Origin of the sequence: Algibacter sp. 2305UL17-15, assembly GCF_040720935.1 — a bacterium.
Taxonomy (GTDB): domain Bacteria; phylum Bacteroidota; class Bacteroidia; order Flavobacteriales; family Flavobacteriaceae; genus Jejuia.
This window is the reverse complement of sequence record NZ_JBFDAE010000004.1, coordinates 57,672-173,014: the sequence shown is the minus strand read 5'-3', so window position 1 is coordinate 173,014 and position 115,343 is coordinate 57,672. Positions and strand designations below refer to the sequence as shown.

The window sequence follows — 115,343 nt, the reverse complement described above, 5'->3', positions numbered from 1 at the left end:
CCAAAAGTAATGATGCGTGCAAAAATGTCTTGTTCTAATTTTAGATTTTGAACCAATCCTTCGCCTTTTTTTCCAAAAACGCCAATGGCATGAGCTTCGTCAACAATTAAATGCGCATTGTGTTTTTTACTTATTTCTGATAGTTTTACTAAATCTGGACTATCGCCATCCATTGAAAATACAGATTCTGTGACAATGTATATTTCTGCATCAAGAGGACTTCGACTACGCTCAGTCTGACATTTCAACTGTAAATTTTCTAAATCGTTATGTTTGAATTTATAGGCTTTAGCGTTACTCATATTAATCCCATCACGAATGGAGGCATGAATATATTCATCATATAAAATAATATCTCCGCGTTGAGGCACACTAGAAAAGAAACCAATATTGGCATCGTACCCAGAATTAAATACTAGTGCACTTTCGCTGTTGTGAAAATTAGCCAGAATATCTTCAACTATATTATAAAGTTTGTGATTTCCTGAAAGCAACCGAGAACCTGTTGCGCCATTATTGGTAATATCACACTCTTTTAAAAACTCATGGGCACTATTAAAAATGGTTTTCTTTTTTGAAAAGCCCAAATAATCGTTTGATGAAAAATCCACCAAATTATTTTGCGTTCCAAGTTGGCGCAGGGCATTATTCGCTTTGCGTTCTTCTAGTTTTTGTTGAAGTTTTTTTGGGAACATGGATTCAAAGATACTAAAAAGACCTGTCAGGTTTTTAAAACCTGACAGGTCTAAATGAATTAATAGTTTTCTATATAATTGGTAGTAATATGTGTCCCTTTCTCTTAAAAATGTAACTTTGGAATTGTAAATAAATTCTATTTCCATCCGTTATGAAAAAATATGTTTTAATTTTAATATGCTTTATCTCCTCTATTGGTTTTGCACAAAACAACTACATCATAAAAACCGAAGATGGTAGGCGTGTTTTGCTCAAAGCCGATTACACCTGGGAATATATTGACATGCAGCCACTTACGCTTGTTGATAGTACAAAAATAACAGACATTAAGCCCTTAAATCCAAATACCTGCAACGTTCCTCAGGATTTTACAGAGCCAAAACTGGATAAAAAAATTCAATCGCAACTTAAAAAAGGGCGTGCTACTATTAGCCACGTAAAAAGAAAAGTTGCCAAAGATTATAAGTGTGACGTTAAGGACGTGCTATTGCTGTCTTATTCAGAAAAAAAGGCAAGGGGTACCTATACGTTTTGTGCCAATGGCACTAAAGTAACTTATAAGCGCAATGGGCATTCTATTGCGAAAAAGGGGAAGTTGTTTTAAGATAATTACCGTCGCCTATTTGCTAAAAGTGGCGGTGGTTCTCCAGTAAATGGGTTCCATCTACTAATGCTTTTGGCGTCCATTCCTGCCGCATTAATTATGGCTCTGTCCCCATAGCGTTCACGCATCTTATCTATGGCCTGACTTAAAAGAAGTTGTTTTTCATTGTCATCAAAGAGGTTGATTTGATGCCCTCCCTCCACCAAATGGCTAAACTTTACACCAATGAGTCGTACCAATAAGCGCCTATTGTAAAGTTTTCTGAATAGATCTAAAACTACGGGAATAATATTATGGTCCATAGCACTATAAGGTATGCGTTGTTGTTGGGTATAGGTTTGAAAATCGGAATAGCGAATTTTAAAGGTAATGCAAGCTGTTAACTTATTGCCACGACGTAATTGGTACGCTAAATTTTCGGCCATAGCAATAATGATACCCCTTAGTTTGATAACATCGGTAGTGTCCTTGTTAAACGTACGTTCTGTTGAAATGGATTTCCGTTCATGATATTGCACTACGGGGCTGTTGTCTATACCGCTGGCCTTTTTCCAAATGCTTAAGCCATTTTTTCCCAATACCCGATGCATAAGTTGCATGGGCATTTCCTGTACGGTTTTTATACGTTTAATGCCTAAATCGCATAAGGATTTATAGGTAACATCACCCACCATGGGAATTTTTTTTACCGAAAGTGGCGCTAAAAAAGGCTTTTCCGTGCCTTTTAATATGCGTATTTGGTTATTGGGTTTTGCTTCGCCTGTAGCAATTTTTGAGACCGTTTTGTTACTGGATAAGCCAAAGGAAATGGGCAGTCCTGTCTCTTTTATAATACGCTGGCGTAATTCGGAAGCTAATTTATGACAACCGAAGAACTTATCCATCCCTGTTAAATCGATATAAAATTCATCGATGGATGTTTTCTCATAAAGAGGAACACTTTCTTTAATTACATCGGTAACATCTTTAGAGAAATTAGTATAAATCCCAGAATTTCCACGTAATACAATAGCTTCGGGACACAGCATTTTTGCCATACGCATGGGCATTGCAGAATGCACACCAAACTTTCTAGCTTCGTAGCTGCAAGACGCCACAACACCTCTGTCGGATGTGCCGCCGATAAGCACAGGTTTGCCTATTAAACGGTTATCCAACAAACGTTCGCAGGATACAAAAAATGTATCTAAGTCCATATGTACGATAGCTCTATTGTCTAACATTGGGAAGCTAATATTTTTGTATTATCGGAATACCTAGGATCTTCAATAACTGCACATTTATACATAGACTGCACTTCTATATTAATACAATCAAACTCCTCTAAGACTTTTCCTGTAATAGCATAAACGCCTTTCCCCCTAAATGGAAATTTACTGGCTACAGGTGGAAAATGAACCGTATCGATAAAATAGCCATCATGATCTAAAAATGTTCCAAAATTCATGCGTTTGCCACTTGAAGTAGATGTATTTTTTATAGTAATTAAATAGCCTTTAACGGATACTATTTTCCCAATATGGTTTGGTAAATCATTAGCTTTTAGCTTGATCTCAAGAGGTTTTTCTAAAAGTTTAAAAGGGTTGCATAGCGGGAATCCCAAAAGTTCCATTTCATCAAAAGCATTTTCTAGAGCAGTACTTGGTAGTTCGGGCGTTTCATAATTGATTTTTTCAGTTTTAAAAAGTGTGTTAATATGTGTTTCAAACGTCGTTTTACTAATTTTTAAATGGGCTTCCCAAAGCAATTCCCGTTTATTGATACCTGTAAACCTAAAGGCATTAATTTTTATAAGAATTGAAATCTGTTCAACAGAAATGGGTACGCGGTCTATAAAATCGTCCAGACTTTTAAATCGCCCATTTTGATGACGTTCTTCAAGTAAATTTTTAATGGTTTTAGCTTCTAAGGCATGTAAAAACATAAAGCCCAAATAAATGGTTTTACCCTTAATAATCGTTTGGTTAAAACTGGTGTTAATACACGGTGATTCTATAATGCCACCGTGCATTCTGGCCTCGTGTACATAGAGCTCGGTTCTATAAAACCCACCAAAATTATTGATGGTGGCCACCATGTATTCTAACGGGTAGTAAGCCTTTAAAAACAAGCTTTGGTAACTTTCCACAGCATAGGATGCCGAATGCCCTTTAGCAAAAGCATACCCTGCAAAACTTTCGGTTTGTCGCCATACCTCTGCGGTGAGCGTTTCGGGTTTTCCGCTTTTTTTACAATTATCGAAAAACTGTTGTTTTACAGCTAAAAACTCATCGCGGGAACGGAATTTTCCCGACATACCACGGCGCAATTTATCGGCTTGCCCCAAATCTAATCCCCCAAAAATATGGGCGACTTTAATCACATCTTCTTGATATACCATAACACCATAAGTTTCTGGCATAATATCAAGCAAAACAGGATGTGCTTTTTTAATACGGTCGGGATAACGGTGTCTTAAAATATACTCGCGCATCATTCCAGATTTTGCAACACCGGGGCGGATAATGGAGCTCGCTGCCACCAAACCCAAATAATCATCTACTTGTAGTTTTTTCAGCAGCATGCGCATTGCGGGAGATTCCACATAAAAACAACCAATAGCTTTTGCATTCCGAAGTAAATATTTAATGCGCTCATCTTGTTTAAACCGTTTAATATCATGAATATCGATAGGAGATTTTTCAGGATGATTATAGGCTACAATTTCAACGGTATCCTTTATTTTTCCCAGTCCACGTTGACTAAGGATATCGAATTTGTAAAGCCCGATATCCTCGGCAACAACCATATCAAAATGGGTGGTGGCATAGCCTTTTGGGGGCAAAAAAGTGGCGGTGTAATAATGAATGGGTTTTTCTGAAATAATAATTCCACTAGCATGAATGCCCAAATAATTGGGAAGCCCTTGAATATATTCGCTATAGGTCAAGACAAGGCGCGATAGTTTATCTAAATCATTAATGTTATAGCGCCCTCGGGTAAGTACGTCCATTTCGGCTTTTGGCAACCCAAAAACTTTCCCTAGTTCGCGTACCGAGGCCTTAAACTTAAAGGTGTTATATACCGCTAAAAGTGCTGTGTTTTTAAAGGTTTTAAAAATGAAATTGGTAATATCGTCTCTATCGGTCCATGAAAAATCAATATCAAAATCGGGCGGATTTTTTCGGTAGAGGTTAATAAAACGTTCAAAATACAAATCTAATTCTATAGGATCTACATCCGTAATCCTCAACAAATAGGCTACAATACTATTGGCACCACTACCGCGCCCAACGTAATAATAGCCCTTGCTTCGCGCATATTCCAAAATATGATGATTGATTAAAAAGTAAGAAACAAAGCCTTTGCTCTTTATAATATCAAGTTCCTTTTTTATACGGTTATGAATAGTTTCATCAGGGTCTTTATAACGGTATGCAAGCCCCTCGTAAGTCAGGGTTTTTAATAATCCATAATCGGAATCCTCATCTTGGGTAAACGATTTTTGATTGTTTGGGGTTTCTTGTGAAAAATCAAATGCAATAGTGCAATTGTTTAGAACAGTTGAGGTGTTATCTAAAAGTTCTGGAAATTCCTGATAGGTTTCACACAATTCACCGTAAGGCAACATGCTGTCTGAGGGCTGCCCTTCTTCGCTTTTAGGCAGTTTACTGAGTAACGTATTATTATCAATAGCACGTAACAAACGGTGGGTATTGAAGTCTTTTTTTGTTTCAAAAGAAACGGTTTTCAGTATCACTAATTTGCTTCGGAAGTTATTCCATTTCGAAAATTTAAGGGTGTTGAGGTCTTTCGGTTTAATGCCCAAAAACTCGTGCTCTTTTAGGCTGAAGTCTTTATGGTTTCGATAAGGATAAATAACATAGGTATGTTCCAATTCAGGAGCCCTTTCAGGAATTTCTAGGTTATTATTGTGTAGAAATCTTGACAAGAATGCGTTGATATTCTGAAACCCCTCATTGTTTTTTGCCAACAATACAAATTGTTGTTCTGCACCATTTCTAAAATCGATACCCAATACAGGTTTTATGTTATATTTTTCAGATAATCGCACAAAATCTAAGCACGCCGATGTATTATTAATATCGGTTAACGCCAATGTTTGTATGTCATTCTTGGAGGCAATGGCAAGTAGTTTTTCTGGCTTTATAGTGCCATAGCGTAAGCTGTAATATGTGTGACAATTTAAATACATAAGATTAACAAAATTAGCTACTAATTGTAGTTTTTGTTGCTTATATTTGTAGCAAATAGTGTTAAATTTTTTTAAGATGAAGTATATTCAGTCTAATATTAAACACCTACGAGGGCTTAAAAAGTTTTCTCAAGAACGGTTTGCCGATGAGTTGGGATGGTCGCGCTCTATGGTAGGATCATACGAAGAAGGACGCTCAGAACCGCCAATTGACCGATTAATAGAACTCTCAAGCTACTTTAATATTCCTATAGATATTTTGGTGAAGAACGATTTGCGAAAAGCTACAGACACCTCTTTTATTGAAGTAGGAAACAAGCGTGTATTATTTCCAATAACAGTAAATGAAGCTAATGAGGATTTAATTGAAATTATACCTGCAAAAGCATCGGCAGGGTATTTACAGGGCTATGAAGACCCAGAATATATAGAGCAGCTTCAAAAAATAAAACTCCCGTTTTTGCCTACGGGTACTCATAGAGCGTTTCCTATTAGTGGCGATTCTATGTTGCCGGTAAAAGATGGTTCTTTTGTTGTGGCAAAATTTGTGGACGATATTAATGAGGTGAAAAACGGACGTACTTATATCGTGCTTACAAAAGATGATGGTTTAGTGTATAAGCGCGTGTACATAAAAGATGAAGAAACGTTAACTTTAAGTAGCGACAATAAATTCTACAATCCATATGATATTAAAAAAGCATCCATTTTGGAATTATGGGAATTTACCTGTTGCATCAATACCCAAGAGTATGATGCAGATGAATTAAAGTTGAGCAGTATTGCAACGCTATTTCAAGAGCTTAATGTTGAATTAAAATCGATTAAGGGCTTGAAAAATTAATTTTCAGACTATATTTGAAACGATTCTAGTTTAGCATAATGAAACAGTTTCTTATTTTTTTGGTTTTCACCCTTTGTACCACCGTTGTATTCGCCCAAGAAATAACCAGTAAAATTGTAGATTCCTTATATAAGGAAGACCAGTTTTATATAGGCACAACCTATAATCTTATTAATAACAAGCCAGCAGGTTTAAAGCAAAATAGTTTTTCGTTGGGGTTTCATTTGGGTTTTATAAAGGATATGCCCATTAATAAAAGAAGAAATAAGGCTATAGGCGTTGGACTTGGTTATTCTACAAATTCCTACATCCAAAATATGCTCATTAATAAAGATAATACAGGGAACAATACTTACGATATTATTGATGGTACTACTATTAACTATTCAAAAAACAAGTTTTCCGAGCATGTTTTAGAAGTGCCGATAGAATTCAGGTGGCGTACTTCTACAGCAAGCTCCTACAGATTTTGGCGTATCTATACAGGTGTAAAAATGGGCTATGTATTTTCAAATAGAAGCAAATTTATAGGGGATTTAGGCGACTTAAAATATAATAATATTGAAGAATATAATGATTTTCAATACGGACTTACCTTAAGCGTAGGTTATAATACTTGGAATTTATATATATACTATGGACTGAATCCTGTTTTTTCTGATAGTGCAAAAATTAACGGAGAAACTTTAGAAATGAATGCCGTTAAAATCGGTTTAATGTTTTATATATTATAATTTACTAGATGGCAAAAATGACGGACTAAAATAAAAATTTATGTCTTTCTTTTGCTTATAAGACCTGCGAGGTTTTAAAAACCTTGTAGGTCTTATTTTTTAAATTTCTTCATACACATTAAAAAGAAAATTTATAACCAATAAGTCACTAAAATTAGCTGCGGAAACATGCCGACAATAATTCCCATAATTAATTCTTGGTATGTGTGCGCGTTTAAATGCAAACGAGATGTAGCCGTTGCTCCCGTTATAATACACATTAAAGCCAAAGTGCCGTTGATGTTGATGCTAAAGTGAATACTTAACGCTATAAAAAACATAAATACGCCAGCGATAGCAATCATATGGATACTTGCCTTAAATTTAAAAAATGCCAATATCAAACATGCTAAGGTTGAAATTAAAATACCAACAAAAAAGTAGTAAAGCTCAATATATTGGCTAGGGTTGAGGATACGCCGGATGACGATAAATATTACGAGAGCATTTAAAAATAAAGGTATAATACGCTCTTTTGTGGTTTCTAAATTAATGGATTTTACCAGACCCAAAATTTTAAGTAAGAAATACATAAGAATAGGTAAAATAAGGGTAAGAATAGATATAGAAATTAGTTTTGCCCAAATAACGTCTTCATCAAGAAAACGAGGAGATTTTGTAAAATAAAAAATAACACCGGCAATGGGCATTAATAAAGGATGAAAAATAATCGAAACGCTCTTTAAGATATGGTGCATCATATCTTTTTTCTTAAACGGGCCACAGGAATATCTAATTGTTCCCTGTATTTTGCAACGGTTCTTCGTGCTATAGGATAGCCTTTTTCTTTTAAAATCTTAGCCAAAGCTTCGTCGGTAAGTGGTTTTTTCTTTTCCTCTTCTTCGATAACCGTTTCAAGAATTTTTTTGATTTCTCGAGTCGAAACATCTTCCCCTTGATCGTTTTTCATTGATTCTGAAAAGAACTCCTTTATCAATTTGGTGCCATAGGGCGTGTCAACATATTTGCTGTTTGCAACTCTGGAAACTGTGGACACGTCCATATTAATTTCATCAGCAATATCCTTTAGGATCATAGGTTTTAAATTCCTTTCGTCACCGGTAAGAAAATATTCTTTTTGGTAGTGCATTATAGCGCTCATGGTCACAAACAACGTTTGTTGGCGTTGTTTTATGGCCTCAATAAACCATTTTGCGGCATCCAGCTTTTGCTTAATGAACATGACCGCATCTTTTTGCGACTTGCTCTTTTCTTTGGTGTCTTTATACCCCTTAAGCATGTTATTGTATTCTCGCGATACATGTAGCTCTGGTGCATTTCTACCATTTAGGGTTAATTCTAATTCGCCATCCACAATTTTAATCGCAAAATCTGGAACAACATGTTCTACAATACGGTTGTTTCCAGCATAAGAACCACCAGGTTTGGGGTTTAAATGTTCAATTTCGGTAATGGCATTTTTTAACTGCGCTTCAGTAATATCAAATTTTTGAAGTAATTTTTTATAATGCTTTTTTGAAAATGCATCAAATGCCTTATCAATTATGGCAATCGCCAAATCGGTATCAGCCGTTTTTTCTTTTCTATGTAATTGAATACTTAAACATTCTTGCAGATTGCGAGCACCAACACCAGCAGGATCTAATTGATGCACGATTTTCAACACACGTTCAACCTTATCTTCTTCTGTATAAACGTTTTGTGTGAATGCCAAATCGTCTGTAATGTCTGAAAGTGAACGTCTTATATAACCGCTTTCATCAACACTCCCAACAAGGAATTCAGCAATATCACGTTCTTCATCAGAAAGCCTATACGTGTTTAGTTGATTTTTTAAATGTTGTGTAAACGAGGTGCCAGCAGCATAGGGCATCGTTTTTTCCTCATCATCACTACTGTAATTATTCGCACGTGTGCGGTAATCTGGGATTTCATCATCACTTAAATATTCATCAACATTAATATCTTCGGCATTTATGGTTTCGCTATCTTCATAATCATCCGTATTATTATCTAAATCAGCGTCATAATCCTCTTCCTTTTCTTCTTTACCGCCTTCAAGCGCAGGATTTTCCTCAAGCTCTTGTTTCAAACGTTGCTCAAAAGCTTGTGTAGGCAATTGTATCAATTTCATTAATTGAATTTGCTGCGGAGATAATTTCTGCGATAATTTAAACTGTAAATATTGCTTGAGCATATTGTTGATTGGGTTTGATAGTCATTTAACTTAGTGCATGACAAAAAGTAATTTAATTAAAAGTATAAAATTTCTTTTAACTAAACGCTACTATGAAAAAGTTATGCCAAAGTTGACTTAAAATTCAGCATTTTGTGGTGTTCTTGGAAACGGTATCACATCTCGAATATTGCTCATTCCGGTAACAAACATCACCAAACGTTCAAAACCTAGGCCAAAACCAGAGTGCACCGCAGTACCATATTTGCGTAAATCTAAATACCACCACAACTCTTCTTCTGGAATATTTAGTGCCGCCATTTTTTCTTTAAGCACTTCTAAGCGTTCCTCCCGTTGCGAACCACCAACCATTTCGCCTATACCTGGAAACAAAATATCCATAGCACGAACGGTTTTTCCATCATCATTTAAACGCATATAAAATGCTTTGATGTTGGCGGGATAATCAAATAAAATTACCGGACATTTAAAGTGTTTTTCAACCAAAAAACGTTCGTGTTCACTTTGTAAATCTACACCCCATTCCTCAATAGGGTATTTAAATTTCTTCTTTTTATTGGGTTTGCTGTTTCTTAATATATCTATAGCTTCCGTGTAGCTTACACGCATAAAATTATTTTCAATAACGAAATTCAATTTTTCAATTAAACTCATGTCGTTACGTTCTGCTTGGGGCTTGGTTTTTTCCTCATTAAGTAAACGTTGTTCTAAAAAATCCAGATCTTCTCGATTATGCTCAAGGACGTAGGTTAGCACGTATTTCATGAAATCTTCGGCTAAATCCATATTACCCGGTAAATCCATAAAAGCGACTTCTGGCTCAATCATCCAGAATTCTGATAAATGTCTTGATGTATTTGAGTTTTCGGCTCTAAAAGTAGGCCCGAATGTATAAACTTTCCCCAAAGACATAGCGTAGGTTTCAGCCTCTAATTGCCCAGAAACCGTTAAATTGGTTTCCTTTCCGAAGAAATCTTTTGAATAATCTATAGCACCATTTTCTGTTAAAGGCGGATTTTTGGCGTCTAACTTAGAAACTCTAAACATTTCTCCTGCGCCTTCTGCATCACTACCGGTAATAATTGGCGTGTGCATATAATAAAAACCATTATCGTTAAAATATTTATGTATGGCGAAAGATAAGTTAGAGCGCAAACGCATTACGGCGCTAAATGTACTGGTTCGTGTACGCAAATGCGCATTTTCACGTAAAAACTCAAAGGAGTGTTTTTTAGGTTGAATTGGGTATTCGTCTGGATGCGCATCACCTAAAACGTCTAAACTACTTACAATAATTTCTACGTTTTGCCCTTTGCCTTGACTTTCAACGAGTTCTCCTTTTATATGAATAGCAGCACCAGTTGTGATCCGTTTTAAAAGGGTTTCATCTGTGTTTTCAAAATCAACAACACATTGGATATTGTTTATGGTAGAGCCATCATTTAGAGCAATAAATCTATTGGCCCTAAAAGTCCTTACCCAACCTTTAATTTCAACTTCTGGTAATTTATTGTCTTGATGTAATAACTCTAAAACAGAATATAATTGCATGTAAACTAAATTTTGAACAGTAAATATAATGGTTTCAGACTTTAAAAATGAAATTCTAAATTCTAAAAATTTAATAAAATTTAGATAATTATGCCAAAAGAGGTTCTAAATTGTAATTAGTCTTGATTACCAGAGAGTTCTGACTCATTTTCATCATCTATCGGAATCACATTAATAGGTGGTTTCCTTAAAACTTGCCGTTCCGCAAAGTCTCCTGACTTTGAGCTTTTATCACTTACGTAAATACAAATAAATATAAAAAAAAGTTTACAAAACTGATTTTTATCACATTTAAAATGTTTTTTCTGACGTATTTTTACTATAAAATTAAATATAATATTACTACTTAAGTGTTTAAATTTGATAAGCAAATCTCTCTAAGGCATTTTAAACACACAATCTCTCTCAAAATAGGTAGTAATTTTTAGTCTATTAAAGTCTAGTTGCCTATGGAGCATTGAAACTATTAAAATAAGAAAGATATCTTTCGTAATAAGGCATCTTTCAAATTCAAGAACACATAGAAACTCGTGTCATTTAAATTCATGTTATTACAATATATTATTTTGATTAACAAGCAATAAAAAGGATTGTGTAGTTGAATTTAAATGAAGACTAAAAAATTGTAAAGAAATATACTAGAATTAGTAGCAACCTTTGCAATGCTTTTACATCTTATAAATAAAATTTAGAATTATGAAAAAATTTATTGTAATGCTTTTAGTGCCCTTGTTACTATTAAACTGTAATAAGAGTGACGAACCTAAACCAGATAATAAAGTGATATGGAAAGGCGTATTCTTTGATGGCATGACAAATACAAATGTCCATGATCCAAGGTATAATTATACCTTAATAATAGATAATTCTAACGATGTTGTAGTTATTTCTCCTACAGAACTCACAGAAGAAAAAATAATAGCAATTGAGATTTTAAGCGATACCGAGATGGATATTACTTGGGAACTTAAAAATGAAACACAAATAGTTCGTACTGGCTATAGCTATAATAATGAAAATGAGTTGGTAATAAACCTGTTTCTTTATACTGTTGCAACCATTCCTTTTCCAAATAATCTTTCATCTGGTACATTTATTAAAGAACCAGATATTTAAAATTTAAAATTATGAAAAATTTAATGTTAGCCATATTATTTATTATATGTATGGATTGTAATGAGGATGATTCATGTAATTGGGAGCTCATTGAGTCGGCCCCAGTTAATAATACTGTAAATCAAAATTTATTAAATGAGGTGTTTTCAAATGAAAATGATTATTTCAAGGATTTTGGTGATACATTATTAATTATTAGTGATGAACAAGAACTTTTTAATATATCAAACATTGAGACAGATATGGGCATAGATTTTGAAAAATACACTTTAGTGGGAGGGAAATTTCGAACAAGTTCAATCTCAAACGAAATTTCAACTATTGCTTTGTATAAATGTAATCCTCGTTCGGAATATAGGCTTGAAGTCATTGTAAAGCAATGTACAGAATGTTTTGCTGCAATTGGTAATTTATATTATTGGAAAATATATCCGTCGTCAATAGATAGTAAAAGTAATATACTATTAACAATCAAATAATTAAATCAAATGAAAGAATATTTAAAATATTTGTTGATTCTAATAACTTTAAATGTAATTTCTCAAAACGAAAAGATTCAACAAAAACTTGAAAAAATTAATGATAAATATATAATGAAACATAATGGAGTAGATTATGATATTAATACTGAAATTATAACAATTAAACTTAAAAAAGGAAAAAATATATCTAAAAAATACAAGGTTATAAGAAAAAACAAGTTTGGTTTTATTGATATACAGGTGCCTTCCAATGTAGTTATTACTGATTTTGCAAATTCTCTATCAATTGAGAGTGAAATTGATGAAGTCGAATACAGTAGCGTCGGAAAATATATTGATTTTTTTCCAAATGATTCTGAAATAACATTACAATGGTATTTGACTAATATTAATATGTTTCAAGCATGGGATTTTGCTATAGGAACTCCAAATATTACTGTTAGTGTATTAGATTCTGGTACTGATTGGACACATACAGATTTAGGAATAGGAAATGATATTTATCAAAACATTCATTTAAATCAAGGAGAAGATGTCTGGAGCGACCCAAATAATCCATCTACAGGTAATGGTCTAGATGATGATAATAATGGGTTTATTGATGATTGGAAAGGATGGAATTATGCAAATAATTCTAATGATACAAGGACTATGAATCCCCATGGCACACAGGTTGCGGGTATCGTAGGAGCAAAAACTAATAACAATAGGGGGATTTCTGGATTAGCTGGTGGTAATAATCAAGAAGGTATTAAGATTTTACCATACTGTATTGGTGTGATTGCTCCTGTTGGAGCTCTTATTGATGATGCCATTATTGATGCTGTAGATAATGGAGCGAATGTTATACAAATGAGTTTGCATGTAGGACCATCAAATGCAATTGATACAGCCATTCAATATGCAACAGATAATGATGTAGTTGTGGTATGCGCCTCAGGAAATAGCACTCCAGCTATAGCAGTACAATACCCTGCTTCTAATAACAATATAATATCAGTAGGGGCTACTGACCAAAACGATACGAGGGCAAATTTTTCTAATTTTGGTAATAATTTGGATATTGTTGCTCCTGGAGTTGGGATACATACTACTACGTTGTCTGATAATTACATAGCAGTTGATGGTACTTCTTTTGCCGCACCTCAGGTTAGTGGGGTTGCAGCACTAATTCTATCAATAAACCCTAATTTAACAGCACAAGAAGTAAGAAATATTATTGAAAGTACAGCTCAAAAAGTAGGCGGTTATGCTTATGCAACTACTAGTGGTAGAAATAATGGTACTTGGGATGATGAGATGGGTTATGGTTTGTTAAATGCCCACCAAGCAGTATTAGCGGCTCAAGCCACATTAGCTCCTACAATAACTATTGATGGACCCTCAACAATATGTCATGATGGGCTAGAAGCTTTCACTTTGTCGGGTGTGCCTTCAGGGGCAACAGTAGTTTGGGAACATTCTTCGAATCTTGATAAAAATATTCCGCTAACTAACAATACTCAAATTGTGGTTGAGTCTAATTTGTCAGGCCCATACGAGAACGACCCATTTCAAGATAGAAGTGCCTTTGTAAGAGCAATAGTAAACGGGCAACCCGTTCAATTTGATTTCTGGATAGGAACACCAAACCCTGAGGTTTTAAGTGGAGATCCAGACCCTAACAAGGTGTACAAGATATCTGATGATTGTATAGTGTATTTTGAAGATGCCGCTCAACAATTAAATTTAAACACATCAAACTTTCAGTTTGCACCTCATAATATCGATGATTTTTCCGGAAGTACAATTTACGGAAATGTTGTGCCTATGTGGTGTATAACCCAAGCGCCCTATCTCAATTTAATCTTTGAAGCTAGAATGAAAAACGAATGTGGTTGGGGCGAGTGGAAGCCATTTACATACTTTCTACAGGGCTACGACCCAAATTACCCAGGAGGTTATGGTTTTAGTATGTTCTCGCCCTCTCCCGAAGCAGATTTAACTGTTGAGATTCAAGAAGGAGAATTGGTAAAAAATAGGTCTATCGCACTTGAAGATTTTGGTGTTGATGCCAAAACCACAAAAGACACGTATAGTATTATAATTGTAGATGTGTATGGGTTTATTAAATACCAAAAAAACGGTATTAAAGATAAGAAGTTCAACATTAAAAAAGCACAATGGGCACAAGGCATTTACTATATAAGAGTTACCAATAGTAAAGGTGATGTGCAAACTAAAGGTTTAGCTATAAATTAATGTTTTCAATTTAGAGCAGACTTTTTTTAATAAGCAAGAATAATTTAAAAAAGCAACCAATTCATCATCTTGAGTTGGTTGCTTTTCTTTATTCATCCTCCTCAGGAATAATATTAATGGGCGGTTTTTTAAGCACCTGCTTATTTGCAATGCTACGTTCCAGAGATAGTAAAAGAGAAGGCAACAACAATAAGTTAGACAACATAGCGAATAATAAGGTAGCTGAAACCAAAGCTCCCAACGCTACTGTACCGCCAAAACTCGAAATTGTAAATACCGAAAACCCGAAGAATAAAACGATGGACGTATAAAACATACTCACACCAGTTTCCCGAAGCGCTCCGTAAACCGAAGGTTTTATTTTCCATTTATTGGCTTGTAATTCTTGTCGGTATTTTGCTAAAAAATGGATGGTATCGTCAACCGAAATTCCAAAAGCAATACTGAACACTAATATCGTTGAAGGTTTGATAGGTACGTCCAAATAGCCCATTAAGCCCGCAGTTACCAATAATGGTAATAAATTAGGGATTAAGGATACAATAATCATCCTTCCAGACTTGAACATATAAGCCATAAAGAGTGAAATTAAAAGAATGGCTAGAGATAATGAAATGGCTAAGTTCTTCACCAAATAGGTTGTTCCTTTTTGAAACACCAAAGCTTTACCAGTTAATGTGATATTGTAACGTTCCGCTGGAAAAACTTTATCTATTTTATCTTGAAGATTCTCTTGAATACGTTCCATTTTATCAGTACCAATATCTTTCATAAATGTGGTGATTCTAGCATATTGCCCTGTGCTATCCACAAAATTTTTGAGTAAATCTACGTTCGAAGATGAGTTTTTGGCATAAGATAAAATAAAACTATTTTCTTGAGACGTAGGCAGTTGGTAATGTTTAGGGTTGCCATTATAATAGGCTTGTTTGGAATATTTAACCAACCCGACAACCGAAATTGGTTTAGACAATTCAGGCGTTTCAACAATTAAATCCTCTAATTGTTCCATCCGTTTTAAGGTGGATAATTTCATGACCCCTTTTTTACGCTTGGTATCCACCATGATTTCCACGGGTAAAATACCGTTGAATTGGTCTTCAAAGAACCGAATATCACCTACAAATTCAGAATCTTGAGGCATATCCTCAATCATACTGCCCGAGATTTTTATTTGATAAATCCCAATGATACTCACCACTAAAAGTAAAACGGATATTGCATAAATAGCAATACGTTTCTGCCGTACCATTTTTTCCATCCAGTTTACAAAACCACCAATCCAACGTTTATTTAAATGCTCTAAATGACGGTCTTTTGGGAATGGTAAAAACGTATAGATGATTGGTATTATTAGCAAACACAAAATAAAAATCGCCAAAATACTTAGGGATGCCACAATACCGAACTCTTTTAACAAGGTGCTTTCCGTAAGAATAAATGTTGCAAAACCAGATGCGGTAGTCACATTGGTCATTAAAGTAGCATTACCAATTTTAGTGATAACGCGTTGCAACGATTTTACTTTATTGCCATGCAACTTTACCTCGTGTTGGTATTTGTTGATTAAGAAAATACAGTTAGGAATACCAATAACGATGATCAATGGCGGAATTAAAGCTGTTAAAACTGTAATTTCATATTGTAACAGGCCAATAATCCCTAAAGTCCACGCTACACCAATACACACTACAACCAATGATATAAATGTGGCTCTAAAAGATCTAAAAAAGAAAAAGAAAATTAACGATGTTACAATAAGAGCTGCTAAAACAAATTTGCTAATTTCCCCAATGATGTTTTCGGAGTTTTTGGTGCGAATGTAGGGCATGCCAGAAACACGAACATCTAGATTATAGTCAGTTTCAAAAGCTTTTATTTTTGGTTCTAAAACATTAAGAACAAATTCTTTTCTAGCAGAAGTATTTACAAGCGATTTTTCAAAATAAATAGCGGTGCGAATGGTCTTTGTTTTGCTATTGAATAAAAAATTATCGTAAAACGGATATTGATTGAAGAGCTCTTTTTGAAGTGTTTCAATTTCATCAATGCTTCTAATTGAATCTTTAATAAAAGGCTCTAGATTGAACTTTTCCGCATCGGTGTTTTTCACCAATTTTTGAAGGTCTTTTATTGAGATTACAGCTTCAACCGCATCATAATCATTAAATGTTTCGGAAAATTTATTCCAAGCATTCAGCTTTTCTACCTCAAAAAGAGACTCATCTTTAACGCCAATAATAATGAGGTTTCCTTCTTCTCCAAAAATCTCTAAAAAATTATTGTAGGTAATATTTACCTCATGGTCGTCCGGCAATAAATTGGCCCCAGTATTGCTAAAACGCATGTGTTGCCATTGGGTGCTAAAGAGATAAGTTGCAATGACTATCCCGACGAGAATAATTATTTTATTCCGCAGAATAGTTCTCGCCGTTATATCCCAAAAATCTTTGCTAAAAAGTTTAAACATACATGCTTTTAAAGATGCGCAAAGGTAGAAAAAACAATGTATTACTAGTGCTATTATGAGATACAAATAGTTAATACTGTATTAAGTGGAGCAAACTTTTTTTAAAAGGTAGATATAATGATAGATGACAACGGTTTTATATGCATCAATTATGTTCAAAAGCAGTAATTTTTTTAAGATTTAAAATGTTAAGAAATATTGATTAAAAGAGGGTTTTTTAATGCTGAGCAAATTAATAGTATTAAATCATTACACATTTTTCATCTGTAAATCCAAACTTTAAAAGCTTTTTTTCATACATTGATGCCTTACTAACTAGACAATCAGTTCTTTTTGATATTAAACTTATTCCATACGGAAAACCATTCTAGTGAAAGTTTCACTAGAAATAAATTAGAAAACCGTGAGGTTTTATATGAAATAGGAGATGCGCAACTTTGGCAAGAATTTCAACTTGGAAACGAGAAAGCCTATGCTGTTATATACAAAAACAATGTTTCTTCTTTGTATAGTTATGGTTTAAAAATAGTTAACAATAAAGATTTAGTACAAGATTGTATTCAAGATCTTTTTGTTGAAATATGGAATAATAAGGATAAATTAGGAAAAGTTAAGTCCATCAAACCTTATCTCTATACATGTGTTAGAAGAAAATTAATTTCGGAAGCGCAAAAAAGCAGAAGCAAAGCTACTATCAAGGAAAAAGATGTTGTTTTAAAATCGTTATCTTCTTCTTCAATTGAGAAAAGTTTGATAGAGAAACAAAACTTTGATCAGCAAAAAAAACGATTAAAAGAAGCCATGGAGAAACTTACTAAAAAACAAAAAGAAATACTCCATTTAAAATACAGTGCCCAATTGAGTTATGATGAAATTACTCAAATAATGTCTTTAAGTAAAAAAGGAGCTTACAAACTAGTTGACAGGGCAATACGAGGTCTTAGAAAATACATGCTCAAATAATTTATAAAATTTCTTTTCTCATATTGAATAATCAGCTAATTTGTAGCTGCATTTATTGAATTAATATCAAATAATCTCTTCAATTTTAAAAATATTCTAATTTTTATGGGGTAAAAATTAGAATTCCTTCTCTTAACTAGTATAGTCCAAAGTTTTTTAAAACGCACAAATACTATTAGATGAAGTACATCGATTATACAGAAGATGATTTTATAAAAGACGAATACTTCCAAAAATGGGTTTTAAATCCAGATGCAATGACTTCAAATTTTTGGACCAATTGGTTGAGGTCCCATCCTGAAAAGCAAGAAATAATTAAAAGTGCCTCCTATTTTATTCGATTAATACATTCTGATAAAGAAGTGCTTCCTGAGGAAGATTTTGATAAAATGTGGCAAGTCATCGTGCAAAAAAGAGAGACGCCAAAACACTATAGATTATTCAGTAAATCATCAAAAATTCTGTTGCAAAGAATAGCAGCTATTCTAGTTATAGGTTTTGCAATTTCTTACGGTACGCATGTATCGGGAATTTTCAATTTTTCAGAAAAAGAACAGATTAATGTTGCCCCTCGCATTACTTTAGAATTGGAAGATGGCACGGTAAAATTTTTAGACGAAATGGTTTCTGAAGTCTTAACTGATAAAAATGGACATACTATAATTAGTCACGAACAGTCATTATTATCATATAAAGGAACTGGCAACGAGGCATCTGAGACTTTAGTTTACAACCAATTAACTGTTCCTTATGGTAAAAAGTTTGAGTTGCTGCTTTCTGATGGTTCACATGTGTATTTAAATTCAGGCTCAAAATTGAGATATCCTGTAAAGTTTCTAAAAAACAAACCAAGAGACGTTTTTTTAGACGGGGAAGCTTATTTCTCTGTCACAAAAGATAATTCGCGTTTGTTTACTGTAATAACAGATGAGTTAAACACTCAAGTATATGGTACTGAGTTTAACGTGTCTAGTTATAAAAATGAAAAAAATACATCAACGGTACTGGTAGAAGGTAGTGTTGGTGTCTATAAGTCAAATAACCACGAAGGCGATGCGCCAATAATGATAAAACCTGGAAAACGGGCTGTTTTAGAAGGTGGCACTATTGAGGTTGACAAGGTGAATATTAACAAATATATAGCTTGGAAAGAGGGTAAATTACATTTTATAAATGACCGATTTGATGTAATTGTTAAAGAGCTGGAAAGGCATTTTAATGTTACCATAAACAATGAGTTTTTTGAATTAAATGAAAAGGAGTTCACAGGAACATTTACCGAAGAAACATTAGATGAGATTTTAAGAATTTTCAAAGAACATTCAGGATTTACATATACCGTAAACGGAGATAACTATAAAATTGTTTCTAATTGATAAAAGTAACTTAAGAGAACATATAAAAATGAATGTTTAACCAAATGACAACCTTAATACAAGGTTTTCATTAAAAATTTAAAAACCCACAGAATATATGAGATAAAAAAATTAAAAAAAAAGGAAAGTGCAGGAACACTTTCCTATTTAATAATCGATTAAAGCAGTAAATAAACAAACTATAATCAAAACTAAATTATGAAAAAATCAATTAATTCAATGATGGGACCCTCGCATGTTCTATTAAAATTTAATCTAAAAATGAGACTATCCCTCTTATTATTTGTTTTCTCGTTATTTCAATTGCAGGCAACCAATGGATATGCTCAAAAAACAAAGATTGACATAAACATGAGCGATGCTTCTATTTTTGAAATAATAGAAGAGATTGAATCTAAAACAAAGTTTAAATTCTTTTACAGTAAAGACGAATTATCTTTAAACCAAAAAGTAGATGTTTATGTAAAAAAGTCTAAAATTGAAAAAGTACTTGAAAAAGTATTTCTTAATAGCGGCATAAACTATAAGGTTATTGATAGACAAATTGTTTTAACACATAAAGAAACACCACCTGCAGTGGTAAAGCAAAGTGTTGTCAAGTCAATTGTTGTGCAACAGCGCATAGAAATTAGCGGAACAATAAAAGACGAGCTAGGCGTACCTCTATCTGGAGCCAATATTATTGAAAAAGGCACTACAAATGGTGCGCAAACTGATTTTGACGGCAATTTTTCTTTAACAGTTTCTGATAAAAATGCCACCTTGGTAATAAGTTATTTAGGTTTTGTGACCAAGGAAATTGTTGTTAACGATAAAACAACTTTTGATATTGTTCTAGCTGAAGATGCTGCTAGCCTGGACGAAGTTGTTGTGGTAGGTTACGGCACCCAGAGCAAAGAAAGTATTACAGGGGCTATTTCTTCGGTAAAATCTGAAGACCTTGTTAGAACGCCAACCACAAATACAACCGCAACCTTAGCTGGTAGATTACCTGGATTGGTAGTTACCCAAAATAACGGACAACCAGGTGGCGATACCGCCAATATTAGTATTAGAGGATTTGGTAATGCTTTAGTGATTGTAGATGGTGTACCTCGCGATTACCAACAATTAGACCCCAACACAATAGAATCCATTTCTGTGTTAAAAGATGCCTCCGCAGCGGTTTATGGAGCTAGAGCAGGTAATGGCGTTATATTGGTAACTACAAAGCGAGGAACTTATGGCGCACCAGAAATTAATTATTCAGGAAGTTATACGTTTCAACAACCAACTTTTTTACCCAAAATAGCTAGTCCAGAAAGTTTTGCAAGATACCAACAACAGGCAGAACTCCTAGAAGGCGTAGCCATAGCCGATTTGACTTTTTCAGATGAAGATATCGCAAAATATCAAGCAGGAACAGAAAACGGTTTTAGAGGTACAGATTGGCAAGATGTAGTCTTAAAAGACTGGTCAACTACAAAACAACATAATTTTAACATACAAGGAGGTACCGAAAATGTAAAATATTTTACTTCATTGGGTAAGCTAGACCAAGAATCATTGTTAGAATCAGGCGATGGGGATTTTAAAAGATATAACATGGGGGCAACAATAGACGCTAAAATTAATAAGCGTTTAGATATCGGTATAAACCTTAAGTATAGAGAAGAAGATACAAAAAGACCAAGTGGGATTTCGGGAGATAATGATAGTTATTCAAGGATCTTTAGGTTTTTAGCGTCAATGGACCCTACAGTTCAACAAAATCCCGATGGGCTATTAACTGCGGCACATCCGCTTGAAAGCAATGCCGTAGCATATTCAACCAGAGGTATAACGGGTATAAACGACACTAAAAGAAAGCAGTTTGATGCCGTTTTTAATTTTAAATATAAATTACCGTTTGTAGAAGGACTAAATTTTACGGGTAAAGTGGCACACCAAACAGCGAATACAACAAATAATTTAACAAGGGTGCCTTTTACGACCTATAATCATGATTTTCAAACAGGGGTAAGCACACCTGCTTTTACCACGACCGATAATGAAGTCAACTCATCCAGTACTAATCTAACCCAAACCACCACGCAACTAGGTTTAGATTATAAGGGAAGTTCTGGGGATCATAATTATTCTGGAGCACTTATATTAGAAAATAGATATATAGACAATTATGCCCTTAATGCCCGTAGAACTGAACTTTTGTCTTCTGAAATCCCATACCTTTTTGCTGCAATAGGTACGCCCGAAAATGGCGACTCTGTTTCTCAAGATGGCCGCAAAGGTATTGTAGGGCGTTTTAATTATGACTACCAAGGCAAATATTTACTAGAAGCTTTGTTTAGGGCCGATGCCAATATTCAATTTCCTACAGATACACGTTGGGGCTATTTTCCTGGAGTATCTTTAGGCTGGGTAGTATCTAAGGAAGGTTTTATGAAGAATTCTTCAACAATAGATTTCCTTAAGTTTAGAACGTCTTTCGCCAGCTTAGGATTTGACGGAACATCTAATTTCGATTATTTAAGTGGCTATGGTTTACAAGACGGAAGAGGCAATATGTTTGCCTACAGTTCTCCAGTTAATACAACTTTAAGAACCATTGGTCTTGCAAACCCCACTATTACTTGGGAAACCATGGAGACTTTTAATTTTGGTATTGATGCTAGATTATGGAATAGCAAGTTGGGAGTTGAACTGGATATGTTTTACCGAAGACGCGCAGGACTCTTAAGAGATAGGTTAGACCAATTCCCCGATACTTTTGGGGCAAATCTACCTCAAGAAAACCTTGGGATAAGAAGCAATAGAGGATTTGAATTGGTACTATCACATAAAAACAAAATTGGTGATTTAAACTTTAATATTTCAGGTAATTTAACCTGGACAAGAGAGAAAATTATCGATGATGTTGAACGTGAATTTGACCCCAATGATCCAGATGATGCCAGAATAAATCAAAATAACGGGCAATGGGCAAACCGCCGTTTTGGATATAGAACAGATGGATTTTATGACGATCAAGGTGAAATAGATAACGACGGCATAGATTATGATCCCAGTATTGGAGAACCAAGTTTAGGCGACGTTAAATACATTGACAGAAATGGTGATGGCACTATAAACTGGAGAGATCAAGAAATTATTGGTAGAAGCGAAATTCCTGAATTGTTTTTTGGTCTAAATGTAAATGCCGACTATAAAGGGTTCGATTTTTCTATGCTCTGGCAAGGCGCTGGTAATTTTGATTCGCAATTAAACGATTTAGAGGTGGCAGCCAGTACAAGTATAGGTTTTATACCCTTTCAATACCAGGCAGATAACGCGTGGAATGCAGCAAATCCTTCGGCGGCAAAATTACCAGCCCCATCAACCATTGGATTGAATACACATAATAATCAAACGCTAGATATTTACCAAAGAAATGGGACGTATTTAAGACTAAAATCTCTAAGTCTTGGTTATAGTATTCCTAAATCTCTGTTAGATAAAATTAATTTAAAAAGTGCAAGAATATATGTTGCAGGATATAATTTATTAACTATTAGAGATACCGGTATTTTTGATTTTGATCCTGAGGCGAGAAGTAGTGATGGTATTGCTACCTATCCCGTACAAAAGAACATAAGCTTAGGGGTTAATGTTGGTTTATAAATTTAATTTAAAGATTTTAATACGATGAAGACTATAAAAATATTAATGATAACGCTTACAATGATGACCATTATGTCGTCTTGTGAAGATCCTTTAGAAAGAACGGCCGTTGGAATATTCTCTGAAGAGAACGTATGGAAAAGTGAAGGACTAGTGGACTTATACGTAGCAAATGTATTCGCCCGCACTAATTTTTTGCCAGGTGCAGGTAACGGCAACATTCATGAATTAGTTGTGGATGCATGTGCCGGTGGTTATGCCAGAACATTTGGAGGGTGGCCGGCAGGATACACCTTTACACAAGGTGCTTTTTCAATTCAAGGGACTGGAAATGATTCCAATGAGTACTGGAAATGGGATTTGGTTCGCGATATCAATACGGGTATCGAAGAATTAAGCAATCCAAATAACGTTCTGCCAGCCGATTATAAAGATGCGCGTTTAGGAGAATTACACTTCCTAAGAGCTTGGGTATATTTTCAAAAAGTAAAACGTTACGGCGGTGTGCCGGTCATAAAAGTTGCACAAAGCCTTACACAGTCTTTTGAGGAAATTTCAGTACCAAGAAATTCTGAGCAAGAAGTTTATGATTTTATTGCCGAAGAATGTGATGCAGCCGAAGCCTTATTAGAAGGCAAAACTTTAGAATATGGACGCGCAACATCTTGGACTGCATTAGCTCTAAAAAGCCGCGCAATGCTATATGCGGGCAGTATTGGTGAATTTGGAACCATGCAGTTAAATGGTTTGTTGGGAATTAACGATGCCGATAAATATTGGAAACTATCTTATGATGCTTCAAAGAAAATAATAGAAGAAGGTGGTTTTGCATTATATGGCACAGGTGCTGCTACTTTTGAAGAAGCCGAAAAAGCATATTATGAGCTGTTTACAAGCGCAGAAGAAAACAGCGAAACCATTTTTGCTGAAGTATTTATAGGTGAGGGTTCTAAGGCTGAAGATTGGGAAAGATGGTGTGCGCCAGCGGTTATTAACGGCACCACATTTATTAATACCTATTTAGAAACTTTTGAAATGTATGAATATACAGACGGTACTTCAGGTGAATTGGACAAGAGTACGTTAGTGGAAGGCGTTTTTCATGACATGGCAGATTTCATTGGACGAAAAGACCCAAGATGTCGTGCTAATATCTTTTTGCCGGAAGTTGAATATGGCGGTGCAACCGTTTGGATGCACGAAGGGCTTTATGTAAATGGTGTTTTGCAAACGGAAAATGTCGATGGAATTGATGTTCCTGCAAAAGGACCAGCACGGGATATTCAGCGAACAGGCTTTTTCAATAAAAAACGAAGTAATGAAGAGTATCTAGTTGGTAATGGATTTGCCATGGGAGGCACAGATTTCATGGTGTTCCGTTTAGGAGAAATATACCTAAATATGGCTGAAGCTGCTTTTGCTTTAGAGAAAGATGGAGAAGCTCTTGAAGCTCTAAATACTGTGCGCAGACGTGTGCTAATGCCAGATAAACCAGCCATAACGTGGGAAGTGATTCAAAATGAAAGAGCTGTTGAATTGGCCTTTGAACAACACCGGTACTGGGATTTAAGACGATGGAGAATTGCCCATACAGAATTAGACCGCAGAGATAGCAAAGGGAATAAATATACCGGGGTGAGATGGCGTAAAGATTATGATAATCCGGGAATGTATGAAATTATCCATACAACTTCAGGTACTGCAACCGATAGTTGGGATCGTATTTTTGAACCACACCATTACTATTTTCCAATTGGTTTAGATAGAATACAAAGAAGTCCTGCTTTTATTGAAAATCCAGGTTATGAATAAATAAAAAAGCAAATAACACGATTATTTTAAAGCAGAATGTCTAAGTTTTTAGGCATTCTGTTTTTTTATGCCCTAAAGATAAATTTTATTTTAAATTGATATTATTACAACGTTACGTTAAACGTGAATTTAAGCGCCACATTATCTCCAATTGAGGGTAAATGATAGGCACCATAGCGATACGTAAAACTCAAACCAAAACCAAAGAGCAATTTATTGATTTCAAAACCAGATTCCGTATAGCCTTTTTTTAACGAACCAAATATGATGTTTTGGTGCCTTTCTGGGTTTTTCATATCGCCAATGGCATAACGCGTGATTAAAACGAGTTGCGGTTTATATCGTTGTGAAATATTAAAAGGTTTTAAAAAGTGCTTGAATTGTACTGTGGTAAACTTATCGGAGAAAAACTCATTAAAAAACATAGTTTCAAAACTGGTAATACCCGCTACTGAAAACCGTTGCAATATGGTTTCCTTGTTGATATTATTTGGATAAGCATGATACAGGTGGGTTAACGGGGTATTGCCACCAGCAACACCAGCTACTACTGTGACTTCCGAAAGATTTTTGTTTTTATGTGCTATACGATGAATCGTTTTAAAATCTAATTTAGAAAAATTGAAATCACTTTTAAAAACGTCTTTTATACTTTTAGTGTATTGTAACGTGAATTTCGGAAAGCTTTCCTTTTTCTCTTTTGAAATCTTTTCGGAAGTTTCTAAAGGACTCCATTGAAAAGCAATTTTAGCCGTGCTCAAATGGAATTTTGAATAGATATCGCCATCCAAGACATATTGATAATTGTAAGTAGGTTCTACGTTACTCACCGAAAATTGAGCCACCGATGAAACTTGAGGATGTAATTGATGTTCTAAGGCAAGTGTTTTGGTAATATGTTTATGGAATAAATCAATATTTAAAAGTCGCGGTTCAAAAAACTGAAAAAACCTGGTATCGGTTAAAAAGTTAGAGCTCCCAGTTTCCTGTAAATCATCAGTATAGGATAAGTTTAACCAAGTATTTGTGTTTTTTGATAACCTGGCGCCACCACCAATACTGTATTTGTAAGCATGGTCTCTAAATCCATAAACCAGATAGGAGTTTATTCTGAATTTTTCGGAAAAGGTTTTATTTGTAACACCGCCCAACCCCGTTCTTAAACCTTCAAATTGGTTGTATTTTACTAAATATCTTAAATCAAAATTAAAATATTTAGTAGGAAAGTAGCCGTTTCCTATTTGTTTTAAGAAAAAGTTCTTCTTAATGGAATCTTTTTGGGTTTCCTGATTTTCTGTAGAAGAATTTTGCGCTCGTGCTGTGCCAAAACAGCAAAAAATTAGAAGGGAGACACAAAATTTTACCATTATTGAGAATGAAAAGTAGGGTTTAAATAAAAGATGTTCTCTGAAAAGCAATATTTCAGTCCAGATGTCATATTGAATGCAGTCTAAATGCTTTGATTTTTCAGAATATTAAAACTTCGACTGCCTGTCCGTCTGGCAGGCGGGTGCTCAGTTTGACAGGAATTAAACACTTTTCAGACAGCTTCTTTATTTATACAGTCATGATTTCCTTTTCTTTATTATCGAAAAGTTCATCGACTTTTTTAACGTGGTTATCCGTCATTTGTTGTATGTCTATTTCAGCATTGTTCTTTAAGTCTTCCGAAACATCCTCATTCTTTTTTACGTCGTTCATAGCGTCTTTGCGCGCTGCTCTAATACTTACTTTAGCATCTTCAGCTTCAGCTTTAGCTTGTTTTGCTAAATCTCTACGGCGTTCTTCAGTTAAAGGCGGTACATTAATAATGATTGTTTCGCCATTGTTCATAGGGTTAAACCCAAGGTTTGCATAGGCTATACCGCGCTCTATTTCTTGAAGCATGCTTTTTTCCCAAGGTTGCACCGTAATTGTTCTACCATCTGGTGTATTCACATTTGCAACTTGATTTAACGGTGTTTGTGTACCATAATAATCTACCATAACACTTCCTAACATGGCAGGACTTGCTTTACCAGCTCTAATATTTACAAATTGTTTCTTAAGATGCGAAATGGCATTATCCATTGCCTCTTTTGTAGTATCTAATATAAATTGTATGTCTTCGTTCATGGTTTTAAAATTTAATTATCACTAAAGATTCAAAAATTAAGCCAGATTTAAATGTTTACTTCTGTACCAATATTTTCTCCAGAAATCACCTTCAATAAATTACCAGGTGTATTCATATCGAAAACAATAATTGGCAAATTATTTTCTTGGCTTAAAGTGAAAGCTGTTGTGTCCATGACTTTTAATCCCTTTTTCAGTACATCTTTAAAAGAAATAAAATCAAATTTAGTCGCAGTACTGTCTTTTTCAGGATCTGTGTTATAAATACCATCAACACGAGTGCCTTTTAAAATAACATCTGCTTCTATTTCTATGGCCCGTAAAACAGCAGCTGAATCTGTGGTAAAATAAGGATTTCCCGTTCCGCCACCAAAAATAACTACACGTCCCTTTTCCAAATGGCGCATTGCTTTTCTGCGGATAAAAGGTTCTGCAACCTCGTCAATTCTTATCGCGGTTTGTAATCGTGTCGGCACCTCGGCATTTTCTAAAGCACTTTGTAAAGCTAAACCGTTAATAACAGTAGCGAGCATGCCCATATGGTCCCCTTGTACGCGATCCATCCCGCTGCTAGCGCCTGCAACACCTCTAAAAATATTGCCGCCACCAATTACAATGGCTACCTCAACACCTTTTTTTGTAATCGTTTTAATGTCTTCGGCATATTCAGCTAAACGTTCAGGATCTATACCGTATTGACGTGTTCCCATTAAGGCTTCACCAGATAGTTTAAGTAGTATTCTTTTGTATTTCATCAGTTAATATCTATTATATTTTATGGTCTGATGCGATTCGCCAAAACACATTTAAACATGAATTTAAATAACAACTAAGGCTCATTTCATCTTAAATTTGAAGTTTAGCAAAGCTACATAAATTTTTTATTTTTTGAATCTATACGAATTGATGTTTTTTGGGCGGGTTTTAAAAAAAACCGCGCTATCCACTATATCTTTTTAAAACACGTCATTGCGAAGGAGGAACGACTGTGGCAATCTCTCAAATTTTAGTTCTAACATAAATTTATAGTCTATTTGGTTTTAAAAAGGATGCCGTTTCTATCGCTCCCGCATCTATCCGCCAAAGCCAGTTATCTTTCAAAAGAAATCACTTGTTTGCATTAATCATGACTTCTTTGTAGTATATTGCCTGTTTTTTATTTCGTTTATATGAATAAATATTTGAAAGTATTAATTAGTGTTTTCGGGGCGATTATAACTTTGGTTATAGTCTTTTTTTTAGGTGTTGCTGTTTTTATGAATACATTAGATTTACAGCCAGGTCTAGATGTTATTGCTACTGGTATTTCAACATTACTTTTCAGTTTGTTAATCAGTTATTTTTTTAGAAAAACTAAAATTTATAGTAAGTCAATTTTAGTGCTTTCAATAATTACTTGCTCTTTTTTAATATTTAAAGCATCTATAAAATATAAAATGGTTAATGAAGTTAAACCAGTAATCGAATGGTCTAATACTAATCATAAACAAACAATACCATTTTTTGTTACAAAAACTGGGCATATATTTTTAAAAACAAATATTAATTCTGAAGAAAATTATATGATGTTTGATACAGGAATGGATATTACAGCATTACATGAAAAGTTTAATGGTTTTAAAGCTATCGACACCTTAAACATAACATCCTCTCAAGCAAGAAAACAAGATGTAGCAATACATAAATTAGATAGTCTCTCTTTAGGGGCTCTTAGTTTAAAGAAATTAGGTTATGGCGCCATGTCCAGAAAAGCTTGGGAAAATTGTGGCATTTTCGCCAATAAAGATTCTATTATAGGCCTTTTGGGTAATAATGTTATTAATAATTTTGTTTGGGATTTTGATATGATAAATCAAGAAATAACTATTCAAGAAAATCCATTTATTAACGATTCTATTCCTAATAAAAAAGTTATTCCTTTAAGAAGAAAAGGCATGGGTTGGATTGTTGATGTAAAATTAAATGGCAAAAAGAAGAGAGTTAAATTAGATTCTGGTAGTAATTCTATACTCAATTTAACAGACAGTATTCAATTAGCAAAAACTTATGCATATTTTATAAAGAAGAGTCAATCAAAAGGTGTGTTTTCATATTTAGATTGTAGTGGTAAGGAAGGGGTTAAAGCTGGCTCAAATGTTTCTAAAAATCATCAAAAACGTAGCGTATTTGTGAATTTAGAAATAGGAGAAACACTTTATAAAGATGCTTATGTGATAGATAAATCTACCTCTAATTTATTAGGTGTTCCTTTATTTTGGGAGTATGAAAGGGTTGTTTTAGATTTTATTAGTAAAAAAATGCATCTCATCAATCCTGTTCAAAAAAGCAATAGCCATCAAATTTCAATAAAAAGTAAAGTTGAATTGCAAATGACGAAATATAATGCGATTAAGCAAGCAGGTTACTATGAGATGCATTACAAAAAACCAGTTGTGATAAAAACAAAATCCAAAGCAAGCCAAGACACGTTAATTTTCAATTTTAAAGGTAAAACGAGAATATTTGCATCTATTGATATGAATTACTCCACCAAAGAGATAAAAGTTGTAGTTGATAGTATATTAGGGAAAGGATTTGTTTTAAACACTAAAACTGGAAAATCTACTAAACATAATAAAAAAATACAGCTTAGTTTAAATGAAAATACACCTTTAAATGAAAAGGATATGACTAATAAGTTATAGATTTTAATCAATAAAAAAAACCACTACTCAATAAAGAATAGTGGCTTGTTTTAAAAAGATTCCTGCTTCCGAAGGAATTTATTACCCTACAGTAACACGTTTAAAACCTGTAATTTCAACCTCACCATAAGAAGCAACATATTCAGCGACAGTTTTCTTATCATCTTTGATAAACCTTTGATCTAACAAACATTGCTCTTGATCTAAAGTGGTATTATCAGAAATAAAACGCTCCATTTTTCCCGGTAAAATTCTATCCCAGATTTGTTCTGGTTTGCCTTCAGCCTTTAATTCGGCTTTTGCAGCTTCTTCAGCTTGGGCTAAAACTTCAGGCGTTAATTGTGCCATTGAAATATATTGAGGTACGTTTTTAAGTGTTTTACCTAAACGTCCTAATTCAATATTGTCTTTTTCAATAACAGCAATTCTAGCTTCAGTTTCTGATGCAATAAATGCAGCGTCAAAATCTTTGTAAGATAACGTTGTTGCTCCCATGGATGCTACTTGCATAGCTATATCTTTAACTAAGGTTTCAGCGTTGTCAACTTTAGCCGACAAACCTACTAAAGCAGCAATTTTGTTAATGTGAACGTAAGTTCCAACAAAAGGTGCTTGTAATTTTTCAAAACCAGTAATGTCTAGTTTTTCGCCAATAACGCCAGTTTGCTCAATTAATTTATCGGCAACTGTCATGCCTCCAAAATCTGCAGCTAAAAATTCTTCTTTAGTCCCAGAATTCAAAGCGATATCGCCTAATTGACTTGCTAATTCTAAAAAGTTTTCGTTTTTACCAACAAAATCAGTTTCACAACCTAAAACGATGGCAACACCAACAGTATTATCAGCGTTTACTTTTGCAACAGCAGCACCTTCACTAGATTCTCTGTCTGCTCTTTTAGCTGCTACTTTCTGACCTTTTTTACGTAAAACTTCAATAGCTTTATCAAAATCGCCTTCAGCTTCAACTAAAGCTTTTTTGCAGTCCATCATACCTGCACCAGTAGCTTGTCTTAATTTGTTTACCTCTTGGGCTGTTACTTTTACTGTAGTACTCATAATAATTATAATTTAAAAAAAGTCGTTCAATATATTTTCAAGGTTCCCGCCTTTGCGGGAATGACATTTAAAAAGGAAACCTTGATGCCCAAGCATCAAGGAGTTATTTTTTTAAAAAAGAATCAAACGACTTTATAATGTTTTAATAGTGTTTTATTTATTCTTCTTCTTCAGCTGCCGCTTTAGTTTCTTTTTTAGCTTTTGCTTTAGGAGCATCTTTTTCAACTACTGCTTCAGTTTTTGCTTCTTTTTCCGCTTTGGCTTTAGGAGCTTTTGTAGCTTCCTTTTCCGCTGATGCAGCATCTTTTTCGGCTTTACGTTCTGCTAAACCTCCAGAAACAGCTTCTGTTACGTGAGTTAAAATCTTATCTATCGATTTAGAAGCATCATCATTTGCAGGTATTACATAATCAACTTGACGTGGATCTGAGTTGGTGTCAACCATTGCAAAAATTGGAATGTTTAATTTCTGTGCTTCTTTAATCGCGATGTGCTCACGTTTAATGTCAACAACAAATAAAGCACCTGGTAAACGCGTCATATCAACGATAGAACCCAAGTTTTTCTCTAACTTAGCTCTTAAACGATCAACTTGTAAACGTTCTTTTTTAGATAAAGTTAAAAACGTACCGTCTTTCTTCATTCTATCAATAGAAGCCATTTTTTTAACAGCTTTTCTAATAGTAACAAAGTTGGTTAACATACCGCCTGGCCATCTTTCTGTGATGTAAGGCATGTTAACTGCACCTGCTTTTTCAGCTACAATATCTTTTGCTTGCTTTTTTGTTGCAACAAATAAAATTTTACGACCGGAAGCTGCAATTTTTGCTAATGCTGCTCCAGCTTCGTCAATTTTAGCTGCTGTTTTGTAAAGGTTAATTATATGGATGCCATTGCGCTCCATATAAACGTAAGGTGCCATATTTGGATCCCACTTACGTGTTAGGTGACCAAAGTGTACACCTGCTTCAAGTAATTCTTTTACTTCTACTGCCATTTTTGTAATAGTTTACGTTCTGTTTAATTAGCAATGATTAAGTGGTCGCCTTAGCTCGCCTTAACCATTTAGATGCTAAACTGTTTACACCCTGAACTCGTTTCAGGGTCTTTTAAATTTTTGCTGTTTCGATAGCTATCGGGATTCAGCTTTTTAATAATGGCCGTTTGGAAAAACCCCAAAACAACCATCATATGAGATACTGAAACAAGTTCAGTATTAAAATATTAACGTTTCGAGAATTGGAATTTTTTACGCGCTTTCTTCTGTCCGAATTTTTTACGCTCCACCATTCTTGGGTCTCTTGTTAATAAGCCTTCTGGTTTTAGAATTGCTCTGTTTTCAGCATCTACTTCGCACATTGCACGAGATAATGCTAAACGAACAGCTTCTGCTTGACCAGTAATGCCACCTCCATATACATTAACTGTAATATCAAAGTTGCCGTCATTGTTAGTCAAAACTAATGGTTGTTTTACTTTGTACTGTAATGTACCTGTAGTAAAATAACTAGCTAAGTCTTTTTTATTGATTGTAATGTTCCCTTTTCCTTCAGAAACATAAGCACGCGCAACAGCCGTCTTTCTACGGCCAATTTTGTGAATTACATCCATTTATTTGAATTCGTTTAAGTTAATTGGTTTTGGTTTTTGAGCCGCATGTTTGTGCTCTGATCCAACAACAACTGTTAGGTTACGGAATAAAGCTGCACCTAATTTGTTTTTAGGGAGCATTCCTTTTACTGATTTTTCTACTATACGAGCAGGATCTTTTCCAAATAACTCGGTAGCAGTTAAACTTCTTTGACCACCTGGATATCCTGTGTGACGAATGTATGATTTATCGTTCCACTTGTTTCCAGATAAGTTGATTTTTTCTGAATTGATAACAATTACGTTATCGCCGCAATCAACGTGTGGTGTGAAGTTTGGCTTGTGTTTCCCTCTTAATAGTTTTGCAACTTTAGAAGATAAACGACCAAGCGTTTGATTTTCAGCATCAACTAAAACCCACTGCTTATTTACAGTAGCTTTGTTGGCAGAAATCGTTTTGTAGCTTAATGTGTCCACACTTTTAATTTTTACTTGTCACGTCTTAGGCGTGACTGATTAAACATTCCTCTCTCAAAAAGAGTTTGCAAATTTACGATTATATATTTGATTACCAAATAGTGCGAGATAATATTTTGGATTTAAAAAAGCGTGTTAAATAGGAGATAAAAACGGTTATTGAAAACCCAATAAATCGCTACTATGATTTTAAAAATTAACTGGGTTCAATCAAACTAAAAAAAAATGTGTTTTATTTCATTTGAAGTTATTTACATTGTAAACAACTAAGTTTAGGTGCAGATATATTTCCTTTCACCAAGTTGAATTACGTGAAGTGTTGAAAACCCCACTTAATTCTGAAGTTTTAGAATTGTTGTTTCTTTTCTTCAGGATCGTCTCTTTCAGAACATGAAAAAGTAAGTACCAATACTAGAAGGGAAAAGGAATTTAATTTTTTAGATGATACCTGTACATCAAGTAAATCTAAAAATACCATCGTCAAGTATTCAAGTTTTGATCTTTCTTCTGTGTTTTTTAAAATAAGGAATGACATTTAGTTTGAGTAAATCCCAGGATTTGGATAAAATGCCGCAATGGCAAACCAATAACTCATCACAGATTTAACTTGGGTCAACGTTTCGCCTTCACGTGGGCCTTCAATAACTTTTCCGAAAATAGACCATTTATTGCCTTCATTATCTTTAAAGATTACTTCTGAGTTGTTGTCTAAACCATATTCAAACATTAAATTAGAATAATCGCCTTCTAGTTTAAATCCATACATCAACTTTTCATTGCCCACAATCAAATAATCGTTCCCATTAAAACTATCTTTAATTGCTTTACCACCGTTAAAATTAGAAAATTGATATACTTTAGATGTACCATCGTCTATAATGGCATAAATACGTTCTTTGCTGGGGAGCGCAGCATTCGTGATTTCGGGTCTGAAAATAAATCGATTGTTGTTAGTGGCATAATCTCCATATGGCGAATTGCCATAATTTCTTGAAAAACCAGTTTGAGTGCCTAAAACCTGTGTGTTTGGGTATAGCGATTTCCAAGTTTTCCAGTCGGTTTCAACAACACTATAAAGTTTAGGTTCATCATTTATTAATTCGCCATTAACACATTCCAATCTGAGTTGAGACCAGTTACTGTCCGTGTTCCTGTCGTACATAATTAGGTTTGCATTGTACAAGAGCCCAGAAACGCCAAACGTGGTTCTGGTGTCCTTGGTTTTACTTTCCCATGCAAACGCTGTACCTGTTAGCGGACAATAATTTAAAGTGAAAAATGCTCCATTGATTTCGTCATTCACTACCTCATGCCAATCTAAAACAAGATGCGGATATGCTTTTGCAATATTTCCTTTAACAATACCTACGACCAAGTCATCATCATTTAAAAATGAAGCAGCAGAGGCATCAGTAAATTGAGGGTTATCAATTGATGGAATGCCATCTTTTCCAGGGCCACCATCTTTTACTTGATTTATAGGAATTAACCATTCTGAAAACTGATTGGGGATGTCGTTTTGTGTGTTATTACTAGTTGCACTACATGAGGCGAGAAGTAATATTACCGATAATAAAACATAATTTTTCATAGCTATATATTTAAATTTAACACGTTTTGTTTTGATTTGATTTTTAATAAAAGACCTGTGGTAAGTCTGTATGTTGGGGTTAGTTGCGTGCCATCAACATTACTGTAAAGTGGTAATTCCGCTCGTGTTGAAAACACAAGGCTCGGGTTGATGTTTATTGAAAAATCGGGGATGATGAACAACCAATTGCCACCGGTATTATCCAAATTAAATCCATCTATTTTGTCCAGTTCTGCATTTCTGTATTTAAAAGAGATACTTGGTGTTACTAATGTTTTTAATACCACAAATTGATCTGATGCCCCTACAAAAGCTTGTATTTCATTTCCAAATTTATAGGAGGAATTCCCGAAGTAGGAATTATTAGTGCCAGTACCTCTATAAATAACTCTTCCTGAAAAAGTTAGAGAAGGCCTAAATTCTGGCTGCTTTGATGCTGCAAGGAAAAAAACAATATCCCAAGCATTGCTTCCAGGTTGCAAATCGGCATTTAAAATGATACCCTGTGAATTCGTTTCTGTTGAAGATCCAAAAGGGATTTTTGTTCCAAGTCCTAATTCGGTGCTGGAGCTTTTTCCTAAAAGATTATTGAAATTGTATTTAAAAAGCAATAAACCATCCCCCATCCCTGAAGTTTCATCTAAATTTTCGTTTCCAAATTGTGAAATATTTCTGCGTTGGTTTACCCAAGTGATTAAGCCTTCAACAGATAAATTTTTGGTAATTGCATAGCCTAAGTTTAACAAAATGGAATGCGTAATGCGCAACCTTGAATTGTCGTCCAGCTTTTCATTGCCATTATTAAGCGTGTTCAAATTATTGTAATCGTAGTTGAGACTTAATTGAAAAGTGCCTTTGTCTTCAATAGGCATACCGATATTATTGGAAAGCGGAATGCCTCCTGAACAGCAAGTTTGTGCGTTTAAAGTTGAAGCACTAACAAGCAATAGCGTCAAAATCAATTTTTTGAGAAACATAGCTTTTTCAATAACAATACTAAGGGTGTCGTTATAAACTTTGTTTTCTTACCGATTTTAACACGAAAGATGAAAAACGGGAAATTTTGATATGGAATAAACTTACGTAATGTCTTTTAGGAAGAAAAAGAGGCTCTTTGCAATCTGTCGTTAATAGATTTTCCCAAACCAAAATCAGGAAATATTTCAGCAATAATAATATCCAGGTTTTGTTTGTCTAATTGATGGAGCGCATCATATAATTTTGAAGTAGCTTCCGCCATATTGCCAGATGGCGATAACACGATTTGCTCTTGAATGTTGTCATTTTTGATACGAGATTCAAAAACCAAAACACCAATGCGTTTTCCTGAATGTTTTTTAATGTCTTCTGAAATAGTATGTGATAAAACTGTTAGCGTTGATGGCGCATAATGTCTATCTAACATTCCCGGAGCTTCAGGGTTAATTTCCTTTTTGTTTTTTATGGCAATTTTACCAACAATAGCTTCAATAGCTTCCAAGGCAATAGAACCCAAACGATAAATTATGGGGTCATTGTTTTCAAACCCAATAATGGTAGATTCAATGCCGTTCTCACAAGCGCCTCCATCCAAAACCATTTTAATATCATTTTTAAAATAACCTTCAACGTGTTGTGCGTTAGTTGGACTGATAGACCCAAAAGGGTTCGCGCTTGGCGCCGCTAACGGAAAAGGTAATTGTTTTAATAATTCTAAAGTTAACGGATGATTTGGCACACGTACCGCAACCGTATCTTTGCCCGCAGTAATGATATCCGGAATGTTTGGGTTCTTTTTTAAAACCAATGTTAAAGGCCCTGGCCAAAAGGCATCTGCGAGTTGTTGCGCTTTTTTGGGAATCTCGCTCACAATGGTCTCTAAATATTCCACCGATGGAATATGAACAATAAGCGGATTAAAAAACGGACGTTTCTTGGTCTCAAAAATTGCTTTAACAGCTTTTTCGCTATAAATATTTCCTGCTAAACCATAAACCGTTTCGGTAGGTATCGCAACCAATTCGTCATTGGTTAATAGGACAATGGCTTTAGATATGTCTTTCGAAATAATACTCATAAAAGCAATTTAAGAGGTGCAAAAGTACATCGATTTCACGAATTAAAACATACTATAAATTAGACCTGTTAGGTTTTTTTGAAGATTTCTTTAATTGGGGACTTCCTTAATCAGATAAACATAAACAGGAAAGTGATCGCTAAACCCGTTGCTAAATCCTCCATCGCTCCAACTTCTAAAAGGGTAGCCTTTATATTTACCTTTTGTTGTAATTAAGTAGTTTTTGTTAAATATCCCAGCTTTGTAATATCTAAAGGACGTATAATCTTTTTCAAGCAAAGGTTTTGAAATGATGATTTGGTCAAACAAGCTCCAAGAATCTCTATAAGCAGTTGTCCCCAATCCGTTTCTATAAAAGTTTTCAAAAGGATTATACAATGCTTTAAAACCTACTTTTTTTCGTTTTCTTTTGGTTTTTAGAACGTCTTTTAAACTCGAATTATTTGGATTGTCATTTAAATCCCCCATTGTTAAAATTTTGGCATAAGGATCTATAGCATGTAACGAATCAATAATGTGTTTATTTAATTTTGCTGCGGCAACACGTTTGGATCTGCTTTTGGCTTCTCCACCACGTCTTGAAGGCCAATGGTTTACTATAATGTGAATTAAATCACCTTCAAGTTCACCACTAACTAATAATTGGTCTCTGGTATAGATTCTTTTTCCATCTTGGTCATCATAAATTTTAAGCACATGAGAACTTGTGCTTATGGGAGTGAATAAACTTTTTTGGTACAACAGTGCCACATCAATACCTCTAATGTCTGGCGATTCATAATGCACAATTCCATAATCTTTTTCAATTAATAATGAATCATTTACTACCGCCTCTAAAACATCTTTATTTTCAACCTCGCTAACGCCAATAAGAGCAGGCGAATTTTGAGTGATATCTTTCCCGATTTCAGAAAGCACTCTAGCCATATTCCTCGTTTTTTGGTTAAAGGCATCTGCTCGATTTGTTTTTAATTCCATCATGGGACTATACTCATCAAATTTTATCGGGTCGTTTATGGTGTCAAATAAGTTCTCTAAATTGTAAAAAGCAAGCGTGTGGATTTTGAATTTTTTGTCTTGAGCATTGGAGGTCACCAAGAAGCTCAAAGTCAAAATACAGAAAGTAAGTTTTAAAAAATTCATGCAATCAATAAAGATGTTTACGGTTTTCTATGGTGCAAAAGCTAAGCCAAAGTTAAAGTAAGTTTTAAATTTTTTAGAATCAATTAGTTACTTTTTGAGTATTTTGGTGTCTTAAAGATAATTATGAATAAAATAACCCTCATTTTTTTATTCGGATTTTTTTCAATTTCTGGCTTTTCGCAGCAAACTTTAATCAAAGGAAGCGTGAAAGATGGGGTGTCCTTCCAACCTGTATTAAATGTTACAGTTACTTTAGAAGAAACCAATCTATCTACACTTACAGATGTTCAAGGTGAATTTATATTTTCTTCAAATGTGCCTTTAGGGGAACAAATATTAAAGATTTCCAAGTCTGGTTATATCACAAAACGCTTCCCAATAATTGTAAATGAAGGCAAAACAGTAAATATAACTGATATGACTTTAGAGCGCGATTTATCTCAAAGTCAAGATTTGTTCACGATTACTTTGTCTGATGATGAGTTGGATAATGATGCAAGTGGTGCAGATAATATTACTGGATTGCTATCCTCGTCTTTAGATGTGTTTCAGCGCACGGCGGCATTTGAATTTAGTCAATCGTTTTTCAGATTAAGAGGATTGGATTCAGAAAACGGTTTGGTGCTCATCAACGGTATTCCCATGAACAAACTCTATAGCGGCAGACCACAATGGAGCAATTGGGGCGGATTGAACGACGTGATGCGCAACCAAGAATTAACTTCGGGTTTAGCGCCTTCAAGTTATCATTTCGGAGGTGTTTTAGGAACTACCAACATCAATGTTAGAGCGCCTAAAGCTAGAGAAGGCGGGCGAATTACATATTCTTCATCAAACAGAAGTTATACCAATCGGTTAATGGCAACCTATGCTTCGGGGCTTTTAGAAAATAATTGGGCATACACCATTTCTATCGGAAGGCGCTGGGGAAGCGAAGGCTATCAAGATGCAACGATTTATGATGCAAATTCATTTTTTTTGTCTGTTGAAAAGAAATTGAACGCCAAACATAGTTTAAGTTTTACTGGCATGTATGCACCAAACAGAAGAGGGAAATCTTCCCCCAATACCCAAGAAGTTTTCGATTTAAAAGGCATTAAATACAATGAATATTGGGGCTGGCAAGATGGAAAAAAACGAAATTCAAGAATTAAGGAAGTTGAAGAACCCATTTTTATGTTGAATCATTATTGGGATATCGCTTCAAAAACCACTTTAAATACCAATATTGCCTACCAATTTGGAAAATTAGGCAATAGCCGATTGGATAATAATGGCACCGATTTAGTCAATGGTTTTCCAGAAGGCGGAGGCGCAAATCCAAGTCCTACGTATTACCAAAAACTGCCAAGTTACTTTGAACGCAACTTTCCAAACGATTTACAATTTGCCTACACCGCTTTAAAAGAATTTGAAGATAACGGACAAATTAATTGGAATGCACTCTATCAAGCCAATATTTCAAACACGCAAACAGGAGGAAACGCAAGATATGCCTTATATGAAGACCGCGTTGACGATACACAATTCACAATAAATTCAATATTTAATTCAGAATTAAATGATAATGTAGTAATCGATGCTGCAATAAATTACCAACGCTTAACATCTGAAAATTATGCCCAAGTTCTGGATTTATTTGGAGCTGAAACCTATTTGGATATCGATCAATTTGCAACGGATATAGATGAAGCTCAAAACGACTTACAAAACCCAAATAGATTATTAGGTGAAGGAGATAAATTCAAGTACAATTATAACCTATCTGCCAATATATTAAACGCATATGCGCAAGCCCAGTTTACCTACAATAAATTAGATGTTTACTTTTCAGGAAGTGTTACAAATACCCAATACCAAAGGGATGGGTTGTATCAAAATGGGGCTTTCCCAGACACGTCTTTAGGCAAAGGCAAAAAATTAAATTTCACAGGTTTTGGAGCAAAAACAGGATTGACTTATAAAGCTTCTGGGAAGCATTTGCTGAACCTTAATGGCGGTTATATTTCCAGAGCGCCATCACTTCGAAATACTTATTCTAATTCCAGGGAAAACCACAATATTGTTCCGAATATTACTGAAGAAAAAGTGCTATCTTCAGATGTGAGTTATATTTTTAGATCATCAATGATTAAAGCGAAACTCACAGGCTATTATACTAAAATTGAAGATGCCAACGAAATCTCTTTTTTCTTTGCCGATGGTATTGGAGGCGATAATGTGGCGTTTGTCCAAGAGATTTTACAAGGTGTAGATAAGCAACATTTAGGTGCAGAATTAGGAATTGAAACCCAAGTAACACCGACCATAAAATTAAAAGGCGTCGCCTCGGTAGGACAATTTACCTATGCCAACAATCCGAATTTATACTTAACAACCGAAGCAGATGAAGAATCTGTAGCAGCAGGTTTCGTCAATGGATTTAAAGATTTCGGACCATCAAATTTAAAAGATTATAAAATCGCAGCGGGCCCACATCGTGCATATTCGGTTGGTTTTGAATATCGAGATCCAGACTATTGGTGGTTTGGAGCAACGGTAAACTTCTTTACAAATACGTATATTGATATCAGTCCGCTAACACGTTCCTCAAATTTTACAACCGATTTTGATGGTAATGTGTTTAACGATTACGATGAAGAATTGGCAAGAGAATTGTTAAAACAAGAACGCTTTGATGATTATATGGTTGTAAATCTGGTAGGTGGAAAATCATGGAAAATAGGCAATAAATACATTAGTCTTTTTGCAAGTGTAAATAATCTTTTAGATGAAGTATTTAAAACAGGAGGTTTTGAACAAGGGAGAAACGCCAACTATAGAGAGTTAAGAGATGATAAAGCGTTAGATACTCCCGTTTTTGGTTCTAAATATTGGTATGGGCGTGGTGCGACTTACTTTTTGAATGTGAATTATAGGTTTTGACAATTCGAAGAATTGTCAATCCTGAACTCGTTTCAGGATCTCAACATGACAGAATAACATAAATTATAATTCCTAATAATCCCGATAGCTATCGAGAGGGAATCTAAAATATAAAAAAATGAAAAACAACATTTATAAAATAGTCTTTGGGTTTGTTATGATGCTATTGATACTCACATCCTGCGTACAAGACGACGATTTCGGAATTCCCAATATTTCAACAGAAGATCTCAGCATTCCAACAGAAAAAGTAATAACCTTCAAAGCCATCAAATCACTCTACGAACAAGCTGTAACTGGAGGAAATTCAACCGCAATGATATCTGATGATGTTTATATTCAAGGTTATGTGGTATCCTCCGACAAGGCAGGAAACTTTTTTGAGGAATTAATCATTCAGAATAAAACAGATGATAGCAACCCTGATAACGACCCAAGATTAGGTTTTAAAATTGATATTAATGTAAGCAGTTTATCCGACACCTATCAATTCGGTCAAAAAGTATATGTGAAGTTAGAAGGGCTAACCGTTGGGGAAACTAGTGGCGTGATTACGATTGGAAAAGGCGATGCAGTTAATGTGAAGCAAATTCAAGCTGCTGAATATAAAGATATTGTATTACGAACTAATGAAATAGCCGAAATTAAACCCGAAATTGTTGGTTTAGCAGATTTAACCGAAAACTATGAAAACACCTTAATTCAGTTGGACAACATGCAATTAAATCGATTTGAATTGGGAGCAACATTTGCAAGTGAGTCTTTTGATGAATTTGACGGTTTACGCTTATTGGAAAGTTGCGATTCTGGCATCCAAATGATTATGCAAACCAGTACGTTTTCCGATTTTAAATCTTTGGTAGTGCCACAAGGAAAAGGAAGTGTAACAGGCGTTTTCAGTCGCGATTTCAGGGATAATTTTAGCGTACTAGTCATCAACAGTTCTGCCGCCATTAATTTCGATAGTAATGAACGTTGCGATCCATTAGAGTTTTCATGCGGTCTCGCATCAACCATAGGATCAGAGAATTTATTGTATGAAGATTTTGAGCCTCAAAGAAACAACAGGCCTATAGAAATTGCAGGATGGACAAATTATATAGAAGCAGGTACAGAAGCTTGGGAGGGCTTTTCCTCAACATCCTCAAATGCGTCTTTGGGGCGTTCTGCTAGATTTCAATCCGCTAGTTCTGGAGACATAAGTAATATAGGTTGGTTAATCACACCTGCCATAGATTTGGATGCTCAAGATGGTGAATCGCTACGTTTTAAAACTTCCAGTAGTTTAGCAGATAGCAGTTATATGGAAGTGTTTTATTCCTCAGATTGGGATGGTACTGAAGCTAACGTCACTTCAGCAACCTGGGCGATATTAACCGATGCTTATGTTGTGAAAGATTCAGATTCTTTTGCGCCGTGGTTCAGTTCTGGAAATGTTGACCTAACGTGTATTTCAGGTACCATTCACATTGCGTTTAAATATACAGGAAGCGGACAAAGCACTTTTGACGGGGTTTATGAATTGGATGAGATTAGTGTGGATTATGTGCTTTGATAGGTTTTTTAGTCAGAAAAAGAATTAACCAAAATCCTTGCTATTCCAAAATATTTAAGGGTATTTTTATTTTTGATATAACGAGGTGGTAAGCATATAAAGAAAGTTCAGAATTATGGAAAATGAATTAATACCTTTTATTGACAATCTTGATACATTAGTAAATGAGTTTAATGAACTATACCAAGACAGGCTTCTGAAAAAACAAAAAAGCAAAAATACTGATAGAAAAAGAACAGCCTTAAATATTAAACAAAGAAAAATTGTTTTCTGTAAAACAGAAGGTTTATGTCATATCTGTGGTTGTGAATTAAACATTAATAAATTTGAAGCCGATCATGTAAAACCCCATTCGCAAGGAGGAAATGAAATTACCGATAACTTCCTGCCATCTTGTTCTAAATGCAATAATTATAGATGGAATTATTCGCCTGAAGAAATTCAATGGATTTTGAAACTTGGAGTATGGTTAAAAACAAAAATCCAAGAAAGGGATAACATCGGATTAAGAACTGCATCTGAATTTTTACTGGATGAAGTTAAAAGAGAAAACAGAAGAAACCTCCCTCGAAAGCCAAAAGTCAAACTTGAAACGAACATTAATAATTTATTTCCTATAAAAGGAAGGCACAAATATGGCTTTCTAGAACCAACATTCGAAGAGATTGAAAAAGCCAAACAAATTATTGCCAAATTTCAATTAAAAATTAATTATTCAGATATAAGAATAGTTAACAAAACATTTCTAATTACTGGAGAATCTAATATAGCTAGAAAAAATATCGAGTCGTTTATATTAAAAAAAGATGGACTTATTAAGAAAACTGTTTCCCAAAAGCTTGATTATCTCGTAATAGGAAATTTTTATGGCTTAATGAAAGTGTATCAAGTAGAAAAACTAAACGAGAATAAAAATGCAAATATTAAAATAATTACACAAAGTGAATTTACAAAAGCCGTTTGCTGCGTGTAATTAATTGATTATATGTTGCTTACGGATTTTAAGACAATACGTTGCGAAACATTAAACTCACTCCGCTAAAAGCAAATTCCAATTAGAATTTTTCGAAAAATTAATATAAATTTGTATCCAAGTAGATACAATATTTATGTTCTTTATTGAGAAAACAATTGAGTTTGACAAATGGCTGAGAAAGCTGAAAGACTTAAAAGCTAAGTCGAAAATCTTATTTGGAATACAGAAATTAGAAAACAACGCCCATTTTGGAGACTGCAAACCTGTTATAATTGGTGGTGATAAGTCAACACAACAAACAGATATTAAAAAAGCAAAAGAAATTTGGAAAAAATTAAACAAGTAGAACATATGGAAACTTCAAAATTTGACATAGCAGATTATTTAGAAAGCAAAGAAATGATTGCTGAGTATCTCAATACTGTTTTGGAAGATGGAAATAATGCAGATGTAATAAATGCAATTGGACATATTGCAAAAGCAATTGGAATGACTAAAATATCAGAGGAAACTGGATTGAGCAGACCGAGTTTATATAAAGCATTATCCGATGGCGCTAAACCTCAATTTGCAACAATAATGAAAGTTTTAAAAGCGATTGGAGGACAAATTCAAGTAAAACCAATGTCAGCTTGAAAATAATAACACGCACACAAAGTGTTTAAATAAAGTTAGTATAGCTTTTCTGAAAGGTTTTATTTAGTAAGACCGCCAAATTTTAAAATTTGACTCGGGCACAAAACCGTTCATATTAATTTTGATTCGTCCTTGGAATGGATGCCACTAGTTTTCCTAAATAAAGTGATATTTAAACATGAATAAAAATAAACTTCATTATCTATTCCTATTTATTTTTAGCATTTGTTCTGTCTCGAGTTCAAACGCCCAAACCACCCTCCAAAAAACAAATAACAATTGGGAACTCCTGGTCAACGGCAAACCTTTCGAAATAAAAGGTGCAACTTTTGGTTACGATAACGATGTTCCCAATTACGACACCTATTTTAAAGATTTGAACTTCCTTGGTGTCAACAGCATCAGAACTTGGGCAACGGACGAAAACTCACAACAACTATTGGATACGGCGCATAAATACAACATCAAAGTCATGGTTGGTATTTGGATGCGACATGGGCGTCCCGGAATGGAAGATGACGATAGCTTTAATTATCTCGAAGATAAAAAAGGGATGGAAGCGATGTACACAAATGCCATCAACACCGTGGAAAAATATAAAAATCATCCAGCAGTTTTAACTTGGGGCATTGGCAACGAAGTGTATTTAAATATGGCTACAGATGAAGAAAAAACAGCATATTCTAAATTGTTGGAACGTATTTGTAGTGAAATAAAAAAACGGGACAAAAATCATCCAATTACTTCTGTTGAAGCATGGACGTTCGGATTGGAATGGTGGCAAAAATATGTGCCATCCATCGATATCTATGGATTGAATAGCTATGGTGCAGGCGCAGGAGTTTTAGCTTCAGAATTAGAAAAAAGAGCTATCGATAAACCATACATCATCACGGAATTTGGAGTAACAGGAGAATGGGATATTAAAGCCGAAAAAAACGGTATTAAAATAGAACCTAGCGACCAACAAAAATATGACGCCATAGCAAAAGGTTATCACGATTGGATTGTAACTAAACCAGCGAATTTAGGAGCTTATGTATTTCATTATGCCAATGGAAATGATTTTATAGCGCCATGGTTATTTACGCATTATAGCAAAATGTACCGACCACAATATTGGGCAATTAGAGCAGCCTATACAGGACAAAAACCTGTAAATAATGTTCCGGTAATTGAAACTTTCCAATTGCCAGATACTACAACTAAAAACGGCTCATGGATTCCAGTCAATTTAAAAGTGTCGGATATTGAAAATGAAAAATTAGACATTAGTTTTCATTATAACCAAAGAACGGGAAGCAGAAAGCGAAGAGACCAAATCAATCCGTTGAATTTTAGAGGCGATATGGCCAACGGTTTTGAAATTGAAATCCCAAATGAAGATGGTGCCATAAAAGTGTATGTAAACGCAAAAGACACCTATAAAAATGTTGGGATTGCTTCTACTTCAATTGTTGTAAATAACAAAGAAGGAGCGCGAAAATACCTAGTGCCAAAAGTAAGTTTGCCGTTTTACGTTTATAAAGATGGGATTGAAAATCCGTATGCACCATCTGCATATATGGGAAACATCGAATCAATTTCCGTAGATATGCATCATAAATATGGTGTGCATTCTGGAAAGGCTTCATTAAAAATTGCCTATAATTTAGAACACGATTGGTATGGGTTGGGACTTGTAGATCCTGCAAACGATTGGGGAGAAATTTTGGGAGGTTATGATTTAACAGGTGCTACAAAATTCAGCTTTTGGGCAAAAGCAAGTAAAAAAAATGTAACCGCAACCATAGGTTTCGGATTGATAGGAAAAGACAAACCATTCCCAGATACCGCAAAAAAATCTATTGAAGTGAAACTAGGAACCACATGGAAAAAGTATTCTATAAAACTTAAAAAATTAGATTTGAGTTGTATTCGATCTGGTTTGGTAGTGTTTTCTAGTAGCTACGGGTCGCCACAGGATATTTATTTAGATGATGTGATTTTTGAGTAGAGTGTAAATTAAATTCTAGAGGTAACGTTCAAATTTTAAGTTCTACCTTTGTCATAATAAAACACTAAATGACCACATTCGACGCCCTTTTCTTCCGTTTTTTTCAGCATTACAAAACTAAAAAGAGTAAAAAAGCGAATAGTATCGCTACCTTTTACATTACTTTTTTACAATGTAGTTTACTATTGCTTTTAGGCGTGTTTTTTGCGGGCTTTTTTAGGCAAATGCATATAGATACCATGTCGGCTACCAAAGCATGGGTGTTATTTACATTGGTCGTTGTTTTTCTATATTTCAAAAACTGGATGCAATACGGCGGAAGAAAACGAAAAGTTCTAAACGCAAAAATGATTAAAAATAAAAAACTGACTTACAATATTTGGTTGCTTTGGCTATTACCTTTTGTCATTTTGGGTTTAGCTTATATTTTGTTTCAGGCAACCTAACTACTTCTTAAAAACCACATAAACAGGAAAGTGATCACTATAACCACCTTTATATTTCTTCCCCACATAAGTTCTAAAAGGCGAACCCTTAAAAGGCCCATTAAATAATTTCAGAAAATCTTCATCAAAAATATCGGCTTTAAAAAATTCAAATTCATCTTTGGAACTTTTAAAATAATTAGTGGATACTAAAATTTGGTCGAACATAAACCATTGACGTTTATGTTTAGAAGATCCTCTGGTAAAAGAACGTAATGTTTCAAAAGGATTAAACAAATTTGAAGTTTCTGTGAGTTGTTTAATACTATCGTTTTGCGGATTATCATTAAAATCTCCCATAACAATTACTTTTGCATCTTCATTTTTTTCTTTGATTGCAGTAATAATTGAGTTTGCTTTATCAGAAGAAGCTATCCGTTTAAATTCGGTTTCAAGCTGTCCTTCCCGTCTAGATGACCAATGATTTACAATAACATGCACTTTTTCGCCATCCAATAATCCTGAAACCAACAAAATATCTCGAGTATAATCAGGAAAAGCATCCAGTGTCATCAATTCAACAGTAAATGTTTCGGTGTGTAAAACTTCAAAAATAGTAGTATCATAAAGTAGTGCGACATCAATACCTCTTTCATCTAAAGAATCAAAATGCACATAATCATAATTACAATTTTCTAAATGTTTTGAGTTGATTAAATTCTCAATAACACTAGCGTTTTCAACTTCGGCTAAACCAACCAATGCAGGGTGTTTACCTGTTTCTTTTCGCCCGATATTGGAAATGGCATACCCGATTTTCCGTAATTTGTTTTGGTATCGTTTAGGCGTCCATTTTTTAGCAGAAGCCGGTAAAAAGTCGTTGTCGTTGGTGTATTTGTTGTTTTTTAAATCAAATAAATTTTCAATATTATAAAACCCCAAAGTTTGCATATCGTGGCGCACGGGAATGTCTTCAAAATCATCTGTCATATTTCAAAAATAAGTCAAAAAATCTTAAAACTATAGTGGCTTCAATTATGTAACTTTGCCAATTAGAAAACTATTTTAATCAAACGCTGATGTTGAGGTAAATGCGTTAGTATTTTTGCCGATAAAACCCCTTGATTTCAGAAAATAGTTTTTATTTCACATTATAGAAAATTTTATGATAGAGAAGAAAGATGTAAGCTTAGAAAAAGCGGTTTTAATAGGTGTTATTACCCAAAACCAAGACGAAGATAAGTTAAAAGAGTACTTAGACGAGTTAGAGTTTTTAACCTATACTGCTGGTGGGTACGCCCTAAAACGCTTTACTCAAAAAGTGGATATGCCTAATCCGAAAACATTTATAGGGTCGGGTAAAATGGACGAGGTTAGAACGTTTATTCATGAAAATGATGTTACAACTGCTATTTTTGATGACGAATTATCAGCAGCCCAAGAACGTAATATCAGTAAAATTTTAGATGTAAAAGTATTGGACAGAACCAATTTAATTCTCGATATTTTCGCACAACGTGCACAAACAAGTTACGCCAGAACCCAAGTAGAATTAGCACAATGCGAATATTTATTGCCACGTTTAAGAGGTATGTGGACGCACCTTGAACGCCAAAAAGGGGGTATTGGAATGCGTGGGCCCGGTGAAACAGAAATTGAAACGGATAGACGTATTGTACGTGATAAAATTGCCTTACTCAAAACCAAAATAAAAACCATTGACAAACAAATGTCGGTACAGCGTGGTAACCGTGGTAAAATGGTGCGCGTGGCATTGGTGGGCTATACCAATGTTGGGAAATCTACCCTAATGAACGTGATTAGTAAAAGTGATGTGTTTGCCGAAAACAAATTATTCGCAACGCTAGACACCACCGTTAGAAAAGTCGTGATCCAAAATTTACCCTTCTTATTGAGTGATACGGTTGGGTTCATTAGAAAGTTGCCTACGCAGTTGGTTGATAGTTTTAAAAGTACGCTAGATGAGGTTCGGGAAGCCGATTTATTGCTGCATGTAGTTGATATTTCGCACCCTAATTTTGAAGAACATATAGAATCTGTAAACAAAATTTTAGGCGAAATTGATAGTAGCGACAAACCGACTATCATGGTGTTTAATAAGATTGATGCATACGACCCTGAAACTATTGAGGACGATGATTTAGAAACCGAAAAGACTGGCATACATTACACGCTCGAAGAATGGAAAAGTACTTGGATGAACAAAATTGGCGATAATGCATTGTTTATTTCAGCTTTAAATAAAGAGAATTTAGAGGATTTTAAAAAGCGGGTCTATAAAGAAGTTCGGGAAATTCATGTCACTCGTTTTCCATATAATAATTTTCTATATCCAGATTACGAGGAAGAGGCGTAATTAATTCTTAAAAATGAAAACAGATTATTTTTCTAACACCCTTTGGATTTCAAAAGTTTTTAAGAAGAAATGGGTAAAATGGACGCTTATTTTTGGAGTATCAGTTTTAGTATTTTTAGTTGGTTTATACGTTAGCATTTACTTAGGGCTATTTGGAAAAGTCCCTTCAACCGAAGAGTTAAGTACAATTAAGCAAGAGCAAGCTACCCAAGTTTTGGATAAAGACGGAAAACTAATTGGTAAATATTATATCTACGATAGACAACCACTCATTTTCGAGCATTTTCCACAACATTTAATAGATGCACTTGTCGCCACGGAAGACGCACGATTTTACGAACATGATGGCATAGATAACGTGAGTTTATTGCGGGTATTCGTCAAAAATTTGATACTTCAAGATAAATCGGCAGGAGGCGGAAGCACCATCACATTGCAATTGGCAAAAAACCTATTTGGAAGGAAAGATTATTTGCTATTCAGTATGCTTATCAATAAGTTTAGGGAAGCTATAATCGCAAAACGAATCGAAGAAATTTACTCAAAAAACGAAATTTTAATGCTCTATTTTAATACGGTGCCGTTTTCGGATAATACGTATGGTATTGAGAGTGCTTCACTTAAATTTTTCAATAAACCAGCCGAAGAATTAACAAAACCTGAAGCTGCCACATTAGTCGGTACTTTGAAAGCCAACAACTATTTTAATCCTAGGCTGCATTTAAAACGAAGTCAGGATCGTCGTAACGTAGTTTTAAACCAAATGGTAAATTATGGGTATTTGCCACAAGATTCTTTGGAATTTTTCAAGAATCAGGATTTAGTATTGGACTACCGTTCTTTTAATCATGATGTTGGATTAGCACCTTATTTTAGGGAAGCAGTAAAAAAGCAACTTGCATCTATTTTGGATTCAATAAAAACATCCGAAGGAAATCCGTATAATTTATATAAAGACGGTTTGATAGTCCATACCACGTTAGATTATAAAATGCAGGAACTGGCTGAAGCAGCTGCAAAAGAACATCTTACAAAGTTACAGACTGATTTTGAAACTTCCTACGGAACACATGCGCCATGGTTGGAAAACAATCGGATTTTACAGGCTGCCATTAAAAAACTTCCTGTTTATAAGAAGTATAAAAACCAAGGTTTAACCGATACTCAAATTGAAGATTCACTATCTGTTAAAAAAGAGATAGAGCTTTTCAGTTGGGAAGGAGATACCATTAAAAACATAAGCACAAAGGATAGTTTACGCCATTATTTGAAGTTTTTAAATACAGGAATGTTAGCGATAGAACCTACTACGGGAGCAGTTAGAACATATGTTGGCGGCATAGATTACAGGTATTTTAAGTACGATCATATCTCACAAAGTGAACGACAAGTAGGCTCAACATTCAAACCTTTTGTTTATACCGCCGCCATTGAAAATGGTATGAAACCATGTGCTTATTTTTCACTTGCAGAAGTCACTTACACCAATTATGATAATTGGACACCAAGTAATTCTAGTAGTAAAGAGGAAGATCCGTATATAAATTATACACTCGAAAAAGCATTGAGCAACTCGATAAACACTATCGCAGTAAAGGTTTTAAATGAAGTTGGGATTCCCAAAGTATTAGAGCAAGTTGAAAAATTGGGGATCACTAAAGAACTTCCCAACGAACCTTCTTTAGCGCTCGGCGTTGCCGAAATTAATTTGAAAGATCTCACAGGTGCTTATGCTAGTTATTTAAATGATGGCAAACCTGTAAACCCTTATTATATCACTAAAATAGAAGATAAACATGGAACTATAATCGCAAATTTTGAACCTGAAAACACACAGAAAGAAGCATTTAGCGATTATACAAGACAAGTGCTGTTGGAAATTATGAAATCTACTGTTAATACAGGTACAGCGTCAAGATTGCGAAATACGTACAAACTCAACAATGCCATTGCTGGAAAAACAGGAACTACCCAAGATAATAAAGACGGGTGGTTTGTGGGCTTGACTCCAAAATTAGTAACGGTTACTTGGGTGGGTAACGATAACCATAGTATAGGTTTTAAAACTACTGGTATGGGACAAGGCGCAAATTCCGCATTACCGATTTTCGCAAAGTTCTATCAAAAGCTTAATGCCGAAAAAGACTTTGATGTTATTACAAAAGCTAAATTTGAAACCACATCACATCAAGTAAAAGAAGATTTAAATTGTGAACCCGAGAAGCGTGATAAATTCTTTAAAAGACTTTTCAGCAGAAAGAAAAAGAAGAAAAAATTTAGGTAATTAAGTTTGAATAAAAAAAGACCTGATAAGATTCTAAATCCTATCAGGTCTAATTATTTTATATCAATGATTTGTTTAGAATTTATAGCTTAAACCAAAGGTGTAAAACGATTGTAATTTGTTGTCAACACTATCAAAAGTTTCAGCAGGATTTCCGCCTTGAGCAACATCAAGTGTTTGGATATAATTTAAAGCTTCTTGTTTGTTGCTTCTTAATCCAAAATCAAAACCAACACCAATCATTTTCCAAAGTGTGTAGCTAAATGAGTTTGTCCAAGTAAAATTAGACAGGTCACTACTTTTATAACTTTGAAAAGAAGATAAGTTCGTTTTAAATGCAATTGCACCAATTTGTCGTGTATAATCTGCTACTATTTTAGCACCTAATGACGATTCGAATACCGCATCATTTTCGGCAAAAACAAAGTTGTAGTTTAAGGGGTGCACTACTACAATTAAATTTTCAATTGGCGTCCAAGTTCCACCAATACCAACATCTAAATAACCAGGGTCATTAAAGTTGTTTAAAATCGTTGTTCTGTATTCCATTAATCCAGAAGCAGCTAATGTTTTAGTGATATTTCTACCGTATAGAGAAGAAATATTAAATACATCAGTAGTTGGTTCAAAACTATCATCAGCATCTGTATTATTATCTTTATCGTCCAATTTTACCCAGCTTAAATTCGTAGCTAAAGAGTTTCTCCAAAAGAATTTCTCTTGTATTAAATTAGCAAACGCATTCACAGTAAATCCAATATTTCCAGAAGCATTGTTCGGTTTGTCTTGAGCATACCAGTTATTAAAATTGGATAAGCTGCCACCAATAGTACCAAAAGCACCTTTTTTCCATCCTGGAAGAGCGTCTATTTTTGCTTGTAAGGCATCAGCTTCTGCTTTAGCGGCATCTGCAATTGCTTGTTTTTCGGCTTTTTGTGCTTGTAATTCTTCTTTTGTTTGTGCGCTTAATGAGGCAACACTTAGACATAATAATGCGAAAAATAATAATTTTTTCATTGTAATTAGTTTTTAAAATGTGGGCAAATATATATTATTTTTTAACAAACGTTAAATGATTTGTACTGAATAAATGAATGCTTAAAATGTGCTGTTTATTACACAGAATTAAAGCACTATTTTAGTGCAATACATCTGTTAGACCTTAGTCAAGAGCGAAAGTCACATAAAATTATTTCTTTTTATAAAGAGGTACAGAAGAACACGCCTCTCCATACATGATAGATTTTGCCACAGGTTTTAGCTTATTGGAAAGCATGATGTATGCATTTTGAGGCACAGGTTTATTGGAACAACCTTTTATGATGATGGGTTTATCTTTAAATTCAGAAATATCAAGGGTATTTATAATGTCTTGATAAATAGAGGTTTCTAAATTATCTAAGCTACCTACAATTACTTTTTCTGCATAAGGCTCTAATTGAATACTTAACAGCATATAGGCCCAACCCGGAATAATGGCATCTGTACTACAAGTTAACGCAACATAATTATCTTGATATTGACTCCAATCATGCTCAGAAACTTGCTGTCTGAAATCTTTTTCACGAAGCACAAAACCTTCAAAGAGCCAATCTTTAATATCAAACAATACACGATTGCCTTTAGGATAATAATCCTCAAGGTTAATTGTGATTAATTTACTGTTCGCTACGCGATTTATGATTTCGTCTGCCATTTTATTTTTTCTTTCCTATTATTAAAAGTGAATCGTCATCTTCAAACTCTGGATATGGTTCAATTGAAAGAATTTCAAAATGAGTTTCAAAAAACTTTTCAAGATTGGCTTCATTATGATAATTAACAAAAAGGCCTTTGAAAACTTCTGAACCTTCGCCTTTCCAAAACGAATGACAAATTATGCCGCTAGGTTTTAAAATTTCATGTTGCCGTTTAATAGAATTAATTAACTCATTATCTTTTAAATGATGCATGACTTTATTGGAGTAAATACCATCAAATACTTTGTCTGTTTCTAAAGTAACGGCATTTAATTCAAGAAACTCTGCATTTGGGTTTTCAGAACTTAAATGGTTTAAAAATTCCTTTGAATTGTCAGAACCTACAACATTATATGTTTTATGTAATAGTTTCCAATCGGTTCCAGGGCCTGAGCCTATTTCTAATACAGTTGAATTTTGAGGTAAAACTTTTTTAAGTTTTTCAATCAGGTCGCTTCCATTAAAACCTTCTGCTGCTTTTATATATTCTTTAACAGATGCTTTAGTATTATAATATGTTCCATTCATAAGGTTCAAATTAAATCTTTCGAACTACCTTAAGATTACTCATCTAAATTCATATGCGATATATCATTTCGTCTATCAAAATATATTTTGTCAAGTTGTTTAATGTTAAGTCGTATGGACTGTTAACTGAAGACTGAATACTGCCAACTAAATTACAACATCCCCAACTCCAACTTCGCTTCCTCACTCATTAACTCCTGTGTCCAAGGCGGATCAAAAGTAATTTCAACTTCGGCATCTTTTACTTCGTTTAATGATTTTACTTTTTCCTCAACTTCCAATGGCAATGTTTCTGCAACTGGACAGTTAGGCGTTGTTAATGTCATTAATATTTTAACATCGTAATCCTCGTTTACAAATACGTCATAGATTAAACCTAATTCGTAAATGTCAACTGGTATTTCTGGATCGTAAATCGTTTTAAGAACGTTTACTATTTTTTCGCCTAATTCGGCGGTATCTATTACTTCACTCATTTCTTTAAATGGTTTAGAGGTTTATAAGTTTAGAGGTTTAGAAGGTTTTAGCTTTTGAGTGAGTTAAATTTCTAAACGTTCCTCTTTTAAACTTAATTTAACTGTGTTTGGTACGCTATTGCATACATTTTTAATTGCTTTACCATACTTACCAAACCATTGGCTCGTGTTGGTGATAAATGCTCCTTTAATCCAATTTTATCAATAAAATCGGTGTCGGCATTTATAATGTCTTTTGGATGCTGATTTGAAAACGTACGAATCAAAATTGCTATAATACCTTTTGTGATAATGGCATCACTATCCGCAGTAAATTCAATTTTATCGTCTTTCATTTCCGCATGTACCCAAACCTTACTTTGACAGCCTTTAATGATGTTGCTATCGGTTTTGTATTGGTCGTCAATCAAAGGTAAATCTTTCCCTAAATCAATCATATATTGGTAGCGTTCTTCCCAATCTTCAAACATTGAGAATTCGTCTATTATTTCATTTTGAATCTCTTCAATACTCATGCATTTATATTTTTTGCTCTGTTAACTTAAGCGTAGTCGAAGGTTGTTCAATGTTGTCCATAAAAAAAGGTTTCGACTGCGCTCAACCTGACAAGTCTTATTTTATACAAAAATACAACATCAAAAGTTGCTATTCAATGTTTTCAGTAATTGATAGGATTTCTTTAACTAAAGCAGCTATTTCTTTGGGAGGATTTCCATGATCGAAAGGAGGAGATTCATAAGTTTTTCCGTTTGAAGTAATTTTTAATCGGGCTAGAGCTGCACCATCAAACTGAAATGTTTTACTTGGAGCTTCTAGATTTGGTATGGTTTCAATATCTGTTAAATTTAAAACCTTTGATAAGTTATTCCAAAGCACAGTATCACACTCTTTTTTCAATGATTTTTGGCCTTTTTCTTTTGAAAAGAAGATATGCTCTTTATCAATTTTAATGTGTTTATATGAACCTCTTGAAGTCGCTGAATATTCAAAACTTAATACATTTTCTTCAGGTTCTTTTGAAGCTGATAGTAATACCTGCTTTTTATTGAGGAGTGATATACCGTTTTCTGAACATAGTACTACATCTGATTTTTCCATGGCTTTAAACAGATTAGTTTCAACGTTGTTTTTTTCTTTAGTGCACATCATTTTGGTCGCACCTAAATTACTAAAGGTTATAGTATTATTTTCTAATACATACGAACCAAAAAAGCGATTGCAACCTGAAAATCCTGAAACTTGTTTTGTGCTATCATTAAAAGTCATGTTTAGGTTGAAAGACGAAACATCTTGGCCATTTAAGGTGTTTATTCGATATGTTCCTTTGAGTTCTTTCAAAATGGTATTGTTATTTAATGGTGTTACTACAGAATGTTCTGAAGCACCGCATGTTCGTAATATAATGATGCTAAAAAGCATTAATATGCATTTCATAATGTTATTTGATTTTATAAAGAACAAACAAAAAGGAAGCCAAAGTTTATGCCAACATCATTTTTGCTTTTTTCACACCTTCAACCAAAGCATCAATTTCGGCTTTGGTATTATAAAATGCAAACGAAGCGCGAACAGTTCCTGGGATTTTATAGAAATCCATGATGGGTTGTGCGCAATGGTGTCCTGTTCTTACTGCAATTCCTAGTTTGTCTAAAATGGAGCCAACATCATAAGGATGAATGCCTTTTAAATTAAAAGAAATTACAGAAGTTTTACGTTTTGAAGTGCCGTAGATTTTTAAGCCATCAATTTCTAATAGTTTTTTTGTACCATATTCCAGCAATTCATTTTCGTGAGCTGCAATATTTTCAAAACCAAGAGTATTCATGTAGTCAATAGCAGCTCCAAAGGCTATACCGCCACAAATGTTTGGTGTTCCTGCTTCAAATTTATGCGGTAAATCTGCGTAAGTTGTTTTCTCGAAAGTGACTTCGGCAATCATTTCGCCACCACCTTGATAAGGCGGTAGTTTTTTGAGCCATTCCTCTTTGCCATAAAGCATACCGACACCTGTTGGACCACACATTTTATGAGCGGAAGCCACATAGAAATCAGCATCCAAAGCCTGAACATCCGGTTTTACATGAGGCGTAGATTGTGCGCCATCTATTAAAACCGCAGCACCTACTTCGCGCGCTTTTCCAATAATGTATTCAATGGGGTTTATAGTTCCCAATGCGTTTGAAATATGGTTTACAAAAACCAATTTGGTAGTTTTTGATAAAAGCTCATCGAATTCAGAGATGATCAATTCGCCTTCTTCATTCATTGGAATTACTTTTAAAATAGCTCCAGTACGTTCGCACAACATTTGCCAAGGCACAATATTACTATGATGCTCTAAAGCAGAAACAATAATGTCGTCGCCTTTTTTTAATAATGAAGAAAACCCGTTTGCAACAAGGTTGATACCATGCGTTGTTCCTGACGTAAAAATGATTTCATGCGAAAATTTCGCATTAAAATGTGTTTGGATTTTATGTCGTGATTGTTCGTATAAATCGGTGGCTTCTTGACTCAGCGTATGTACCCCACGATGAATATTTGCATTGTAATTTGAGTAATAATCTACAATAGCATCGATAACCTGTTGAGGCGTTTGCGAGGTCGCAGCATTATCAAAATATACTAATGGTTTGCCATTTACTTTGCGCGAAAGTATCGGGAAGTCTTTTCTTATGTCTTCTACGTTGAACATTGCGGATAGGTTAGCCCCGATTGAGGCATTTGTTGAAGCTCCTCGCAGAGAGCGACTGCCGAAAGCGGGAAATAGCTTCAAAATAATAATATTTTAACTAGTATCATGAGATTCCCTCCTTCGAGGGAATGACAAAATATACTACAAATCAAACCCAATATTAACACCTAATTTCTTAGCGATAATCTTGGTAATACGTTGTTTTACTTCTGGGATTTTAACAGAACTTAGGACGTTATTGCTAAACGCAAACATTAAAAGGGCTTTGGCTTCTTTTTCTGGAATACCGCGCGAACGCATGTAAAACATAGCGCTTTCGTCTAGTTGGCCAATGGTACAACCATGAGAACACTTCACATCATCGGCAAAAATTTCTAATTGCGGTTTGGTGTTTATCGAGGCTTTATCGCTCAATAAAATGTTGTTATTGGCTTGAAATGCATTTGTTTTTTGCGCTTCTTTATCAACCAAAACCTTACCGTTAAAAACACCTGTTGACCTGTCGGAAAAAATGCCTTTATAATCTTGATGGCTTTCGCAGTTTGGTTCTATATGATGCACCAATGTATTGTGATCTACGTGTTGTTTATCGCCAATAATTGTGATGCCTTTAAGCGTAGAATCGATGCGCTCTCCACCTTGGTAAAAGTTTAAATTGTTTCGCGTTAATTTACCGCCAAAAGAAAACGTATGAACTGACGCCAGACTTTCTCGTTTTTGCTTGACAAAGGTATTGTCTATTAAAGAGGCGTTTTCGTTATCGTTTTGGATTTTGTAATAATCTACAATGGCACGCTTATTAGCGAAAATTTCGGTAACGCTATTTGTTAAAACAGGATTGTCTGTTAAACTTTGGTGACGCTCTATAATCTGTACATGCGAATTCTCGTCAACCACAATTAAATTACGTGGTTGTAACATGGTAGCCGATTCATTTCCTGTTGAGAAATGTAAAATCTGAATTGGTTTTTGTACAATTTTATTCTTGGGAATATGAATGTAAGCACCTTCGCTTGAAAATGCTGTATTTAATGATGGTAAACTATCTTTTGTAGCGGCTTTATTGAAATAATTTTCAATAATTAACTGATACTTTGGTTTGTTTAAAGCGGCAGACATTAAACAGACGTCAATACCATCATGTGTGGTTTGAGATAAATGCGATGAATATTTACCATCTATAAAAATGATTTTATAAGTATCTATATCGTGAATAAAATACTGCTTCACATCTTTATAATCTAAAGCATTTTCTTGCTTTGGAAAAACACTATAATCTTCTTTTAAGATGCTGTTTAGTGACGTATATTTCCACTCCTCTTCTTTTTTTGAAGGAAAGCCTTTTTCTTCAAATACTTTTATAGCATCAGATCTCACATCATGAACATACGCGTCTATATCGACGCGATTTTCGAATGCTAAAAATGATGATACTAATTTTTCTTTTAAATCCATGTTTTTCAGTTTTCAGTCGCAGTCTCAGTTTTCAGTAAAAAAAACCAAGATGATACTGTTTACTATTTTTAAACTCTTGAGTAATCAGTTTTGAGTAAGCAACTGCAAACTGCGACTGAATACTGCGACTATTTTTACGCGTTCACTTCTTCTTTAATCCAGTCGTATCCTTTTTCTTCAAGCTCGTGAGCTAATTCTGCTGTACCAGACTTTACAATGCGTCCGTTATGCAATACATGAACAAAATCTGGAACGATATATTCCAACAAACGTTGATAATGTGTAATAACTACGACAGCGTTGTCCTTGCTTTTTAATTTATTGACACCGTTTGCAACAATACGAAGCGCATCGATATCTAATCCAGAATCGGTTTCATCAAGGATTGCTAATTTTGGCTCAAGCATTGCCATTTGAAAAATCTCATTACGCTTCTTTTCACCACCTGAAAACCCTTCGTTTAAAGAACGAGATAAAAACTTTCTATCAATTTCCAATAACTCCGATTTTTCTCGAATTAATTTTAGCATTTCCTTAGCAGGCATGTCCTCTAAGCCTTTTGCTTTACGAGTTTCGTTAATGGCCGTTTTCATGAAGTTTGTAACAGAAACTCCTGGGATTTCTACAGGATATTGAAACGATAAAAATACACCTTTATGAGCGCGTTCTTCTGCTGCCAATTCTTCGATATCTTCTCCTTCAAATAGGATATTACCTTCGGTAACTTCATATTCTTCCTTTCCAGCAACAACGGCGGCCAATGTGCTTTTTCCAGAACCGTTTGGTCCCATAATAGCATGGACTTCCCCTGCTTTTACTTCTAAGTTGACACCCCTTAAAATACCCTTATCCTCAACACTTGCGTGTAAATTGTTTATTTTTAACATACTATTGATTTCCTAATTTTATAACGTTGTTTTCTTCTTTTGAACCTGGTTTTACATCTAAAATTTCAACAATTTCAACTTTGTTCTCCCAAAGAATTTTTTCGTCTTTTTGGTTCGTTATTTTTCCGCGTATTTCAACCTGAACCATATCTGTAAGTTCAGTCTTGTGTTTTTCAGCCTCTTTTTGAAGCTCTTGTAATTTATCGGTGATTAAAACTCCATAAATCTCAGAATTGGTTTGTAAAACCGCTGCACCACCATAATAGACAAATTCGCCTTTTAAAAGGGTTAATCCGTCATTTTGTTTTTCGGTTCTTTCTTCGGTTTCCGATGCATTAATTTCTTTTTTATCAGATTTTGGATCGTTCTTACAGCTTATGAATACTGTTAAAATTAATGTGATTGCTACTATTTTTTTCATTTTTATAGAGTATCAGAGACCTGTCAGGTTTTTGAAACCTGACAGGTCTGAGCTTATATTTTATCCTACACTTCCTTCTAAGCTTATTTCCAATAATTTTTGGGCTTCCACAGCAAATTCCATCGGCAATTTATTCAATACCTCTTTACTAAAACCGTTTACAATTAATGCAATGGCTTTTTCGGTATCTATACCACGCTGGTTACAATAGAAAATTTGGTCTTCTCCAATTTTACTAGTGGTCGCTTCGTGTTCTATTTTTGCTGTTTTATTTTTTGCTTCTATGTATGGAAAGGTGTGTGCACCACATTCGTTACCCATTAATAAACTGTCACATTGTGAAAAGTTACGAGCGTTTTCTGCTCTGGAATTAATCTGCACCAAACCACGGTAACTATTTTGTGATTTTCCTGCGGAAATTCCTTTGGAAATAATAGTCGATTTCGTGTTTTTTCCTAAGTGAATCATTTTAGTTCCCGTATCGGCTTGCTGATAATTATTAGTAACAGCAATGGAATAAAATTCACCTACCGAATTATCCCCTTTCAACACGCAAGACGGATATTTCCAAGTGACTGCAGAACCCGTTTCAACCTGTGTCCAAGAAATTTTTGCATTCTTCTCACACAATCCACGTTTGGTTACAAAGTTGAAAACACCACCTTTACCTTCAGCATTTCCTGGATACCAGTTTTGAACTGTGGAGTATTTTATTTCTGCATCATCTAAAGCAATCAACTCCACAACTGCTGCGTGCAATTGGTTTTCATCTCTACTTGGAGCGGTGCAGCCTTCAAGATAACTTACATAGCTGCCTTCGTCGGCAATGACCAAAGTTCTTTCAAACTGACCAGTTCCTGCTTGATTGATTCTGAAATATGTTGATAATTCCATCGGACAACGCACGCCTTTTGGAATATAACAGAAACTTCCATCACTAAACACAGCAGAATTTAAAGCCGCATAAAAATTATCTTTCTGAGGCACAACGGTGCCTAGATGTTTTTTTACAAGTTCTGGATGCTCTTTTATGGCTTCGGAAATACTCATGAAAATAATGCCTTTTTCGCCTAAAGTTTTCTTGAATGTGGTCGCTACCGAAACGGAATCTACCACAACATCCATTGCGACACCAGCCAATTTTTTTTGCTCATCCAGAGAAATTCCCAACTTTTCAAAAGTTGCCAATAGTTCTGGATCTACTTCATCTATGCTATCATATTTGGGTTTACTGTTTGGCGCAGAATAATAAGAAATACCTTGAAAATCCGGTTTTTTATAACGTACGTTTGCCCATTCCGGTTCGATCATTTCCTTCCAAACTTTAAAGGCTTCCAAACGCCATGCAGTCATCCATTCCGGTTCTTCCTTTCTTTCGGAAATAGCGCGAACAATATCTTCGTTTAAACCATTGGGAAATGTGTCCGATTCTATATCTGTATAAAAACCATACTCATATTCCTTGGTTTTTAATTCTTCGCGTAAATCATCTTCTGTATATTTCGACATATTTTGAGTTTTTTAAGCTCCTTCCCTATGGGAAGGTTGGGATGGGCTTTTTTTAGAGTGAAAACGATTCGCCACAACCACAAGTGCGGTTGGCGTTAGGATTATTAAAAACGAAACCTGTTCCGTTTAATCCTCCGGAATATTCTAATGTGGTGCCTATCAAGTATAAAAAGCTTTTTTTGTCAATAATGATTTTTACACCATTATCCTCAAAAACTTTATCGCCTTCTTGTTGTTCATTATCAAACTTTAAATCATAAGATAATCCAGAACAACCGCCACTTTTTACGCCCACACGAACGTAATCGATTGCAGCGTTATAACCATCATCGGTCATAAGCTCAACCACTTTCTTTTTAGCTGTTTCAGAGACTTTTATCATGTTATTTTTTTTATGAGTCTGTTTAAGACTTCGTCAATTATTTTTTTACGCCTCTTTTTGCGCATTATTTCGTTAAAATTTTAAACCGTAACTAGGCTATGCTTAAAAATTTTGCCTCATACTGCATCAAAAATAGTCTGTAAAAATTCTAATCACAAATTCTTAAACAGACATTAAATTTAGTTTTGAATTAATAATTTTATTAAGACAGTTTCTAAATAGAGTGCAAATATACAATATAAGTCCCTGAAAATCGAATAACCTAACATTATATTAGCATATAGTTTGATAGGTTTTTGTTATAGGTTCTAAGTGAAGAAACAACTTGGTTTTAGTACTCTACTATCAGGGTAAGATGGATAAAGCCAGATTGCTGTTATCCAATTTTTTTGAGTTTTTTTTGAGGTGCTAGGGGAACTTTGTTTTTCGATGAATTAATTTTTGCAATCTCCCCATTACCGTTGTATTTAAAAGTTTGTTTACACCCTTTGCAGATTAGTATTGAAGATTTAGGGTTGTCTATACGGAAGTAATTATGTCCGTACACTAAGCAAAAGGGATTTGAATATACTTTAGCAGCCATTCATGGATTATATTGATGGTGGCAATATAATTAAAAAATCATTTAAATTATAGATGAAGTGCGTTTTATTTCGACAAAACAAAGATTGGAATCGTTTTATTTAATGAGTTTCATAAAGATTTATGAGATGAAAATATACTCTAAAAACCAATAACCTTACTTAGTTTTGGTATTCTCTTTTGATTTAAATAGTCTGATATGGTATGTGTTTCCCTGTGTACGGACAGATTCAAGATATTGCCACTATTGGTTGAAATAAAGTGATTTTGACAAGATTTGCAAACTAGTTCAGAAGTTTCTTCGTCTATATTAGTAATATGTCTAAGATTGTGCCCAAAAACAGCACAGAATCTATCAATAGGTTTTTCGTAGATCATAATTAAGGAGAATTGGGATTGTAAATATCACTAAAAAAGAAACAAATATCGGTGATATGCTTTTATTTTCGATTAAAAGCGTATTTTTTTAACGTTTAGTAGTTAAGGAAAGGACTTTTGTGAATCGTTTTATTTTTAAATAGGCTTTCTATTTAGTTATTCGAGAACTCTGGATTGTTTACGAAGGCTTCGTCCGATAGTGTGAGCAAAAAAGCTTTTAAGTCTGCCTTATCTTCTTCTGATAATCCAACACCACCTTGCGCCACTTTCTTCATTAAAGGATCTATTGTGGATGAGGGTTTTAAGCCTTCGCTATAATGATTAATCACATCTTCTAATGTTGAAAACCTACCATCGTGCATGTAGGGCGCCGTGAAAGCGAGGTTTCTAAGCGATGGCGATTTAAATTTACCATTATCGGCAGGATCGCCTGTTACTTTACCCAATCCTAAATCTGTGAATGTTTCGTCTAAACCATTGTTATGAAACATATTGTCTGTCCATAAAGGATTTTTATCGCTGCCGTGGCAATGAAAACAGTCGCCTTTGGTTTCATCCATAAACACATTGAATCCGTTAAGTTCCTCTGGCGTTAACTGGATATTGCCCAAAAGATAATTGTCGAATTTTGAATTTGAAGAAATCAACGTCCGTTCAAATTGTGCAATGGCTTTTGTAACTAAAGTAGAATCTATATTAGAAGTTCCGAAGGCTTTTTCAAAAAGGTTAGGATATTCGGTATGCTGTTGTAATTTTTGTTCAACATCCGTCCATGTGCTTTTCATTTCAATGGGGTCTGTAACCGGGACAAAAGCTTGATGTTCTAGGCTAAACGTATTGCCGTCCCAAAAGAATTTTTCATCATAATTCCACGCTAGGTTGAAAAGCGGCATAGAATTTCTAGTTCCTAAACTACCATCAATACCATCACTAAACCGATCAGGATCGGTAAACGCATTTTCAGGCGCATGACAATCGGCACAGGCTTGGGTGTTGTTTGCTGATAAAATGGGGTCAAAAAATAATTTCTTCCCTAATGCAATGCCCTCAGCCGATTGAGGATTATCAATTGGAATAACAGGAGCGAGTATATTGTCCTCAAATAAAGTTGGTATGTCTAGCGGACTTGGAGTAGGGCTATAACTCGTTGCGCTTTCGTTTGAACAGGAATAGCAAACAAAAACAATTAAAAATCCAATATGTAAACCCCATATTTTCAAAACTATTGAGTAACAGATTTTAAACTAAATACATTTTGTCCGTTTTGGAACATCATCACTTGAGCATCATAATTGGGCATCAGCATGTTATTTAATACATTCAAATTCCATGTGTTCGGATTTTTAAACCATTCGGCAATATTCATTTCAACATTAAAAGTTGCAGTATTTGTGATTGTAACTTCGCCTAAGTCAACCTCAAAAAAAGTGTCTTGAAATACCTGGGTAGGACCAGAATTATCCACCGCTCTTATTACATGATATGCGTAACCTGTTTCCGCTGATGCATTGTCAACAAATTTACCTTCTAATTGCATATAGTGGTAGCCCCCACCAAGCATTTCCGGAACAATCCATGATGCTGAATTTAGGTCTTGGTAATTCTTAGCATTGTCTTCATTATTTAAACCAAAAGTGAATGACACATTGCTGTAAGTCTCTAATGGAAGTGTGCCGAATAACAGGAAAGCTAGATTGGTTTCATTGGTAACATCTACAAGATTATAGCCCTTAAAAACCAAATCTTCGCCGTTAGACCTTGTAAAGATAATGTTAGAAATGATGTAACGCAATTTGGAAATACTTAAAACCTCTCCATTTTCGTTGGTGTATTGAATTTGGTTAAAATCGGTATTTGTAACTGGAGTTCCGTCCCAAGAATGGCTAAAATTGAAAATAATATTGGCTTGGGGTTCTGTGTCATTTTTATCTGCATTACACGAAAATAATGTTGTAATTGCAAAAAGTAGTATGGGAATAAATTTTTTCATTTTCAATTATTTTATTTTGAATATTAGTACATCACTAAATCCTTTATTTTCTTTTATGTCTAGATCCGAGCTACTTGTTTCGCCCACAGCAATTACAGAGCCATCATTAAGTTCAACAGCATCAAAAGCTATGTCTATATTGCTGCCCCCTACTGTTTTTTGCCATTCCAAATTAGCATTAGCATCCAGTTTTAATACCCAAGCATCATTCTGACCTTTATTTTCTGAAACATCAATATTTGAACTTCTTGAACTACCCGAAATTAAATAACCTCCGCTGTTAGTTTTTGAAATAGAACGCGCCGTATCAAAACTGCTTCCGCCAAATGTTTTCTGCCAAATAAGGTTTCCGTTAGTAGAAATTTTTATGAGGAAAACATCGGCTGCTCCATTGTTTTTAGAAACATCTTTATCGTTGCTTCTCGTATCTCCAACTATTACATAATTGCCATCGTCTGAGGCGACAATGCCCCAGGCTTCATCAATTCCAGAACCTCCAAAAGATTTCTCCCAGAGTAAAGTTCCAGTTTCGGATATTTTAATCACCCAAAAATCATAGGTGCCTTTGTTGTTATTGATATCCACATCTGCACTATCGGAAGAGCCAACAATTAAAAAGTCATTATCTGCTGTTTCAATAGCGTCATAAGGTGTGTCTGTAAAAGTGCCTCCATAGAACTTGCTCCATTGTTTTTCGCCATTAGCATTTAGTTTTATTGCCCAATAATCGCCACCTGCATGTCTTTTTGTTAATTTAATTTTGCTGTTGCCTTGTCCGTTTGAGGCTGACACATCTAAAACACCGGTTACTAAATAGCCACCGTCTTTTGTTTGAATTAGAGCATTCCCATTATCTGCACCTGAAAAACCTAAAGATTTTTCCCAAGAAATAGTACCGGAACTGTCTAATTTAACGACCCAAAAATCGTTAAACCCAAAATTTTCGGTGGTGTCTCCGTTGTTGCTTTTGCTATAGCCGATAATGGCATAACCACCATCTGAGGTTTGAATGATGTCACTTCCTCTATCATCATCACTTCCTCCATAGGTTTTTTGCCATTGTAATTCGTTTGTACTGCTGAATTTTAAAAGCCAATAATCGAAAGATGTATTTGTTTTGTTTTCAACATCGGCGTCCATACTTTGTGTATGTCCTAAAATTACATAACCACCATCGGAAGTTTTAGTGATAGACTGCGCACTTTCATTTAAACTGCCACCAAATGTTATTACAAAATCTAGCGATTTCTCAACAGGTTTAGGTGCGTTGTCATCCTCATTTTTAGAACAATTCTGAAAACTAAAAATCGTAATGAAAACAAAACAGATGCTATATAAAACATTATTTTTCATAGGAATAAAGGCGAAGTTTACTCGCTTTTCCGAACAACAAAAAGCCCTCTGTTGATGTCGCTTATGATAATGTTGCCACTTTCAAAATAAGGATAAACATTCCATGCGCCATCAAAAGCGGTGGCATCATCTTCAGGATAGGTGTCAAAAAAACCAATTTCAGTATAAGATTTATTGGAAATATTATTGATATCAATAACTCTCAAGCCAGCTCTATAACTCGCTTGGAAATAGGAGTTGCCTTTAACGTAGCCATTATGGTCAATAGATGGATTATCTGCTAAATATTCAAAATGATTTTTGGGATCATCCAAATCTGTGAAATCAAAAGTTATGATTCTTGTGTTATTTCCCACGCGCTGTTCGTCTAGTTCATCGCCAAGAATAAAGTATTTCATGTCTTCCGTAAACCACCCCTGATGTGCATATCTTACATTTGAATAAGATATCGTTGAAATTTTTATGGGATTGGATTTATCGGTAACGTCAACAATAACAACTTCACTCCCATTACTTCCAATAAGGATTTCTTTGCCGGAATAATCAGTATCCGGACCATTATAAGTTACAACTTGCGCATCGTGCGAATAGCCACCTTCTCCGAATCCTCCTTCTATTATTGGAGATTTCGGATTTTGTATGTTAATAAATATTGGGCCTCCTTTATAGAGATTATTTATGTTTCCGCCCACCGCATAAGCATAACCACTTTCTTCATTAATTACTATGTTGTGCGCCCTGCCTACTTCAACTAAACGTGTATCTGCCGTGAATGTTTCCGGGGGCTTAATGACGTCTCTCAATCGTGTTAAATCAAAAACCTGCATGCCGTGACTGTCTTCGCCTTTAACATTATCGGCCACTATAAACGCATGGTTTTTGTAAACTTTTACATCGCGCCACGGACTGTCAATTGTAGCCGTTGGGAGATGCCCTAAATAAATTGGGTTTTGCGTATCGGAAATATCAACAAAAACAGTATTTGTATTGGTTGCTACCAATGCGTATTCTTTGCCTGTCGTAGTATCTGTCCAGCCCCAAGAGTCATTTACAGCATCAGCTCCAAAAGTTTGTAGTGGTATTTGAAGCATTAAATCATAGTCGTTACACGGATAAATATCGGCAAAACCATTTTCACATTTCGCACTAGGGATAAAGTTTGTTTTTTCGGAATCCATCCGTTCATTCGTAGATTTATGACTACATGAATGTGTTGAAACAGCAGCAATACAAATGACAAATAGGATTCTTATTAGTTTTTCAGATAAAATCATAAGCAGCAATTTTTCTTTTCAAAAGCATAATTAAAACGCATTTTTCACAATGTATATTGCAACATCCAATTATGTCTCACAAATTTAGGGTATTAAAATTAAATATGGGATTTTGGGTCTTTAATAAAATAGCCTTCTTATTTTTGCGATATGATAGAAGATAAAAATGAACAGCGTACAAGTTTGAGCGATTTAGGCGAGTTTGGATTGATAGACCATTTAACAAAAAACTTTAAGATAACCCAGAAATCTACCATAAAAGGAATTGGGGATGATGCTGCGGTTTTGGATTTTGACAACAAAAAGATTGTTGTTACAACAGATTTACTGGTTGAAGGCGTGCATTTTGATTTGAGTTATATGCCTTTAAAGCATTTGGGCTATAAAGCCATAATTGTAAACTTATCTGATGTTTACGCTATGAATGCTAAAGCTACTCAAGTTACTATATCTATTGCGGTTTCTAATAGATTTCCTTTGGAAGCTTTAGAAGAACTTTATGCAGGAATTGAAACGGCTGCGTCTATTTATAAAGTTGATGTTGTTGGAGGGGATACTACCTCATCTAACACCGGATTATTAATTTCGGTTACTGCTATTGGTGAAGTTGAAGATGATAATGTAGTGTACCGAAGTGGCGCAAAACCGAATGATTTATTGGTTGTTTCAGGAGATTTGGGAGGCGCTTATATGGGACTTCAGGTTTTAGAACGCGAGAAAGAAGTGTTTAAGGTTAATCCGAATAATCAGCCCGATTTGGACGCATATACGTATATCATAGAGCGACAATTAAAACCAGAAGCTCGAAAAGATATCTTAGAATTATTGAAAGAGTTGGATGTGAAACCTACGTCAATGATTGATGTTAGTGATGGCTTATCATCTGAAATACTCCATTTGTGTAAAAATAGTAATGTTGGCTGCGATGTATATGAAAACAAAATTCCGCTTGACCCTCAGGTTATTTCAACTTGCGAGGAATTTAATGTGGACAGTACCACTATTGCTATAAATGGAGGCGAGGATTATGAGTTATTGTTTACGATACAACAAGAAGATTTTCCAAAAATAAAAGCGAACCCAAGTTTGTCCATAATTGGACATATGAAAGAAGCATCGGCAGGAACACATTTGGTAACTAGAGCAGAATCCAGAATTGAGCTTAAGGCACAAGGATGGAAAAATTTTAATGATTAACCAGCAGCCAATAAATTTTCAGTGTCTTGTTTGTTGTAGTTTTGTAAACGTAACCTTCTTTTCACGTGAATACGTTCTAATACATCATTGATTTCTTTGAATTTAGGTGTCAATTCTGTTAAATTACCCTTGCTGTTTGTAGTTAATTCTTTTTTGCAAGTACTACAGGTATATTCTTTAACGTGGTAAGTTACGTTTCGAGACACTTTATAATCGTGTCCAAAAACTGTGCAATGAATATTTCTCATTTTGTGTGCATATTAATTGTTTCTAGGAGAGAGGCCCTAAAGTATTAAAAACCAATAAGAAATGTTGATAAACGGTTAACAAATCGATGAAGCGAACGTTTTTTTCTTTAAACGTTGTGTTCTTGACTGGTGAATGCGTTCCAAGATGGCATTTATCTCTTTGAACTTTGGTGTTAATTCTACCAAATTACCATTTCCATTTGTAGTTAATTGCTTTTTACAATGAGAACAGGTGTATTCTTTTACATGGTATGTTACTTTTTTTGTAACGTGATAGCTGTGTCCAAAAAGGCTACAATAGACTTTTGGGATTAATGTAGGCTTAGTAATGTCGTTTTGCATAGGTTAAGTTTTTCGGTATTAAATACTAAGGGGGTGTAAATATAGAAAATAAATTCAATATTTTCGATATATGGTAAAATTATTCGATGAAATGCATAATTTTTTGTAGAAATTCTTCTTCATTTTCAATAAAGCTCATATGTCCGTCTGGAAATTCAACAACCTCCACTCCGGAGTTTTTAGTTTGAGCAATTAATTCGTCATAATTTAAAACAGGGTCCCTTTTTCCTATAATCATCATTTTTTTATAGGGGCTAAAATGCCATAGGATTTCTCGGTCTTCTCTTATCTTCATTCCTTCTAAAGCAGCAATAATACCTTGCAAGGGCATTTTTAAGGCTTCGTTTTTTAGTGCTTCAATCTCTTTTGAGAAGGTTATACGATTTTTAGGTCTAAAAAGATTAGCAATCGCCATTCTAATGAATGTTTTGTGGTTTTCTTTAATAGTTGCAATGGCACGATCTCTATTAATTTTACGTTCTTCGCTATCGGCTTTTGCTGTAGAATTTGCCAGACACAACCCTCTTATGGCATCAGGTTCTTTTTCAGCTAGTGCAAGTGCCACATAACCTCCCATGGAGTGTCCAACAAAGGTTGAACGCCTAATTTTTAAATGTTTCAATACCGCTTTAACGGCTTCTGCCATGAGTTCCATGGTATGCACATAGCCCAAACAACCCGTTTCCCCATGGCCTAACAAATCTATAGTAACCACCCGATTTTTTTCTGATAGTCTTGGTGTTATGTTTTTCCAAATAGAACTGTTCTCCAGGAATCCGTGTAATAGTACGATTGCTTTACCTTTACCGGTATCGGTATAAAAAACTGGAATGCCTTTATGTTCTAGAACCATTTTTGATTGCATAAGTTTTTCGAGACATGGTCTCGGAATTCCTTTGAAATTGTCATTCCCGTGAAAACGGGGATCTAAATTGAAGAATTTTTACCCTTTTTAACTATTAATAGCAACTCTTTAAAATGACTAATTCTATAACTTTTAAAATACTAGATTTAAAAAAATCTTCAATTATCTTATGCAAAGATAAAAAATCGCAGTAGGAATAAAACTAAGACTTCACTTTCTTAATAGCCGAAAACGCTTTATCTACAAATTCATCTTCAACAAGAATTGTAAATTCATTTGTTGTAGAAAGTACTTCATACAGTACCACGCCTTCCCAGGCTAAACGCTTAAAAAAATGGTAATATAAACCTGCTATTTTAGAGTTGTCTTGAGGTAAATTGATACTAATAGCAGAGAGATTTTCTTGTACAGCGATAAAAAATTCGTGTTGCAAATGATTGTTTACAAAATCATTCAAACTACTAGAAACTACGAGATTACTTTCATGGATGCCGCGTGTAAACGCATAAAATAATTTATCTTCCTTGTTAATACGCTCTAATATTTTTGCATGATTATCAATAAGTGTTTGTGAATTTTTTACGGTAAAGTCTGTAAGGTTAGAACGCACAGTAATATCTCCAAGGTTTTGGATAACGCGTCGCATTTTTATGGTATTGCCCAATGTTGGAGGCGGATTGTAGCGTCTTAAAGCCATCATAATCGCTCCAGGTTTCACGTCTTTTTTAAGCATTTTACTGATAGGTTCAGTCAGTTCTAGAGCCAATGCGCTAAAGTTAATAATGTTTCTAGAAAGCGCTTCTTCTAAATAAGGTTGCGTTATTAAAATGTCTTCCACGCAATTAGATACCGTCTTCATGTTAATTATTTAACAGTTTGTGTAAAAATAAATCATTTTTTTTAAAAATGCTTCCAATTTGGTTTTGTGTTCTACTTTTGCTCCTCAAATTCTGAAAAATAAGCTGATGAAAGTATTAAAGTTTGGAGGCACTTCTGTAGGTTCTGTTGAGAACATGACCAACGTAAAGAACATCATTAACGATGGAAAAAAGAAAATTGTAGTACTTTCTGCAATGTCTGGGACCACCAATATTTTGGTCGGAATTGCTAATGATATCAAAGCTAATGCGATTGATAAAGCATTGGAAGATATTAGTGCACTTCATGAGAAATATATTAATGTTATTGATGAGTTACTAATTGATAGTGAATTAAATGTTTCAACTAAAAACTATATCTCAGCACGATTTAACTTTTTGATTGAATGTGTTTATAAGCCTTTTTCTGCAATACTTGAAAACGAGATTTTAGCTCAAGGAGAACTGATGTCCACGTTTATGTTCAACTGCTTTTTACAGCAAGAAGGCATTAAGTCGTCATTATTGCCAGCATTGGATTTCATGAAAATTGATGCCATAAAGGAACCAGATTTTGAATACATAAAAGAGAAATTATCAAATGTTTTGCAAAACGTTCCAGAAGCCGACATATATATTACACAGGGTTTTATCTGTTTAAACACTAATGGCGAAGTTTCTAATTTACAACGTGGAGGAAGCGATTATACGGCTACAATAATTGGTGCTGCCATTAAGGCTGAAGAAGTACAAATTTGGACAGACATTGATGGGATGCATAATAATGACCCTAGGTTTGTTGAGGGCACAAAACCAATTTCGGATTTATCGTTTGATGAAGCCGCGGAGTTGGCTTACTTTGGAGCAAAGATATTACATCCACAAACGGTATTGCCTGTTCGTGAGGATGGGATTCCGGTACGACTTAAAAACACGATGGATCCAGCTGCTAAAGGCACATCAATTACCAGTAATCATGTTGAAAATGGCATTAAAGCCATCGCAGCGAAAGATAATATTACCGCTATCAAAATTAAATCTGGTAGAATGTTACAAGCGCATGGTTTCTTGAAAAAAGTATTTGAAATTTTTGAGACTTATGAAACTTCAATAGATATGATAACCACTTCTGAAGTTGCGGTGTCCTTAACTATTGATGATGATAGAAATTTGGAAAAAATAGTTCACGAATTAGAGGCGTTTGCTAAAATAGAAGTAGATAAGAATCAAAGTATTGTGTGTTTGGTGGGTCATTCAATCGTGAATCACGAAAAGTCGTACAAACTATTTAAAATTTTAAAGGACGTAAAAATAAGAATGATATCTTATGGTGGAAGTAAGAATAATATTTCTATATTGGTCGATTCTAAAGACAAGATTAATACGCTACAAAAGCTAAATAATTATTTATTTGAATTAGTCACTCTATAGATTACATTTTTTAGTGTTTTGGTTAAAGGGATGTTTTTAACGTCCCTTTTTTTATGCATTCATAAGCGTTTCGATTTCCTCTACTTCAATTGGAATATTTTTCATCAAGTTGATGGGCTTGCCTGTTTTCTGGATAACTACATCATCTTCAATACGAATTCCAAAGCCTTCACCAGGGATGTAAATTCCGGGTTCTACGGTAAATACCATATTCGCCTGTATGGGTTCGGTTAAAATTCCGTAATCATGTGTGTCTAATCCCATATGATGACTTGTGCCGTGCATAAAATATTTCTTGTACGCTGGCCAATCGGGGTTTTCGTTTTTTACGTCAGCTTTATCTAGTAATCCAAGATGTATCAATTCTGAGGTCATAATTTTGCCAACTTCAATATGATAATCTGCCCAAAGCGTTCCGGGAGTTAATAGTTTGGTAGCTTCATTTTTCACTTTTAAAACAGCATTATACACCTCTTGCTGTCTTTTAGAAAAACGCCCGGAAACAGGAATGGTTCTCGTCATATCACTTGAATAATTCGCATATTCCGCACCAACATCCATCAATATTAAATCGCCCGATTTACATGCTTGATTGTTTTCTATATAGTGCAACACATTTGCGTTATTTCCTGATGCTATTATTGGGGTATATGCAAATCCTTTAGAGCGGTTTCTAATGAATTCATGAATATATTCAGCTTCAATTTCATATTCCATCACACCGGGTTTTACAAAATTTAAAACACGTTTAAATCCTTTTTCAGTAATGTTGCAAGCTTGTTGAATTAAATTAATCTCAATTTCTTCCTTTACAGAACGAAGGCGTTGTAAAATAGGGTTGCTTTTTGCAACCGCATGAGCAGGATATTTGTCTTTCAGCCATTTTGTAAATCTATCTTCACGGGTTTCAGTTTCAACATTTGCACGATAATGCTCGTTGGTATTAATGTATATGGTGTCGCATTGCGTCATTATTTCAAACAAAACTTTATCCAAATCTTGCAACCAATACACGGTTTTTATACCGCTGGTTTCAAGGGCTTTTTCCTTGGTTAGTTTTTCGCCTTCCCAAACCGCTATATGCTCATTGGTTTCTTTTAGAAAGAGTATTTCTCGATGTTTTTCTTTTGGGCAGTCTGGAAATAGAACTAAAATACTTTCTTCTTGATCTACGCCACTTAAATAAAATATATCCCGATGCTGTTCAAAAGGCATGGTGCTATCTGCACTTATTGGGTAGATGTCGTTTGAATTAAAAACAGCCAAACTCTTCGGTTTCATTTTAGAAGCAAACTTTCTCCTATTAGCAATAAAAAGCTGATTATTTAAGGGATGATATTTCATGTGTCTATTTTTAGTGTTCTTTAGCGGCCTCATGTAACTTCTCTGTAATCATGTTCTTAAGTACTGGGAAATGACCCTGGAAGTTTCATGTTATGTTGAAGTTGAATTTACGACAGATGTAAAAGTATAAATAAAAAAGAAGATTTTAAATTCTTATATTTGATTTACCCCTCGCTATTTTATTAATATAAAACCATCCAAAATGAGAAATTCTACTCGCGTAAGTTTACTGTTTGTGGCACTTATATGCCTTATTGCCAATATGAAACTTCAAGGCCAAATGTTATTGAATGAAGTGCCTCTTAAAAAGCAAATTGAAAAGTCTAGCCTAATTATAGAGGGGAAAGTTGTCTCAAAAAAATCTACTTGGGACACTAATAAAAAAATGATCTATACCATCAATACTATAGAAGTGTATAAAGTTTTTAAAGGCCAACCTAGAGCTACTATAGACGTGATTACCTCTGGAGGTATTGTAGGCCTAGAGGCTATAATGAAACATCCAAATTTAGAACTTAGAAAAGATGATGTGGGTGTTTTTATGCTATCTGGCAGTACCGCAGTATTGCCCGAAGTTGGTAAAACAAGTACAATGCAGTTTAAAACCATTGGTACTTCTCAAGGCTATTATAAATATAATTTAAGGAAAAACTTAGCTGCAAATTCATTTAATAAAAGAAGTGGTATTTCCAATAATTTCTACAATGAAATTGTGAAATATACCAAAAGAAATTACCAAGTAGTTAAAGGTTTTGATGTTGAAAATAAAATAGCAAAGGGAGTTTCAAGTAAGGGTCTTTTAGTTCCAGGCCCCATTACTTTGAGTGATAATGTGGTTACTGCAGGAACAAAATTTGAATTAACAATAACAGGTACGGATTTTGGAGGCACACAAGGGAAGGTTTGGTTTAGTGATGCAAATGACGGAGGAAGTACATTTATTAGCGCATTGGATTCTCAAGTTAAAAGTTGGTCTTCTACCGAGATTGTAGTTGAAGTGCCATCACGGGCAGGGACAGGCCCAATTTATATTGAAGATAGTGTTGGAGGGCAATCTCCAGAATCTTCAACGCTAACAGTTTCATATGCAGAGATTAATGCTGAATTTGATATTGATGATGCTTCAGGGTCAGGTGGCGTTAATGGTCCAGAACCTATAAGAGCTTATCAAATACAACACATTAGCAGTAATGTAGATATGGGTGTCAACAAAGGTTATGAATGGGAAATGTATCAAGATTTTTTTGATGGCACAGATGTTTCTGGTGCTAAAGCTGCATTTGAGCGTGCCTTCAATCAATGGGTTTGTGAAACCGGGATTTATTGGGCAATTAGTGATACACCGTCGATGGTTGATGTAGCCGATTTTGAGAACAGATCAGTACCATCTCCAGGTACCCCAGATCCGCCGGTCAACATTATTAGATTTGATAATGATGATGCTATTCCAGATAATGGTGATGATGAGTTAGATTCAGATACTTTAGGTGAATGCACGTATTATTCAAAAGGATGTTTTGTAGGAGGTGAACTTTTTTGGTATGTGGCAGAATTGGATATCGTTTTTAATGATGATTATTCTTGGTACACTGGAACAGGGATACCTTCAACAAGTGAATATGATTTAGAAACTATTGCGCTTCATGAATTGGGGCATGGGCATTTATTAGGGCACGTTATTGACCTGAATAATAATGCAATAGATCCAGGTACTAATAGAATTATAAATAATGTTGAGGATGTAATGCATTATGCAACTTCAAATGGAGAAGCACAACGTGTTTTAACCGCAAATAACAGCACTTGTGGAAATGGAATTCAAACCAGAAGTAAGGCTTCTGCGACTTGTGGTCAGCCTTTGATGGCAGATAGACCTTGTCCTTTAAGTTCGGAAGAAGAAACTTTAAACAAAGGCGTTAGTATGTATCCCAATCCGGCGAGAAGTAAATTTCAAATTAAAAATGAATCCTCTATTGCTATTGAAAAGGCGATTATCTATGATATCAGCGGCAGGCTAATATCTAGCCACAATTTTTCAAATACATCAAGAACACATACTATTGGAATAGAAGGGATTTCCAAAGGTCTTTATTTTGTTAACATTCACTCAGAGGATGCTTTTATCACTAAAAAGCTTATTCTAGAATAGCTTAAAAAAAAAATTCTAAAGGAGGTATTGATGAACATTTATTAATACCTATTTTCTAAAACGTGGCTAAAAATCGCCCATATTTCACCTATTTTCTTATGCGTGGCGATGCTATATCTTTCAAAAATAATCTTATCTAAATTTCGATTAAAAACAAAAGTCAGGACGAGTTCTAAACTAAAACAGACTTTTGTAAGTGTATGATTTTCAGGGTGTAATAAAAGTAATTCAGTAATTTACCTCTTGACGATTTTAACATATTTCAACAGTCTAAAAGTGAAATTTTCCCGTAAATTTAGTGAATCACCGTAATCCCTCGTTAATTCGTTAATGTGGTGAATTAAACCATATAAAAATTGAGGGATGAAAAAACATGCACTAATTAGTTTGATATTTTTTTTAGCATTATCTAAATCAATATCTGCACAGCAAATGCTTAAAAAAGTATCCTTAAGCAAACAAATTGAAAAATCAACTTTAGTATTAGAAGGAAAAGTACTTTCAAAAAAATCTTTTTGGGACAAAAACCACGAAAAAATATATACTATCAATACCGTAGAAGTATATAAGGTGTTTAAGGGAGACACATTACCAATAATTGAAATTATAACACTTGGCGGTGTTTTAGGTATGGATGCTCAAATTGTTCATCCAAGTTTAAAACTAAATATAGATGATATAGGCCTATTTACTTTATACAATACCCATGTAGAATTAGAATCTAAAATGGAGACTAATAAAATGAGGTTTAAACCCTATGGATCATTGCAGGGGTTTTATAAATATGATCTTGATAGTAATACTGCGGCAAATCGATTTACTTCTAAAAAAGGAATTACAAATTCTTTTTACAATGAAATAATGAGCTACACCAAGACGGATTATATTCAACTCACCAATTTTGACGTTCAAAACAAGACTTCAATATCAAGTAAAACAAGCAATTTATTTCCAGTAACCATTACAAATTTTTCTCCTACAACTTCAACTGCTGGCACAGCATCGGTTTTAACCATTACTGGCTCTAATTTTGGCACTACAAAAGGCAAGGTTGGTTTTAGCAATGCCGATAAAGGAGGTTCGGGATATGTAAATGCGTTAGACAGTCAAGTATTAACTTGGACAAACACTAGGATTACGGTTGAAATTCCTTCTGAGGCCGGAACAGGAAGAATAAAAGTAACTCATAATGATGGCAGTTTTTTAACTTCTAGCAGCACGTTGTTTATTAAACATGCCCAAGTCAATATCGTTTCGGATCAATTGAATCCAGGGGTTAATGTGGCATATAAAACCCAACTGGTTGATGATAATGGAAGCGGAGGTTATACTTGGCATATGTCATCGGTTTTTTCTGAACAATCGGGAGCAAAAGAAGCCCTTAAAAGAGCATTAACAACTTGGAGCTGTAAGACTCAGATTAATTGGATTTTAAATGAATCAAACATTATAACAAGTCCTGGTGCGCAACATAAAGCAAATTCAGATGATATTAATGTATTATCCTTTGATAATAGCACAAGTACCAATCCGGATGATGATTTGCCCGATACCGTTCTTAGTTTAAGAACTTTATACTATTCGGCATGTACGGTAATAAAAAATAGCGCTCCTAGTTTGGACTGGTATGTAATTGAATTTGACATCATGTTTGATGACGAAACCAATTGGAACTTTAATTCACAAAAGCCAAGTAGTACCGAGTTTGATTTTGAAAGTGCCGCGCTTCATGAATTAGGCCATTGCAGGCAAATGGATCATATTATTGATACAGATAACATAATGCATTTTGCTATTGCTGAAGGAGAATCATTAAGATCTTTAAGTGCTGATAATATTGAAGGCGCAAACATGATACAAAAAAATAGCACCGATAAGCCAGTATGTGGTAAGCCTTTAATGACTAATTTTTCTGGTAGTTGTGCTTTAGGTATTGAAGAAGATATATTGAATAAAGGTATCAGAATCTACCCTAACCCAACTAAAGGTAATTTATTTATTAGTAACGATGGCTTGGTCAATTTAGAAAAAATAGTTATTTATGATGTTAGTGGCAGACTTATTTCACAACAAGATATTTCGAATACATCCCGGTTAAGAACGGTTCGGCTTAACGGCCTTTCAAAAGGGGTTTATCTTGTAAACATTCATTCTGACAAGACATTTATCACTAAAAAAATAATTAAGGATTAGTAGTTTGTTATTTTGTTGTTTTATTTCAGGTATTCGTGGTTTTTGAACAAAACCCATACTTTAGGAAAACGCCTCAAATACACTAATTTTTAGTTTTAGTAGTGCGTCCAATAGTGGTAAAAATGGCTCTGACACCATTTCTTGTTTAAAATTACTTTAAAGGAAAAGGGCTTTTTATTACGGTTATTTTAAATGAGAGGTGGTATCAAGTAAAAGGATGGTTTATCCTTTACGACACTTCTTTAAATTCATTCTAAATAGTAAAAACATGACATTTGTTATTTGTCTAAGAGTACATCCGTACTTACCTTTGTTATTCTTATAAACTAACATCATAACAATGGGCGGATTTTTTAAATCTTCGATTGGAAGAAAAGTAGCTATGGCGCTTTCTGCATTCTTCCTCATGTTTTTCCTAATAATTCATTTAGCGGTAAATATCACATCTCTTTTTAGTGAAACTTTATTTAACGATTTATCCCATTTTATGGGAACTAATCCTCTAATACAATTTGCTTTACAACCTGTTTTAATTTTCGGTGTTGTATTTCATTTTGTAATGGGATTTGTATTAGAGCTGAAAAACAAAAAAGCAAACGGCATAAGTTATGCCAAAAACAATGGCGCTGCAAATTCCAGTTGGATGAGTAGAAATATGATATATAGCGGACTCGTTATATTAGCATTTATTGTTTTGCACTTTATAGATTTTTGGATTCCAGAACTGAACACTAAATATGTTCTTGGAGACATGTCTGGATTACACGACGGTGAATTTAGATATTTCCATGAATTGGTAGAAAAGTTTCATAACCCGCTAAGAGTAGCTGCTTATGTAGTTGCTTTTGTTCTATTGGCATTACACTTATTGCACGGATTTACATCTGCATTCCAATCGTTGGGAATAACAGCAAGTAGAAAGAAATTCCTTAAAAACTTTGGTTTAGCATATTCGATTATAATTCCGTTAGGATTTATAATAATAGCACTTTTTCACCATTTAACTCATAACCATTAATCTTAAATAAACATGGCTTTAGATTCAAAAGTACCAAAAGGTCCAATTAAAGATAAATGGACAACTTATAAAGACAAAATAAACCTTGTAAATCCAGCAAATAAACGCCATATCGACATTATTGTAGTAGGAACAGGTTTAGCTGGAGGTTCTGCTGCAGCAACGTTAGCAGAACTAGGCTATAATGTAAAAGCATTTGCTTACCAAGATTCTCCGCGCAGAGCGCATTCAATTGCAGCTCAAGGAGGTATTAATGCGGCAAAAAATTATATGGGAGATGGCGATTCTATTTATCGTCTTTTTTACGATACTGTAAAAGGAGGCGATTATCGTTCTCGTGAAGCAAATGTGTATCGTTTAGCTGAAGTTTCTGGAAATATTATCGACCAATGTGTGGCTCAAGGTGTTCCTTTTGCTCGTGATTATGGTGGTTTATTAGACAACCGTTCTTTTGGTGGTGTATTAGTGTCCAGAACATTCTACGCTAAAGGACAAACAGGACAGCAGTTATTATTAGGATGTTATTCCGCAATGAACCGTCAAATAGCGCGTGGTAAAATAGAAATGTTCAATCGTCACGAAATGTTAGATGTTGTAAAAGTTGATGGTAAAGCAAGAGGTATTATTGCACGTGATTTAATAACAGGTGAAATAGAACGTCATTCGGCTCATGCTGTTGTTATTGCAACTGGAGGATACGGAAATGTTTATTTCTTGTCAACAAATGCAATGGGTTCTAACGCAACCGCAGCTTGGAAAATTCATAAAAAAGGAGCGTATTTCGCAAACCCTTGTTTTACGCAAATTCACCCAACGTGTATTCCGCGTTCTGGAGATTACCAATCTAAATTAACGTTGATGTCAGAATCATTACGTAATGATGGTAGAATATGGGTGCCTGCAAAATTAGAAGATGCCAAAGCAATACAAGAAGGTAAATTAAAACCAACGCAAATAGCTGAAGAAGATAGAGATTACTATTTAGAGCGCCGTTATCCTGCATTTGGTAACTTAGTGCCTCGTGATGTAGCTTCAAGAGCTGCAAAAGAGCGTTGCGATGCTGGTTATGGTGTAAATGCTACAGGTGAAGCTGTATATTTAGATTTTGCCGCTGCTTTTGAACGTTATGGAAAAGAACAGGCAAAAATACACGGAATTAAAAACGCTTCTAAAGAAGAGATTATAAAATTAGGTCAAGGCATTATTGAAGAAAAATATGGAAATTTATTTCAGATGTATGAAAAAATCATTGCTGAAAATCCGTATGAAACTCCAATGATGATATATCCGGCTACTCATTATACAATGGGTGGCGTTTGGGTTGATTACAACTTGATGACAACCGTAGATGGGTTATATTGTATTGGAGAAGCTAATTTCTCTGACCATGGCGCAAATAGACTTGGAGCTTCTGCGTTAATGCAAGGGTTGGCCGATGGTTATTTTGTATTGCCATATACAATCGGTGATTACTTATCAGATGATATCCGTACTGGAAAAATTCCAACAGATACCAAAGAGTTTGATGAAGTTGAAAAAGAAGTAAAAGATAGAATCGACTTCTTTATCAATAATAAAGGAACAAAATCCGTAGATCATTTCCATAAACGTTTAGGTAAAGTAATGTGGGATAAAGTAGGAATGTCGCGCAACGAAAAAGATTTAAAAGCAGCTATGGCTGAAATTAAAGCGATTCGTGAAGAATTCTGGAAGGACGTAAAAGTCCCTGGAAATGCAAATGAAATGAATGTCGAACTAGAAAAAGCTGGTCGCGTAGCAGACTTTTTAGAATTAGGAGAGTTATTTGCCAAAGATGCGTTAGTAAGAAACGAATCTTGTGGCGGACATTTCCGTGAAGAATCTGTAGAATTGGATGGCGAGCAAAAAGGAGAGGCAAAACGTAACGATAAAGATTTTGCTTTTGTTTCCGCTTGGGAATATAAAGGAGAACCAGCTGATGCTGTGCTCCATAAAGAAGAATTGGAATTTAAGGATATCGAATTAAAACAACGTTCATACAAATAGAATAGAGAAAAAAGATAATAGAATAAAGAGGAAAGACTAATTCTAATTTTGCATTGAAAGAAAAATTAATCATAAAAAACTTTGGTCCTATTAAATCTGTTGATTTAGATTTAGGAAAAATAAACGTACTTATTGGTGAGCAAGCTACAGGAAAAAGTACTGTTGCCAAGGTTTTGAGTGTATGTAGATATTTTTCATACATTGTTAATTATTCTGTGGATAATGATAAACAAAAAACGTTTAATAACAATAATGAATTTCTTAAAGGTTTAATTGATTGGGGAATTGATGATTATTTACAAGATGATTCTTATATTTTTTACGAAAATAAGTTATACAAATTTGAATTTAGAAATAAGTTAATTACTGAATTTGAAAGTGTTTCTGGAATAGATGATTATAAGAAACAGTACTATCAAACAGAAACTAGAATAATTTCAAGAACACAAGAATTTACAGAGTTATTAATTCAACTTCAGAATTTAAAAAATGATGAGATTTCTAATGAGGAAAAAACATTTGAGTTCGGTTTATTTGAATGGAGTCCAAATGAAAATTTTTTCAGGCTTAATGTAAAAAAAGTAATGAATAACCCTCTATTTATTCCTGTGGAAAGAGGCTTTCAATCATTATCTGTGGGTAAAGATTCATTACTGTCAGATGCAATATTAGACGAATTAGCGAAAATTAATAAAATAGTTAGAGGCTATAATATTGATGTAGATATAAAACCTCTCAATATTATTTTAAGAAATGAAAATGGACTGAGCAAAATAAAGAGATCAGGCGAAAAAGATTTCCATTATTTACACAAAGGGGCAAGTGGTTTTCAATCAACTATCCCAATTTACCTGGCTGTCAAATTTAACAACGATTTAAAAATCAATAGAGGAAGAACTATAATTGTTGAAGAACCTGAACTTAACTTATATCCAAAAACTCAAAAAAAATTAGTCGAGTTTTTTACAGAATCTATATATCAATTTAACAACCAGTTTCTTCTGCCTACGCATAGCCCATATATTTTAACAACATTAAGTAATTTAATTTACGCACATAAAATAGGTACGGCCGAACATGGGAAGTATGAAAAACAAGTAGATAAAATTATTTCTAAAAAATCATGGATTGATGTAAATGATATTTCTGTTTATTATTTAAAGGATGGTCATGCTAGCAATATGGTAAATATTGAAGATTGTATTATTAATTTGGATGATTTAGATAGTGTTTCAGAAGTTATAAATAAAGAATTTGATGAATTGTTAGAGATTGAAATAGCAATCGAAAAAGAAATTAAAGAATGATTTGCACCAAAATTGAAGATTGCAAACAAAAATTAAACAATCCTAAAAAAACTTTAGTTGATAAAAAGGGAGGAAAGAGTAAATATTTAATAGCTAATAAATCACAATTTGAGTATTCAATAATAGATTTTGAAAATTGTGTTTATGAAGATAAACAAAATGATACTAAATGTGATTATGGTATGGAAACCGAAGACTCAATTTATTATATAGAATTAAAAGGTTCTGATGTTATAAGGGGTATAAAGCAAATATTAACAACTTTTAATGAAACTGAAAAATGTTTTGGTGTTAAAGCTAAAAAAGGAAGACTAATTGTTACAAGATTTTCAAAACCTAAAATTGCTAAACAGACTAAAGAATATAAAGATTTAATTAAAAAAATAGGAAGTGTAGAAGGTTTTGTTATCAAACAAAATGAATACACAGAGATAATTTGAAAACAACTAAATTATGAATCTTACATTAAAAATTTGGAGACAAAAAGACTCAAATGCAAAGGGTCAAATGGTCGATTATAAAGTAACTGATATTTCGGAGCATATGTCTTTTTTAGAAATGTTGGATGTTTTGAACGAGCAATTGGTCAACTCTGGTGAAGAGCCTGTAGCGTTTGACCACGATTGTCGAGAAGGTATTTGTGGTATGTGTTCTTTATACATAAATGGTGAAGCACATGGGCCAGATAGAGGTATTACAACATGTCAGTTACACATGCGCATGTTTAACGATGGAGATACCATTACAATTGAACCATTTAGAGCTGCGGCATTTCCTGTAATAAAGGATTTGATTGTTGATAGAATGGCGTTTGAACGTATTCAGCATGCAGGGGGTTACATATCTGTAAATACTTCAGGAAACACTCAAGATGCTAATGCACTTCCTATTTCGAAACATGCAGCAGATGAAGCTATGGATGCAGCAACTTGTATTGGCTGTGGAGCTTGTGTGGCAACTTGTAAAAACTCTTCTGCAATGTTATTTGTTGGTGCAAAAGTATCACAATATGCATTATTGCCCCAAGGACAAGTAGAAGCTGCAGACCGTGTTAAAAACATGGTTGCGCAAATGGATTTAGAAGGTTTTGGTAACTGTACCAATACAGGAGCATGTGAAGTAGAATGTCCAAAAGGTATTTCTCTAGATAATATTGCCCGAATGAATAGGGAGTTAATAAAGGCTGCTATTAAGTAGCGTTCTTATTTTTAGATAATATATTACCCATATCAATGCGTTGGTATGGGTTTTTTAGTTATAAAAATTACGTAAAAAGGTATATTTTCATCAAAAGTACTAGTGTATAACTTATTAAAGCTATGCGTTTTATCGATAAAATAAGTAATATGTCGTTATAATTTTGTTTATTTGTAAGAAGTAGTTCCTGTACTTATTACTAATAAAATGAAAAAGCTCCTTATCCTCCTAGTTTTAAATTCCTGTTTGGCGGTGTTCTCCCAGAAGAACCTAGACCTAAAAGGTATGGTTGTAGATAATAATCAGCAACCAATTCAATATGCATCTGTTAGTGTTCCTAAATTATATCTAGTAACTTCAACTACTGAGGAAGGTAAATTTTCCTTATCACTCGCGGATATTAATTTCGACTTAAAAGATATTATAGAAATTTCTAGTTTCGGGCATCCAACACGAAAGCTTACAATTCAAGATTACCTAGATTTAAATGACAAGGCCATTGTTATTGGAGGTGATATTCCACAAAAAAACAAGGTTAATACCATTAAGAAGATTAACAGGTCTAAAGTAGCCAAGACCGAAGTCGTAAAGCATCATATCGAAACGAGTGAAAAGTCGGCAAAAGATTATGTAGAGATGGCTTATGCAAGTATTGTAAAAAACACAATCAATACGCCTCATGAATTAAGTATGCTTTACCGTCGTTTTTCTGTGGAAAATAATAAGGCAAGGTTCTTAGTGGAACATTGTATGAGTGTCTTGGATAAAGGCCCTTTAAATGGAAACTACAAGGGTTCTAAAATCCAATCAGGACGAAAATCCCAAGACCATAGACTCATCAAGAAAAAAATGATTGGGCATCCAGTAAATCAAGTTGCCAAAAAAGACCCACTTAGAGAAGGTGTGAATTTTGACGATTACGATTGGAGATTTAAAGGCAATTCATCTTATGACGGGGAGGATATTGTAATCGTTGAAGGATGGCAAAAAGATAGTAATAGTAAGTATATTAGATATTACATTGGCACAAAAACCTTTGGAGTTTACAAAATAGAAAAGGCGCATTTAAACTCGGTTTTTATTTATAGAAAAGATGAAAACGGTAAATTGCACCTAAGTTACCATAACAGAACAAGAACTTCTAAAGCAGAATTATCCCCTGAACAAAAAAGAATATTAAAAACCAATAAATACTATGTAACAGAATCCTATAAGCATGAGGTTTTTGTTCTAGGCGTAAAGAAGTTGATTCCTAAGAAATACGACCGTTCTATTTATAAGTTTCATAAAGAGGATATAGGCGACATTGACATAACATATACACCATCTTTTTGGCGAAAATTAAATTTACCGCCAAGCACAGCATTTTATAAAGAAAGTGTAAAGGAGCTGGAAAAAATCTCTGGTGCGTCAATTCAAAAACAATTCAGAAGAGTTAATTAAATAGGGTATTAAAAATAAGCCTTCAACTGCACAGTTCCAGTATGTATCGTGTTACTGGTTTCCGTTTTTCTGCCAAAATAGCTGAGGTTTAAATCGAGGAATTTAGTGAGTTTTTTTTGTGCCAGTAAAGTCCAAGTAAAGTTTTTACCCGGTTGCAAACCTTCCAGCATTTGGTAGGCAACTGGCGTGTTTGGGTTGCCATTAAAGTTGTTTGAAAATTAATTGATTACAGCATGTTTTATGATTTTTCTACTTTCAGAACAAAAAAGTATATGTTCAGAACATTTTACTCAAATAAACAGTTGCCCTAAACTTATTACTTTTTAACTTAGTGAGCAATAACTTAAATAGTATGGACAAGGTTAAAATTTTAGTTGTTGAAGATGAAATTATAATTGCTGATAATATCTGTGATTCATTAAATGACTTAGGTTATGAAGCACTAGAACCAGCTATTAATTATACCGAAGCTATTGATGTAATAGAAAATAATTATCCAGATATTGCTATTTTAGATATTCAGCTATCTGGTAAAAAGACTGGTATAGATTTAGCAAAAAAAATAAATAGAGATTATAAATTTCCTTTTATATTTTTAACATCAAATTCAGACCTAGCTACGATAAACGAAGCAAAAAAAGTATTGCCCAATGCGTTTTTGGTAAAACCGTTTTCAAAAGAAGAACTCTTCTCTTCTATAGAAGTGGCTCTTTACAATTTTTCAAAAAAAACGGGAGGGGTTGATAATTTAGAAGTCATCATTAAAGATGCTTTATTTGTTAAAGATAAGGGATGCTTTACTAAAATTTTATTTGATGATATATTATATGTACAGAGCGCCCATGTTTATGCCGAAATTGTTTTAAAGGATAAAAGCACACACGTTGTTCGTGTTAGTTTAAACGATATTATAAATAAACTAAGTGCAAATTTTGTACGTGTACACCGTGGGTTTATTGTTAATACACGCTATCTACAAAAAATAAACCCTACTTCGCTTCATATAAACGACACCGAAATACCAATTGGTAAAACCTATCGGGAGGCTATCTTAAATCTCATTAATTTACTTTAAAGGGTACTAGTATTTAATTTACAACATATATAAGTTCTTTCAGAACAATATAGCTTCGTTTAGAACTTTATCGTTGTTTTTTGCATTTCATCGATGTATGTTTGCTTTTTAGAATTTAAAATCCAAACAAATTTATTATGAAACGAATCTACATTTTAACCTCAATTTTGTTTTTACTGAGTATGACAGTAACAGCACAAACTTTTCCAGACACCTTCGAATTTAGAGGTATACATCAAAATTCTGGTGCAGTTATGGCGCCACTTACTGCTCCAGGACCTAATCCAGCGGGTTTAGATACTGCAGTTTTGCCAACCGCTACTGGACGGTTAAGTGCTCCAGTATTAGTAGACCTCGATGGTGATAGCGACTTAGACATGGTTTCTGGAGCACAAGATGCAGCTGGAAAATTGTATTATTATGAGAATATAGGAACTCCTACTGCTCCAAATTGGGTGCAAACAGCTTTACCAACGTTAGATGCTGTTGCAATAGCTCCAGGAGGTAATAATGAAACTAAACCAGCTTTTGTAGATATTGATAATGATAATGATTTTGATTTATTTTTGATGACTAAAAATGATGAAAATTCAAACAATTTTAATGATATTCACTTTTACGAAAATACAGGTACAGTGACCGTTCCAAATTTTGTAGCTTCAACACTACCTGGTATTCTTAATCAAAACATTTCAAACTTTCCAAGTATAACATTTGTTGATTTAGATGATGATGATGACTACGATATTGTAGGTATGGGGAGCGATTCTTTATCTTACATGAGAAACATAGGAACCAAGGCACTGGCATCGTTTGAGCGAAAATATCATTTAGAAAATCCTTGGGACATGAATACAGGAACTGGAATTCTTGATCGTAATTGGCCACATGGCGATAATTTAGTAACTATTCCAAATTTTCAAGATGTAGATAACGATGGTGATTTTGATTTAATTATGGGAACAGATACAGGTGTCGTGCACTGGGTTGAAAATATTGGTACAGCTGCAGCACCAGATTATGGCTCTTATACCTACCAAAATTTAGGCGGCGATTTAGCAACTTTTGACTTTGGCCAATTTGCTAATATATCTTTTGGAGATGTTAATAGTGATGGTATTTTAGATGCAATTTTAGGTTCTTTCAATCCAGGACATTTTGCATGGTTTGAAGGTGTGAGCACAACTCCAGCTAGAGACATTTTAGCCTTAATTGGTATAGACGAAGAAGATGTCGCAGCCACTTCTACCAATGCCACAGCTACAGAACTAAACGACTTAGCAACGGTTTCAGGTGCTATAGAAGCCAACGAAGGGGCTTACCAAGCCTATATTGATGGCAATAACGGTAATTTTAGCTCGCCTGCAACAGAAGCAGAAGTACAGACAATGGTTACTGCGGTAAATGCATCACAAATGGTGTTACTAGAAATAGGGCAAGATGCAGACAATGGCAGTTCAGATGTTACTAGTATTGAGCTAGAAGCTATTATACCAGCAATTACGGGAATTGTAATGGAGGACGAAAGTTTGTACCAAGATTATATCGCTAATAATCCTAATGCATTTTCTGCTCCTGCAACAGCAGCAGAAGTGCAAGCTATGGTTAATGCTGTAAACAACACCCTAGGGGTTAACAAACATACATTAGCAGCAGATGTGAAATTATACCCAAACCCAACATCAACCATCGTTACCATATCACATAATATTAAACATGTTTCTGTTTTTGATGTTACTGGGAAAAAGGTTTTTGAAACTGCTAAAAACAGTTTTAATGTAAGCAAATTAAAGACTGGAATTTACCTAATAGAAATTACATTAGATTCAGGTAATAAGGTAGTTAAAAGATTAATTAGGGATTAATTGATAGTTTGCAATGAATATGCCTCTTAATTAATTTTAAGGGGCTTTTTTTATTAAAACATAAAAATTACAATAAATAAAGGATTAATAAAAGAACAGTATTTTTGAATCGACAAAAAAGCCTTTTATAATATCAAACATCTTATCGCAATATAATATTGAAAACAATGAAAATACATCAGACAAAACTCAAAATGCGTCATTTGTACTTAATCGGTTTTATCTGTATCATTTTTAGCAGTAGTTGTAAAGACAGCTCTGACAAAAAAGAAACAGCACAAATAAACGAGATAAAAGCGTTTAATCTGCTATCCAAAGAGCAATCAGGAATTGATTTCAAAAACACCATAGTCGAAGAAACGCAAGACATGAACTGTTTTAACTTCTTCAATATCTATAATGGTGGTGGTGTTGCTATTGGCGATATTAACAATGATGGTTTGTCCGATATATTCTTTACCGGAAACCAAGTCGATAATGCATTGTATTTAAATGAAGGCGATTTAAAATTTAAAGACATCACAAAAAAAGCAAAAGTTTCTGGCGCTAAAAGCTGGACAACTGGAGTAACGATGGTAGATATAAACGCTGACGGATGGTTAGATATATACGTTTCCATGTCTGGAAGCGAAAAAAGCAGTCCCAGTGAGCGCAAAAATTTGTTATATATCAATAATAAGGACTTAACCTTTACTGAATCTGCTAAAACCTACGGTATTGATGATTCGGCACACACAAATCATGCTGCTTTTTTCGACTATGATAATGATGGCGATTTAGATTTATATACCCTAAACCATCCGCTAGGATTTGGAGATTATATTACCACGCGATTAGAAAAGGCTAAAAACCCTAAAGATTTCGAAACCGATAAGTTATTCCAAAATAACGGTAATAATACGTTTACAGAAGTAACTAATGAAGCTGGTATTAGAAATTACGCTTTCGGATTAAGTGTTTCCGTTGCTGACTATAACAATGATGGTTGGACAGATATCTATGTAGCCAACGATTATTCCGAACCAGACAATTTATATATAAACAACAAGGATGGCACGTTTACGGATAACGTCCATACGTCAATGAAACATATTTCTCAATTCTCAATGGGTAGTGATGCTGGCGATATTAATAATGATGGCTTAAATGATTTGATTGTTGTAGATATGATGGCAGAAGACAATAGACGTAAAAAGACGAACATGCAAGGCATGAACATTCAAGCATTTTATACCAATTATCAACTGGGAAGACATTTACAATACATGCAGAATATGCTTCAACTCAATAGAGGACAAGGAAAATTTAGTGAAATAGCAGAACTCTCAGGCATATCTAATACCGATTGGTCTTGGTCGCCATTATTTTGCGATTTGGATAATGATGGTTGGAAAGATGTATATATAACCAATGGTATAAAACGTGATTTGAGAAATAATGATTTCACAAAAGAACTCAGTAAATATACTAGAGATTACATACAGGAAAACCATAAAACCTTAGCGGAAAAAATACCTTCTGAACCTGTGGATAATTATGTTTACAAGAACATGGGAGATTTAAACTTTAAAAAGCGTAATGCTAAATGGAAGTTTAAATACAAAGGTTACACCAATGGTGCTGCATATGGCGACTTGGATAATGATGGCGATTTAGATTTGGTTATTAACAACCTAGAAGATACTTCAATGGTATTTGAAAATAAGGTAGCTACAGCCAACTACATAAAAGTAAAATTAACAGGAGCAGGTAAAAATACAAATGCCATTGGCGCAAAGGTGACCATTAAAACTAAAAAAGGGATTCAATTTTCCGAAATGCAACCTACACGCGGTTTCTTATCGTCTTCTGAACCTGTATTACATTTTGGATTAGGTGAAGTTAGAGAAATTGATGAAATAAATGTCGCATGGATAAACGGGAAACACACCACACTTAATAAAGTAAAAGCAAATCAAATCGTAGAAATAGATCAGAATGCAAGTGAAAATCAAAAAAGTAAAGACAATGAGATAGTGCTTGGTTTTTCTTTTACAGATGTTACAGAAAAAGCAGGTGTACGTTTTAAACATCATGAACAATTTTACGAAGATTATGATAGAGAGGTATTACTTCCGCAGCGCTATTCTCAAAACGGTCCATTTATAAGTAAAGCTGATGTTAATAATGACGGGTTAGATGATTTTTTTATCGGAGGAGCATCTGGTCAATCTGGAGTGTTGTACATACAGACAACTACCGGAAGATTCATCGAATCTAAGAGCCAACCGTGGAAATCCCATAAATTGCAAGAAGATATGGGAAGCGCATTTATTGATGTTAACAATGATGGTTTCTTGGATTTATACGTCGCTAGTGGTAGTAATGAATGGGAGGAAAATTCAAAAAACTACCAAGATAGATTATACTTAAATGATGGTAAAGGCAATTTCACATACAGCGCAAACAGTATTCCCAAATTAACCAATAGCGGTTCTTGTGTTGTTCCTTTTGATTTTGATAAGGATGGCGATACCGATTTATTTGTAGGCTCAAGGGTTGTTCCGGGCAAATATCCATTAACGCCTAAATCGACATTGCTCGTCAACAATAATGGAATTTTAGTAGATAAAACAATGGATTTAGCACCAGAGCTTCAGAATATCGGTATGGTAACAGACGCTATTTGGGCAGACTACGACAACGATAGCGACAGCGACCTTGTTATTACTGGCGAATGGATGCCAATAACCATTTTTGAGAATGACAACGGAAAGCTTTCAAATAAATACACCCAAACAACATTGCAACATAAAACGGGCTGGTGGTACTCGATTACAAGTGGTGATTTTGATAACGATGGAGACCTAGATTTTATCGCAGGAAACTTAGGCTTAAATTCTAAATACCAAACAGATGATGGCCCTTTAGAAGTATATGCTAAGGACATGGATAATAATGGAACACATGATATTGTTTTAGGATATTACGAAAATAATATTGCCTATCCATTAAGGGGGAAGAGTTGTTCTACGCAACAAGTACCAAGCTTATCTTCCAAAATACCAACCTATGATGTTTTTGGTAATTCATCAGTTAAAGACGTTTATGGAGAGGCATTAGAAGATGCATTCTATAGGAAAGCCAATTGGTTTGCGTCGTCTTACATAGAAAATAGAGGCAATAATAAGTTTAAAATAAGAGCTTTACCCAATTATGCTCAATTTTCGCCAATTAACAAAACAATAGCTATAGACATCAATAAGGATGGAAATTTAGACTTAATCACCGCTGGCAACATGCATAGTGCAGAAATTGAAACTGCACGACATGATGCCTCTTATGGTTTAGTACTTCTCGGAAATGGAAAAGGCAGTTTTAATATTGAAGAAAAACTGCATACACTCTTTGCTGAGGGCGATGTTAAAGATATGGTCTTAATAATGGGTAAAAATGATACACCAATCATTTTATTAGGGCAAAATAATGCACCTCTAAAATTAATGACATTAAAAAAATAAACGTTCAGAACAGTTTTAGAGCATTTAAGAACATTTTAACATATTTTAAGCTTTTTATCGGTAAAATATGTACTTTTGACGAGTATATTGAATTGAACTCATCTTGAATTTTTGGTTTTGACCGAAAATGAGGAGAAATTTGTTTAGATGAGACTATTTTTGAAAGTCATAGCATCGCTACGCCTAAGAAAATAGCTGAAATATAAGCAAATTTAATCCATTTTTTAGGGAACAGAAAACGTCAAGATGAGTTCATAATTAAAAACCCAAATCATGAAACAAAAATTACTTTTTTTTGTACTAATCCTTATTAATAGTTGCCTAGCTATTGCGCAATGTCCTTCACCAAGTGATAACTTTCCGAATTTTGAACGGCCGAATTTAACACCTTCTGCTGCTGGTGAGACCGTATCCAACGGTTCTACTTGGGGTGGTGATTATCACGAAATAGAAGTCATAGCTGGTGAAACGTATAAAATCTCATTAGTTAATTCTGAAGCTGTAGTGGCAGCTGCTTACCCAGACAATCCTAATCCTCAAGTTTGTTTCGATCCTATACTAACAGTTTTCGATAATTCTGGAACAGTTGGTTTTGCAAACTCAACAGGAGCAATAATTGCATTTAATGATGATTCTGCGCCTGGTAATAAGTTTCCAGAACTTGAATTTACTGCAACATATACAGGATCTGTATATGCTTTTATAGATCCTGCGCCAGGTTCAATTGTCCAAGAACCTTTTTATAGTGGGCCAAATGTTGGTACATGCCAAACTGATAATACAACTGTTGCTACTTGCAATACTTTTGCTACAGATAGTACAGGTGTAGAAGTAACATGGATAGATCCATCTACTTTAGGTATTGGGAATCCAAGTTTTGCAGATTTGAGATTTACATTATTAAATGATGAAAGCAATGAGTCTATAACCATTTTAAACCCGAGCCAAGCTATGGTTCAAAACATAGAAATCTATAGTCTTTCTGGTAAAAAAGTAAAGGCCATTGATTTAGATAACGACAATAGTCAATCACAAAAAGTAAATGTTAGTAATTTATCTTCTGGTATATATATTATGTCTATTAATGCTAATTATAGAAGCATCAAAAAGAAGTTTCTAATAAAATAATTATATTTAAATAAAATGAATACCAAAGGTTGTCTAGAATTAAAGACAACCTTTTTTATATTAAATACTGTTTTGAAAAAATATACACTTATTGTTTGTGTTCTTGTTTTTGGCTGTAAAAAGACAGAGCATTTGCCTGAAAATAAACAAAACAATGATGACACATCTCAAATTGTTAAAGAATTAAAAGCTTTGGTAGATAATGGCCAACCTAAAGACTATTATCATTGGAACAAAAAAGAAGCAGAATTACTGTTAAGCCAAATTAATGTTGGTAGTCCGCAGCAGCAAATAAACACTTGGTTTGACTATTGTAAACAATCCTTATATGCTGGTAATAGTCAAACGTGTATCGATGAACTTAGTGGTTATTTTAATCAACAAAATGGAACTTATCAAGACATCCTTAATGAAAACAATAAAGCAATGTTCGAGTTATTGGCTTTAGCTTGGTTAAGATTGGGAGAACAGGAAAATTGCCAAAACAATCATTCAGCGCAATCGTGTATAATTCCTCTAAAAGAAGAGGGCGTACACCAATTAAAAAATGGTTCTCAAAATGCTATTGAAATATATAGTTTATTGCAAGATAAGTTTCCAAGTCCTAAATACAAATGGCTACTTAATGTGGCTTATATGACGTTGGGCAATTACCCAAATAATACACCTTCCAAATACAAGTTAGATATACCAAGCAAAACCGAACAAGAAGATTTTCCTGCATTTAAAAATATTGCTATGGATGTTGGGTTGGCTCAAGATGGTTTATCAGGTGGTACATGTATAGATGATTTTAACAACGATGGATTCCTCGACATTTTTACGACATCTTATGGGATGCAAGACAATGTACAGTTGTATTTAAACAACGGAAATGGTGGGTTTTCCAATGTAACAGAGAGTTCAGGTCTTACGGGGATTGTAAGTGGTCTTAATTGTATTCAGGCAGATTATAATAATGATGGTTTCAAGGATATTTTAATATTAAGAGGAGCTTGGTTAAAGGAAGCAGGAACACATCCCAATTCACTTTTAAAAAATAATGGAGATGGCACGTTTCAAGATGTCACATATACTTCCAAACTGATATCGCATCATCCAACACAAACAGCAAGTTGGGGAGACTTTAATAACGATGGACATATTGATTTGTTCATTGGTAATGAGAGTACAAGAAATGACGAACATCCTTGTGAATTATTTCGTAATAATGGCGATGGAACATTTACTGAAATAGCTGCTCAACATGGTCTTGGTAATATTAACGCTTACGTAAAAGGTGTGACTTGGGGAGATATAAACAATGATGGCTGGTTAGATTTATACATATCCGTTTTAGGAGGTAAAAATTTGTTGTTTAGAAATGATAAAGGAACATTTAGTGACATCAGTAAGATTGCAGGAGTAAGCGACCCGTTCTTCAGTTTCCCTTGCTGGTTTTGGGATGTAAACAATGATGGTTATGAAGATATTTTTGTGAGTGGGTATGACCTTAGGTATTATGACAATTTAGCTTCAGAATATGCAAAAGAGCTTCAAGGTATAGACATTTCTTCAGAAAAACCAAGACTCTATTTAAATAATGGTGATGAGACTTTTACAGAATCTGCTGAAAAATTTGGTATTTCAAAAACGATGTTTGCTATGGGTTCAAATTTTGGTGACCTCGACAATGATGGTTATCTCGATTTTTATGTTGGTACTGGAGCGCCAGATTTTAGCACCATTGTTCCTAATAGGATGTTTAAAAATGTGTCTGGCAAACGATTTGAAGAAGTCACTTCGGCTGGCAACTTTGGACATATTCAAAAAGGACATGGCATTGCTTTCGCAGATATTGACAGAGATGGAGACCAAGATATTTATGCAGTTATGGGTGGCGCTTACGAAGGTGATAGTTTTATGAATATTCTTTATGAAAACCCAATATCAAAAAACAACTGGATTGTTATAGCCTTAGAAGGTTTAAAAACTAATAAAAGTGCAATAGGAACTAGGTTAGAATTAACTTTAAACACTAATCAAAAATTGTATAGAACCATCACTTCAGGTGGCACTTTTGGAGCTTCGCCTTTACAACAAGAAATTGGTTTAGGTAAAGCAACTAATATTAAAACGCTTAAAGTTTACTGGACCAACAACGAAATTCAAATATTTAATGATATTAGTCCCAATCAAAAAATTCTAATTATTGAAGGTTCAAATAGCAAACAATCTATAGATTATCAATCGTTTCGTTTTGAAGCGAAACATCACCATTAACGAAATTTTATGGCATTAGTAGTATATAGATGTTGTGTCAAGTTAAAAACTAGAAAATTTCAAAAAACCACAAATTCATTCGTTGTTTTTTCCTTTAACTTCATAAAAAACCAAATACTAATCATTAGTATTTATAATTCATATATTTGAAATAAATAAAAATATTCCATTTAATTAGTCTTAGTATTCAAAATTGTCAATAACAAATAAAGACCTTGCGTTTCTTTAACAAACTCATCTTATTGTTTTTTTTAATGTTATTTGCGAGCTGTTCAAATAACACTAAATCTAATGTTCAAGTTTCCAAAAACAATTATGATTTAACACACTATAATTTTGGAGCATCAAAATATGTTTTTACAGATAGTATAGCGTTTTATTGGAAACAATTTCCTTTCGATGAAACAGAACAATTTAATACTTTACAATTACAAAACCCCGAATATTTACCATTTTCTAGTTGTTCTTGGAAAGAGTTAAATTATCCTGCCAAAGGCTATGGTACTTATCGTTTTCATATTACATTGCCCGATACTATAAACCAATACGCAATAAGTACGCTAAGAGTTAAAACATCTTCTGAAATTTGGGTAAATGGCACAAAAATTAAAGAACTAGGGAAACCTTCTAAACTGCAAACAGAAGCTAAACCATCTGCATATCCTTTGTACGTTAATCTGCCTAAGGAAAAAGAATTGGATATTATTATTCCTATTTCAAATTACCATCATAATAGGGGTGGTGATTTTACAACCGCATTTGTTATCGGTTTAAGCGATAAGATATTCGGTAAACAATTAAAAAAAAGTATAGTAGAAGCATCGCTAACTGTTGTAGTATTAATTATAGGTTTATTACAACTATTGTTTTTTGTTTTAAAAGAGGATAAAATTTATTTATACCTTTTTTTAGCCAGTTTTTTTGGTGCTTTTAGGCAAGTATTTGTCGATGAGGTTGTGATTTTGAATTTTTTCCCAGAGCTTAGTTACGATTTTATCCAAAGAACACGATATATCACTTATTTTGTGGCAATCGTTTTTTTAACGTTTTACCTAAGGAAATTATTCAAAGAAAATTTAAGTGATTGGATTGCAAAACTCATCATAATTTGTTTCTCTATAGGAACTGCACTTGTATGTGTACTACCAATATTTAGAACAACACAAATCGCTGTTTTTTTTCAGATAATGACGATTGTTTTTTTAATCTACTTGATAATTTTGGCAGTAAAGCTATACGTCAATAAAAGTCCATATCGTAAATACTTAATTTTCAATGTCATACTAGTTTCCTTATTGATTATTAACGATGTGTTGTTCGCAAATGGCATCATTAGAACCATGTTTTTATCTAATTACACCATCTTGTTATTTGTAAGTATTCAAGCCATTTACAATTATAAATCTCAAGTTGAAACCGAAAGCGCAAATAAATATATGAACTTTCAAGTACAACAAAAAGAACTGATGGTCAAGGAAATTCATCATCGTGTAAAAAATAATTTTCAAATTGTATCGAGTTTATTGGAGTTACAAACAAAAGGTATAGAAGATGAAAAAGCATTAAAATTAGCCAAAGAAAGTAAGAACAGAGTAAAATCGATGGCCCTAATACATCAGCGCTTATATCAAAACGATGATTTATTGATAGAATTTAATACCTACGTAAAGAGTTTGGTAAGAGATATTTCTTCCATGTACGGAAAAGATAAAAATCCTAAGGTTACTATTACTATTCCAGATTGTAAATTTGATATAGATACTGCAATTCCTTTAGGGTTAATTGTTAATGAGTTGATTACTAATGCTTATAAATATGGTTTCGGATTAAAAGAACAAACGCTTGATATTAGTGTGAAGAAAACAACGAACGGAAACCATATTTTAAAAATTAAAGATAATGGCGTTGGTTTGCCTACCGACTTCAATTTTGAAAAAGCAAAAAGCTTAGGCTTAAGATTAGTGAGAAGGCTTTCAAAACAATTACACGGCACAACAACTTATACTTATAACAATGGTGCTTTATTTTCGGTTGAATTTAAGGATACTAATGCTAGAGCAGCTATAGCATAGGCTTGAGAGTGATTTTAAAAATAAGCCTTCAACTGGACAGTTCCAGTATGTATCGTGTTACTGGTTTCAGTTTTTCTGCCAAAATAACTGAGGTTTAAATCGAGGAATTTAGTGAGTTTTTTTTGTGCCAGTAAAGTCCAAGTAAAGTTTTTACCCGGTTGCAAACCTTCCAGCATTTGGTAGGCAACTGGCGTGTTTGGGCTACCATCAAAATTGTTCGAGAAATAATTTACTTCGCCGTTTACAGCGCCTTTTTCATTTTTGGAAAAGTTAAAACCTATTCCGAATTTTTGCTGTTTTAAAGTTTCCAATCCGCCAATGGTATTGTCTTTTGTAGTGTATTGGTAAAACACATCAAAACGGCTATTTTCATTGAATAGATAAGACAATTTAGGGTTGAGTAATGCTTCGTTAAATTTGAAATTCTTGCTGACAAAGTTTTCACTTGTACTTTTGTTTGAACCTAGTGTAGATTGAAAATTAACCAACCAGTTTTCTGAAAGTTTGTGATTAAAATTAAGTTGATGACTTCTTAAATTATTTTCCAATAAGCCAACAGAAAGCGTATTGCTCGATTTATTGGAAAGATACGTGTATGACGTGGTGTAGTATTGTTTTCCTCTGTTAAAAAACAAGACGTTTCTAAAGTTAAGCTGCAAGCCTAATTGATTTTTAGCATCACTTTCAAACGGGTTTAAATTGAAATTACTACCATTTCTCTGTATTTTTCGATCAATTAAATAACTGGTTTGGTTGTAAAAATGAGACCAAAATTTTTCTGACTTGTTTTCTGAAACGCGCCATTGCGCAGGATTTATGGTCAACGTTTGGCTAAATCTGTTTTGGTGTGTTTTTATAAATACCCGATTGGGAAGTAGAACTCTTATATAACTCCCTTGATCTTGAAATTGAGCGATTTCAAACTCTTCTAATTCCTGTATGCCATTGTTATTATAATCTATCCAAGTGTAAGTGCCTTGCCCATGTTCTACTTCAACATAGGTAAAGTCCTGTTGTGGTAAGTAGCCAGAATTGGTTTCAAAAACCGTATTCCATTGCACGATCTGTTTGAATAATTTTTGGTTGAATTGCAATCTAGAATTTAATGAGTTCTCGTCTTCAATGGTTTCATCTTCATGGTTTAAAGTTCTGTAATTTGCATAAAGTGATAAATTTGTGTTTTTATTCTGAATGATTTTTGAATCAATATAAAACGTATTTGAGGTGTTTACCTTTTGCAATTGATTGTTGCGAATACTATCATTAACCCTATTTTTATAACCAATTTGAGCAAATACTTTTGTGCTGTCTCCCACACCAAAAAAGGCTTCGTAAGCTTTAAATTTCTGGCTTAAGGGTGTTAGGTTCTGTGTAGCGATTTCAGTTTGTTCATTATCTTCAATTGAAAACTTACTACCAACCCAACTTTTTTTCATGCCGTAAGTAACAGCATTGTAAGACCTTAAAAAAGTTGACTTATTTAGGCTTGATTCGGCATTTAAAAAACTGGAATGTGACATGATCCTAAATTTATTTAACAACAAATCCGCATTCGCAATATGCCTGCTGCCATTAAAGCCCGTTGCAAAATTTAAATATTCGAATTGATAATTAATTTGTCCTTTTTTAAAATGAGATAAGTTTAAGCCGGAATTTAACAACGTTTGAGTGCCTAAATCCCCCACACGCTGATTGCCTCTAGGTTGTTCTAAATTCCAATCGCGATTAAATTCGGCGTTATATAAAATTTCAATACTTCTAAAATTATCCTGAATATAATCTGTATCTAAATAGGCACTCAAATTCCATAAGCTATCTCTTTTGATTAAAGTTTGATTTATTTTCAGTTTTCCCGCAAAACCATCGTTGTTCTGGTCATCTTCATTAGAAAATAAATTCAAATCGTTTTTACTACCTGCCAATTCAAAATTAATGTTTGTTTTTTCAGAAGGTGTATAGCTTCCATTTACAACTGCTAATTGTAATTTTGTTGGTGCAATGAGCTGAATAACAGGCGCATAATTTCCTGCATTTGGTCCAATATATTTATAAATTGTGTTTATGGTATTAGAGAAATCATCACTTATATTATAATCGCCTTGATTTGCACCAACAAGCGTAAATGAAACTCGATACAATTCATCATCTGGATTATTTGAAAACACAAACACTTCATTGCCGCCAATAATTTCTTTTTTATACAGAATTCTATTCTCGCTAAACGATTCTAAAACTTCCGAAGGCGCAATCATTTGAGACCTATCATCCCCAGCATTTGCTAAGACTTGCACTTGTTCTTCAGATAAATTTTGCTGTAAAGGCTGATTTTTGGCATCATTTTCAGAATACACAGAAACACCTATTCTTAATTTTTCACTTTTATAATTCGCACCACCATAAGCTACCAATCGCGAATAATTTCTATCGCTAAATTGATAATCGACCGTAATTCTCATTTCAGAAGTAATAGGAAATGTAGTATTGAAAATAATTTCGCCTGCATTATAATCGATAATATAATCTTTATCCTCGCCACGTTCTACGGCAACACCATTCACATAAACGGTTTCACTCCCTGAAACAATAAGCACAAACAATTGTCCGTTTTGTCCTTGCAATTTATAAGGCCCTTGGTTGCCTTCCAAAGCAGTAAACTGACTTGTGGTAAACTGACCTCTAACCAATGCTCCAGCTGCAAAAAGTTGCGTTTCTGCATCTTCGTCACCTAAACTAGCATTTACCGATAATCCTTGCACACGTTTAGAGAATTCAGCAAAATAAGAATTGTTGTTTTGGAGATCGATATCGCCCGCACGAATGTTCCAACGTTCACTATATAATTCAATAAAAACCTGATCGAATTCATCCAAACGCTGACTATATCCACTTTCTTGCAATGGAATATTGGCATCTTGAATAGACGCCCGCAAAGACACCTTATCATTCAGTTTTCCTGTAATCTGTAAATCTAATTCGCTATTTAAAACAGAGTTTTGATTGTTTCCGACGGTAACACCCCTTGAAATACTCCCGGAAGTTGTCAACCCATCAAAAGGCACAAAGTTTCTGGTGGTGTTGGGTTGCGATAGTTGGTATAGTTTTTTAATGCCATCATTGTTTTTCACAATAATACTTTCATCCAGTTGTTGATAGGTTTTGGTTAAGAATTTTGGAAATTTTAGGTAATTGATGATTAATGAATCTGTTTCTACAGGTTTTTTAAGCGTCAACTTTGCTTCGGAAAAATCAATAGCATAAAAAGAAGAATCCATGGGGTTTCCAGCTTTAGTTTTAACTGAAAACCAGCTAGAATTTATACTTACACTATCGATAACAATGGTGTCTCTAATGGCTACTTTTTTAGTTTGATACTTGCTGCTTTGGTCTTGGGCGAAACCGCCAAAACTTAATAGGAGTAGAATAAATAGTAGGAAACACTTCATTGGATATTTAAACTGTAAATAGTCTAAAATATTTTGTTAATAGAATTCGTTAAAACTCCTTACGTTATTTATAGCGTAAAAGTAACGTATTATTTATTTTAGCTGAAACTAGATTTGTTTCCTAGTGAAAACAAATCTATCCTGACGAAGGTCAGGATCTTTCAAAATTTAATTTGGAACATATGAAAATTATATCATACAACGTTAACGGTATTCGAGCAGCATTAAATAAAGGCTTTATAGATTGGTTAAAAAGCGCCAATCCAGATGTGGTTTGTTTACAAGAAATAAAGGCAATGGAAGAGCAGTTGGATTTAACGTTGTTTGAAGAAGCTGGCTATAAATACCACTATTGGTTCAGCGCTCAAAAGAAAGGCTATAGTGGTGTTGCTATTTTGAGTAAAATAGAACCAAATCATATAGCATACGGAACAGGAATAGAATCAATGGATTTTGAAGGGAGAAACATTCGTGCAGATTTCCCTGATGTTTCGGTAATGAGTTTGTATTTGCCGTCTGGAACCAATGATTTACGCTTAAATCACAAACTGGAGTATATGGCTATGTTTCAGGACTATATCAATAATCTAAAGAAAGATATTCCAAATCTGGTAATTTGTGGCGATTATAATATTTGTCATGAAGCCATAGATATCCATAACCCAAAAATGAAAGGTGTTTCAGGGTTTTTACCTGTTGAACGTGAATGGATAGGCGATTTTATAGATAGCGGATTTATAGATTCATTTAGATACCTAAATCCTGAATTACAACAATATAGCTGGTGGAGTTATCGCGCAAATTCGCGAGCAAACAATAAAGGTTGGCGTTTAGATTATGCGATGGTTTCGCAATCCTTACAAGAAAATATAAAAAGAGCCGTTATACTAACCGAAGCAGTACATAGTGACCATTGTCCAATTCTGTTAGAAATAGGGGATTCCATATAAAATCAATTAAAAACAATCAAACAATGATTAAAAATAGTTTATCAATTTTAGCAGTAATGGTGCTCGTAACATCTTGCGTGTCGCCAAAAGTGTATAAAGATTTAGAGAGTAAGTATGCTACTTTAAAGCAGGAAAATAGAAAATTGTCTAAAAACAATGAAAAACTAAGTTCATGGCAAAATGAGGCTAAAAATGAGCTAGCTCAATTAAAGGCCGATTACGAAAAAGCAGTAGCAGAACGCGACAAATTAAAAAGGGATTACAACGCGACAAAATCCAATTTAGATGCTCTGAAGGCGTCATATGCGGCGTTAGAGAAAAACAGTTCTGATGCTATTGCGAAAAATTCTAAAAAGAATAGAGAACTTTTGGCCGAATTGGAAGCAAAAGAACAAGCCCTTACAGCCGAAAATGCGCGCTTGGAAAAGTTAAAAAAAGCATTAGAAGAACGTTCTAGCCGTATCGCAGAATTAGAAAATGTTATTTCGTCTAAAGATGCTGCCATGACACAATTGAAAAACGCAATTTCTCGCGCCTTAACCGATTTTGAAGGCAAAGGTTTAACGGTAGAACAACGTGGAGGAAAGGTTTACGTTTCTATGGAAAACAAATTATTGTTCGAGTCTGGAAGTTGGGCAGTTGGTGCCGATGGCCAAACAGCCGTAAGAAGTTTAGGGAATGTATTGGCCGAAAATCAAGATATTGCTGTTTTAATTGAAGGACATACCGATAATGTGCCCTATTCTGGAAATGGACAATTGACTAGCAACTGGGATTTATCTACTAAGCGAGCTACGGCAATCGTAAATATTCTAAGGGAAAATACTGCTATAAATCCAGAAAATTTAACAGCAGCAGGACGTGGCGAATATGCACCAATAGCCTCAAATGACACGCCAGAAGGTAGAGCGAAAAACAGACGTATAGAAGTGATTTTAACCCCTAAGTTAGATGAATTGTCTCGTTTGTTGAATGAGCAATAAAATTCCTGTGGAGGAAGGAATCTCAGAATTAAAGATTCATATTATAAAAACCGTTAAAAGCTCTTAGAGCTTTTAACGGTTTTTTATCTTTGTATCAATCAAAATTAAAAAGTGATTACAATTTGTCAATGCCCATAGTATTTACGCTTTTTTAGAATTTTACAGGGCTCGCGTTGTCCCCTTGAGGGGACTTTAGGAGTGTCATTTATGCTATTAATAAGCGATATCACGTTAATAAATTAACCTAATAAAATAGATTCCCGCCTTCGCGGGAATAGAAATATGAAATACACAACACTACCAAACACCACTATAAAAGTCAGTAAAATATGTCTAGGCACCATGACATTTGGCAATCAAAATACAGAAGCTGAAGGTCATGCTCAACTAGATTACGCTTTAGATAAAGGCGTAAATTTTATCGATACTGCGGAATTATATCCAGTACCAGCAACTGCTGAAACTAGTGGGTGCACAAGTGAAATTGTCGGCACTTGGTTGAAAAAATCAGGAAATAGAGATAAAGTAGTTTTGGCTACAAAAATTGCTGGTAGCGGCGATTATACAGCACATATAAGAACAACTGGTTTCAGTCCGAATGCCATAAAAGAAGCCGTAGAAAAAGAATTAAAACGTTTACAAACCGATTATATCGATTTGTTTCAATTGCATTGGCCAGAACGAGATACCAATAGATTCGGAGTTAGAGATTATAAACTAGACACTAAATGGGAAGATAATTTTAATGAAATTTTGCACAGTCTAGAGGGTCAGATCAAGGCAGGTAATATTGGAAATATCGGAATTTCCAATGAAAATTCTTGGGGCACCATGCGCTATTTAGAGGAACATAAAAACAATAATTTACCTAGAATAAGTACCATTCAAAATGCATATTCTCTGTTATGCAGAACTTTTGAAACGGATTTGGCTGAGGTATCTTTAAGAGAAAATGTTGGGTTATTGGCCTATTCGCCAATGGCTTTTGGTGTGCTATCTGGTAAATATTTAAAAGGAAATGCTGGCGACGATACACGATTAAAACTGTTCCCAAGGTTTGCAAGATATAGTAGCGACCAAGCTACGGAAGCCACAAAACGTTATTTGGAAATTGCTGAAGCCAACAACATGAGTCTAGCGCAAATGAGTTTAGCGTTTGTACACCAACAACCATTTGTAACAAGCACCATTATTGGTGCAACAAAATTAGACCAGCTCAAAGAAAATATTGAGAGTATTGATGTGGTTTTGAGTGATGCCATTTTAGAGGAAATTAATGCGGTTCATCAGGTTATTTCTAATCCTGCTACTTGATTTTTATGGTTAAACTTTTTAGAGTACGCTTCCGCTAAGCAGGAACTCACGGTAGCGTTTAGGCTTTTTTTATTTCTTAATAACTTGTTTAGTAATCTGTCCTCTATCAGTTTTTATTTTAACAAAATACATACCCGAAGATATTTCAGAAAAATTGATATTTGTATTATTCGTTTCGATTATTTTTTTACCAAGCGACGAATACACTAGAATATTCTCAATAGTTAAATTTTGGGTGTTCTTAATTATCAACTCTTCTTTAACTGGGTTAGGATACATTGAAAACTCTAAATCTAAACCATCTTCTGTAGTTAAAAGAAGGCTGTCTTTAATAACAATTTCAAAATTACCAGCAATTTTAGCACTTTTTTTATTACTTACCTTGCTAACTAAACTACCACTATTATCAAACCACACTTGAACAAAATAATTGGTATTTGCAGTAACAGAAATCCCATTGACGGCATTTGCTCCACAAGCTCCAGCCACTTGTGTTAAAGAGCCACAAGTCCCCTCCCATAGTTGTAATGAGTAACCACCATTTACCAATATATCAATCATTGACAATGCTCCTGTATTAAAAGAAAACCAAATATCAGCTCTAAATTGGCTATCTATATTACATGATGGGACATAAGTTGAAATAGTAGAAAATCTATTAGAGGCAATTAAAGGTTCGCCGAGTATTAACTCATCCGCACCTTCACAGTTATCATTTTCTGGTATTAAAGTTTCACAAACACTTTCAACTTCAGCAATATCAATACATCCAGAAGCATTATTTTCAACCATAATTGCATTTGGGTTATTTACTGAATCCCATTGAGATAAAAAATAACAAACAGGATTAATATTACAGGTGGATAGGGAAGTATTATTAATTATGAATACTTTGTTAACAATATTTGTATCGTTTAATGCTGTTACATCTTGCAACAGGGCATTATTATCAATTGATAAAGAATAAACTTTATCAATTGAGTTTAATCCATCAAAACTTTCCAAAGATGAATTGTTTTCTACATAAAAATCTCCAGATGATTCGAAAGCAGTTAAACCATTAAAATCTATTAAACCATCATTATTTTTAATAAATACATCATCTGCCCAAGTTAAACTTTCTAGACCATTAAGACTACTTAGAGCATCATTATTATCTATTATAAAGTCATCCGCTAATGGATTTGTAACATTATTAAGTCCTTGTAAGCTCTCTAACAAAGGGTTGTCTTTAATAATGATTGAATCTCCAACTTCTCCCGATAGTCCCGACAAACCCAATATATTAGTAAGAAGTGCATTATTTTCAATAACAAGATTTCCAAACTGCATGACACTTATATTTTCTAAACCGTTTAGGTTAGTTAATAATGGATTGTCTTTTATTGTTAAACCATTGAAAAGAGGACCTATTACACTTGTAATAACAGATAATGGGCTTAAATCCGTTATATCAGAGCCACTAATTGTTAAACCAGACAATATCTCAGAACAGCCAGAGTAGTTTGTCGAGAAGGCATCAACATCTGCCTGAGAACTTAGTACTATATGACTTGTTGGACAAATAGTTGCTGCTTCAATAGTAAAAGTTGCAAATGTATGCGCATTATTCGCACAATCATCAGTTGCTACAAATGTTACTCTAGTTGATATCGTCTCATTACAATCTGAACTTAAACCCTCAAAATCATTAGACCAACTTATACCACTACAATTATCGGTACTAAAGGCGCCTCCATTTGATGCCAACCAAGTATTTAGTTCACCTGTGTTTCCAGCACCATCACAAGTTACAGTCATATCTCTGGCTGAAACCTCAATAAAAGGCGATGTTGTATCCATTATAGAAACAGTTCCAGTAGTTGTGGCAGTATCACCACAAGGATTAATTACCGTAAATGTTACTTGAGCTGTTTCAAAGCAGGAGAAATTAAAACCTGAAAAATCATTAGTCCAAACTAAAGGTTCACAAGTGCTAGAAGCAACGGCAAATCCATTAGATGCTAACCAACTATCTACATCACCTTCACATTCGATGGTTATATCATTAGCCGGTTGAATATCTATTTGGCTAAAACCAATAAATGGAGTAATGGAAAAAAAGAGAATAACGAAATAAAGTAAAAATTTATTCATGTAGTAAGAATTTTTTCTAAAAATAGAAGGTTTTAATAAGTTAAGAGTGTTTTTGTTCTTCATTTCGAGCAAAAGCTTTAGATTTCTGATAAAAAGTGATTTTTATTAACTTCTCCGCTTAGATGAGACAAGAGTAATTGAAAATTAAATCCTTTCAATAAGCTAGGATTGGTGTGCTAAATTAATGCGAAGGGATTGAACGCTATGCTTAATGCCAACGATAATCGGGAGAGTAGTGAAAGCCAAACCCTATCGGGTAACGTCCAAATAAAACCCTAAGCATAATTCAAGTTCTTATATTTTTAAGAATCAATCTAAATTATACATTTCAATCGTATATACAGAAATAATGGCATTATTTATGCGTTATCTACTTTAAGTTTAACTAAATATTATGCAATGAAAACAAAAACCATTTTATTAAAATCGTTTATGATTCTTTCTTTGATTGTGTTAGCTTCTTGTTCTACGGACAATGAGGGTAATGATAATTTAGTCGCCCCCAACCTACCTCCAGAAGCCTCTATGGTAATGGATTTTAACACGTTCAATGGTCAGGCGTCAAAATCAACAGAAAACAAATTCACTCTCCCACCAGATAAAAGCAATTGGCTCTATTCTTCGGTAGTGGTAGGCGTTTGGCACACAGCACTGGTAACTACATTAGCGGTCCCTGTTGCCTCATTTCAAACAGCTTTTCGGCATAAAGCTGAGTATAAAGGAAATGCCGTATGGGAATGGAAATATACTGTAGATGGTTTTACCAGCCAGTATGCAGCGAGACTTACAGGAGAATTGGTTGGAAACGAAGTGCTTTGGAAAATGTATATCACAAAAAGCGGCATTGATGCTTTTGATGAATTTATGTGGTTTTCGGGGACTTCAAAAGTTGATGGCAAAAGTGGGCATTGGATGTTGAACCATAGTGCTGCGTATCCTGAAAACATGTTAAGAATTGATTGGGCTGTTGAAGGTGAAGAAATAGGCAATATAAAATATACCTACGTAAGAGAACTGAACAATGAGCGAGAAACAGACACGTTTAAAAATAGTGCCATTACCTACGGGCTGCAAGCTGGAGATTATGATGCTTTTTATGATGTCTATGTTTATGATAACAACAGCAAGAATTTTGTAAGTGCTGATATGGAATGGCATAGAACAAACCATAATGGTCGTGTAAAAGCTGAATACCATTTTGGGGATACCGATTGGCATTGCTGGGATAACAAAGGAGAAAATGTTGTGTGCCCATAAATAGTGTTCATTTAGCAAAAATTGAAAATAAAAAAAACCCGCTATCTTTAAAAGTAGCGGGTTTTTAATTATTTAAGTCGATTACCATCTTTATCGAAAAAGTGGTATTCTAAATATGTGTAAGCATCGCGGGGTAAAACTTTAACCCATTTTTTGTGTTCTAAAAACCATTTAGAACGTATAGATGGAAAGCCCTTTGTTAAAAAGGCCGCTATAAAAGGATGTGTGTTTAAGGTCAACCTTTTGTAGTCTTTTTTTAATAGTTTTTCAAGATCGTGGTTTATTTTTTGCACTATTCCTATTGGTGCTTCTACCTCAGAACCGTTTAAAACATCGGGATTTTCCTCTCGAGTTTTAATATTCATTTCCGGGCGTGTCCGTTGTCTTGTTATTTGTATCAAACCAAATTTACTTGGCGGCAGTATTTTGTGTTTTGCTCTATCGTCTTTCATTTCATCACGAAGATGGTTGAAGAGCTTCTGCCTGTTTTCAGACTTCGTCATATCAATAAAATCTATCACTATGATACCACCCATATCGCGTAAACGCAATTGACGGGCAATCTCGGTTGCTGAGATCAAATTGACTTCTAAAGCTGTTTCCTCCTGGTTGTTTGATTTGTTTGATCGGTTGCCGCTATTTACATCTACAACATGAAGGGCTTCGGTGTGTTCTATTACCAAATAGGCACCTTTTGTCATGGATACGGTTTTTCCAAAAGAGGTTTTAATCTGTCGTTCAATTCCGAATTTTTCGAAAATTGGAACTTTGTTTTGATACAATTTAACTATTGATTCTTTTTTTGGTGCAATTTCTTGCAAATACTCTTTAATTTGATAGTACAGCGTTTCGTCATCAACCGTAATTCCTGTAAAGGAGTCATTGAATATGTCTCGTAAAATAGACGAGGCTTTATTCATTTCTCCCAATACTTTACTGGGATGATGTGCTTTGTACAGTTTCTTACACATTGCATTCCAACGAAGGAGCAAATTTTGTAAATCGCTATCTAATTCGGCTACTTTTTTGCCTTGTGCTACAGTACGAACAATAATACCAAACCCTTGTGGTGTGATACTTTTTACCAAACGTTTTAAGCGGTCTTTTTCTTCGCGGTCTTCTATTTTTTGAGAAATAGATATGCGATTTGAAAAAGGCATTAAAACAATATATCTACCTGCTATAGACAACTCAGATGTTATCCTCGGGCCTTTGGTAGATATCGGTTCTTTTACTACTTGTACCAGTAGCGATTGATTGGATTTTAAGACGTCGGCAATTTTGCCATCTTTCTCAATATCCTTTTCAAATGGGAAGTTTTTTAAAGAAAAATCTTTTAGTTTACCTGTGCTTACACGTTTTGTGAACTTTAAAAGAGAAGGTAATTTAGGCCCTAAATCATGATAGTGCAAAAATGCATCTTTATCATAGCCTACATTAACAAATGAGGCATTTAGTCCTGGAACAGTTTTGCGTATTTTGGCGATAAACACATCACCAACTGCAAAATTGTTATCATCTTCATCCTTTTGTAATTCAATAAGTTTTCCATCTTTAAGTAAGGCAAAATCAACAGCGTCAGAATTAGAACGAATAATCAATTCTTTATCCATTTTGTTAATTTTAATCCATCACGTTTTAGCGTGACAGATGGATTATACATTATTTTTTGTCACAGGTCCCGACAGTTATCGGGATAATCCGTGGAGTTCAAAATACATCTGCTAGGATGCTAAAAAATTAATGAACTCATTTCAATGAACTTTTTAAATTGTCCCCATTCGGGGATTTTAAAACCCAAAAAAGTAGTTAATCTAACTACTTTTTTTGAATTATTTTTTCTTTTTGTGACGGTTAGCGCGTCTACGTTTTTTACGTTTGTGCGTCGCTACCTTATGTCTTTTGCGTTTTTTACCACTTGGCATAAATAGTGTCTTTTTATTTGATTAATAATTCGTTTTAATACTGAAATAAATTCAGCACTTTGGTGCTTTATTTAACGTCCACATTTGTTTTAACGCCTTCTACAAAAACTTTTGCAGGCTTAAATGCAGGTATGTTGTGAGCAGGTATTTTAATTGTGGTATTTTTAGAAATGTTTCTACCTGTTTTTTCAGCTCTTGTTTTGATAATAAAGCTACCAAAACCTCTTAAATAAACATTGTCCCCACTTTCTAAGGAAGTTTTTACTTCTTCCATAAATGTTTCAACAGTTGCTTGAACATCGCCTTTTTCAATTCCTAATTTTTCTGAAATTTTTGCTACTAAATCAGCCTTCGTCATTATTATATGTTTTAATTTTATTACTATTAATACTTTTAAAAGGGATGCAAATATATGCATTTAATATTCAATATTTCAAACCTAATTCATTAAAATTTAAGATTATAAACGTTTAATTTAGCACTTCGTAGAAATATAATTCATGTCTTTTTCGGAAATTTTAACATACTGGTATTCAGTTAATAAGCGAAATTTGCCTTGGCGAGAAACTCAGAATCCTTATTTTATTTGGTTGTCCGAGATTATTTTGCAGCAAACACAGGTAAAACAAGGGTTGCCATATTATGAAGTTTTTGTAAAACATTTTCCAACCGTTTTTCATTTGGCTAATGCCGATGAAAGTGAAGTGTTAAAATTATGGCAAGGTTTGGGCTATTACTCCCGAGCTAGAAATTTGCATTTTTCGGCAAAGTATATAGTGAATGAACTTAATGGCAAATTTCCCAATACATATAAGGACCTGTTAAAGTTGAAAGGTGTGGGCGATTATACGGCAAGTGCCATAGCCTCGATATGTTTTAATGAACCAGCTGCTGTTGTAGATGGGAATGTATATCGTGTACTCTCCCGATATTTCGGTATTGCTACGCCTATTAATGAAACCAAAGGGATCAAGGAATTTAAGGCTTTAGCTGAAAAATTGATTGACGTTAAAAATCCGGCAATGTTTAATCAAGCCATTATGGAGTTTGGTGCCACCCAATGCACGCCTAAAAACCCAGATTGTTCCGTTTGTCCGTTTAAAGAAAGTTGTGTTGCTTTTAATAAGAACCTCATACAACAGCTTCCTGTTAAATTGAAAAAGCTAAAAGTAAAGAAGCGCTATTTTAATTTTTTGGTATTTCTATCGGAAGATAAAAAAACGAACTTAGAAAAGCGAGAAGGCAAAGGGATTTGGCAAAATTTGTATCAATTTCCGTTAATTGAAACCGATAACGTTGTTGATTATGATGCTTTTCTGAAAATAGTTGGTCAATATTCCGAAGTGAAAAACAAATCTTTTGAGTTGTTACAATATAATGATACACCAAAAATCCATAAGTTATCGCATCAGCATTTATATACAACGTTTTGGATTGTGAATTTGGGTGCTGTAAATGATGGCATTGCTTTCGATAAAATCACATCTTATCCAGTTCCAATTTTGATAGGAAATTTTATAGAATCATTTAATTTTGAATAGTTTAGATAGTTAAATGACAAAAGACTGAAACTATTAAATTTCAGTCTTTTATTTAAATCATAGTTTTTAATTTACTCTATGGCAACACCTTTAGTTTGAACTTTACCATTCCTATTGGAAACCCTGGCATAATAGATGCCCGAAGGCCATAATGAGCTATCTATATAAGTTTTTTTCTTTCTATTTTTATTTTTTAAAAATTTTGTTCTCCCATAGATATCTAATATTCTAATTTTGTAAACTTCTTGCGTAGTGTCCATATTCAAATATTCCTTCTTATTAGTGTTAGTGCCGATTTTACCAGAAATGGGCTGTACAGTATTATTTGAGCTAGTTGTTGGCGCTTCTGCGATATTCAATTCAAGTTGAGAACCGCCAGAACCCGAAATCATACTGAATTGAAAACCATTGTAATTAGGGTCATACCCTTGCAAGAAATACGTGAATTGTTTCCAAGGGCCCCAGCCACAATCATTTTTTATACGAGCTTGAAAACTCAAATTTAAAAAGGGTGCGGCTGTATTACAGTATAATGGCACCACATTACCACTAACTCCACTAAAACTAAAATTACTATAGGGATCTAAAATAAATTCGAAGTTAGAAGGGTTTAAGTATTGATTTCCACTTTGATCTTCAAAATACAAAATACAAGAATCATTTTGCGCATAAATTTTGTTTGGGTCTGGATCAGCACTAAACAAAATTGGCTCAGATGATCCTACAGCAATTGTTTTTGTAATTGGTGGTGCATTTCCACAAGTACCACCTTGCACAAGGGATATGGTAACTAAACCTGTATTGCTACCTACTACACTCATAGCTAAAGTGGGTGTGTTAGTTCCAGAAACATTTACCAAAGATGCGCCTTGAGTAATTGACCAATTATAAGCTGTAGAGGGTTGCGAAGCCCCAAAAGTCGAGCTTCCGAAACAAAGATTAGCATCTCCTGTTATTTTTCTGTAGCCTCCACAAAGATATTCACAATCAGTTGTGGTAATATTATTCCCTTCTATTTCAGCGGCTAGCCAATCACCATTTCTTGTGTTAAAAGTTATGTGCCTATGATTATGACCATCTACAACGTTAAATTCAGTAGAAAAATTATCAAAAGGAGTGTTTTTAGGATTACTTGGTGGACTTGCCCCAACATAACTGCTTTCATAATCTTGATCTCCTAAAGCAACATTATTCTCCCCTATGTCTAATGCACTTGGCGTTGGTATAAATCCAAATCTGTCCCTTACAAACACACCACTTGGTAAACCTGCTGTATCCATTAAAGTAGTGGTATCAAAATAGCCTCCGCCGAAATAATCAAAAGGTAGTATGTTCGGTGGTTGAACTTTTTGGACATCTGTTATGTTAATAGTTACTGGAAAAAGATATAGAACTTTTTTGGTATAAGATATTTTACCTTTATATGCCAAATTTGATGTATCGTAAAGATGTGTTGCTCTTATTTCAAAATCTGCTTTATATCTAGAATGTCCTGGTATTAACCCTAAGGCAGCAATGCCAAATAATTTACTATCCACAAAAGATCCCCCTATAACACCGCCAAGAGGGTTGTATATGAGGCTAAATAAATCACCCCAAAAAGATAGTCCCTTGTTAAAGTCAAAGTCCAAGAGTAAATCTCCACCCCAGAAATTCTGATTGGTTCCACATTCAGAACCATTGCTTAAAGAGACATTTCTTGAATATGTAGGGTATCCATTACTGCCATTAAAACCGCCGTTTTTCAACTCATTATAAAAAGTTGTATGGTCAGTATTTTGCATTACATAACTTAAGTTTGATGTATTTTTTAGCAGTTGTTTAGCTCCTGGCGCATCAAGTAATGATAAATAGTTGGATACTCCAAAACCTATTTCAGCAATGGGTATTATTATTGTATTTCCAAATATTTTTTGGCTAGTACGAATATATTGGTTAGTTAAATGACGATACATAAACTGCATTCCTGATGGTACGTTAGCACCTTGTTGTGGCGCATCATGGGAGATAAACAATCTCGTGTCGTGCCAATTACCATCTTTTTCAATATCCGCCAGAGCATATCGGGCAATTACACCTCCCATACTTTGACCTAAAACTACGTTTTGTTCAAAACTCCCATTGTTCCATTTTTCATTATTTACCCAATCTATTACAGCTTCTAAGGCATAGGCATTACGCTGTAAGTAATCTACACCGTTGTCCCAATCTACATAAATAATATCATAATCTTTAGTAACATCATCCCATATCAGATTTCTTAGATCAGTACTCAGGGATTCTTGTACAAAATCCCTAAAGTCTTCATAGTCAAAATTCCCATTCACTTTTTCAGGCTCTAATACAACGCCTACATCAAAACCCTCTGCTACAATAAGTGGTCTTGTAATTCTGGTATTGCCATCTATTAGGTCGCAAGTAAGGCGTACCTGACCAAACTCCCCGAGATAAGCTTTGTTTGCTGTAATGGTTTGTGCCCGCAAAGGGTTGTTTCCTCCTTGCGTTTTCGCTGTGCTATTTTTGGCGCTCCCTCCACCGTAATAGGGTACGGTGTTTAATCCTTCTTGAATCTTTATTCGCGATCTACAATACAATGCAGAACCATTGGTAAGGTTTAGTTTATAGGTCCATGTTTTTACACCAGAACCGGTGTAGGTTATGTTTGTGTTTTGATTAAAAGGTATGGTAACATACCCTTGCCCATTATCAAAATTTATTTGAACACTCTGTATTTGGCTTTGATGGTTTGAGTAAAACGTGCTTGAAGGTAATTTTACGGTTAAGTTATGCCCTTTATAAACTTTAATAGCTGGCGCCATAGCAAAAGTTTGCCGTTCTTGATAAGGGTTTTGCCAAATACCGTTGCTATACTTATCGTAAAACTGATTGTTACTGTAGGTAAGTTTACCATTAACGGTAGCATTATCTATAAATGTGGCATATTTAAAATACAAACCACCAATACTAATAACATTAAACGTTCTGCTGTTTTTAAGGTTTGTACTATAGTCTTGGGGCGTTACAAATCCTGTTGATACGTTTCTAATTCTGCTACTTAACAGCGTGTTGTAAATTTGCCGTACCGTTTCTGTGTTGGTATATGTACTATCTGTAAGTGTACCATTTAAAGGCTGGTACATTTGTAAATTCCATACCATAATCCAATAAAATACCATGAGGCACGTTATTTTTATTTAGTGGGGAAAACATAGTTGTCATTTGTGTTGCAAAAGACATATTGGTCTCTACTTGGCATACTGCACATTGTGATAATAGCAGTAAGGTTAGAAATACTGTAAAATTCTTCATAATTTTGAAAATTGAATTAAATAATTGTGAGATATTATTTGATTTGTAATGTGAAAGACTGCTTACCTTGTAAGTGGTCTTTCTTTTTTATCTATTTAATTTATCATTGGCATATTTTTTAAATGTTATATATCATGTCAAAACGACCTTCTCTAACTTCAACAATTTCTCCCAAACTGTTTTTTGCATTAAACCAAAATGTCCCGCTTATAATAAACTTATCTGGGTCATGGTGGGTTATAGTAAGCTCTCCAGTTACGGCATTATTTGTAGTAAAATATGTTGGAGATGGGGGTGAGTTTGAGCCGATTGTGTATTCACCAGTCCTACTATTTACATTGCTATTAAATGGAGTATTTAATATATAAGTTTGACCTATCTCAAATGAGGTATTGTTAAAAAAAACAATAATCTTGTAGCTAATATCATTAAATTCATTAGAAAGTACTAAACCAAAATTTTCTCTTGCTAAATAGTTTAGTGTTAGTCTTTTATTAGGTAAATGCACCTCCCCATTAACCAAGCACCCCGCAGTATTAGCACCAAATTTAGTAGCAGGAGGTAATTGGTCTATGGGTGCAATAGGTGTGTTGTCGTCATCGTTTTTGCAGCCACCTAAAATAAGTAATGCGGTAAGTAATACATACGTTAAATGTTTCATAGTTTTTATCTGTTGTATATCATGTCAAAACGACCTTCCCTAATTTCAATTTTAGTATTTTCACTATTAATAGCATCAAACCAAAAAGTACCACTCATTATAAATTTTTCCATATTAATAAACGTGATAGTTAGTTCTCCATTTACGATTGGAGTGGTTGAATAGTAGTTTGGAGAAGGATATGACTCCGCGTTTATTAGATATTCCCCAGTAGCAGCATTCTCTCCAAATTCAATATTCAACGGATAAGTATTGCCCTGAACTAACGAAACATCGTAAACACTAATTAATATTGTATAAATAATATCATTTGTTTTATGAGATATCTTTAATGTAAAGTCTTCTAAATTTATATAGTTAAACGACAAAGGCTGTAGGCTTTTATTATTAGGTAAATGCACCTCCCCATTAACCAAGCACCCCGCAGTATTAGCACCAAATTTAGTAGCAGGAGGTAATTGGTCTATGGGTGCAATAGGTGTGTTGTCGTCATCGTTTTTACAGCCACCTAAGATAATTAGTGCGGTAAGTAATACATACGTTAAATGTTTCATAGTTTTGTTTTTAAATGTTATATATCATGTCAAAACGACCTTCTGTAACTTCTATAATTTCGCTTTCATCAATAGTTACATTAACAACAACACTATCATTGAGTTTATATAAATGGTCGAACTTAGCATCAAACCAAAATGTGCCGCTCAAAATAAAATTATCAGCATCATGATGCGTGATTGTTACTTCTCCAATAACAGTTACTGTTGTTTGGTAATGCATTTCAAAAAGATTAGGAAGCGGGTTTTGGGAATAATACCATCCAAAACTGGAACTACCATCTATTTCTTGTTTTAATTGATAGGTTTTTCCAACTTCTAATTCTGTATTGCCTATATATATATATATATATACTTTGTAAAAAACATCATCAATTTCTTTTGAAATAGATAGCGCAAAGTCTTTTCTTCCTAAGTAATTTAGTGTTAGTCTTTTATTAGGTAAATGCACCTCCCCATTAACCAAGCACCCCGCAGTATTAGCACCAAATTTAGTAGCAGGAGGTAATTGGTCTATGGGTGCAATAGGAGTATTGTCATCATCGTTTTTACAGCCACCTAAAATAAGTAGCGTAGTGAATAATAAATGCATTAAATTTTTCATAGTTTTATGTTTTAAATGTTATAATATCAATAAAAAGCGAACGTGCTTTAAGTCTTTCTTAAAGACTAGTGCTATAAATTATGCAAGGATGTTTATTATAGAGCATTAAGCTCATATTGAGAGAGAGAGAGAGAGAGAGAGAGATGCTACGCCTTGATTAGTATTTTTAATACACTAGTGCATTAAAATTGATTGGAAACCTTGAATTTTTCCCTTAAAGAACGTATAACACTAACTCATTACATCAAAATTGCACTCTTTTATTTTGTAAGAGAATAACAAGACGAATATACGAATAAACTAATCACATGGTTTCTAAAATTTCTAAATAAAATTTTATCTGGGAATTTCTATGCTTTATTTAATAATACCCTCTAAGAACTTATAGGGTTAAATACTGCAAGAAAAAGGATGTTATTTGCTTCATTTTAAAAAATAGTTACTTATCTCTTATTTTTTTATTAATTTTAGAAAAGAGAAAAGCAATTCTTTACTTTTGCGCTCATTAAAAAATCAGAAATTATGGCAGGAACATTGAATAAAGTAATGTTGATAGGGAATTTAGGAGATGAAGTTAAAATGCATTATTTTGAAGGTGGTGGTTGCATTGGGCGTTTCCCGATTGCAACTAGCGAAACATATACAAGTAAGCAAACCAACGAGCGTATTACAA

At 34.2% G+C, this 115,343-nt stretch carries 91 protein-coding genes (2 of these 91 cut by a window edge); 41 read left to right on the top strand and 50 right to left on the bottom strand.

Annotated elements, in window-relative coordinates; genetic code table 11:
• Positions 1–695, bottom strand: partial view of a pyridoxal phosphate-dependent aminotransferase family protein gene (locus ABXQ82_RS05915; protein WP_367056668.1) — the 5' portion only. It extends 502 nt beyond the left edge of the window; only the first 695 of its 1,197 coding nucleotides appear in the window; it begins with the start codon at positions 693–695; the stop codon falls past the left edge of the window.
• A 152-nt stretch (positions 696–847) separates the two neighbouring features.
• Between ABXQ82_RS05915 and ABXQ82_RS05910 the strand changes: the two genes are divergently transcribed.
• Positions 848–1,300, top strand: coding sequence for a DUF3157 family protein (locus ABXQ82_RS05910; protein ID WP_367056312.1), 453 nt, complete (start codon positions 848–850; stop codon positions 1,298–1,300).
• Between the two features lie 5 nt (positions 1,301–1,305).
• Here ABXQ82_RS05910 and dinB read toward each other — a convergent pair whose 3' ends face one another.
• Both dinB and dnaE read right to left on the bottom strand, forming a co-directional pair.
• Complete coding sequence (dinB, locus tag ABXQ82_RS05905) at positions 1,306–2,523, bottom strand: DNA polymerase IV (RefSeq protein WP_367056309.1); 1,218 nt, start codon at positions 2,521–2,523, stop codon at positions 1,306–1,308.
• Complete coding sequence (gene dnaE / locus ABXQ82_RS05900) at positions 2,517–5,495, bottom strand: DNA polymerase III subunit alpha (RefSeq protein ID WP_367056306.1); 2,979 nt, start codon at positions 5,493–5,495, stop codon at positions 2,517–2,519. Before dnaE ends, dinB begins: the two co-directional genes overlap by 7 nt.
• A 76-nt stretch (positions 5,496–5,571) precedes the next feature.
• Between dnaE and ABXQ82_RS05895 the strand changes: the two genes are divergently transcribed.
• Both ABXQ82_RS05895 and ABXQ82_RS05890 read left to right on the top strand, forming a co-directional pair.
• On the top strand, positions 5,572–6,339 hold the full coding sequence (locus ABXQ82_RS05895; protein WP_367056303.1) for a LexA family transcriptional regulator: 768 nt from the start codon (positions 5,572–5,574) through the stop codon (positions 6,337–6,339).
• 38 nt (positions 6,340–6,377) lie between these two features.
• Complete coding sequence (locus tag ABXQ82_RS05890) at positions 6,378–7,073, top strand: porin family protein (RefSeq protein ID WP_367056300.1); 696 nt, start codon at positions 6,378–6,380, stop codon at positions 7,071–7,073.
• A 131-nt stretch (positions 7,074–7,204) separates the two neighbouring features.
• On the opposite strand, the gene ABXQ82_RS05885 is transcribed toward ABXQ82_RS05890, so the two are convergent.
• From ABXQ82_RS05885 to asnS, 3 genes are all read right to left on the bottom strand, one after another.
• The gene (locus ABXQ82_RS05885) at positions 7,205–7,813 is read right to left on the bottom strand and encodes a hypothetical protein (protein WP_367056297.1); all 609 of its coding nucleotides are present in this window, start codon (positions 7,811–7,813) and stop codon (positions 7,205–7,207) included.
• A complete protein-coding gene (rpoN, locus tag ABXQ82_RS05880) occupies positions 7,810–9,270 on the bottom strand; it encodes an RNA polymerase factor sigma-54 (RefSeq protein WP_367056294.1) in 1,461 nt (486 codons plus the stop codon). The genes ABXQ82_RS05885 and rpoN overlap by 4 nt, the downstream gene beginning before the upstream one ends.
• 117 nt (positions 9,271–9,387) lie before the next feature.
• Positions 9,388–10,821 (bottom strand): asparagine--tRNA ligase, encoded by a 1,434-nt coding sequence (gene asnS / locus ABXQ82_RS05875; RefSeq protein ID WP_367056291.1) that lies wholly within the window; start codon positions 10,819–10,821, stop codon positions 9,388–9,390.
• A 714-nt stretch (positions 10,822–11,535) separates the two neighbouring features.
• Between asnS and ABXQ82_RS05870 the strand changes: the two genes are divergently transcribed.
• From ABXQ82_RS05870 to ABXQ82_RS05860, 3 genes are read left to right on the top strand one after another with little or no spacing between them, the layout of a single operon-like run.
• Positions 11,536–11,937, top strand: coding sequence for a hypothetical protein (locus tag ABXQ82_RS05870; RefSeq protein ID WP_367056288.1), 402 nt, complete (start codon positions 11,536–11,538; stop codon positions 11,935–11,937).
• A gap of 11 nt (positions 11,938–11,948) precedes the next feature.
• Positions 11,949–12,416, top strand: a complete 468-nt coding sequence (locus tag ABXQ82_RS05865; protein ID WP_367056285.1) for a hypothetical protein — start codon at positions 11,949–11,951, stop codon at positions 12,414–12,416.
• Between the two features lie 9 nt (positions 12,417–12,425).
• Positions 12,426–14,660 (top strand): S8 family serine peptidase, encoded by a 2,235-nt coding sequence (locus tag ABXQ82_RS05860; protein ID WP_367056282.1) that lies wholly within the window; start codon positions 12,426–12,428, stop codon positions 14,658–14,660.
• Between the two features lie 88 nt (positions 14,661–14,748).
• Here the strand turns inward: ABXQ82_RS05860 and ABXQ82_RS05855 are convergent, their stop codons facing one another.
• Positions 14,749–17,130, bottom strand: a complete 2,382-nt coding sequence (locus tag ABXQ82_RS05855; protein ID WP_367056279.1) for an efflux RND transporter permease subunit — start codon at positions 17,128–17,130, stop codon at positions 14,749–14,751.
• Between the two features lie 333 nt (positions 17,131–17,463).
• Here ABXQ82_RS05855 and ABXQ82_RS05850 point away from each other — a divergent pair, with 333 nt between their 5' ends.
• The 4 genes from ABXQ82_RS05850 to ABXQ82_RS05835 all read left to right on the top strand — a co-directional run bounded on the left by ABXQ82_RS05850 (position 17,464) and on the right by ABXQ82_RS05835 (position 24,920).
• Entirely contained in the window at positions 17,464–18,093 is a 630-nt protein-coding gene (locus ABXQ82_RS05850; RefSeq protein WP_367056276.1) for a sigma-70 family RNA polymerase sigma factor, read from the top strand.
• A 179-nt stretch (positions 18,094–18,272) separates the two neighbouring features.
• The gene (locus ABXQ82_RS05845) at positions 18,273–19,469 is read left to right on the top strand and encodes a FecR domain-containing protein (protein WP_367056273.1); all 1,197 of its coding nucleotides are present in this window, start codon (positions 18,273–18,275) and stop codon (positions 19,467–19,469) included.
• A 261-nt stretch (positions 19,470–19,730) separates the two neighbouring features.
• A complete protein-coding gene (locus tag ABXQ82_RS05840; protein WP_367056270.1) occupies positions 19,731–23,108 on the top strand; it encodes a TonB-dependent receptor in 3,378 nt (1,125 codons plus the stop codon).
• A 24-nt stretch (positions 23,109–23,132) separates the two neighbouring features.
• Complete coding sequence (locus tag ABXQ82_RS05835; protein WP_367056267.1) at positions 23,133–24,920, top strand: RagB/SusD family nutrient uptake outer membrane protein; 1,788 nt, start codon at positions 23,133–23,135, stop codon at positions 24,918–24,920.
• A 104-nt stretch (positions 24,921–25,024) separates the two neighbouring features.
• On the opposite strand, the gene ABXQ82_RS05830 is transcribed toward ABXQ82_RS05835, so the two are convergent.
• The 3 genes from ABXQ82_RS05830 to pyrH form a co-directional block, all read right to left on the bottom strand.
• Positions 25,025–26,287, bottom strand: coding sequence for a hypothetical protein (locus ABXQ82_RS05830; RefSeq protein WP_367056264.1), 1,263 nt, complete (start codon positions 26,285–26,287; stop codon positions 25,025–25,027).
• Positions 26,288–26,477: 190 nt separating this feature from the next.
• Positions 26,478–27,035, bottom strand: coding sequence for a ribosome recycling factor (gene frr, locus ABXQ82_RS05825; RefSeq protein ID WP_367056261.1), 558 nt, complete (start codon positions 27,033–27,035; stop codon positions 26,478–26,480).
• Between the two features lie 47 nt (positions 27,036–27,082).
• Entirely contained in the window at positions 27,083–27,790 is a 708-nt protein-coding gene (gene pyrH, locus ABXQ82_RS05820) for a UMP kinase (RefSeq protein ID WP_367056258.1), read from the bottom strand.
• Between the two features lie 426 nt (positions 27,791–28,216).
• On the opposite strand from pyrH, the gene ABXQ82_RS05815 reads away from it, so the two are divergent.
• Positions 28,217–29,719 carry a hypothetical protein gene (locus tag ABXQ82_RS05815; RefSeq protein WP_367056255.1) on the top strand — a complete coding sequence of 501 codons (1,503 nt, stop codon included), beginning with the start codon at positions 28,217–28,219 and terminating at the stop codon, positions 29,717–29,719.
• Positions 29,720–29,800: 81 nt separating this feature from the next.
• Here the strand turns inward: ABXQ82_RS05815 and tsf are convergent, their stop codons facing one another.
• From tsf to ABXQ82_RS05775, 8 genes are all read right to left on the bottom strand, one after another.
• Positions 29,801–30,775 carry a translation elongation factor Ts gene (gene tsf, locus ABXQ82_RS05810; RefSeq protein ID WP_367056252.1) on the bottom strand — a complete coding sequence of 325 codons (975 nt, stop codon included), beginning with the start codon at positions 30,773–30,775 and terminating at the stop codon, positions 29,801–29,803.
• A 157-nt stretch (positions 30,776–30,932) separates the two neighbouring features.
• Entirely contained in the window at positions 30,933–31,772 is an 840-nt protein-coding gene (rpsB, locus tag ABXQ82_RS05805; RefSeq protein WP_367056249.1) for a 30S ribosomal protein S2, read from the bottom strand.
• Between the two features lie 227 nt (positions 31,773–31,999).
• Positions 32,000–32,386 carry a 30S ribosomal protein S9 gene (rpsI, locus tag ABXQ82_RS05800; protein WP_367056246.1) on the bottom strand — a complete coding sequence of 129 codons (387 nt, stop codon included), beginning with the start codon at positions 32,384–32,386 and terminating at the stop codon, positions 32,000–32,002.
• The gene (gene rplM / locus ABXQ82_RS05795) at positions 32,387–32,842 is read right to left on the bottom strand and encodes a 50S ribosomal protein L13 (protein WP_367056243.1); all 456 of its coding nucleotides are present in this window, start codon (positions 32,840–32,842) and stop codon (positions 32,387–32,389) included.
• A gap of 535 nt (positions 32,843–33,377) precedes the next feature.
• Positions 33,378–34,433: a DUF3179 domain-containing protein gene (locus tag ABXQ82_RS05790; RefSeq protein ID WP_367056240.1), complete on the bottom strand. Its 1,056-nt coding sequence runs from the start codon at positions 34,431–34,433 to the stop codon at positions 33,378–33,380.
• Between the two features lie 2 nt (positions 34,434–34,435).
• Positions 34,436–35,389, bottom strand: a complete 954-nt coding sequence (locus ABXQ82_RS05785; protein WP_367056236.1) for a hypothetical protein — start codon at positions 35,387–35,389, stop codon at positions 34,436–34,438.
• Between the two features lie 137 nt (positions 35,390–35,526).
• A complete protein-coding gene (locus tag ABXQ82_RS05780; protein WP_367056233.1) occupies positions 35,527–36,489 on the bottom strand; it encodes an L-threonylcarbamoyladenylate synthase in 963 nt (320 codons plus the stop codon).
• Positions 36,490–36,579: 90 nt separating this feature from the next.
• Positions 36,580–37,632, bottom strand: coding sequence for an endonuclease/exonuclease/phosphatase family protein (locus ABXQ82_RS05775; protein ID WP_367056230.1), 1,053 nt, complete (start codon positions 37,630–37,632; stop codon positions 36,580–36,582).
• A 123-nt stretch (positions 37,633–37,755) separates the two neighbouring features.
• Here ABXQ82_RS05775 and ABXQ82_RS05770 point away from each other — a divergent pair, with 123 nt between their 5' ends.
• The 6 genes from ABXQ82_RS05770 to ABXQ82_RS05745 all read left to right on the top strand — a co-directional run bounded on the left by ABXQ82_RS05770 (position 37,756) and on the right by ABXQ82_RS05745 (position 46,166).
• Entirely contained in the window at positions 37,756–40,557 is a 2,802-nt protein-coding gene (locus tag ABXQ82_RS05770; RefSeq protein WP_367056227.1) for a carboxypeptidase regulatory-like domain-containing protein, read from the top strand.
• A gap of 118 nt (positions 40,558–40,675) precedes the next feature.
• Positions 40,676–42,112 (top strand): DUF5689 domain-containing protein, encoded by a 1,437-nt coding sequence (locus ABXQ82_RS05765; RefSeq protein WP_367056224.1) that lies wholly within the window; start codon positions 40,676–40,678, stop codon positions 42,110–42,112.
• A 115-nt stretch (positions 42,113–42,227) separates the two neighbouring features.
• Positions 42,228–43,085: an HNH endonuclease gene (locus ABXQ82_RS05760; RefSeq protein WP_367056221.1), complete on the top strand. Its 858-nt coding sequence runs from the start codon at positions 42,228–42,230 to the stop codon at positions 43,083–43,085.
• A gap of 354 nt (positions 43,086–43,439) precedes the next feature.
• Positions 43,440–43,724, top strand: coding sequence for an addiction module antidote protein (locus ABXQ82_RS05755; RefSeq protein WP_367056666.1), 285 nt, complete (start codon positions 43,440–43,442; stop codon positions 43,722–43,724).
• Between the two features lie 178 nt (positions 43,725–43,902).
• A complete protein-coding gene (locus ABXQ82_RS05750) occupies positions 43,903–45,720 on the top strand; it encodes a glycoside hydrolase family 2 TIM barrel-domain containing protein (protein ID WP_367056218.1) in 1,818 nt (605 codons plus the stop codon).
• Positions 45,721–45,788: 68 nt separating this feature from the next.
• A complete protein-coding gene (locus ABXQ82_RS05745; protein WP_367056215.1) occupies positions 45,789–46,166 on the top strand; it encodes a hypothetical protein in 378 nt (125 codons plus the stop codon).
• Here the strand turns inward: ABXQ82_RS05745 and ABXQ82_RS05740 are convergent, their stop codons facing one another.
• Positions 46,167–47,135, bottom strand: a complete 969-nt coding sequence (locus ABXQ82_RS05740; RefSeq protein ID WP_367056212.1) for an endonuclease/exonuclease/phosphatase family protein — start codon at positions 47,133–47,135, stop codon at positions 46,167–46,169.
• Positions 47,136–47,310: 175 nt separating this feature from the next.
• Here ABXQ82_RS05740 and hflX point away from each other — a divergent pair, with 175 nt between their 5' ends.
• Together hflX and ABXQ82_RS05730 are read left to right on the top strand one after the other, a co-directional pair.
• A complete protein-coding gene (hflX, locus tag ABXQ82_RS05735; RefSeq protein WP_367056208.1) occupies positions 47,311–48,522 on the top strand; it encodes a GTPase HflX in 1,212 nt (403 codons plus the stop codon).
• Positions 48,523–48,535: 13 nt separating this feature from the next.
• The gene (locus tag ABXQ82_RS05730; RefSeq protein ID WP_367056205.1) at positions 48,536–50,806 is read left to right on the top strand and encodes a transglycosylase domain-containing protein; all 2,271 of its coding nucleotides are present in this window, start codon (positions 48,536–48,538) and stop codon (positions 50,804–50,806) included.
• Positions 50,807–50,881: 75 nt separating this feature from the next.
• Here ABXQ82_RS05730 and ABXQ82_RS05725 read toward each other — a convergent pair whose 3' ends face one another.
• The 17 genes from ABXQ82_RS05725 to ABXQ82_RS05645 all read right to left on the bottom strand — a co-directional run bounded on the left by ABXQ82_RS05725 (position 50,882) and on the right by ABXQ82_RS05645 (position 66,475).
• Entirely contained in the window at positions 50,882–51,823 is a 942-nt protein-coding gene (locus ABXQ82_RS05725; protein WP_367056202.1) for a DUF3078 domain-containing protein, read from the bottom strand.
• Positions 51,824–51,995: 172 nt separating this feature from the next.
• Positions 51,996–52,502: a DUF2480 family protein gene (locus ABXQ82_RS05720; RefSeq protein WP_367056199.1), complete on the bottom strand. Its 507-nt coding sequence runs from the start codon at positions 52,500–52,502 to the stop codon at positions 51,996–51,998.
• A 1-nt stretch (position 52,503) separates the two neighbouring features.
• Positions 52,504–53,073, bottom strand: coding sequence for a class I SAM-dependent methyltransferase (locus tag ABXQ82_RS05715; protein ID WP_367056196.1), 570 nt, complete (start codon positions 53,071–53,073; stop codon positions 52,504–52,506).
• A 152-nt stretch (positions 53,074–53,225) separates the two neighbouring features.
• Positions 53,226–53,549 carry an SUF system Fe-S cluster assembly protein gene (locus ABXQ82_RS05710; protein ID WP_298494419.1) on the bottom strand — a complete coding sequence of 108 codons (324 nt, stop codon included), beginning with the start codon at positions 53,547–53,549 and terminating at the stop codon, positions 53,226–53,228.
• A 92-nt stretch (positions 53,550–53,641) separates the two neighbouring features.
• Entirely contained in the window at positions 53,642–54,064 is a 423-nt protein-coding gene (locus ABXQ82_RS05705; RefSeq protein ID WP_367056192.1) for a SufE family protein, read from the bottom strand.
• Positions 54,065–54,194: 130 nt separating this feature from the next.
• Positions 54,195–54,983 carry an META domain-containing protein gene (locus ABXQ82_RS05700; RefSeq protein ID WP_367056189.1) on the bottom strand — a complete coding sequence of 263 codons (789 nt, stop codon included), beginning with the start codon at positions 54,981–54,983 and terminating at the stop codon, positions 54,195–54,197.
• A gap of 46 nt (positions 54,984–55,029) precedes the next feature.
• Positions 55,030–56,244, bottom strand: a complete 1,215-nt coding sequence (locus ABXQ82_RS05695) for a cysteine desulfurase (RefSeq protein ID WP_367056186.1) — start codon at positions 56,242–56,244, stop codon at positions 55,030–55,032.
• 141 nt (positions 56,245–56,385) lie between these two features.
• A complete protein-coding gene (gene sufD / locus ABXQ82_RS05690) occupies positions 56,386–57,699 on the bottom strand; it encodes a Fe-S cluster assembly protein SufD (RefSeq protein WP_367056183.1) in 1,314 nt (437 codons plus the stop codon).
• Positions 57,700–57,833: 134 nt separating this feature from the next.
• Positions 57,834–58,586 carry a Fe-S cluster assembly ATPase SufC gene (gene sufC, locus ABXQ82_RS05685; protein WP_367056180.1) on the bottom strand — a complete coding sequence of 251 codons (753 nt, stop codon included), beginning with the start codon at positions 58,584–58,586 and terminating at the stop codon, positions 57,834–57,836.
• Position 58,587: 1 nt separating this feature from the next.
• Positions 58,588–59,007 carry a hypothetical protein gene (locus ABXQ82_RS05680; RefSeq protein WP_367056177.1) on the bottom strand — a complete coding sequence of 140 codons (420 nt, stop codon included), beginning with the start codon at positions 59,005–59,007 and terminating at the stop codon, positions 58,588–58,590.
• A 60-nt stretch (positions 59,008–59,067) separates the two neighbouring features.
• Positions 59,068–60,516, bottom strand: a complete 1,449-nt coding sequence (sufB, locus tag ABXQ82_RS05675; RefSeq protein WP_367056174.1) for a Fe-S cluster assembly protein SufB — start codon at positions 60,514–60,516, stop codon at positions 59,068–59,070.
• Between the two features lie 52 nt (positions 60,517–60,568).
• Positions 60,569–60,898, bottom strand: coding sequence for an iron-sulfur cluster assembly accessory protein (locus ABXQ82_RS05670; protein ID WP_367056172.1), 330 nt, complete (start codon positions 60,896–60,898; stop codon positions 60,569–60,571).
• A 723-nt stretch (positions 60,899–61,621) separates the two neighbouring features.
• Positions 61,622–61,858, bottom strand: a complete 237-nt coding sequence (locus ABXQ82_RS05665; protein WP_367056169.1) for a hypothetical protein — start codon at positions 61,856–61,858, stop codon at positions 61,622–61,624.
• Between the two features lie 152 nt (positions 61,859–62,010).
• A complete protein-coding gene (locus tag ABXQ82_RS05660) occupies positions 62,011–63,078 on the bottom strand; it encodes a cytochrome c peroxidase (protein WP_367056166.1) in 1,068 nt (355 codons plus the stop codon).
• A 2-nt stretch (positions 63,079–63,080) separates the two neighbouring features.
• Positions 63,081–63,848: an MbnP family protein gene (locus ABXQ82_RS05655; RefSeq protein WP_367056163.1), complete on the bottom strand. Its 768-nt coding sequence runs from the start codon at positions 63,846–63,848 to the stop codon at positions 63,081–63,083.
• A 6-nt stretch (positions 63,849–63,854) separates the two neighbouring features.
• The gene (locus ABXQ82_RS05650; protein ID WP_367056160.1) at positions 63,855–65,201 is read right to left on the bottom strand and encodes a hypothetical protein; all 1,347 of its coding nucleotides are present in this window, start codon (positions 65,199–65,201) and stop codon (positions 63,855–63,857) included.
• A 17-nt stretch (positions 65,202–65,218) separates the two neighbouring features.
• A complete protein-coding gene (locus ABXQ82_RS05645) occupies positions 65,219–66,475 on the bottom strand; it encodes a choice-of-anchor B family protein (protein WP_367056157.1) in 1,257 nt (418 codons plus the stop codon).
• A 150-nt stretch (positions 66,476–66,625) separates the two neighbouring features.
• Here ABXQ82_RS05645 and thiL point away from each other — a divergent pair, with 150 nt between their 5' ends.
• Entirely contained in the window at positions 66,626–67,672 is a 1,047-nt protein-coding gene (gene thiL, locus ABXQ82_RS05640) for a thiamine-phosphate kinase (RefSeq protein ID WP_367056154.1), read from the top strand.
• On the opposite strand, the gene ABXQ82_RS05635 is transcribed toward thiL, so the two are convergent.
• The 4 genes from ABXQ82_RS05635 to ABXQ82_RS05620 all read right to left on the bottom strand — a co-directional run bounded on the left by ABXQ82_RS05635 (position 67,669) and on the right by ABXQ82_RS05620 (position 69,986).
• Positions 67,669–67,920, bottom strand: a complete 252-nt coding sequence (locus ABXQ82_RS05635) for a hypothetical protein (RefSeq protein ID WP_367056151.1) — start codon at positions 67,918–67,920, stop codon at positions 67,669–67,671. The two genes, thiL and ABXQ82_RS05635, sit on opposite strands and share 4 nt — an antisense overlap.
• 75 nt (positions 67,921–67,995) lie before the next feature.
• On the bottom strand, positions 67,996–68,262 hold the full coding sequence (locus ABXQ82_RS05630) for a hypothetical protein (protein ID WP_367056148.1): 267 nt from the start codon (positions 68,260–68,262) through the stop codon (positions 67,996–67,998).
• Between the two features lie 79 nt (positions 68,263–68,341).
• Positions 68,342–69,127 (bottom strand): alpha/beta hydrolase, encoded by a 786-nt coding sequence (locus tag ABXQ82_RS05625; protein WP_367056145.1) that lies wholly within the window; start codon positions 69,125–69,127, stop codon positions 68,342–68,344.
• A gap of 202 nt (positions 69,128–69,329) precedes the next feature.
• Entirely contained in the window at positions 69,330–69,986 is a 657-nt protein-coding gene (locus tag ABXQ82_RS05620) for a hypothetical protein (protein WP_367056142.1), read from the bottom strand.
• A 106-nt stretch (positions 69,987–70,092) separates the two neighbouring features.
• On the opposite strand from ABXQ82_RS05620, the gene ABXQ82_RS05615 reads away from it, so the two are divergent.
• A complete protein-coding gene (locus ABXQ82_RS05615; protein WP_367056139.1) occupies positions 70,093–71,415 on the top strand; it encodes an aspartate kinase in 1,323 nt (440 codons plus the stop codon).
• A gap of 51 nt (positions 71,416–71,466) precedes the next feature.
• On the opposite strand, the gene ABXQ82_RS05610 is transcribed toward ABXQ82_RS05615, so the two are convergent.
• Positions 71,467–72,759: an aminopeptidase P family protein gene (locus tag ABXQ82_RS05610; RefSeq protein WP_367056136.1), complete on the bottom strand. Its 1,293-nt coding sequence runs from the start codon at positions 72,757–72,759 to the stop codon at positions 71,467–71,469.
• A 202-nt stretch (positions 72,760–72,961) separates the two neighbouring features.
• Here ABXQ82_RS05610 and ABXQ82_RS05605 point away from each other — a divergent pair, with 202 nt between their 5' ends.
• The 14 genes from ABXQ82_RS05605 (at position 72,962) to ABXQ82_RS05540 (ending at position 95,993) form a co-directional block, all read left to right on the top strand.
• The gene (locus tag ABXQ82_RS05605) at positions 72,962–74,908 is read left to right on the top strand and encodes a T9SS type A sorting domain-containing protein (RefSeq protein WP_367056133.1); all 1,947 of its coding nucleotides are present in this window, start codon (positions 72,962–72,964) and stop codon (positions 74,906–74,908) included.
• A gap of 363 nt (positions 74,909–75,271) precedes the next feature.
• Complete coding sequence (locus ABXQ82_RS05600; RefSeq protein WP_367056130.1) at positions 75,272–77,101, top strand: T9SS type A sorting domain-containing protein; 1,830 nt, start codon at positions 75,272–75,274, stop codon at positions 77,099–77,101.
• A 340-nt stretch (positions 77,102–77,441) separates the two neighbouring features.
• Positions 77,442–78,119 carry a succinate dehydrogenase cytochrome b subunit gene (locus ABXQ82_RS05595; protein ID WP_367056127.1) on the top strand — a complete coding sequence of 226 codons (678 nt, stop codon included), beginning with the start codon at positions 77,442–77,444 and terminating at the stop codon, positions 78,117–78,119.
• A 12-nt stretch (positions 78,120–78,131) separates the two neighbouring features.
• Positions 78,132–80,144 (top strand): fumarate reductase/succinate dehydrogenase flavoprotein subunit, encoded by a 2,013-nt coding sequence (locus ABXQ82_RS05590; protein ID WP_367056125.1) that lies wholly within the window; start codon positions 78,132–78,134, stop codon positions 80,142–80,144.
• A 53-nt stretch (positions 80,145–80,197) separates the two neighbouring features.
• The gene (locus tag ABXQ82_RS05585; protein WP_367056122.1) at positions 80,198–81,451 is read left to right on the top strand and encodes an AAA family ATPase; all 1,254 of its coding nucleotides are present in this window, start codon (positions 80,198–80,200) and stop codon (positions 81,449–81,451) included.
• A complete protein-coding gene (locus tag ABXQ82_RS05580) occupies positions 81,448–81,891 on the top strand; it encodes a hypothetical protein (RefSeq protein ID WP_367056119.1) in 444 nt (147 codons plus the stop codon). Before ABXQ82_RS05585 ends, ABXQ82_RS05580 begins: the two co-directional genes overlap by 4 nt.
• A gap of 13 nt (positions 81,892–81,904) precedes the next feature.
• Positions 81,905–82,648 carry a succinate dehydrogenase/fumarate reductase iron-sulfur subunit gene (locus tag ABXQ82_RS05575; protein ID WP_367056116.1) on the top strand — a complete coding sequence of 248 codons (744 nt, stop codon included), beginning with the start codon at positions 81,905–81,907 and terminating at the stop codon, positions 82,646–82,648.
• 207 nt (positions 82,649–82,855) lie between these two features.
• A complete protein-coding gene (locus ABXQ82_RS05570; protein ID WP_367056113.1) occupies positions 82,856–84,091 on the top strand; it encodes a hypothetical protein in 1,236 nt (411 codons plus the stop codon).
• Positions 84,092–84,443: 352 nt separating this feature from the next.
• Positions 84,444–85,166: a response regulator gene (locus tag ABXQ82_RS05565; RefSeq protein ID WP_367056110.1), complete on the top strand. Its 723-nt coding sequence runs from the start codon at positions 84,444–84,446 to the stop codon at positions 85,164–85,166.
• 137 nt (positions 85,167–85,303) lie between these two features.
• Positions 85,304–87,031, top strand: coding sequence for a T9SS type A sorting domain-containing protein (locus tag ABXQ82_RS05560; RefSeq protein WP_367056107.1), 1,728 nt, complete (start codon positions 85,304–85,306; stop codon positions 87,029–87,031).
• A gap of 167 nt (positions 87,032–87,198) precedes the next feature.
• The gene (locus ABXQ82_RS05555; protein ID WP_367056104.1) at positions 87,199–90,531 is read left to right on the top strand and encodes a VCBS repeat-containing protein; all 3,333 of its coding nucleotides are present in this window, start codon (positions 87,199–87,201) and stop codon (positions 90,529–90,531) included.
• A 273-nt stretch (positions 90,532–90,804) separates the two neighbouring features.
• Positions 90,805–91,659 (top strand): T9SS type A sorting domain-containing protein, encoded by an 855-nt coding sequence (locus ABXQ82_RS05550; protein WP_367056101.1) that lies wholly within the window; start codon positions 90,805–90,807, stop codon positions 91,657–91,659.
• A gap of 72 nt (positions 91,660–91,731) precedes the next feature.
• Complete coding sequence (locus tag ABXQ82_RS05545) at positions 91,732–93,921, top strand: CRTAC1 family protein (protein ID WP_367056098.1); 2,190 nt, start codon at positions 91,732–91,734, stop codon at positions 93,919–93,921.
• Positions 93,922–94,163: 242 nt separating this feature from the next.
• Entirely contained in the window at positions 94,164–95,993 is a 1,830-nt protein-coding gene (locus ABXQ82_RS05540; RefSeq protein ID WP_367056095.1) for a histidine kinase dimerization/phosphoacceptor domain -containing protein, read from the top strand.
• Between the two features lie 14 nt (positions 95,994–96,007).
• On the opposite strand, the gene ABXQ82_RS05535 is transcribed toward ABXQ82_RS05540, so the two are convergent.
• The gene (locus tag ABXQ82_RS05535; protein ID WP_367056092.1) at positions 96,008–99,436 is read right to left on the bottom strand and encodes a hypothetical protein; all 3,429 of its coding nucleotides are present in this window, start codon (positions 99,434–99,436) and stop codon (positions 96,008–96,010) included.
• A gap of 182 nt (positions 99,437–99,618) precedes the next feature.
• On the opposite strand from ABXQ82_RS05535, the gene ABXQ82_RS05530 reads away from it, so the two are divergent.
• The 3 genes from ABXQ82_RS05530 to ABXQ82_RS05520 all read left to right on the top strand — a co-directional run bounded on the left by ABXQ82_RS05530 (position 99,619) and on the right by ABXQ82_RS05520 (position 102,683).
• Positions 99,619–100,386, top strand: a complete 768-nt coding sequence (locus tag ABXQ82_RS05530; RefSeq protein WP_367056089.1) for an exodeoxyribonuclease III — start codon at positions 99,619–99,621, stop codon at positions 100,384–100,386.
• A gap of 23 nt (positions 100,387–100,409) precedes the next feature.
• Positions 100,410–101,369: an OmpA family protein gene (locus tag ABXQ82_RS05525; protein ID WP_367056086.1), complete on the top strand. Its 960-nt coding sequence runs from the start codon at positions 100,410–100,412 to the stop codon at positions 101,367–101,369.
• A 282-nt stretch (positions 101,370–101,651) separates the two neighbouring features.
• Complete coding sequence (locus tag ABXQ82_RS05520) at positions 101,652–102,683, top strand: aldo/keto reductase (RefSeq protein WP_367056083.1); 1,032 nt, start codon at positions 101,652–101,654, stop codon at positions 102,681–102,683.
• A 69-nt stretch (positions 102,684–102,752) separates the two neighbouring features.
• Here ABXQ82_RS05520 and ABXQ82_RS05515 read toward each other — a convergent pair whose 3' ends face one another.
• Positions 102,753–104,819, bottom strand: a complete 2,067-nt coding sequence (locus ABXQ82_RS05515; protein ID WP_367056081.1) for a T9SS type A sorting domain-containing protein — start codon at positions 104,817–104,819, stop codon at positions 102,753–102,755.
• 399 nt (positions 104,820–105,218) lie between these two features.
• Here ABXQ82_RS05515 and ABXQ82_RS05510 point away from each other — a divergent pair, with 399 nt between their 5' ends.
• Positions 105,219–106,076, top strand: a complete 858-nt coding sequence (locus ABXQ82_RS05510; protein ID WP_367056078.1) for a hypothetical protein — start codon at positions 105,219–105,221, stop codon at positions 106,074–106,076.
• A gap of 68 nt (positions 106,077–106,144) precedes the next feature.
• Here the strand turns inward: ABXQ82_RS05510 and ABXQ82_RS05505 are convergent, their stop codons facing one another.
• Together ABXQ82_RS05505 and ABXQ82_RS05500 are read right to left on the bottom strand one after the other, a co-directional pair.
• A complete protein-coding gene (locus ABXQ82_RS05505) occupies positions 106,145–107,689 on the bottom strand; it encodes an Rne/Rng family ribonuclease (RefSeq protein WP_367056075.1) in 1,545 nt (514 codons plus the stop codon).
• Positions 107,690–108,068: 379 nt separating this feature from the next.
• The gene (locus tag ABXQ82_RS05500; RefSeq protein WP_019386001.1) at positions 108,069–108,359 is read right to left on the bottom strand and encodes an HU family DNA-binding protein; all 291 of its coding nucleotides are present in this window, start codon (positions 108,357–108,359) and stop codon (positions 108,069–108,071) included.
• Positions 108,360–108,501: 142 nt separating this feature from the next.
• On the opposite strand from ABXQ82_RS05500, the gene mutY reads away from it, so the two are divergent.
• A complete protein-coding gene (gene mutY, locus ABXQ82_RS05495) occupies positions 108,502–109,542 on the top strand; it encodes an A/G-specific adenine glycosylase (RefSeq protein ID WP_367056072.1) in 1,041 nt (346 codons plus the stop codon).
• 71 nt (positions 109,543–109,613) lie between these two features.
• Here the strand turns inward: mutY and ABXQ82_RS05490 are convergent, their stop codons facing one another.
• The 5 genes from ABXQ82_RS05490 to ABXQ82_RS05470 all read right to left on the bottom strand — a co-directional run bounded on the left by ABXQ82_RS05490 (position 109,614) and on the right by ABXQ82_RS05470 (position 114,670).
• Complete coding sequence (locus tag ABXQ82_RS05490) at positions 109,614–112,682, bottom strand: T9SS type A sorting domain-containing protein (protein ID WP_367056069.1); 3,069 nt, start codon at positions 112,680–112,682, stop codon at positions 109,614–109,616.
• Positions 112,648–112,851, bottom strand: a complete 204-nt coding sequence (locus ABXQ82_RS05485; RefSeq protein ID WP_367056066.1) for a hypothetical protein — start codon at positions 112,849–112,851, stop codon at positions 112,648–112,650. Before ABXQ82_RS05485 ends, ABXQ82_RS05490 begins: the two co-directional genes overlap by 35 nt.
• 118 nt (positions 112,852–112,969) lie before the next feature.
• On the bottom strand, positions 112,970–113,512 hold the full coding sequence (locus ABXQ82_RS05480; protein WP_367056063.1) for a DUF6252 family protein: 543 nt from the start codon (positions 113,510–113,512) through the stop codon (positions 112,970–112,972).
• A gap of 5 nt (positions 113,513–113,517) precedes the next feature.
• Positions 113,518–114,066 (bottom strand): DUF6252 family protein, encoded by a 549-nt coding sequence (locus ABXQ82_RS05475; RefSeq protein ID WP_367056060.1) that lies wholly within the window; start codon positions 114,064–114,066, stop codon positions 113,518–113,520.
• 10 nt (positions 114,067–114,076) lie between these two features.
• Positions 114,077–114,670, bottom strand: coding sequence for a hypothetical protein (locus ABXQ82_RS05470; protein WP_367056057.1), 594 nt, complete (start codon positions 114,668–114,670; stop codon positions 114,077–114,079).
• A 522-nt stretch (positions 114,671–115,192) separates the two neighbouring features.
• Between ABXQ82_RS05470 and ssb the strand changes: the two genes are divergently transcribed.
• On the top strand, positions 115,193–115,343 hold the 5' portion of the coding sequence (ssb, locus tag ABXQ82_RS05465; RefSeq protein ID WP_367056054.1) for a single-stranded DNA-binding protein. Its footprint extends 305 nt past the window's final position; only the first 151 of its 456 coding nucleotides appear in the window; it begins with the start codon at positions 115,193–115,195; its stop codon lies beyond the right edge, outside the window.

Excerpts from the sequence above, each read along its gene's own strand:
- ABXQ82_RS05910 (WP_367056312.1), top strand. The coding sequence starts at position 848 with ATGAAAAAATATGTTTTAATTTTAATATGCTTTATCTCCTCTATTGGT.
- dinB (WP_367056309.1), bottom strand. The coding sequence starts at position 2,523 with ATGTTAGACAATAGAGCTATCGTACATATGGACTTAGATACATTTTTT.
- dnaE (WP_367056306.1), bottom strand. The coding sequence starts at position 5,495 with ATGTATTTAAATTGTCACACATATTACAGCTTACGCTATGGCACTATA.
- ABXQ82_RS05895 (WP_367056303.1), top strand. The coding sequence starts at position 5,572 with ATGAAGTATATTCAGTCTAATATTAAACACCTACGAGGGCTTAAAAAG.
- ABXQ82_RS05890 (WP_367056300.1), top strand. The coding sequence starts at position 6,378 with ATGAAACAGTTTCTTATTTTTTTGGTTTTCACCCTTTGTACCACCGTT.
- ABXQ82_RS05885 (WP_367056297.1), bottom strand. The coding sequence starts at position 7,813 with ATGATGCACCATATCTTAAAGAGCGTTTCGATTATTTTTCATCCTTTA.
- rpoN (WP_367056294.1), bottom strand. The coding sequence starts at position 9,270 with ATGCTCAAGCAATATTTACAGTTTAAATTATCGCAGAAATTATCTCCG.
- asnS (WP_367056291.1), bottom strand. The coding sequence starts at position 10,821 with ATGCAATTATATTCTGTTTTAGAGTTATTACATCAAGACAATAAATTA.
- ABXQ82_RS05870 (WP_367056288.1), top strand. The coding sequence starts at position 11,536 with ATGCTTTTAGTGCCCTTGTTACTATTAAACTGTAATAAGAGTGACGAA.
- ABXQ82_RS05865 (WP_367056285.1), top strand. The coding sequence starts at position 11,949 with ATGAAAAATTTAATGTTAGCCATATTATTTATTATATGTATGGATTGT.
- ABXQ82_RS05860 (WP_367056282.1), top strand. The coding sequence starts at position 12,426 with ATGAAAGAATATTTAAAATATTTGTTGATTCTAATAACTTTAAATGTA.
- ABXQ82_RS05855 (WP_367056279.1), bottom strand. The coding sequence starts at position 17,130 with ATGTTTAAACTTTTTAGCAAAGATTTTTGGGATATAACGGCGAGAACT.
- ABXQ82_RS05845 (WP_367056273.1), top strand. The coding sequence starts at position 18,273 with ATGAAGTACATCGATTATACAGAAGATGATTTTATAAAAGACGAATAC.
- ABXQ82_RS05840 (WP_367056270.1), top strand. The coding sequence starts at position 19,731 with ATGAGACTATCCCTCTTATTATTTGTTTTCTCGTTATTTCAATTGCAG.
- ABXQ82_RS05835 (WP_367056267.1), top strand. The coding sequence starts at position 23,133 with ATGAAGACTATAAAAATATTAATGATAACGCTTACAATGATGACCATT.
- ABXQ82_RS05830 (WP_367056264.1), bottom strand. The coding sequence starts at position 26,287 with ATGGTAAAATTTTGTGTCTCCCTTCTAATTTTTTGCTGTTTTGGCACA.
- frr (WP_367056261.1), bottom strand. The coding sequence starts at position 27,035 with ATGAACGAAGACATACAATTTATATTAGATACTACAAAAGAGGCAATG.
- pyrH (WP_367056258.1), bottom strand. The coding sequence starts at position 27,790 with ATGAAATACAAAAGAATACTACTTAAACTATCTGGTGAAGCCTTAATG.
- tsf (WP_367056252.1), bottom strand. The coding sequence starts at position 30,775 with ATGAGTACTACAGTAAAAGTAACAGCCCAAGAGGTAAACAAATTAAGA.
- rpsB (WP_367056249.1), bottom strand. The coding sequence starts at position 31,772 with ATGGCAGTAGAAGTAAAAGAATTACTTGAAGCAGGTGTACACTTTGGT.
- rpsI (WP_367056246.1), bottom strand. The coding sequence starts at position 32,386 with ATGGATGTAATTCACAAAATTGGCCGTAGAAAGACGGCTGTTGCGCGT.
- ABXQ82_RS05790 (WP_367056240.1), bottom strand. The coding sequence starts at position 34,433 with ATGAAAAATTATGTTTTATTATCGGTAATATTACTTCTCGCCTCATGT.
- ABXQ82_RS05780 (WP_367056233.1), bottom strand. The coding sequence starts at position 36,489 with ATGAGTATTATTTCGAAAGACATATCTAAAGCCATTGTCCTATTAACC.
- ABXQ82_RS05775 (WP_367056230.1), bottom strand. The coding sequence starts at position 37,632 with ATGAATTTTTTAAAACTTACTTTCTGTATTTTGACTTTGAGCTTCTTG.
- ABXQ82_RS05770 (WP_367056227.1), top strand. The coding sequence starts at position 37,756 with ATGAATAAAATAACCCTCATTTTTTTATTCGGATTTTTTTCAATTTCT.
- ABXQ82_RS05765 (WP_367056224.1), top strand. The coding sequence starts at position 40,676 with ATGAAAAACAACATTTATAAAATAGTCTTTGGGTTTGTTATGATGCTA.
- ABXQ82_RS05760 (WP_367056221.1), top strand. The coding sequence starts at position 42,228 with ATGGAAAATGAATTAATACCTTTTATTGACAATCTTGATACATTAGTA.
- ABXQ82_RS05755 (WP_367056666.1), top strand. The coding sequence starts at position 43,440 with ATGGAAACTTCAAAATTTGACATAGCAGATTATTTAGAAAGCAAAGAA.
- ABXQ82_RS05750 (WP_367056218.1), top strand. The coding sequence starts at position 43,903 with ATGAATAAAAATAAACTTCATTATCTATTCCTATTTATTTTTAGCATT.
- ABXQ82_RS05745 (WP_367056215.1), top strand. The coding sequence starts at position 45,789 with ATGACCACATTCGACGCCCTTTTCTTCCGTTTTTTTCAGCATTACAAA.
- ABXQ82_RS05740 (WP_367056212.1), bottom strand. The coding sequence starts at position 47,135 with ATGACAGATGATTTTGAAGACATTCCCGTGCGCCACGATATGCAAACT.
- hflX (WP_367056208.1), top strand. The coding sequence starts at position 47,311 with ATGATAGAGAAGAAAGATGTAAGCTTAGAAAAAGCGGTTTTAATAGGT.
- ABXQ82_RS05730 (WP_367056205.1), top strand. The coding sequence starts at position 48,536 with ATGAAAACAGATTATTTTTCTAACACCCTTTGGATTTCAAAAGTTTTT.
- ABXQ82_RS05725 (WP_367056202.1), bottom strand. The coding sequence starts at position 51,823 with ATGAAAAAATTATTATTTTTCGCATTATTATGTCTAAGTGTTGCCTCA.
- ABXQ82_RS05720 (WP_367056199.1), bottom strand. The coding sequence starts at position 52,502 with ATGGCAGACGAAATCATAAATCGCGTAGCGAACAGTAAATTAATCACA.
- ABXQ82_RS05715 (WP_367056196.1), bottom strand. The coding sequence starts at position 53,073 with ATGAATGGAACATATTATAATACTAAAGCATCTGTTAAAGAATATATA.
- ABXQ82_RS05710 (WP_298494419.1), bottom strand. The coding sequence starts at position 53,549 with ATGAGTGAAGTAATAGATACCGCCGAATTAGGCGAAAAAATAGTAAAC.
- ABXQ82_RS05705 (WP_367056192.1), bottom strand. The coding sequence starts at position 54,064 with ATGAGTATTGAAGAGATTCAAAATGAAATAATAGACGAATTCTCAATG.
- ABXQ82_RS05700 (WP_367056189.1), bottom strand. The coding sequence starts at position 54,983 with ATGAAATGCATATTAATGCTTTTTAGCATCATTATATTACGAACATGC.
- ABXQ82_RS05695 (WP_367056186.1), bottom strand. The coding sequence starts at position 56,244 with ATGTTCAACGTAGAAGACATAAGAAAAGACTTCCCGATACTTTCGCGC.
- sufD (WP_367056183.1), bottom strand. The coding sequence starts at position 57,699 with ATGGATTTAAAAGAAAAATTAGTATCATCATTTTTAGCATTCGAAAAT.
- sufC (WP_367056180.1), bottom strand. The coding sequence starts at position 58,586 with ATGTTAAAAATAAACAATTTACACGCAAGTGTTGAGGATAAGGGTATT.
- ABXQ82_RS05680 (WP_367056177.1), bottom strand. The coding sequence starts at position 59,007 with ATGAAAAAAATAGTAGCAATCACATTAATTTTAACAGTATTCATAAGC.
- sufB (WP_367056174.1), bottom strand. The coding sequence starts at position 60,516 with ATGTCGAAATATACAGAAGATGATTTACGCGAAGAATTAAAAACCAAG.
- ABXQ82_RS05670 (WP_367056172.1), bottom strand. The coding sequence starts at position 60,898 with ATGATAAAAGTCTCTGAAACAGCTAAAAAGAAAGTGGTTGAGCTTATG.
- ABXQ82_RS05665 (WP_367056169.1), bottom strand. The coding sequence starts at position 61,858 with ATGATCTACGAAAAACCTATTGATAGATTCTGTGCTGTTTTTGGGCAC.
- ABXQ82_RS05655 (WP_367056163.1), bottom strand. The coding sequence starts at position 63,848 with ATGAAAAAATTTATTCCCATACTACTTTTTGCAATTACAACATTATTT.
- ABXQ82_RS05650 (WP_367056160.1), bottom strand. The coding sequence starts at position 65,201 with ATGAAAAATAATGTTTTATATAGCATCTGTTTTGTTTTCATTACGATT.
- ABXQ82_RS05645 (WP_367056157.1), bottom strand. The coding sequence starts at position 66,475 with ATGATTTTATCTGAAAAACTAATAAGAATCCTATTTGTCATTTGTATT.
- thiL (WP_367056154.1), top strand. The coding sequence starts at position 66,626 with ATGATAGAAGATAAAAATGAACAGCGTACAAGTTTGAGCGATTTAGGC.
- ABXQ82_RS05635 (WP_367056151.1), bottom strand. The coding sequence starts at position 67,920 with ATGAGAAATATTCATTGCACAGTTTTTGGACACGATTATAAAGTGTCT.
- ABXQ82_RS05630 (WP_367056148.1), bottom strand. The coding sequence starts at position 68,262 with ATGCAAAACGACATTACTAAGCCTACATTAATCCCAAAAGTCTATTGT.
- ABXQ82_RS05625 (WP_367056145.1), bottom strand. The coding sequence starts at position 69,127 with ATGCAATCAAAAATGGTTCTAGAACATAAAGGCATTCCAGTTTTTTAT.
- ABXQ82_RS05620 (WP_367056142.1), bottom strand. The coding sequence starts at position 69,986 with ATGAAGACGGTATCTAATTGCGTGGAAGACATTTTAATAACGCAACCT.
- ABXQ82_RS05615 (WP_367056139.1), top strand. The coding sequence starts at position 70,093 with ATGAAAGTATTAAAGTTTGGAGGCACTTCTGTAGGTTCTGTTGAGAAC.
- ABXQ82_RS05610 (WP_367056136.1), bottom strand. The coding sequence starts at position 72,759 with ATGAAATATCATCCCTTAAATAATCAGCTTTTTATTGCTAATAGGAGA.
- ABXQ82_RS05605 (WP_367056133.1), top strand. The coding sequence starts at position 72,962 with ATGAGAAATTCTACTCGCGTAAGTTTACTGTTTGTGGCACTTATATGC.
- ABXQ82_RS05600 (WP_367056130.1), top strand. The coding sequence starts at position 75,272 with ATGAAAAAACATGCACTAATTAGTTTGATATTTTTTTTAGCATTATCT.
- ABXQ82_RS05595 (WP_367056127.1), top strand. The coding sequence starts at position 77,442 with ATGGGCGGATTTTTTAAATCTTCGATTGGAAGAAAAGTAGCTATGGCG.
- ABXQ82_RS05590 (WP_367056125.1), top strand. The coding sequence starts at position 78,132 with ATGGCTTTAGATTCAAAAGTACCAAAAGGTCCAATTAAAGATAAATGG.
- ABXQ82_RS05580 (WP_367056119.1), top strand. The coding sequence starts at position 81,448 with ATGATTTGCACCAAAATTGAAGATTGCAAACAAAAATTAAACAATCCT.
- ABXQ82_RS05575 (WP_367056116.1), top strand. The coding sequence starts at position 81,905 with ATGAATCTTACATTAAAAATTTGGAGACAAAAAGACTCAAATGCAAAG.
- ABXQ82_RS05570 (WP_367056113.1), top strand. The coding sequence starts at position 82,856 with ATGAAAAAGCTCCTTATCCTCCTAGTTTTAAATTCCTGTTTGGCGGTG.
- ABXQ82_RS05565 (WP_367056110.1), top strand. The coding sequence starts at position 84,444 with ATGGACAAGGTTAAAATTTTAGTTGTTGAAGATGAAATTATAATTGCT.
- ABXQ82_RS05560 (WP_367056107.1), top strand. The coding sequence starts at position 85,304 with ATGAAACGAATCTACATTTTAACCTCAATTTTGTTTTTACTGAGTATG.
- ABXQ82_RS05555 (WP_367056104.1), top strand. The coding sequence starts at position 87,199 with ATGAAAATACATCAGACAAAACTCAAAATGCGTCATTTGTACTTAATC.
- ABXQ82_RS05550 (WP_367056101.1), top strand. The coding sequence starts at position 90,805 with ATGAAACAAAAATTACTTTTTTTTGTACTAATCCTTATTAATAGTTGC.
- ABXQ82_RS05535 (WP_367056092.1), bottom strand. The coding sequence starts at position 99,436 with ATGAAGTGTTTCCTACTATTTATTCTACTCCTATTAAGTTTTGGCGGT.
- ABXQ82_RS05530 (WP_367056089.1), top strand. The coding sequence starts at position 99,619 with ATGAAAATTATATCATACAACGTTAACGGTATTCGAGCAGCATTAAAT.
- ABXQ82_RS05525 (WP_367056086.1), top strand. The coding sequence starts at position 100,410 with ATGATTAAAAATAGTTTATCAATTTTAGCAGTAATGGTGCTCGTAACA.
- ABXQ82_RS05520 (WP_367056083.1), top strand. The coding sequence starts at position 101,652 with ATGAAATACACAACACTACCAAACACCACTATAAAAGTCAGTAAAATA.
- ABXQ82_RS05515 (WP_367056081.1), bottom strand. The coding sequence starts at position 104,819 with ATGAATAAATTTTTACTTTATTTCGTTATTCTCTTTTTTTCCATTACT.
- ABXQ82_RS05510 (WP_367056078.1), top strand. The coding sequence starts at position 105,219 with ATGAAAACAAAAACCATTTTATTAAAATCGTTTATGATTCTTTCTTTG.
- ABXQ82_RS05505 (WP_367056075.1), bottom strand. The coding sequence starts at position 107,689 with ATGGATAAAGAATTGATTATTCGTTCTAATTCTGACGCTGTTGATTTT.
- ABXQ82_RS05500 (WP_019386001.1), bottom strand. The coding sequence starts at position 108,359 with ATGACGAAGGCTGATTTAGTAGCAAAAATTTCAGAAAAATTAGGAATT.
- mutY (WP_367056072.1), top strand. The coding sequence starts at position 108,502 with ATGTCTTTTTCGGAAATTTTAACATACTGGTATTCAGTTAATAAGCGA.
- ABXQ82_RS05490 (WP_367056069.1), bottom strand. The coding sequence starts at position 112,682 with ATGTACCAGCCTTTAAATGGTACACTTACAGATAGTACATATACCAAC.
- ABXQ82_RS05485 (WP_367056066.1), bottom strand. The coding sequence starts at position 112,851 with ATGAAGAATTTTACAGTATTTCTAACCTTACTGCTATTATCACAATGT.
- ABXQ82_RS05480 (WP_367056063.1), bottom strand. The coding sequence starts at position 113,512 with ATGAAACATTTAACGTATGTATTACTTACCGCATTACTTATTTTAGGT.
- ABXQ82_RS05475 (WP_367056060.1), bottom strand. The coding sequence starts at position 114,066 with ATGAAACATTTAACGTATGTATTACTTACCGCACTAATTATCTTAGGT.
- ABXQ82_RS05470 (WP_367056057.1), bottom strand. The coding sequence starts at position 114,670 with ATGAAAAATTTAATGCATTTATTATTCACTACGCTACTTATTTTAGGT.